This is a genomic window from Catellatospora tritici, assembly GCF_019083965.1.
In the GTDB taxonomy this organism is placed as follows: Bacteria; Actinomycetota; Actinomycetes; order Mycobacteriales; family Micromonosporaceae; genus Catellatospora; species Catellatospora tritici.
In genome coordinates this window covers 342,938-454,251 of the sequence record NZ_JAHRCY010000006.1, presented here as the reverse complement: position 1 = coordinate 454,251, position 111,314 = coordinate 342,938, and the positions used below count along the sequence as shown (strand labels likewise).

The 111,314-nt window shown below is 72.5% G+C and carries 112 protein-coding genes and 1 pseudogene (1 of these 113 cut by a window edge); 41 read left to right on the top strand and 72 right to left on the bottom strand.

All coding sequences use genetic code 11. The features are described from left to right. Positions 1–180: 180 nt before the first annotated feature. The gene (locus KUA19_RS16865; protein ID WP_217396943.1) at positions 181–417 is read right to left on the bottom strand and encodes a hypothetical protein; all 237 of its coding nucleotides are present in this window, start codon (positions 415–417) and stop codon (positions 181–183) included. A gap of 199 nt (positions 418–616) precedes the next feature. Then, positions 617–1,144 (bottom strand): RBBP9/YdeN family alpha/beta hydrolase, encoded by a 528-nt coding sequence (locus KUA19_RS16860; RefSeq protein WP_217396942.1) that lies wholly within the window; start codon positions 1,142–1,144, stop codon positions 617–619. Positions 1,145–1,267: 123 nt separating this feature from the next. On the opposite strand from KUA19_RS16860, the gene KUA19_RS16855 reads away from it, so the two are divergent. Further along, entirely contained in the window at positions 1,268–1,456 is a 189-nt protein-coding gene (locus KUA19_RS16855) for a hypothetical protein (RefSeq protein ID WP_217396941.1), read from the top strand. A gap of 137 nt (positions 1,457–1,593) precedes the next feature. On the opposite strand, the gene KUA19_RS16850 is transcribed toward KUA19_RS16855, so the two are convergent. The 5 genes from KUA19_RS16850 to KUA19_RS16830 form a co-directional block, all read right to left on the bottom strand. Next, positions 1,594–2,829: a D-alanyl-D-alanine carboxypeptidase family protein gene (locus tag KUA19_RS16850; protein WP_372451803.1), complete on the bottom strand. Its 1,236-nt coding sequence runs from the start codon at positions 2,827–2,829 to the stop codon at positions 1,594–1,596. Positions 2,830–2,943: 114 nt separating this feature from the next. After that, complete coding sequence (locus KUA19_RS16845) at positions 2,944–4,140, bottom strand: ABC transporter permease (protein WP_308167474.1); 1,197 nt, start codon at positions 4,138–4,140, stop codon at positions 2,944–2,946. Continuing rightward, a complete protein-coding gene (locus KUA19_RS16840; protein ID WP_217396984.1) occupies positions 4,137–4,817 on the bottom strand; it encodes an ABC transporter ATP-binding protein in 681 nt (226 codons plus the stop codon). The genes KUA19_RS16845 and KUA19_RS16840 overlap by 4 nt, the downstream gene beginning before the upstream one ends. A gap of 101 nt (positions 4,818–4,918) precedes the next feature. After that, a complete protein-coding gene (locus tag KUA19_RS16835; protein ID WP_217396939.1) occupies positions 4,919–6,013 on the bottom strand; it encodes a peptidoglycan-binding protein in 1,095 nt (364 codons plus the stop codon). Next, a complete protein-coding gene (locus KUA19_RS16830; RefSeq protein WP_217396938.1) occupies positions 5,965–6,516 on the bottom strand; it encodes a hypothetical protein in 552 nt (183 codons plus the stop codon). Before KUA19_RS16830 ends, KUA19_RS16835 begins: the two co-directional genes overlap by 49 nt. Positions 6,517–6,724: 208 nt before the next feature. Between KUA19_RS16830 and KUA19_RS16825 the strand changes: the two genes are divergently transcribed. From KUA19_RS16825 to KUA19_RS16815, 3 genes are all read left to right on the top strand, one after another. Next, complete coding sequence (locus KUA19_RS16825; RefSeq protein ID WP_254549574.1) at positions 6,725–7,282, top strand: SigE family RNA polymerase sigma factor; 558 nt, start codon at positions 6,725–6,727, stop codon at positions 7,280–7,282. Continuing rightward, positions 7,279–8,085: a hypothetical protein gene (locus KUA19_RS16820; protein WP_217396937.1), complete on the top strand. Its 807-nt coding sequence runs from the start codon at positions 7,279–7,281 to the stop codon at positions 8,083–8,085. The genes KUA19_RS16825 and KUA19_RS16820 overlap by 4 nt, the downstream gene beginning before the upstream one ends. Before the next feature lie 81 nt (positions 8,086–8,166). After that, entirely contained in the window at positions 8,167–9,486 is a 1,320-nt protein-coding gene (locus tag KUA19_RS16815) for a WD40 repeat domain-containing protein (RefSeq protein WP_217396936.1), read from the top strand. Positions 9,487–9,591: 105 nt separating this feature from the next. Here KUA19_RS16815 and lepB read toward each other — a convergent pair whose 3' ends face one another. From lepB to KUA19_RS16795, 4 genes are all read right to left on the bottom strand, one after another. Beyond that, positions 9,592–10,323 carry a signal peptidase I gene (lepB, locus tag KUA19_RS16810; RefSeq protein ID WP_217396935.1) on the bottom strand — a complete coding sequence of 244 codons (732 nt, stop codon included), beginning with the start codon at positions 10,321–10,323 and terminating at the stop codon, positions 9,592–9,594. Next, positions 10,320–10,841 carry a SigE family RNA polymerase sigma factor gene (locus tag KUA19_RS16805; protein WP_254549460.1) on the bottom strand — a complete coding sequence of 174 codons (522 nt, stop codon included), beginning with the start codon at positions 10,839–10,841 and terminating at the stop codon, positions 10,320–10,322. Before KUA19_RS16805 ends, lepB begins: the two co-directional genes overlap by 4 nt. A 120-nt stretch (positions 10,842–10,961) precedes the next feature. Next, entirely contained in the window at positions 10,962–11,453 is a 492-nt protein-coding gene (locus KUA19_RS16800) for a hypothetical protein (RefSeq protein WP_217396933.1), read from the bottom strand. Between the two features lie 107 nt (positions 11,454–11,560). Then, positions 11,561–12,238, bottom strand: coding sequence for a class I SAM-dependent methyltransferase (locus KUA19_RS16795; RefSeq protein ID WP_217396932.1), 678 nt, complete (start codon positions 12,236–12,238; stop codon positions 11,561–11,563). Positions 12,239–12,379: 141 nt separating this feature from the next. Here KUA19_RS16795 and KUA19_RS16790 point away from each other — a divergent pair, with 141 nt between their 5' ends. The 5 genes from KUA19_RS16790 to KUA19_RS16770 are packed head-to-tail and all read left to right on the top strand — an operon-like array spanning position 12,380 to position 14,359. Then, on the top strand, positions 12,380–12,901 hold the full coding sequence (locus tag KUA19_RS16790; RefSeq protein ID WP_217396931.1) for an SMI1/KNR4 family protein: 522 nt from the start codon (positions 12,380–12,382) through the stop codon (positions 12,899–12,901). Positions 12,902–12,930: 29 nt separating this feature from the next. Then, entirely contained in the window at positions 12,931–13,317 is a 387-nt protein-coding gene (locus tag KUA19_RS16785) for a MerR family transcriptional regulator (protein WP_217396930.1), read from the top strand. Continuing rightward, positions 13,293–13,643, top strand: coding sequence for a thioredoxin family protein (locus KUA19_RS16780; RefSeq protein WP_217396929.1), 351 nt, complete (start codon positions 13,293–13,295; stop codon positions 13,641–13,643). Before KUA19_RS16785 ends, KUA19_RS16780 begins: the two co-directional genes overlap by 25 nt. Positions 13,644–13,685: 42 nt before the next feature. Beyond that, a complete protein-coding gene (locus KUA19_RS16775) occupies positions 13,686–14,114 on the top strand; it encodes a hypothetical protein (protein ID WP_217396928.1) in 429 nt (142 codons plus the stop codon). Next, positions 14,108–14,359, top strand: coding sequence for a helix-turn-helix transcriptional regulator (locus KUA19_RS16770; RefSeq protein ID WP_217396927.1), 252 nt, complete (start codon positions 14,108–14,110; stop codon positions 14,357–14,359). Before KUA19_RS16775 ends, KUA19_RS16770 begins: the two co-directional genes overlap by 7 nt. Positions 14,360–14,386: 27 nt before the next feature. Here KUA19_RS16770 and KUA19_RS16765 read toward each other — a convergent pair whose 3' ends face one another. Together KUA19_RS16765 and KUA19_RS16760 are read right to left on the bottom strand one after the other, a co-directional pair. Next, positions 14,387–14,656, bottom strand: coding sequence for a GlsB/YeaQ/YmgE family stress response membrane protein (locus KUA19_RS16765; RefSeq protein WP_217396926.1), 270 nt, complete (start codon positions 14,654–14,656; stop codon positions 14,387–14,389). Positions 14,657–14,760: 104 nt separating this feature from the next. Continuing rightward, on the bottom strand, positions 14,761–16,161 hold the full coding sequence (locus tag KUA19_RS16760) for an adenylosuccinate synthetase (RefSeq protein WP_217396925.1): 1,401 nt from the start codon (positions 16,159–16,161) through the stop codon (positions 14,761–14,763). 265 nt (positions 16,162–16,426) lie between these two features. On the opposite strand from KUA19_RS16760, the gene KUA19_RS16755 reads away from it, so the two are divergent. After that, positions 16,427–17,374 carry a methanogen output domain 1-containing protein gene (locus KUA19_RS16755; RefSeq protein WP_217396924.1) on the top strand — a complete coding sequence of 316 codons (948 nt, stop codon included), beginning with the start codon at positions 16,427–16,429 and terminating at the stop codon, positions 17,372–17,374. A 16-nt stretch (positions 17,375–17,390) separates the two neighbouring features. On the opposite strand, the gene KUA19_RS16750 is transcribed toward KUA19_RS16755, so the two are convergent. Genes KUA19_RS16750 through KUA19_RS16735 form a run of 4 tightly spaced genes read right to left on the bottom strand, consistent with a single transcriptional unit; the run spans position 17,391 to position 20,808 of the window. After that, the gene (locus KUA19_RS16750) at positions 17,391–17,996 is read right to left on the bottom strand and encodes a maleylpyruvate isomerase N-terminal domain-containing protein (protein ID WP_217396923.1); all 606 of its coding nucleotides are present in this window, start codon (positions 17,994–17,996) and stop codon (positions 17,391–17,393) included. 36 nt (positions 17,997–18,032) lie between these two features. After that, positions 18,033–19,064: a PucR family transcriptional regulator gene (locus tag KUA19_RS16745; protein ID WP_217396922.1), complete on the bottom strand. Its 1,032-nt coding sequence runs from the start codon at positions 19,062–19,064 to the stop codon at positions 18,033–18,035. Positions 19,065–19,118: 54 nt separating this feature from the next. Further along, on the bottom strand, positions 19,119–19,904 hold the full coding sequence (locus KUA19_RS16740) for an efflux permease Rv1217c-related protein (protein ID WP_217396921.1): 786 nt from the start codon (positions 19,902–19,904) through the stop codon (positions 19,119–19,121). Then, entirely contained in the window at positions 19,885–20,808 is a 924-nt protein-coding gene (locus tag KUA19_RS16735; RefSeq protein WP_254549458.1) for an ABC transporter ATP-binding protein, read from the bottom strand. Before KUA19_RS16735 ends, KUA19_RS16740 begins: the two co-directional genes overlap by 20 nt. Positions 20,809–20,927: 119 nt before the next feature. Between KUA19_RS16735 and KUA19_RS16730 the strand changes: the two genes are divergently transcribed. After that, complete coding sequence (locus KUA19_RS16730) at positions 20,928–21,728, top strand: N-formylglutamate amidohydrolase (RefSeq protein ID WP_217396919.1); 801 nt, start codon at positions 20,928–20,930, stop codon at positions 21,726–21,728. Positions 21,729–22,019: 291 nt separating this feature from the next. On the opposite strand, the gene KUA19_RS16725 is transcribed toward KUA19_RS16730, so the two are convergent. After that, complete coding sequence (locus tag KUA19_RS16725) at positions 22,020–22,394, bottom strand: PRC-barrel domain containing protein (protein WP_217396918.1); 375 nt, start codon at positions 22,392–22,394, stop codon at positions 22,020–22,022. Between the two features lie 138 nt (positions 22,395–22,532). Here KUA19_RS16725 and KUA19_RS16720 point away from each other — a divergent pair, with 138 nt between their 5' ends. The 7 genes from KUA19_RS16720 (at position 22,533) to KUA19_RS16690 (ending at position 28,238) form a co-directional block, all read left to right on the top strand. Then, a complete protein-coding gene (locus KUA19_RS16720) occupies positions 22,533–23,030 on the top strand; it encodes a SigE family RNA polymerase sigma factor (RefSeq protein WP_217396917.1) in 498 nt (165 codons plus the stop codon). Then, the gene (locus tag KUA19_RS16715; RefSeq protein ID WP_217396916.1) at positions 23,027–23,722 is read left to right on the top strand and encodes a DUF4232 domain-containing protein; all 696 of its coding nucleotides are present in this window, start codon (positions 23,027–23,029) and stop codon (positions 23,720–23,722) included. Before KUA19_RS16720 ends, KUA19_RS16715 begins: the two co-directional genes overlap by 4 nt. 25 nt (positions 23,723–23,747) lie before the next feature. Further along, positions 23,748–24,767: a DUF4232 domain-containing protein gene (locus KUA19_RS16710; RefSeq protein ID WP_217396915.1), complete on the top strand. Its 1,020-nt coding sequence runs from the start codon at positions 23,748–23,750 to the stop codon at positions 24,765–24,767. A gap of 37 nt (positions 24,768–24,804) precedes the next feature. Further along, on the top strand, positions 24,805–25,782 hold the full coding sequence (locus KUA19_RS16705; RefSeq protein WP_217396914.1) for a DUF4232 domain-containing protein: 978 nt from the start codon (positions 24,805–24,807) through the stop codon (positions 25,780–25,782). Positions 25,783–25,844: 62 nt separating this feature from the next. Continuing rightward, a complete protein-coding gene (locus tag KUA19_RS16700) occupies positions 25,845–26,789 on the top strand; it encodes a DUF4232 domain-containing protein (RefSeq protein ID WP_217396913.1) in 945 nt (314 codons plus the stop codon). A gap of 18 nt (positions 26,790–26,807) precedes the next feature. Further along, positions 26,808–27,242 carry a hypothetical protein gene (locus KUA19_RS16695; RefSeq protein ID WP_217396912.1) on the top strand — a complete coding sequence of 145 codons (435 nt, stop codon included), beginning with the start codon at positions 26,808–26,810 and terminating at the stop codon, positions 27,240–27,242. 36 nt (positions 27,243–27,278) lie between these two features. Continuing rightward, entirely contained in the window at positions 27,279–28,238 is a 960-nt protein-coding gene (locus KUA19_RS16690; RefSeq protein WP_217396911.1) for a calcium/sodium antiporter, read from the top strand. 98 nt (positions 28,239–28,336) lie between these two features. Here KUA19_RS16690 and KUA19_RS16685 read toward each other — a convergent pair whose 3' ends face one another. The 8 genes from KUA19_RS16685 to KUA19_RS16650 all read right to left on the bottom strand — a co-directional run bounded on the left by KUA19_RS16685 (position 28,337) and on the right by KUA19_RS16650 (position 37,326). After that, on the bottom strand, positions 28,337–28,558 hold the full coding sequence (locus KUA19_RS16685; protein WP_308167473.1) for a hypothetical protein: 222 nt from the start codon (positions 28,556–28,558) through the stop codon (positions 28,337–28,339). 161 nt (positions 28,559–28,719) lie between these two features. Further along, positions 28,720–29,142: a flagellar basal body L-ring protein FlgH gene (locus KUA19_RS16680; protein WP_217396909.1), complete on the bottom strand. Its 423-nt coding sequence runs from the start codon at positions 29,140–29,142 to the stop codon at positions 28,720–28,722. A gap of 160 nt (positions 29,143–29,302) precedes the next feature. After that, the gene (locus tag KUA19_RS16675) at positions 29,303–29,761 is read right to left on the bottom strand and encodes an Imm26 family immunity protein (RefSeq protein WP_217396908.1); all 459 of its coding nucleotides are present in this window, start codon (positions 29,759–29,761) and stop codon (positions 29,303–29,305) included. Positions 29,762–30,011: 250 nt separating this feature from the next. Beyond that, complete coding sequence (locus tag KUA19_RS16670) at positions 30,012–30,323, bottom strand: hypothetical protein (RefSeq protein ID WP_217396907.1); 312 nt, start codon at positions 30,321–30,323, stop codon at positions 30,012–30,014. A gap of 477 nt (positions 30,324–30,800) precedes the next feature. Further along, complete coding sequence (locus tag KUA19_RS16665) at positions 30,801–31,040, bottom strand: hypothetical protein (RefSeq protein ID WP_217396906.1); 240 nt, start codon at positions 31,038–31,040, stop codon at positions 30,801–30,803. Positions 31,041–31,422: 382 nt separating this feature from the next. Beyond that, positions 31,423–33,687: a rhamnogalacturonan lyase family protein gene (locus KUA19_RS16660; protein ID WP_217396905.1), complete on the bottom strand. Its 2,265-nt coding sequence runs from the start codon at positions 33,685–33,687 to the stop codon at positions 31,423–31,425. A gap of 307 nt (positions 33,688–33,994) precedes the next feature. Then, positions 33,995–34,507 (bottom strand): GNAT family N-acetyltransferase, encoded by a 513-nt coding sequence (locus KUA19_RS16655; protein WP_308167472.1) that lies wholly within the window; start codon positions 34,505–34,507, stop codon positions 33,995–33,997. Between the two features lie 161 nt (positions 34,508–34,668). Next, positions 34,669–37,326 carry a discoidin domain-containing protein gene (locus KUA19_RS16650; RefSeq protein WP_217396903.1) on the bottom strand — a complete coding sequence of 886 codons (2,658 nt, stop codon included), beginning with the start codon at positions 37,324–37,326 and terminating at the stop codon, positions 34,669–34,671. Between the two features lie 275 nt (positions 37,327–37,601). Between KUA19_RS16650 and KUA19_RS16645 the strand changes: the two genes are divergently transcribed. After that, positions 37,602–38,132, top strand: a complete 531-nt coding sequence (locus KUA19_RS16645) for an LURP-one-related/scramblase family protein (RefSeq protein WP_217396902.1) — start codon at positions 37,602–37,604, stop codon at positions 38,130–38,132. A gap of 42 nt (positions 38,133–38,174) precedes the next feature. On the opposite strand, the gene KUA19_RS16640 is transcribed toward KUA19_RS16645, so the two are convergent. Together KUA19_RS16640 and KUA19_RS16635 are read right to left on the bottom strand one after the other, a co-directional pair. After that, positions 38,175–38,873: a hypothetical protein gene (locus tag KUA19_RS16640; protein ID WP_217396901.1), complete on the bottom strand. Its 699-nt coding sequence runs from the start codon at positions 38,871–38,873 to the stop codon at positions 38,175–38,177. A gap of 139 nt (positions 38,874–39,012) precedes the next feature. Beyond that, on the bottom strand, positions 39,013–39,900 hold the full coding sequence (locus KUA19_RS16635; RefSeq protein WP_217396900.1) for a hypothetical protein: 888 nt from the start codon (positions 39,898–39,900) through the stop codon (positions 39,013–39,015). Between the two features lie 133 nt (positions 39,901–40,033). Between KUA19_RS16635 and KUA19_RS43960 the strand changes: the two genes are divergently transcribed. The 4 genes from KUA19_RS43960 to KUA19_RS16615 are packed head-to-tail and all read left to right on the top strand — an operon-like array spanning position 40,034 to position 44,641. Continuing rightward, complete coding sequence (locus KUA19_RS43960) at positions 40,034–41,701, top strand: NAD(P)/FAD-dependent oxidoreductase (protein WP_302499178.1); 1,668 nt, start codon at positions 40,034–40,036, stop codon at positions 41,699–41,701. Continuing rightward, complete coding sequence (locus KUA19_RS16625; protein WP_217396899.1) at positions 41,698–43,167, top strand: ATP-binding protein; 1,470 nt, start codon at positions 41,698–41,700, stop codon at positions 43,165–43,167. The genes KUA19_RS43960 and KUA19_RS16625 overlap by 4 nt, the downstream gene beginning before the upstream one ends. A 53-nt stretch (positions 43,168–43,220) precedes the next feature. Beyond that, positions 43,221–43,745, top strand: coding sequence for a SigE family RNA polymerase sigma factor (locus tag KUA19_RS16620; RefSeq protein ID WP_308167471.1), 525 nt, complete (start codon positions 43,221–43,223; stop codon positions 43,743–43,745). Then, positions 43,742–44,641: a hypothetical protein gene (locus tag KUA19_RS16615; RefSeq protein ID WP_217396898.1), complete on the top strand. Its 900-nt coding sequence runs from the start codon at positions 43,742–43,744 to the stop codon at positions 44,639–44,641. The genes KUA19_RS16620 and KUA19_RS16615 overlap by 4 nt, the downstream gene beginning before the upstream one ends. Before the next feature lie 149 nt (positions 44,642–44,790). Here the strand turns inward: KUA19_RS16615 and KUA19_RS16610 are convergent, their stop codons facing one another. The 6 genes from KUA19_RS16610 to KUA19_RS16585 are packed head-to-tail and all read right to left on the bottom strand — an operon-like array spanning position 44,791 to position 51,395. Further along, complete coding sequence (locus KUA19_RS16610) at positions 44,791–45,924, bottom strand: hypothetical protein (RefSeq protein ID WP_217396897.1); 1,134 nt, start codon at positions 45,922–45,924, stop codon at positions 44,791–44,793. A gap of 59 nt (positions 45,925–45,983) precedes the next feature. After that, positions 45,984–47,735, bottom strand: a complete 1,752-nt coding sequence (locus KUA19_RS16605) for an aldehyde ferredoxin oxidoreductase C-terminal domain-containing protein (RefSeq protein WP_217396896.1) — start codon at positions 47,733–47,735, stop codon at positions 45,984–45,986. Further along, positions 47,732–48,709, bottom strand: a complete 978-nt coding sequence (locus KUA19_RS16600) for an aldo/keto reductase (RefSeq protein ID WP_217396895.1) — start codon at positions 48,707–48,709, stop codon at positions 47,732–47,734. The genes KUA19_RS16605 and KUA19_RS16600 overlap by 4 nt, the downstream gene beginning before the upstream one ends. Continuing rightward, a complete protein-coding gene (locus tag KUA19_RS16595; protein WP_217396894.1) occupies positions 48,706–49,245 on the bottom strand; it encodes a LutC/YkgG family protein in 540 nt (179 codons plus the stop codon). Before KUA19_RS16595 ends, KUA19_RS16600 begins: the two co-directional genes overlap by 4 nt. Further along, complete coding sequence (locus tag KUA19_RS16590; RefSeq protein WP_217396893.1) at positions 49,235–50,665, bottom strand: lactate utilization protein B; 1,431 nt, start codon at positions 50,663–50,665, stop codon at positions 49,235–49,237. The genes KUA19_RS16595 and KUA19_RS16590 overlap by 11 nt, the downstream gene beginning before the upstream one ends. A 49-nt stretch (positions 50,666–50,714) precedes the next feature. Beyond that, positions 50,715–51,395 (bottom strand): (Fe-S)-binding protein, encoded by a 681-nt coding sequence (locus KUA19_RS16585; RefSeq protein WP_217396892.1) that lies wholly within the window; start codon positions 51,393–51,395, stop codon positions 50,715–50,717. Between the two features lie 117 nt (positions 51,396–51,512). On the opposite strand from KUA19_RS16585, the gene KUA19_RS16580 reads away from it, so the two are divergent. Further along, positions 51,513–52,820 (top strand): enolase C-terminal domain-like protein, encoded by a 1,308-nt coding sequence (locus KUA19_RS16580; protein ID WP_217396891.1) that lies wholly within the window; start codon positions 51,513–51,515, stop codon positions 52,818–52,820. After that, a complete protein-coding gene (locus KUA19_RS16575; protein ID WP_217396890.1) occupies positions 52,813–53,550 on the top strand; it encodes an SDR family NAD(P)-dependent oxidoreductase in 738 nt (245 codons plus the stop codon). The genes KUA19_RS16580 and KUA19_RS16575 overlap by 8 nt, the downstream gene beginning before the upstream one ends. 35 nt (positions 53,551–53,585) lie before the next feature. Here KUA19_RS16575 and KUA19_RS16570 read toward each other — a convergent pair whose 3' ends face one another. The 3 genes from KUA19_RS16570 to KUA19_RS16560 all read right to left on the bottom strand — a co-directional run bounded on the left by KUA19_RS16570 (position 53,586) and on the right by KUA19_RS16560 (position 55,824). Continuing rightward, the gene (locus KUA19_RS16570) at positions 53,586–53,966 is read right to left on the bottom strand and encodes an STAS domain-containing protein (RefSeq protein WP_217396889.1); all 381 of its coding nucleotides are present in this window, start codon (positions 53,964–53,966) and stop codon (positions 53,586–53,588) included. A gap of 176 nt (positions 53,967–54,142) precedes the next feature. Next, on the bottom strand, positions 54,143–54,985 hold the full coding sequence (locus KUA19_RS16565; protein WP_217396888.1) for a fumarylacetoacetate hydrolase family protein: 843 nt from the start codon (positions 54,983–54,985) through the stop codon (positions 54,143–54,145). Further along, positions 54,982–55,824 (bottom strand): amidohydrolase family protein, encoded by an 843-nt coding sequence (locus tag KUA19_RS16560; protein WP_217396887.1) that lies wholly within the window; start codon positions 55,822–55,824, stop codon positions 54,982–54,984. The genes KUA19_RS16565 and KUA19_RS16560 overlap by 4 nt, the downstream gene beginning before the upstream one ends. A gap of 129 nt (positions 55,825–55,953) precedes the next feature. Here KUA19_RS16560 and KUA19_RS16555 point away from each other — a divergent pair, with 129 nt between their 5' ends. Then, positions 55,954–56,637 (top strand): GntR family transcriptional regulator, encoded by a 684-nt coding sequence (locus tag KUA19_RS16555; RefSeq protein ID WP_217396886.1) that lies wholly within the window; start codon positions 55,954–55,956, stop codon positions 56,635–56,637. A 235-nt stretch (positions 56,638–56,872) separates the two neighbouring features. On the opposite strand, the gene ybiA is transcribed toward KUA19_RS16555, so the two are convergent. From ybiA to KUA19_RS16540, 3 genes are all read right to left on the bottom strand, one after another. Next, positions 56,873–57,436: a riboflavin biosynthesis intermediates N-glycosidase gene (gene ybiA, locus KUA19_RS16550; RefSeq protein WP_217396885.1), complete on the bottom strand. Its 564-nt coding sequence runs from the start codon at positions 57,434–57,436 to the stop codon at positions 56,873–56,875. An 80-nt stretch (positions 57,437–57,516) separates the two neighbouring features. Next, positions 57,517–58,713 carry an FAD-dependent oxidoreductase gene (locus KUA19_RS16545; RefSeq protein WP_217396884.1) on the bottom strand — a complete coding sequence of 399 codons (1,197 nt, stop codon included), beginning with the start codon at positions 58,711–58,713 and terminating at the stop codon, positions 57,517–57,519. After that, positions 58,710–59,309, bottom strand: a complete 600-nt coding sequence (locus tag KUA19_RS16540; RefSeq protein WP_308167470.1) for a PadR family transcriptional regulator — start codon at positions 59,307–59,309, stop codon at positions 58,710–58,712. Before KUA19_RS16540 ends, KUA19_RS16545 begins: the two co-directional genes overlap by 4 nt. 313 nt (positions 59,310–59,622) lie before the next feature. Here KUA19_RS16540 and KUA19_RS16535 point away from each other — a divergent pair, with 313 nt between their 5' ends. The 3 genes from KUA19_RS16535 (at position 59,623) to KUA19_RS16525 (ending at position 62,087) form a co-directional block, all read left to right on the top strand. Further along, on the top strand, positions 59,623–60,180 hold the full coding sequence (locus KUA19_RS16535; protein ID WP_217396882.1) for a helix-turn-helix domain-containing protein: 558 nt from the start codon (positions 59,623–59,625) through the stop codon (positions 60,178–60,180). A 183-nt stretch (positions 60,181–60,363) separates the two neighbouring features. Further along, a complete protein-coding gene (locus KUA19_RS16530; RefSeq protein ID WP_217396881.1) occupies positions 60,364–61,092 on the top strand; it encodes a lysophospholipid acyltransferase family protein in 729 nt (242 codons plus the stop codon). Positions 61,093–61,145: 53 nt separating this feature from the next. Next, positions 61,146–62,087 carry an acyl-ACP desaturase gene (locus tag KUA19_RS16525; protein WP_217396880.1) on the top strand — a complete coding sequence of 314 codons (942 nt, stop codon included), beginning with the start codon at positions 61,146–61,148 and terminating at the stop codon, positions 62,085–62,087. A 60-nt stretch (positions 62,088–62,147) separates the two neighbouring features. Here the strand turns inward: KUA19_RS16525 and KUA19_RS16520 are convergent, their stop codons facing one another. The 4 genes and pseudogenes from KUA19_RS16520 to KUA19_RS42840 all read right to left on the bottom strand — a co-directional run. Then, a complete protein-coding gene (locus KUA19_RS16520) occupies positions 62,148–64,901 on the bottom strand; it encodes a PQQ-dependent sugar dehydrogenase (RefSeq protein WP_217396879.1) in 2,754 nt (917 codons plus the stop codon). A gap of 255 nt (positions 64,902–65,156) precedes the next feature. After that, a complete protein-coding gene (locus KUA19_RS16515) occupies positions 65,157–65,882 on the bottom strand; it encodes a cellulose binding domain-containing protein (protein WP_254549456.1) in 726 nt (241 codons plus the stop codon). Between the two features lie 3 nt (positions 65,883–65,885). Further along, a complete protein-coding gene (locus tag KUA19_RS16510; protein ID WP_217396980.1) occupies positions 65,886–67,115 on the bottom strand; it encodes a saccharopine dehydrogenase family protein in 1,230 nt (409 codons plus the stop codon). A gap of 501 nt (positions 67,116–67,616) precedes the next feature. After that, a pseudogene (locus KUA19_RS42840) lies at positions 67,617–68,009 on the bottom strand (metallophosphoesterase); the annotation flags it as partial. 182 nt (positions 68,010–68,191) lie between these two features. Between KUA19_RS42840 and KUA19_RS16500 the strand changes: the two are divergent. Continuing rightward, on the top strand, positions 68,192–71,014 hold the full coding sequence (locus tag KUA19_RS16500) for a helix-turn-helix transcriptional regulator (RefSeq protein WP_217396877.1): 2,823 nt from the start codon (positions 68,192–68,194) through the stop codon (positions 71,012–71,014). Between the two features lie 465 nt (positions 71,015–71,479). Here KUA19_RS16500 and KUA19_RS16495 read toward each other — a convergent pair whose 3' ends face one another. The 17 genes from KUA19_RS16495 to KUA19_RS16415 all read right to left on the bottom strand — a co-directional run bounded on the left by KUA19_RS16495 (position 71,480) and on the right by KUA19_RS16415 (position 85,608). Continuing rightward, positions 71,480–72,316 carry an AbfB domain-containing protein gene (locus tag KUA19_RS16495; RefSeq protein ID WP_217396876.1) on the bottom strand — a complete coding sequence of 279 codons (837 nt, stop codon included), beginning with the start codon at positions 72,314–72,316 and terminating at the stop codon, positions 71,480–71,482. A 62-nt stretch (positions 72,317–72,378) separates the two neighbouring features. Then, positions 72,379–73,095 (bottom strand): YidC/Oxa1 family membrane protein insertase, encoded by a 717-nt coding sequence (locus tag KUA19_RS16490; protein ID WP_217396875.1) that lies wholly within the window; start codon positions 73,093–73,095, stop codon positions 72,379–72,381. Between the two features lie 78 nt (positions 73,096–73,173). Further along, positions 73,174–73,467 (bottom strand): DUF6412 domain-containing protein, encoded by a 294-nt coding sequence (locus KUA19_RS16485; protein WP_217396991.1) that lies wholly within the window; start codon positions 73,465–73,467, stop codon positions 73,174–73,176. 155 nt (positions 73,468–73,622) lie between these two features. Next, positions 73,623–74,528, bottom strand: coding sequence for a putative protein N(5)-glutamine methyltransferase (locus tag KUA19_RS16480; RefSeq protein ID WP_308167469.1), 906 nt, complete (start codon positions 74,526–74,528; stop codon positions 73,623–73,625). After that, positions 74,525–75,469, bottom strand: a complete 945-nt coding sequence (locus tag KUA19_RS16475; protein WP_217396874.1) for a S41 family peptidase — start codon at positions 75,467–75,469, stop codon at positions 74,525–74,527. Before KUA19_RS16475 ends, KUA19_RS16480 begins: the two co-directional genes overlap by 4 nt. A 136-nt stretch (positions 75,470–75,605) precedes the next feature. Continuing rightward, a complete protein-coding gene (locus KUA19_RS16470) occupies positions 75,606–77,714 on the bottom strand; it encodes a LysM peptidoglycan-binding domain-containing protein (protein WP_217396873.1) in 2,109 nt (702 codons plus the stop codon). Positions 77,715–77,744: 30 nt separating this feature from the next. Further along, positions 77,745–78,158, bottom strand: a complete 414-nt coding sequence (locus KUA19_RS16465; protein ID WP_217396872.1) for a hypothetical protein — start codon at positions 78,156–78,158, stop codon at positions 77,745–77,747. After that, positions 78,155–78,583, bottom strand: a complete 429-nt coding sequence (locus KUA19_RS16460) for a TadE/TadG family type IV pilus assembly protein (protein ID WP_217396871.1) — start codon at positions 78,581–78,583, stop codon at positions 78,155–78,157. Before KUA19_RS16460 ends, KUA19_RS16465 begins: the two co-directional genes overlap by 4 nt. Next, positions 78,580–78,963, bottom strand: a complete 384-nt coding sequence (locus KUA19_RS16455; protein ID WP_217396870.1) for a TadE/TadG family type IV pilus assembly protein — start codon at positions 78,961–78,963, stop codon at positions 78,580–78,582. The genes KUA19_RS16460 and KUA19_RS16455 overlap by 4 nt, the downstream gene beginning before the upstream one ends. Before the next feature lie 60 nt (positions 78,964–79,023). After that, positions 79,024–79,227 (bottom strand): hypothetical protein, encoded by a 204-nt coding sequence (locus KUA19_RS16450; protein ID WP_217396869.1) that lies wholly within the window; start codon positions 79,225–79,227, stop codon positions 79,024–79,026. Positions 79,228–79,245: 18 nt separating this feature from the next. Next, positions 79,246–80,124 (bottom strand): type II secretion system F family protein, encoded by an 879-nt coding sequence (locus KUA19_RS16445; protein ID WP_217396868.1) that lies wholly within the window; start codon positions 80,122–80,124, stop codon positions 79,246–79,248. Next, a complete protein-coding gene (locus tag KUA19_RS16440) occupies positions 80,121–81,020 on the bottom strand; it encodes a type II secretion system F family protein (RefSeq protein ID WP_217396867.1) in 900 nt (299 codons plus the stop codon). The genes KUA19_RS16445 and KUA19_RS16440 overlap by 4 nt, the downstream gene beginning before the upstream one ends. Further along, positions 81,017–82,558 (bottom strand): TadA family conjugal transfer-associated ATPase, encoded by a 1,542-nt coding sequence (locus KUA19_RS16435; protein WP_217396866.1) that lies wholly within the window; start codon positions 82,556–82,558, stop codon positions 81,017–81,019. The genes KUA19_RS16440 and KUA19_RS16435 overlap by 4 nt, the downstream gene beginning before the upstream one ends. Beyond that, positions 82,555–83,343 carry a CpaE/TadZ family protein gene (locus KUA19_RS16430; protein ID WP_217396865.1) on the bottom strand — a complete coding sequence of 263 codons (789 nt, stop codon included), beginning with the start codon at positions 83,341–83,343 and terminating at the stop codon, positions 82,555–82,557. The genes KUA19_RS16435 and KUA19_RS16430 overlap by 4 nt, the downstream gene beginning before the upstream one ends. Before the next feature lie 9 nt (positions 83,344–83,352). After that, complete coding sequence (locus tag KUA19_RS16425) at positions 83,353–84,027, bottom strand: SAF domain-containing protein (protein ID WP_217396864.1); 675 nt, start codon at positions 84,025–84,027, stop codon at positions 83,353–83,355. A gap of 43 nt (positions 84,028–84,070) precedes the next feature. After that, positions 84,071–85,018: a hypothetical protein gene (locus tag KUA19_RS16420; protein WP_217396990.1), complete on the bottom strand. Its 948-nt coding sequence runs from the start codon at positions 85,016–85,018 to the stop codon at positions 84,071–84,073. Further along, the gene (locus KUA19_RS16415) at positions 85,012–85,608 is read right to left on the bottom strand and encodes a hypothetical protein (protein ID WP_217396863.1); all 597 of its coding nucleotides are present in this window, start codon (positions 85,606–85,608) and stop codon (positions 85,012–85,014) included. The genes KUA19_RS16420 and KUA19_RS16415 overlap by 7 nt, the downstream gene beginning before the upstream one ends. Before the next feature lie 371 nt (positions 85,609–85,979). On the opposite strand from KUA19_RS16415, the gene KUA19_RS16410 reads away from it, so the two are divergent. After that, complete coding sequence (locus KUA19_RS16410) at positions 85,980–87,185, top strand: cytochrome P450 (RefSeq protein ID WP_217396862.1); 1,206 nt, start codon at positions 85,980–85,982, stop codon at positions 87,183–87,185. Between the two features lie 120 nt (positions 87,186–87,305). On the opposite strand, the gene KUA19_RS16405 is transcribed toward KUA19_RS16410, so the two are convergent. From KUA19_RS16405 to KUA19_RS16390, 4 genes are all read right to left on the bottom strand, one after another. After that, positions 87,306–90,113, bottom strand: coding sequence for an ATP-binding protein (locus KUA19_RS16405; protein ID WP_217396861.1), 2,808 nt, complete (start codon positions 90,111–90,113; stop codon positions 87,306–87,308). 140 nt (positions 90,114–90,253) lie between these two features. Then, positions 90,254–90,457 (bottom strand): hypothetical protein, encoded by a 204-nt coding sequence (locus KUA19_RS16400; RefSeq protein ID WP_217396860.1) that lies wholly within the window; start codon positions 90,455–90,457, stop codon positions 90,254–90,256. Between the two features lie 150 nt (positions 90,458–90,607). Further along, the gene (locus KUA19_RS16395) at positions 90,608–90,868 is read right to left on the bottom strand and encodes a metallothionein (protein WP_217396859.1); all 261 of its coding nucleotides are present in this window, start codon (positions 90,866–90,868) and stop codon (positions 90,608–90,610) included. A gap of 120 nt (positions 90,869–90,988) precedes the next feature. After that, complete coding sequence (locus tag KUA19_RS16390) at positions 90,989–91,318, bottom strand: SH3 domain-containing protein (RefSeq protein WP_217396858.1); 330 nt, start codon at positions 91,316–91,318, stop codon at positions 90,989–90,991. A 147-nt stretch (positions 91,319–91,465) separates the two neighbouring features. On the opposite strand from KUA19_RS16390, the gene KUA19_RS16385 reads away from it, so the two are divergent. Further along, the gene (locus KUA19_RS16385) at positions 91,466–92,896 is read left to right on the top strand and encodes a hypothetical protein (RefSeq protein ID WP_217396857.1); all 1,431 of its coding nucleotides are present in this window, start codon (positions 91,466–91,468) and stop codon (positions 92,894–92,896) included. Between the two features lie 72 nt (positions 92,897–92,968). On the opposite strand, the gene KUA19_RS16380 is transcribed toward KUA19_RS16385, so the two are convergent. Continuing rightward, positions 92,969–93,823 carry an NAD(P)H-binding protein gene (locus KUA19_RS16380; protein WP_217396856.1) on the bottom strand — a complete coding sequence of 285 codons (855 nt, stop codon included), beginning with the start codon at positions 93,821–93,823 and terminating at the stop codon, positions 92,969–92,971. A gap of 92 nt (positions 93,824–93,915) precedes the next feature. On the opposite strand from KUA19_RS16380, the gene KUA19_RS16375 reads away from it, so the two are divergent. Then, complete coding sequence (locus KUA19_RS16375) at positions 93,916–94,311, top strand: winged helix-turn-helix transcriptional regulator (RefSeq protein ID WP_217396855.1); 396 nt, start codon at positions 93,916–93,918, stop codon at positions 94,309–94,311. Positions 94,312–94,347: 36 nt separating this feature from the next. Continuing rightward, positions 94,348–95,241, top strand: a complete 894-nt coding sequence (locus KUA19_RS16370; protein ID WP_217396854.1) for an ADP-ribosylglycohydrolase family protein — start codon at positions 94,348–94,350, stop codon at positions 95,239–95,241. Between the two features lie 267 nt (positions 95,242–95,508). Here KUA19_RS16370 and KUA19_RS16365 read toward each other — a convergent pair whose 3' ends face one another. Then, positions 95,509–96,105, bottom strand: a complete 597-nt coding sequence (locus tag KUA19_RS16365) for a hypothetical protein (protein WP_217396853.1) — start codon at positions 96,103–96,105, stop codon at positions 95,509–95,511. 214 nt (positions 96,106–96,319) lie between these two features. Here KUA19_RS16365 and KUA19_RS16360 point away from each other — a divergent pair, with 214 nt between their 5' ends. The 6 genes from KUA19_RS16360 to KUA19_RS16335 all read left to right on the top strand — a co-directional run bounded on the left by KUA19_RS16360 (position 96,320) and on the right by KUA19_RS16335 (position 104,475). Then, positions 96,320–98,059: a VWA domain-containing protein gene (locus KUA19_RS16360; protein ID WP_308167468.1), complete on the top strand. Its 1,740-nt coding sequence runs from the start codon at positions 96,320–96,322 to the stop codon at positions 98,057–98,059. Between the two features lie 37 nt (positions 98,060–98,096). Beyond that, positions 98,097–98,585 carry a hypothetical protein gene (locus KUA19_RS16355; protein ID WP_217396852.1) on the top strand — a complete coding sequence of 163 codons (489 nt, stop codon included), beginning with the start codon at positions 98,097–98,099 and terminating at the stop codon, positions 98,583–98,585. Between the two features lie 31 nt (positions 98,586–98,616). Further along, on the top strand, positions 98,617–100,305 hold the full coding sequence (locus tag KUA19_RS16350) for an aspartate-alanine antiporter-like transporter (RefSeq protein ID WP_308167467.1): 1,689 nt from the start codon (positions 98,617–98,619) through the stop codon (positions 100,303–100,305). 88 nt (positions 100,306–100,393) lie between these two features. Then, entirely contained in the window at positions 100,394–101,611 is a 1,218-nt protein-coding gene (locus KUA19_RS16345; RefSeq protein WP_217396851.1) for an FIST signal transduction protein, read from the top strand. A 7-nt stretch (positions 101,612–101,618) separates the two neighbouring features. After that, positions 101,619–103,913, top strand: coding sequence for a putative bifunctional diguanylate cyclase/phosphodiesterase (locus KUA19_RS16340; RefSeq protein WP_217396850.1), 2,295 nt, complete (start codon positions 101,619–101,621; stop codon positions 103,911–103,913). A 64-nt stretch (positions 103,914–103,977) separates the two neighbouring features. Then, positions 103,978–104,475, top strand: coding sequence for a DUF6232 family protein (locus KUA19_RS16335; RefSeq protein ID WP_217396849.1), 498 nt, complete (start codon positions 103,978–103,980; stop codon positions 104,473–104,475). Positions 104,476–104,480: 5 nt separating this feature from the next. Here the strand turns inward: KUA19_RS16335 and KUA19_RS16330 are convergent, their stop codons facing one another. Together KUA19_RS16330 and KUA19_RS16325 are read right to left on the bottom strand one after the other, a co-directional pair. Next, positions 104,481–107,177, bottom strand: a complete 2,697-nt coding sequence (locus tag KUA19_RS16330) for a PEP/pyruvate-binding domain-containing protein (RefSeq protein WP_217396848.1) — start codon at positions 107,175–107,177, stop codon at positions 104,481–104,483. Further along, entirely contained in the window at positions 107,149–107,622 is a 474-nt protein-coding gene (locus KUA19_RS16325; RefSeq protein WP_217396847.1) for a MarR family winged helix-turn-helix transcriptional regulator, read from the bottom strand. The genes KUA19_RS16330 and KUA19_RS16325 overlap by 29 nt, the downstream gene beginning before the upstream one ends. 378 nt (positions 107,623–108,000) lie before the next feature. Here KUA19_RS16325 and KUA19_RS16320 point away from each other — a divergent pair, with 378 nt between their 5' ends. Further along, the gene (locus tag KUA19_RS16320) at positions 108,001–108,591 is read left to right on the top strand and encodes a hypothetical protein (RefSeq protein WP_217396846.1); all 591 of its coding nucleotides are present in this window, start codon (positions 108,001–108,003) and stop codon (positions 108,589–108,591) included. Positions 108,592–108,760: 169 nt separating this feature from the next. Here KUA19_RS16320 and KUA19_RS16315 read toward each other — a convergent pair whose 3' ends face one another. From KUA19_RS16315 to egtD, 3 genes are all read right to left on the bottom strand, one after another. Continuing rightward, entirely contained in the window at positions 108,761–109,411 is a 651-nt protein-coding gene (locus tag KUA19_RS16315) for a response regulator (RefSeq protein WP_217396845.1), read from the bottom strand. Beyond that, on the bottom strand, positions 109,408–110,595 hold the full coding sequence (locus tag KUA19_RS16310) for a sensor histidine kinase (RefSeq protein WP_217396844.1): 1,188 nt from the start codon (positions 110,593–110,595) through the stop codon (positions 109,408–109,410). The genes KUA19_RS16315 and KUA19_RS16310 overlap by 4 nt, the downstream gene beginning before the upstream one ends. Before the next feature lie 158 nt (positions 110,596–110,753). Further along, positions 110,754–111,314, bottom strand: partial view of an L-histidine N(alpha)-methyltransferase gene (gene egtD, locus KUA19_RS16305; protein WP_217396843.1) — the 3' portion only. It continues 420 nt past the right edge of the window; 561 of the gene's 981 nt are visible here — the last part of the coding sequence; the start codon falls outside the window, past its right edge — the gene reads right to left on this strand; it ends in the stop codon at positions 110,754–110,756.

Genomic DNA, 111,314 nt, shown 5'->3' with positions numbered 1-111,314 from the left:
CGTCAGGTCATCACGAGGGCATCCCGAGAACCCCGGTCGCGGGATGGGCAGAGTCTGCCCCGCCGAGCAGAGCCCTCCACCCACATGTTCACGAGGTGACAGATGACCTGAAATGCGCAGAACACCGTCAAGGTTGCTTTGACGGTGTTCGTGGAACGAGGTAGGTCAAGAGCCCGGCCGCTAGAAGCCATGGTCAAGGCAGCCATCATCCTCAAAGTGGGTGAAACGCAGACTCCGCGCGAGTTCGTTGACCGAGCGTTGGAGCGGCGTAGGGCTCGACTCGTCATCAGGGTCGAACGCCAGCCATCCCTCGCTGCCCGCCTCTTCCACGACTGCACGGGCGAGCCGCTCGATCTCCCGTAGATAGTCAGTCTCCGATTGCTGCTCGTGTTCCGCTTCATAGCTCGGGTCACCCATGGCGCGGGTATACAGGGGACATCGGCGGGCCACTACTGAGTTTTCGGACCGGGTCAACACGGTGCTCAGGCCGCAGCGCTACAGGCTGTCTGCAGGCCTTCAGAGGTCAACCAGCGTTGCCCGGCGGCAGCTGCCAATGATGACTTTACCCAGGTCACGACACGTAATGGTCTGCGAGACCTGGGCTCACCGCCAGGTCTCAACCGAGCCGACCGACCAACCGTTCACCGTCGGGCCAGGGGCCGAAGCCGGTTGCCGAGTCCAGGTGACCAACGGCGCCCGCGTCGACCAGGTCCGCCCCCCAGTCCTCGGCGAGCTGCTCGAACTGGGCGAAGGTCGTGTATGGGTCGTTCCGGCTGGCGACCAGGACGGATCGGAACGGCAACGTTCTCCGGATCACGGGCCAGGGGATGTCCGACGGGTCATCCGGCTCGAAAGACCGGACGCACGGCGGGGTGACGAGCAGGGCCGCGCGCACCGGTCCGGCGTGGTTGGCCGCAGCCCACACCGCTGTGGTGATGCAGCCCGCGCTATGCGCGATGATGATCGCCGACTCCTCCGACTCGCTGACAGCCGCGTGCAGCGCCGCCACGCGATCGTTCAGGATCAGCGGCGGGCCTGGCGGCTCGGGCGCCCAGCGGTACTCCGGATGCGTATCGGCCCACTGCCGTAGCCAGTGCTCTGGTCGTGGGATCCCCCGCCCCGGCACGAGTAGACCACGCGTCACCTCGCCGATCGTAGGGCCCGCGGCGGGTCGGGCACAGGCCTTCGAGATCGGATAGGCCAGTGCGCATGTTCCGGTTCACATTCACGGACAGCAGACGATGTCTTTGGCTCGTACGCTCCGCCCGTGGAGTCGAAACCGGTTCATCACTGGTGCGAGATGCTGGGTGGCGTCGGCATCTTCGCGGGTCTGTTGACGCTGTTGATCGCCGCCAACGAGCACGACGGCATCATCCTGGGCTTGGGCGGCGTCCTGTTGATCGGTGGCGCCCTGCTGCGCATCGAAGCCGCGATCAGGCAACGCAACTCCGGCTGACCATCTCCCGCCGGGCGTCACGCGTGGCTGCAGTTTCGGGAAAACTGCAGCCACGCTGGCTCGGATTCGTGCACTTTCCCCGAAACTGCACCTGCCACCTGCCCCGTGGTCCACTGGGCCGGTGGCAGGGCGGGTGGTCAGGGCTGTCGGCGTCGGCGTCGGCGGGCGGTCGCCGAGAGGGCGACACCGGCCGCGGCCGCCATCGCGCCCAGCGCGAGGATGCCCCGCGTGCCCGTACCGCCGCCGGAGGTGACGTGCGTGGTCGTGTTGGCCTGCCGGGCGACCGCGACCGCGCCTGGGGACGCTGCCCCGGCGACCTCGGCCGGGTCGACCAGGTGGCCGACCGAGGCGTCGGCGGACTGGGCGAAACCCCAGTCGAGCAGGGCCGCGCCCTGCTGCCAGCCACTCAGGGGCAGGTATTCGGCGCCCAGCAGCGTGACGACGAGCCTGCGGCCGCCGCGCTCGGCGGCGCCTACGTAGGTGTGCCGGGCCAGGTCGGTGTAGCCGGTCTTGCCGCCCAGCGCGCCGGGGTAGTCGTCCAGGAGCCGGTTCTGGTTCTGGATCTCGAAGCTCTTGACGTGCCTGCGCTGCGCCGGCACCTTCGCCAACCGGGTCGTGGTGTACCGCTGGAAGGCCGGGTCGGCGAAGCACGCCCGTGCGATCAGGGCCAGGTCGTAGGCGCTGGTGAACTGGCCGGGCCCGTCCAGGCCGGACGGGGTCACCGCGTGTGTCTGGTACGCCCCCAGCCGGGCCGCCTCGGCGTTCATCGCCCGCACCCCGCCCGCCGCCCCGTCCGCGCCGCCGCCGAGGCGGGCCAGGACGTTGGCGGCGTCGTTGCCGGAGACCAGCAGCAGCCCGAGCCACAGCGTCTCCACCGAGTACTCGCCGCCTTCGACCAGGCCCACGGCGGAGCTGCCGGGTTCGTAGTCCATGTCCTCGTGGGTGATGGTGACCACCTGGTCGGGGTTGAGCTTGGGCAGCATGGTGGCGGCGAGCAGGAGTTTCTGCACGCTGGCGGGTGCGCCGTACTCGTGGGGGCCGCAGGCGCCCAGGACGGCGCCGGTGTCGAGGTCGGCGACGACCCACGAGGTGGCGCTCACGGAGGGCGGCCTGGTCGCGGTCGGCGGGACGGCCAGGTCTGCGGTGTCCAGCTGGGCGCCGCCGACCGAGCGGTGGGCGGGGTCGTCGGTCGGCGGCGAGGGACGTTCGGGCATCGGCCATTTGGGGGCGGGCGTCTTCGGGCAGGGCAGCGCCGCTCTGGCCGCCGCCCCGGCGCGGGCGCCGAGCTCCGCGCCCGGACCGTCGGGCGCGGTCAGCACCGGTACGGGCGCGGTCAGCACCGGTACGGGTGCGGCCAGCACCGCGGTGAACAGAGCGGCGGCGAGCTGTCCTGCTCGCGGGGTAAACCGGAACATGAACGGCACATTAATGTGAAACTCGCGAACATGTAGAGTTCTCTACAAAACTCCTTTACCTACCTAATTCGCTCACGAGGCGGCCAGCGCGGTGGTAGGCGCCAGACGGGCGGCGCGTACGGCCGGGAACAGGCCCGCGACCATGCCGACCAGCACCGTCACACCCAGGGCGCCCGCCAGTGCGGTGACCGGCAGGGCGACCAGCCATCCCTGCGTCGCCGCGTAGGCAGCGGTGATCGCCGCGCCGAGCAGCACTCCCGTGCCGCCGCCGAGCCCCGACAGCAGCAGCGACTCGACCAGGAACTGCGCCGCCACCGCCCGTCTGGTCGCGCCGAGCGCCCGGCGCAGCCCGATCTCGCCGCGCCGCTCCAGCACCGAGATGATCATCGTGTTCGCCACGCCCACCCCGCCGACCAGCAGCGCCACCGCGCCCAGGCCCAACAGCAGCGCGGTGAGCGTGCGGTCGGTGGCCTGCTTGGCGGCCAGCGCGTCCGAAGGCCGGGAGACCCGCGCCGACAGCGGGTCCGCCGGGTTCGCGGTGGCTGCGAGCACGTCGCGTACGGCGAGGACACGGTCGGGGTCGGTGCGGCAGTAGACGGTGGTCGGGTGCTCGTCGTACCCGAGCCGGTCCGCCGCGACAGCCGTGCCGACCAGCGCGGCCGAGTCGAGTTCGCGCGCCAGCGGCACCGGTTCGAGCACCCCCGCGACGGTGAACCACTGCCCGCCCAGCCACACCTGCGCGCCCGGCTCGGTGACGCCGAGCCGCTGCGCGGCGGTCGCGCCGAGCACGGTCACCGGGAACCGCGCGGTGGCCGGGTTCAGCCAGCCGCCGACAGCCACGCCGCCGCCGACCGTGTCGAGCAGGCCCAGGTCTGCGGCCAGGACGGCGATCGCGCCGGACTGCTGCACCGGGATGCGGTCGTTGCGGTACACCCGCACGTCCGGCAGTAGACCGACCGCGTCGGCCGAGGTCACCGGCCCGATCCGACGGATCATCGGGACCGCCTCGGCGGGCAGCGCCGCCGGTTGCCCCGACAGCACGCCCTCCCCCGGCGTGACCGTGAGCAGGTTCGTGCCGAGGCGGTCCAGCGCGCGGTCGAGGTCGGCGCGCGACGACGCGGAGATGCCCAGCACCGCGAGCATCGCCGCGATGCCGATCGCGATGCCCAGCGCGGACAGCACCACGCGCAGCGGCCTGGTGCGCAGCCCGCTGACGCCGACGAGCAGCAGGTCGGTGGTACGCAGGCGGGCGGGTCGGGGTGGGGTCACGGGTTCACCTCCCGCCGCTGGTCGGCGGAGACGATCCGGCCGTCGCGCATCCGTACGCGGCGCGGCAGGCTGTCGGCGATGCCCCGGTCGTGGGTGATCACCACGATCGTGGTCCCTGCGGCGTGCAGCTCCCGCAGCAGCTCCAGCACGGTCTCGGCGGCGGCCGAGTCCAGGTTGCCGGTCGGCTCGTCGGCGAGGATCACGTCGGGCCGCTTCACCAGCGCGCGGGCGATGGCCACGCGCTGGCGCTCGCCGCCGGACAGCTCGTGCGGCCGGTGGGTGAGCCGCTCGCCGAGGCCCACCTGGTGCAGCGTCTCGGCTGCCCGGTCGCGCCGCCGCGCACGGGCCACGCCGGTGTAGAGCAGGCCGTCGGCGACGGCGTCCAGCGCGCGTACGCCCGGGGCGAGGTGGAACTGCTGGAACACGAAGCCGATCGCGCGGGCGCGCAGCGCGGCCAGGGACCGGTCAGGCAGCGCGCCGGTGTCGTACCCGGCGACCCGGATCGTCCCGGCGGTCGGCCGGTCCAGCAGCCCGACCAGGTGCAGCAGGGTCGACTTGCCCGATCCGGACGGTCCGACCACGGCCACGAACTCGCCCTGTCGCACGGTCAGGCCGACCCCGTCGACCGCGGTCACCCCGCCCGGGTACGCCCTGGTCACGTCGACGAGCTGGAGCACCTCGGCAGCGTTGAGAGGGGCACCTTCCACCTCGGAATGCGAACAGAGCCTCGGCTCGTCTCGCTGTCGCGAGACGACGAAGGGGCCCTTCCTTACGCCGGTCATCGGGGGATCACCACCAGGGTGCCGGGGGGCAGGTCGCCGGCGGTGAGCTCCACTCGCCCACCGGCGAACAGTCCGGTTCGGACGGCGACGTACCGGGTGGTGGTGCCGTCGGCGACCTGTACGCCGTAGCCGCCCTCGGCCAGGGCCACCAGGGCCGTCACCGGCACCGTCAGCACGGCGGAACGCCGTTGGGCGGTGAAGCGCACCGTCACCTGACCGGCCGCACCGGCCAGGGCCGCCTGGTCGGCGACCCGGACGTACGCCGTGAGCTCCGGTTCGCCGGTCGGATCCGGGGTGGGCAGGCCGAGCCGGTCGACCGTGCCGCCGACCTCGACCCCGTCGGCCAGGCGCACCGTCACGGTGGTGCCGGGCACGGCGAGGTGGCGTCGCTTCTCGTCCAGCCGCAGCGCGACCGAGCGGGTGGCGCCGGTGTGGCGCAGCACCTCGCCGTCGGCCGGGTCGCCGACCCGCAGCAGGTGCGTGTCGATCCGGACCGGTCCGGCCGCGTACGCCACCTGCTGCGGCGCCACCGTGCCGGTCTCGGGCAGGCCCAGGGCACGCTGCCAGCGCCGTACGGCGGCCGCCGTGGCGGCGGTGTAGCGCTCGTCGGCGCCGCCCTTGGTCAGGCCGAGCGCGGACAGGTTCGTCTCCAGCTGCCGTACGTCCTTGCCCCGGCTGCCCACCGCCAGCGCCCGGTACGCGGGCAGTGGGCCGTACAGCAGCACGAGCGGCTGGTCGTCCACGCGCAGCAGCGGCCGCCCCCGGGTGACGGTCGAGCCGACCGGCGCCAGCCAGGTCACCAGGCCCAACGCGCCCGACGTGTCCTCGGCGGGGCGGGGGTAGCGCAGCGGGACCGCCTCGCCGAAGCCGAGCTCGCCCGGCACGTCGGTGAACTCGACCAGGTCCTCGCGGACGACCGGGACCGTCTTCGGTGGCGGGGCGGTGACCGGGTCAGGGGCGGCGTCGCAGCCGGTCACGGCCCCGGTCGCGGCAGCCAGCGTGCCGCCGAGCACGGCCCGGCGACGCAGCCGGGTCCGGCCGATCACCGGTTCGGTTTCGCGGTCGGGGCGGCGGGCAGCAGGTTGCGGCACTTCTCCAGCGCCGCCATGGCGGCCTTGTCGTCCTGCCGGATCCAGTGGTTGAGCTGGCCGGTGACCGGGTCGGGGTCGGGCACGTCGGTGGCCCCGTTGTCGCGCATGCACTGGGCGTACTGCCGCAGCTTCTCGACGTCGTCGGCCGGGCGCGGACTCTGCGCCGCCGACGGCGGCAGGAACTTCGTGCAGCCGTCCAGCGCGGTCTGGAACGAGTCCTTGAGGCCCATACCCAGGTCGTCGATCGCGTGCAGCAGTGCGCTGCGGCCGGACCGGTCGCCGGGCACGGGGTCGGGCATGTCGGTCACGCCCGCCTCGCGCATGCACGCGACGAACTCCAGCTCCCGCTGCACGGGGTCGTCCGACGGCGTGCTCGGCGCGGCGGACGGGCTGCTCGCGCCCGGTGTCGCCGCGGTGGCGACCTCGGGCGGGGTGCCGCCGTCGGAGCAGGCTGCCGTCACCAGCACCAGCAGCAGCGCCGCGCTCCACCTGCGAATACTCATGGTCTAGGGTCCTCTCCGACCGGGCGGGGGGTTCCGCGCCGGGGAAGACACGGAGCCTTCGCCGCCCCGGGTTGCCGGTGGCGGGCACGGCGCGGCTGTGGCGATGGTCATAGTCGGCCGGGCAACCCGGTGGGCGGTCGCCTCCGTGTCTTCCGTGCGCATCGGGCGCACGGGCGGTGGCGGTCAGGGACGAGGTGGCGCGGTGGGGTTGCTGGGATGGCGGGACCGCCGTGCCCACGAGGCCGACTTCGTCGCGTTCTACGCCGAGCGCGCCGACCACCTGCGCAGCACCGCGTATCTGCTGTGCCGGGACTGGCATCTGGCCGAGGACCTGGTGCAGACCGCGTTCACGAAGCTGTACCGGCACTGGCACCGCGTCGAACGCCACGACGCCCTCGACCAGTACGCCCGGCGGGTGCTGCTGCGCGCGTTCCTCGACGAGCGGCGGCGGCCGTGGCGGCGCGAGTACGCCACCGAGCCGGGCAGCAGCGCGCTGGACAGCACGGTCCGCGACTCGTACGCCGAGGCGGACTCCGGCCTGCACGCGGCGCTGATGCGCCTGCCCCGGCGCCGCCGCGCGGTGCTGGTGCTGCGCTTCTGGGCGGACATGTCGGTCGAGCAGTGCGCGCAGGCGCTGGAGTGCTCGACCGGCACCGTCAAGAGCCAGACCGCCCGCGGCCTGGCCCAACTGCGCGAACTGCTCGGCGACGGCATGGTCGACGCCGAGGACCACCTGGCACCCGGCCCGCACTGGGGGACGCGATGACCGACGTGAAGGACCTCTGCGACCGTATCCTCGACGCGCCCGCACCCCCGCTGCGGGACAGCGCGCAGGTGCTGGCCGTGGCCCGGCACGCGGCCCGGCGCCGCGCCCGGCTGGCCGCGGCGGGCGGGCTGGCCTGCGTCGCGCTCGCGGCCGGCGCGGTGACCGCGCTGCTGCCCGTCGCTCCGATGAGCACCCCGCTCGCGCAGCCGTCCCCGACCGCCGCCGCCTCGCGGCCGCAGGTGCCGCTGCCCGGACCGGACGCCGCCCAGGCTCACGGCGCCACGATCGCGCAGGTGCTGGCCGAGGCCGTGCCGCCCGGCTACACCACCCGCCCGGAGCCGACCTCAACCTGGCGCCTGGCCGGGGACACCGCGGGCGGGCCCCACTACGTGTCCGTGACCCGACTCGTGGTGTCCGATGCCGACGGTGCGGGCACCCTGTCCATCGGCCTGTTCGGTGACGGCGCCGACCCGGCGCCCGGCGACCTGTGCGGCGCGGCGGCGACGGCCAGGCTCGCCGCGTACGGCGAGACCGGGGCGGGGGCGTGTGCCGTCACCTCGGTCGGCGGGGTCGCGGTGCGGACCGACACGGCGGCGGACGGGCGGGTCACCGCGGTCCGGTTCGTGCCGGGCGGCTTCGTGGCCGTCGAGTGGAGCCCGAGCACCAGCGACCTGTCCGGCATGTCCGGCCCCGGTCGGCCGTGGGTGGCCCAGCATCCCACCGGCCGTCCCGCCCTGCGCGCCGCCGCGTTCACCACCGAGGCACTGGCCCGGCTCGCCGCCGACCGCCGTCTGCTGCCGTGACGGCGCTGCCCTGCCGCCTTCCCGGTGCGCAGGACCGCACGTTCACCGGCCGACCGGTGCAGTGTCCCGGTGGTACGGTCCATGCCGCGCACCGCGACCCGCGCGACGGAAAGGCACGGCATGGACGGCGACCCGACCACCCTGGCGGCGATCCTCGCCGGTGAGCCCTCCGCACCGGCGTGGCAGCAGGCCTGGCCGCTGCTGGAGCGGGCGCCCGCCGACCTCCTGGCCGAGGCGGCAGCCAGCCTGCGCGCCTGGCCGCCGCACCTGCGGCCGATGCCGGACCACTGGTGGCAGCGGTACGCCGCGGGCCAGGTCGAGCCGTGGCACGCGCTGGCGGCCTGGCGGCGGCTCGGCGACCTCGAAGACGTCCAGAACGGACAGCCCGCGCTGGCCGAGCCCGACGACGAGGCTGACAGCTTCGCGTACTTCTACCACGGCGCCACCTCCGTGGCCTGCCCCGGCGAGCCGCGCTGGCTGGTCGTGTGCGCGGCCGCCGAGTGGCACCACAACGGCGGTGACATCGTCGTCTGGGGCGCCGCTCCGCAGGTCCCGTCGCGGATGCTGCTCGACGGGGCGCACTTCCACGACGAGGCGCTGGACACGCAGCTCAGCCCGGACGGCACGATCATGGTCACCTCGGTCGAGGGCCGGGTGCACGCCTGGCGGGTGCCCGACGGCACCGCCCTGTGGCAGCTGAACCTCGGTCCGAACGACGACGACGACTTCTTCGACACCGAGCGGACCACTGTCCGGGTCGGATTCAGCGCGGACGGCAGCCGGGTCGCGGCCGGATCGGCGGCCCGGGGCGTACGGGTGCTGAACCCGCACACCGGCGAGGTGCTGCTCGAGGTGGCCGCCGACCCGCTGGGCGCGGTGGCGCTCGACGGCGAAGGTCGGCGGCTGGCCCACGCGGGCCGCGACGGTGAGATCCTGATCCGCGACACCGGCTCCGGCACGGTGGTGCTCCGGCACGGCACCGGCCTGACCCGGGTGAACGCGCTGGCGTACGCCGCCGACGGCAGCGGTCTGCTGGTCGCGGGCGGGGTCCGGGACGACGCCGAGGACGCGCCGGTGACGCCCGCGGCGGTGCTGGTCACCCTCGACGGCGACGCGGTGGCGGGTCAGACGCCGGTCCGCCCGCAGGGGGTGCCGGGCAAGCTCACGGCCGACTCGCCGTTGGCCACCGTGTGCACCCGCGCCGTGTGGGGGCAGTGCGGTCCGCTGGTGTACACCGTGGACGACGGCGGTAGCGCCCTGTTCGACGGCCACGGCCGCACCCTGTGGACCGAGTCGGAGATGACGATGGGCAACTTCTCCGCCGACGGGCGGGTCCTGGTCACCGTCTCCGAGTCGATCAACGTGGTGTTCCTGGACGCGCTGCCGCCCGCAGCACGGTGAGCGGCGGGGGGGGGGGGGGGGGCCCCGGGGGGCGGCCCGCGCCGCCGCCGCCGGGCGCGCGCGCGGGGGGGCCCCCCGTTGGCCCCCCCCCCCCCCCGCCGCGTCTCAGTCCGCCGGGACCGCGCGCGCGGGCGGCACCGGCCCGGCCGGGTCGACGTTGTCCTGCTCCCCCGGGCCGTCGTGCGCGGGCGCGCCCGGCACCGGCCGTACCGTGCCGTCCTCGCCCTTGATCCGCACCGCGACCGCGTCGACCGCGTCGAGCGGCACCGGCCCGCCGTAGCGGGAGTCGTTGGCGCCGGGACGGTTGTCGCCCAACAGGAACACCTGCCCCGCCGGTACGGTGACCTCGGCGAACGGCGCCGTGACCTGGTTGAGGTACGGCTCGGGCACCGCCGCTCCGTTCACCATCACCGCGTCGCAGGTGCCCGGCGCGGTGGCCGGGCAGGCGACCGTGTCACCGGGCATGCCCATCACCCGGAAGATCGCGTCGTACTCGTCGCCGTCGCGGGTGAGGTGGGCCAGGACCACGTCGCCACGGGACGGGGTCAGTGAGCGGTCGAACACGACCCGTTCGCCGATGCCGACCGTGGGCGTCATGGCGCTGCTGGGTTCGGTGACGGTGAAGAAGTCGCTCTGGCCGAGCAGGGTCGCGGCGGCCAGGGTGGACAGGGCCGCCACGCCCGCGCCCGCGCCGAGCAGCGCGTTGCGCCACCGGCGCGAGCGCCGCCCGCGACGGGCCCGGAGCAGGACCTGTCCGGCCAGGTCGGGTGCGGCGTGCACGGACGTGGCGGCCGCGGTGGCGAGCGCGCGCAGCTGTCCGGCCGGGTCGTCGATCATCGGCTCGTCTCCTCAACGGGGTGGTGCGCGGGACGCAGCGCGGCGCGGACCTTGTCCAGGCCGCGGGCGAGGTTGCTCTTGACGGTCCCCACCGAGCAGCGCATCAGCGCCGCGGTCTCGGCCTCGGACAGCCCGTCGATGACGCGCAGCACGACCGTGACGCGCTGGCGCGGCGGCAGCGCCGCCAGCACCTGGTCGAGCTGCGCGCGGGCCGCGACGGCTTCGGCGTGGTCGGGGTCGGCGCCGATCCGGTCGGGTTCCACCACGACGGGTACGGGCACCAGGTGTGTCCGCCGCCCCCGGTCCTTGGCGAGGTTGACCAGCATCGCGCGGACGTACGCCTCGGGCGCGTCCAGCCGCCGCGACCAGTGCCTGGTCAGCCGCAGCAGCGCGGTCTGCAGCACGTCCTCGGCCTCGGCGGGGTCGGGCACCAGCAGCCGCGCCAGCCGCAGCAGCCGGTCGCCGTGCGCGCGCACGAACCGGGTGAAGTCGTGCTCTTCAGAGGGGGTCACACCCATCAGAAACGAGATCCGGCGCGCGTGCGTTGCATGCCCGATCGCGGACGGCCTCTCACGGCGTGGACGCGGGACTGAGCGTGGGTCCGGCGGGCGTCCCGGCCAGCCCGCCGGACCCGTTCGTCAGGCGATCGGCGGGGCCGGATAGGTGACGGCCCGGCCGCAGTAGCTGGGCGGCAGGGTGTGCAGCGGGCTGCGGCAGACCTGGACCACGACGCGGCTGATGCCGGTCGTCCACGAGTTGCCGCCGAGGGTGAAGGACAGCGGGGTCGAGGCGTTGTCGACCGAGCGGGACTCCCGGTCGACCTCGGCGGTGCCCGCGTACGCGACGAACGTCACGGTGCTGAAGTAGCCGTCGTCGCGGCAGGTGCTGATCGGGTCGACCGGCTGCGGGTGGTCGACGAGCTTGCCGCTGACGTCGACCGCGGTGAACGGCACCGGCGAGGTCGTGCCGGCGGAGCGCCAGTTGAGCGCGCCGTCGGTGACGCCGTACTTGCAGGCGTCACCGGAGTCGGCGTGGAATGGCTGGGTGACGGCGGCGGCCTGGGCGACACCGGGCGAGGCGAACACGGCCGCGAGGGCCGCGACCGCCACCAGGAGGCGGGTTGCTCTCATCGTCGTTCCCTTTCATCGAGGACGGGGACGGGTTGCGGCCGGGAACGCAACGATGCCCGCCAATATAGCAAATCCTCGATGATTGGGCGTGGGTCAGACGACGCGGGTCAGACGACGCGGCCCGGCTGCGGGGCCGGGGCGGGTGCCCAGGTCGCGCCGTGCTGCTCGGCGCGGCGCAGACGCAGCCAGGTGAACGGCTGCACGTGCCCGGCCGGAGTGTGGTGCTCCTCGCGCTCGACCTGCTCCACCTGGAATCCGGGGAACTGCGCGGCCAGTTCCTGCGCGTCGTAGCGGGCCACGGGCAGGCCCGAGCACGTCTGCGGGCCGTCCGGCGCGAACACGCCGAGCACCGCCTGCCCGTGCGGCGCCAGCGCCGCCTCCAGCACGCGGCGGTAGCGGTCGCGGTCGGCCGGGGCGGTCAGGAAGTGGAACACGGCCCGGTCGTGCCACACGCCGTATCGGCGCAGCGGCGACCAGGTCAGCAGGTCGCGAGCCATCCAGTGGGCGACGCCGGCGCGGTCGCCGAGGCGGCGTCGGGCCACGCCGAGCGCGGACTCGGCCACGTCGAGCACGGTCACGTCGGTGACGCCACGCTCCAGCAGCGCGTCGACCAGGGTCGAGGCGCCGCCGCCGACGTCGATGACGGAGCTGCCGGGGCGGGTGCCCGCGGCGGACAGCAGCCGCAGCGACGTCGCGGGCTCGTCCTGATACCAGCTGACGGACCGGGGTTCGGTCCGGTCGTACACGGCCTGCCAGTGCGCGGTCGCGCCGATGGGTTGTGCCACGTGATCAGCATGCCAGCACCGTTGGGCGAGACGGTCGTTACCTCCCGGGCAGCGGCGCGAACTGATGTGCTAAATGGGTCGGGCGGCGCCGGTTCCGGCCCGCCCCCTGCGCGGCCGCGGCGGTCGGTAACATCCCGGGCCGTGACGCGCTTCGATGAGATCAGGGCTTCGTTCTGGAGCGACAGCACGCACGGGGTGCAGCCGCCGCTCACCCGTGAGCTGGTCGCGCAGGCGCAGACGGCGCTGGGCGTGACGCTGCCGGGGTCGCTGCTGGAGCTGCTGCGGCTGCGCAACGGTGGCGGCGTGGCGCGGGCCTGCAGCGCCTTCCCGGTCAACGGCGCCACCTCGTGGTGCACCGACGAGGTGCCGTTCGAGAGCCTGCTGGGCATCGGGCGGCGCGCGGGCATGCTGTCGCTGTTCGACAGCCCGTTCCTGGCGTCGTACTGGGGGCTGCCGCGCGAGACCGTGCTGCTGTCCAGCAGCACCGGCCACAGCTGGGTGGCCCTGGACTACCGGCCGCGCGGCCCGCGCGCCGAGCCGACGGTGGTCTGGTTCGACGCCGACTTCGCGGCCGAGCTGACGCTCGCGGCCGATCTGCGCGGCTTCCTGGCGGGCCTGCGCGCGCCTGTGACGGACCGCACGGTGTCCGCGGCCTTGCCTTGACATCGGCGGCAATGTCTAGCGTGGGTGCCATGCTGATCGGGGAACTGGCCGAACGCGCCGGTACGAGCGCCCGCACCCTGCGCTACTACGAGGCGCACGGGCTGGTGCGCCCGCAGCGCTCCGCCAACGGCTACCGGGTGTACGACGAGGCCGAACTGCGGGTGGTGCACGAGATCCGGGCGCTGCTCGCGGTGGGTTTCGGGCTCGACGACATCAAGCCGTTCGTCGCGTGCCTGCGCGCCGGCAACAGTTCGGGCGACGTCTGCCCCGACTCGGTGGCGGTGCTGCGCCGCAAGCTCCAGGAAGTCGACGCGTGCCTGGCCGAGCTGGGCGCGGTGCGCGCCCGGCTGGCCGATCAGCTGACCCTCGCCATCGCGCACCGGGAGGAATCATGCCGCACCCCCAACCTCTGCTGACCGCCGTCACCGACGAGACCTTCGCCGAACTGGTGCTGGCCGCCGACCGCCCCGTGGTGCTGGACTTCTGGGCCGACTGGTGCCCGTCCTGCGCCCGGATCTCGGCCAGCCTCACCGAGCTGGCCGAGGAGTTCGGCCCTCGGCTGCATCTGTTCGCCATCGATGCCGACGCCAATCCCGAGACGATGCGCGCTTACAAGGTGATGTCGCTGCCCACCCTGTTGGTGTTCCGTTCCGGCGAGCTCACCGGCTCGCTGGTCGGGGCGCGGCCGAAGGCGGCGCTGCGGATGGCGCTGGGCGAGCTCGCCGGGCTCGACGCCAAGTAAAGAATATTTGACACGGCTCAGGAGCGGTCCTACGGTCGTGGCATGGCCTTCGAGGAGAAGCGCGCCTGGATCATGATCGTGGTGACGGTCGCCGCATACGCGACCTACGTCGCGGTGATCCTCGGCCGGGCGGGGCAGACCCCGCTGGCCGAGGTGCCGTACGCGGGGGCGCTGCTGTGGAGCATCGGCGCGGCGATCGTCGGCGCGATCGTGCTGCACATCGCCGCCGCGACCGCCGCCCCGGCCGACGCCGACCGCAAGGACCAGCGCGACCGCGAGATCCACCGCTTCGGCGAGTACACCGGGCAGTGGTTCGTCATCGCGGGCGGGATCGCCGCCCTGGTCATGGCGCTGCTGCGGGTGGACCAGTTCTGGATCGCCAACGCCATCTACCTGGCGTTCGTGCTGTCGTCGCTACTGGCCTCGGTCATGAAGATCATGGCGTACCGGCGGGGCTTCCAGCCGTGGTGAAGCCGACCCGGGTGACCAACTCGATCCGGGCGCTGCGGTTCGCCCACGGCGAAATGACCCAGGCCGAGCTCGCCGACCGCGTCGGGGTCACCCGGCAGACCGTCATCGCCATCGAGCAGGGCCGCTACTCGCCGTCGCTGGAGATGGCGTTCCAGCTCGCACGGGTGTTCGGGGTCGGGCTCGACGCGGTGTTCCAGTACCCGGACGGGCCGCTGACCGACACGGATCAGCCCGGGTCCGAGTAGTCCTCGGACCCGGGCTGAGCAGCTGCGTCAGACGGAGCTGCGCCCGCGGATGCCCGCGATCAGGGCCACGCCCAGCGCGGCCAGGCCGACCTGGAAGACCAGCTCGATCCAGTCGACGCCGTCCGTGACGGCGACGCCGACGGCCTGCGCGATCGCGGTGCCGATGAGCGCGGCGACGATACCGACGAGGATCGTCAGCCAGATCGGCATGTCCTGCCGACCCGGCACGACCAGGCGACCGAGAGCTCCGATCACGAGGCCGACGATGATGGCCGAGATGATTCCGGCGACAGTCATGACAGTGCTCCTAACGTGCGCGAATGGGGTTGCTCCGCACCACTGGACTGCCCCCGCCCGTACCGCCGCAAACCTGTCTCCTGACGCACATTCGCGTTCGGATCTCAGCGCGCGAACTCACCCAGCCGGAAGAACTGCGTGATCTGGTCGCGCTTGGGACCCATGCCGAACCCGATGACCGGCACTCCGATCTCACGCTCCACGAACGACCTGAATTCCAGCAGCTCCAGCGGCAGGACGTCGGGCTGGTCGGCGCGCAACTGGTCGGCGGTGAACGACGGCAGCACCCGGGTGGCGCCCTGGTCGGCGGTGGCGGGCACGCGCACCGGGATGCCGCCGAACATGCTCTCGCCGTACAGCGACAGGCAGTCGACCTTGTTCAGGTAGACCACGTCGACGCCGAACGCGACGACCATCTCGCGCAGCTGCTCCAGGTCGAGGATGCCGATGCGGCGCGGACGGCCGCTGCCGGAGCCGTATTCGTGGGTCAGCATCCGCATCGCGATGCCCAGTTCCATCTCGTCGGTCGAGAAGCGCAGCCGGTGCATGTCGAACTCGGCCTGCTCCTCGGCCCGGCCGCGACCGGCGGAGACCGCGTCGGCGAAGTACGCCGCCGAGCGCTCCGCGCCCAGCTCGGACGGGAACGGGCCGTTGCCGACGCGGGACATGACCGCCTTGGCGACCCCGATGGTGTACCGGTGGAACCGCGGCGGCAGGTCCCCGCCGACGTAGGCGTACGCCGGGACGGTGTGGCTGGCGGTGACGAACGGCTGGTCACCGTGCACCACGTCCAGCATCGTCGACTGCGCGCCCTCGAACAGCACCCGGGCGCCCTGCCCGACCCGCTCGGCCAGCCAGGTGCGTCGCGGCTGGACGTGGCCGCGCACCCGCTCGACGCAGGCCGCGAACGAGTCCAGCCGCTGCTGGAGGTCGCGGCGCGGCGCGGACGTGTCGCCGTCGTACCCGGCCAGCTCCGCATCGGCCGCCGCGCGCATCGCCTCGAGCGCGCCCGCCGGATCGGCCAGCACGTCACGCAGCTGCAGGTTGGTGCGGGCCCCACCGCGCATCCGGTACGCCCGGTCGGCGTAGCACGGCCCCATCCCGTTCTTGGTAGTGCCGATGCCCGCGCTGTCGCGCTCGTCGATGAGGATGTGCGCGGCCTGCACGACGGCGGCCCGGTCGCTGATGTGCAGGCGGCCGGTCAGGTCGACGCCGTGCGCCGCGATCTGGTCCAGCTCGGCGACCAACTTCCACAGGTTCACGGCGCAGCCGGAGCCGATGTAGAGCAGCGTCTGCGGCTGGAAGATGGCGCACGGCACCTGCTGGAGCACGACCCGGCCCTGCGGGGTCTCGATGGTGTGCCCGGCGTTGGCGCCGCCGTTGAACCGGGCGACGATGTCGTAGTCCGGTGCGATCAGGTCGATGATCTTCGCTTTGCCCTCGTCGCCGTACTGCAGGCCGACCAGGACATCGGCGTAGCCGCGGGTGGGGTGGACAACCGTCATGGGCAGGACTACCTCGTCTCGCTGGGCGGGGTACGGGCTACCGGCCGCGTTGCCGACGCGCGGGCGGCGCGGCGGGTACGGCAAATAACCCCTGACCAGGGCATTTCCCCACCAGACCGTCGCGGGCGGCATGGACGCTAGCAGGGGCCCATAGGGCCGTCAACGACACAGATCACCCACACCGCCGCTCTCGCGTTGTCCTCTGCCGCCGTAGCAGGGAGCATGGAGCCCGGACCAACCACGCGCGAGCACTTGTGAGGACGAGATGGACTGGCTGCTGTCGCCGCCCACGCCGGAGGCGGGCAGCCTGTTGCGCCGGGAGATCGGCACCTACCTGGCCCGCCACGCCGACGACCGCGCCGCCGTGCCCGAGGCGGAGCTGACCGTCTCCGAGCTCATCATGAACGCCGTCGAGCACGCGGGCGGGCCGATCTGGGTGTCGGTCGACTGGCACCGCACCCACCCGACGATCACCGTGCACGACCTCGGACCGCTGTTCACCCCCGACCTGACCCCGCCCCGGGTGACCGCCGAACGCGGTCGCGGCATGTGGCTGGTGTCGCAGCTGGCCACCGACCTGGCCGTGGCGGCCAAGCGGGGCGGCGGCAAGCGGGTCAGCGCGACGCTGCCGGTGGCCCGCTCGGCCGAGAAGTCGTTCGACCCGCCCGCCCGGATCACCGACCCGCTGCCCGCGGCGGGCGAGGCCGGGCCGGACGGGTTCGGCCGCGAGCCGTTCCTGCGCGCCCTGGTCGTGGAGCTGGCACGGGCCGTCGAGGACGACGCGGGTCCGCAGCGAGCCCAGGATCTGGTGGCGCACGTCGGCGCGACCGTCGGCGGCCAGATGGAGGCCGAGTACCGGGCCGCGCGGCAGATCGTCGGACGGCTCAGCGCCGAGCAGCTGGCCGAGTGCTACGTACGGCTCAAGGCCGCGATCGGCGGCGACTTCTTCGTGATCGAGGTCAGTGAGGAGCGGATCGTGCTGGGCAACCGGCGCTGTCCGTTCGGCGACGCGGTCCGGTTCTCCCCGGCGCTGTGCCGGATGACCTCCAGCGTGTTCGGCGGCATCGGTGCCCGCAACCGGGGCACCGCCACCGTCGACCTGACCGAGCGCATCGCCGTCGGCGACCCGCAGTGCCGCGTCACCATCCACCTGGGCCCCGGCCCGGACGCCGAGGGTCACCGCTACCAGCGCCCGCAGACCGACCAGCCCTGATCGACCGGGGCGGCGATCAGCCCCAGGAACGTACCTCCGGCGCCTCGGTCCGGCCGAGGATCCATGCCATCAGGGCGTTGCGGTCGGTGCGGTCGGGCAGCTGCTCCAGCAGCTCCGGCAGCCAGCGGGCCACCAGCGCCGCAGGCCACTCGGCATGTCCGTAGCCCAGGCCGAGGTCGACGTGGTGCACCTCGACCTCGCGCCAGCGCGAGAACACCAGCCGGGTCGCCGGGATCTCGTTGACGTCCCCGGCCAGCACGGTGCGGGCCCACAGCTCCGCCGGGGCCGCCGCGAACGCCGCGTCGACAGCCGCGTCGGCCGCGCGCAGGTCGGCGACGATGTCGGCGGCGGGCCGGTCGTGACCCGCCTCGATCTCCGCTTCGCGACCGGCCGCGCCGCCTTCGTACTGCGTGACCAGCTCGCCGCGCTCGGCGGCACGCAGCCGCCGCAGGACGCTGTCGGCGTTGCGGGCCAGATGGGTCAGCACGTGGCCGACCGTCCACCCGGGCAGGCGGCTGGGCTGGCGCACCACCAGGTCATCGACGCGGTCGAGGGTGCGGTGCAGCCGCTCGTGCGCGGCGCGGCAGGCCGCGATGTCAGCGCTCAGGTCTGGTCCGGACACTCGGCCATCATCGCACCGCCCGTCGCCGCGCGCGGTTCAGCCGGGCGGTTCGTCGGCGGGCCAGCCCAGCAGCTTGGCCCCGAGCACAGCCGTGTGCAGGGTGAACCGCTGCGTCGGCTCGCCCGGGTGATAGCCGGTCAGCGCCCGGATCCGGTCCAGCCGGTAGCTGACCGCCCGTACGCTGACGTGCAGCACCCGCGCCGCCGCGGTGTGGTTGCCCTGCTGCTCGAACAGCACGCCGAGCGTCTCCAGCAGCGGCGCGGCCCCGCCCCGGGCGTCACGCAGCGGCCCGAGCACCGTGTCGACCAGGTCGGTCATCGCGTCGCGGTCGCGCAGCAGCACCGGGAAGACCAGCAGGTCGGACGCGTGCAGCACCGGTGCGGTGAAGCCGAGCCGCCCGGCCAGGTCCAGCGTGTCGCGGGCCTCCCGCAGCGACGTGGCCAGGCCCGCCAACCCGGGATGGGCCCGGCCCACGGCCAGCTGCCAGCCACTTCCCTGGTACGCCAGCAGCTGCCGCGCCAGCTCCGCGGGCACCCCGCGCAGCCCGTCGGCGGCCACGCAGACCAGCTCGCCGTCACGCTCGCGGGTCATCGTGTTCGCCGCCCCGAACCGCGCCACGAGCGCGTCGTCGATGGCGTGCACGGCCGTCGCGGACAGGCCCGGCGCGCGGGCCGCGATGACGACGTGCCGCCCGGCGAGGCTGACGCCGTACCGCTGGGCGCGGGCGGCCAGGCGGCCCGGGTCGGTGTGCCCCGACAGCAGGTCGTCGATGAACCGGTCGCGCTCGCGGTCGTGCGCCGCGGCCTGGGCGTGGTTGCCGCGCTGGTAGCCGTCGAGCAGCGCGTCCACCAGCGCGGGCAGCGCCCGCAGCACCGCCTGCGCGCGGGCGCAATCGGTCGCGGCCGCGGCGCCGGTCAGCGCGCCGACCGCGTCGCCCAGCCGGTACGACAGCGCCGCCGCGTCCGCGCCGAGCCGCCCCGCCGCACGCAGCTGCGCCGGGGTGACCGTGCCGGTCACCTCGCGCAGCAGCCGGTCGGCCTCGGCGGCGAGCCGATCTGGGTCGGTCATGGGGTTCCCGCCTGCTACGGGTCGGGCGGGCGCGGTGCCCGCCCGACCGTGCTGTCACACGCCGACGTCGCGCCGGTCGAACGCGGCGATCCCGGCGAGGGCGCACGCTATCGCGGGCAGCACCAGCACCGCCAGATAGCCCCCGTGCCAGCCGGTGCGCAGCGGATCGCCGCCGAGGAAGTAGTGGAACGGGGAGGCCCACTTCAGCCACGCGATCGACTCGATCATCCCGGACAGGGCGCGCGCCATGTACGTGCCGACCGCCAGTACCCCCGTGACCGCCAGCACCTGCCCGCGCCGCCCCGTGGCCGCGCCGACCAGGAACGCCACCGCGGTGAACAGCCACGCCAACGCGATCATCCCGACCCCGGCGGCGGCCAGGTTGCCCTGCGGCACGCCCAGCCCGGCCGCGGGCACGATGAACACCAGCAGCAGCCACGGGATCGCCGCGATCACGGTGACCGCCAGACCGGCCGCGGCCAGCCGCTGGCCCGCGAACGCGCGCCGCGACAGCGGGTTGGCCAGCAGCAGCTCCATGCCGCCGTCCTCCTCGGGCCGGGCGATGATGCGCGCGGCCAGCATGGTCCCGCAGGTGATCAGCAGCAGCGGCCCGATCAGGCCGAACACCGTCGCCTCCAGGTATCCGGCGCCGACGGTCATGTCCGAGACGCCGAGGAAGTCGAGCATCCCCTGCGGCATCGCGTCCTGCTTGAGCTTGGCCGCGTTCCGCAGCTGCGGGTAGAACGACGTGTAGACCAGGGTGAACGCGGCGATGCCGACGGTCCAGCCGATGAGGGCGCGCCGGTCGTCGCGCCAGGTCTTACGCATCAGCGGCGTCATGTCCGGCTCCCTCGGATTCGTAGTAGTAGCTGAGGAACGTCTCCTCCAGGTCCGGCTCGGTCGACAGCAGGTCGACCACCTCGTGTCGGGCCGCCGCCCGGACCAGCGGGCTGAGCCTGCCGTCGACGGTGCAGCGCAGCACCGGCCCGGACACCGTCACGTCGCTGACCCCCGGCAGCGACGCGAACTCAGCCGGGTCCACCGGCTCCTCGAAGTGGATCTCAAGGTGGCGTACGGCGCGGCGACCAAGCGACTCGACCCGCTCCAGTGCCACCAGCCGCCCGTCGCGCACGATCGCCACCCGGTCGGCGACCTGCTGCACCTCGGCGAGCACGTGCGAGGACATGAACACGGTCTGCCCGGCATCCCTCGCCTGCCGCACCATCGTCAGGAACTCCTGCTGCATCAGCGGGTCCAGGCCGCTGGTCGGCTCGTCCAACACCAGCAGCGCCGGGGCGTGCATGAACGCCTGTACCAGGCCGACCTTCTGCTTGTTGCCCTTGGACATGGTGTGGATCGGCCGGGACAGGTCCAGCTCCAGCCGCTCGGCCAGCTCCGTCACCGCCTGCCACGACACCCCGCCCCGGGTCCGGGCGAAGAAGCGCAGCAGGTCCGCAGCCCTCTCCCGGCCCGGGAACGCCAGCTCCCCAGGCAGGTAGCCGATCTGCCGGTGCAGCGCCGCCTTGTCCCGGCGCGGGTCCAGGCCGAGTACCGTCGCATGTCCGCGGGTCGGGCGCAGGAAGTCCAGCAGCAGCCGGATGGTGGTGGTCTTGCCCGCGCCGTTGGGGCCGAGGAAGCCCAGCACCTCGCCCGCGTTGACCTGGAGGTTCAGCGCCTCGATGCCGCGACGGGTGCCGTAGAACTTGGTCAGGTCCTCGGCCCGTACGGCGATGTCGTCAGTCATGCGCCACAGCATGCGCGGCGCCCGCGCCGTCCTCCAGAGGTGACCTCGGCCGACTTGGCCACCCCGAGACTGCCGAAGGTCGGCAGAATCCATCGGACCCGGCCGGTAGTGTCCGGCCGATGAACGACACCGAGCCAGGCCACCGGGTGCTGCCCGGCGGTGACGCGAGCCCCGTCATCCTGCACGTGCCGCACGCCGCCATCGCGATCCCGGCCGACGTCCGGGCGGGACTGCTGCTCGACGACGTGGAGCTGGCCGCCGAACTGGCGGCGATGACCGACGCGCACACCGACCTGATCGCCGCGTACGCCGCCGACGCGGCGCGGCTGCGGCCGTGGTCACTGGTGAACGGCCTGTCCCGGCTGGTCGTGGACCCGGAGCGGTTCCCCGACGAGCGCGAGCCGATGATCGCGGTGGGCATGGGCGCGGTCTACACCCGCACCAGCGCCGGAGCACCGCTGCGCGCCGACGACCCCGCGGCGGCGAAGGCGCTGGTGGAGCGGTGGTTCGACCCGTACGCGGCGGCGATGACGGAGCTGGTCGACGCGCGGCTGGCCGCGACCGGGCGCGCGGTGATCATCGACGTGCACTCGTACCCGCGCGAGCGGCTGCCGTACGAGATCGGCGGCGTCGAACGGCCCGAGGTATGCCTGGGCACCGACTCCGCGCACACCCCGCCCTGGCTGGTCGAGGCGGCCCGGAGCGCGTTCGCGGACTACGACGCCGCGTTCGACAGCCCGTTCGCCGGTTGCTATGTCCCGCTGAAGCACCACGGCAAGGACACGCGGGTGCACGGCCTGATGATCGAACTGCGCCGGGACGGGTACTCGGTCGAGCCCGGCGGCCCGCCGACCGAGGGGCTGGCCGCGGTGGGCGCGGCGCTGGCCCGCCTGGTCGACGCCTGCGCGGCCCTGGCGTGAGTGGCGGGCCGGTCCGATGTCTCCCGACCGGACCGGCCCGCGAACGGAACGCGGCCCGCACCGCGTTCCACCCCCTACCGGACTGCTTCGCCCGGCGTCTGTGCCACACCGGACGGTGATGCCCCGGGGCGGGGGGGGGGGGGCCCCCCCCCCCCCCCCCCCCCGCGGGGGGGGGGGGGGGGGCCCCCCGGGGGGGGGGGCGCGGGGGGGGCGCCGGCTGTCGGGCCCCCCCGGGTCGGTTATCCCCCGGGGGGGGGCGGCTCGACAGCCGCCCCGCCCCGGGCCTGTTCATCAGCGCGGCGATCCGCCGGCGTAGTAGTCGCCGAGTGAGTCCCGGTAGCCGACGTCATCGCGTCGGTCCGGGTCGTACTCGGGCGCGTCCTTGATCTCGGACTTGCTGCGGTCGACGAAGACCCGCTCGTCGGCGAAGTCGATGTCCTTGATGACACCCGCCGGCAGCAGCACCTTGCTTCCGAAGATCCACGGACCGGTGTCGACCACGAGGTAACGCGAACCGACAACGCCGGTCGCCTCGTCGATCTTGCCGATCCCGCCGTCGGTCGCCTCCACGTGGAAGCCCACGATCGAACGGTCACCGCCGTCCTCGGTGGGCTTGTAGTCGAGCGTCTCGCGGTAGTTCCACGGGTCCCAGGGGATGGGGTTCATGGCCGTCATGTAGCTCGCCTCCCATGCTCGTGTTGGACTGATGTGCCGTCTATCTACCCGTTCGCGGTGGCGGCTAACGTCGCGCGCCCGACTTTCCGGCGGACAACCGACAGCGGGCCGCCGCGTGTCATACCGGTCATGGCGAGATGGGACGCACCGACGTCCTTCGACGAGTACGTCCGCGGCAGGCACGCTGACCTGCTGCGGTTCGCGCACGTGCTGTGTGGGGACCCACACCTGGCCGCCGACCTGGTCCAGGACGCGCTGGAACGCACCGGCCTGGCCTGGCGCCGGATCGAACGCCACGACAACCCCGAGGGGTACGTGCGCCGCACCATCATCAACTGCTATCTCAACCGCCGCCGCCGGTTCTGGCGCGAGGTGCTGCCTGGCGAGCTGCCCGAACGGCCCGGCAGCGAGCAGCAGCCACACGACGGCGAACTGTGGCGGCTACTGGCCACGTTGCCCCGGCAGCAGCGGGCGGTGATCGTGCTGCGCTACTACGAGGACATGTCCGAGGCGCAGATCGCGCAGACCCTCGGCTGCAGCCAGGGCACGGTCAAGAGCACCGCCTCACGCGCCATGGCCAAGCTGCGCGAAGCGCTCACACCGTCGGGACTGGAGGCCCTGCGATGAACATCGAGGAGCAGCTGCGCCGCACCCTCACCGACGAGCGGCACGCCCTGCCCGGCTGGCACGACCCGGTACACCGGGTCCACACCGGCATGCGGCGCCGGCGGCGGCGCCGGATCGCGGCCATCACCGCCACGGTCATGTCGGCACTGCTGGCGGCCCCGGCCGTGATCCTCGTCCCGGTGACGGTGGCGAATCCGGCCTGGCGCCTCGATGACGGCATCCCCTGGCTGCGGCGCGACCAGCCCACCCCCCAGCCCAGCGCCGCCGCCTGCACCGTGGCCGACCTCGGCCCGACCGCGTCGGCACTGCTGCTCGGCCCGGCCAACGGGTACGAGCGCTACCGCGTCACCGTACGCAACAGCGGCACCGAGGCATGCCTGCTCATCGACCACCCCAACCTCGGCTCGCAGGAGAGCGGCGGGGTCCAGGCCGTGCCCACCACGCCCGATGCCGCGCCGGACGACACGGACAGCGATCCCGACGGCACCGGTGTGCCATCCGTGCTGCTCGCCCCCGGCGGCGCCGCGTCCGCCACCCTCGCCTCCTCCACCACCTGCCCGGACTCCGCACACCCGACCGTCTACCGCGACGTGGTGCTCTCCTTCGACGGCGGCCGCCTGCCGCTGCCCGGCCTCACCCTCACCACCACCTGCGTCATCACCGTGTCCGTCTGGTCCGCCGACCGTGGCTGACCGCCGACCAGCCCCGGGGGAACCCATGCGCCGTCTGGCCGTCCTGTCCACCCTGCTCCTGCTGACCGGCTGTGCCGCCGGGCCGCCGACCGCCAAGTCCACCGACAGCGCCGCCCCGGTCGTACCCAGGATTGCCACGCCCGCCGACAGCCCCGCCCCGACCGACGCCGCGACCACCACGTCCGATGGCGCATCCCCGGCGCCGCTCACCGGCAGTTGGCCGCCCGACGCGGTGCCGTGGCAACTCAACGGTGTCCAAGGCCCGGAACGGGAGGTGGAGCAGCCCCGCCCGGTTGCCCGCGGGTGTACCGCCGCGGACCTTCCCGCCACCGCCGCCCTGGCCGCCGAGGACGGCACCACCGCCACCGAGCTGCACCACATCGACGTCCGCAACGCGGGGGCGAGCCGATGCTCGCTCGGCGGCGTCCCCGTGCTGCTCAGCGCGGGCAGAACCGTGCCGACCGTGATAGACCCGCCGGAGGTCACCGGCGGCGGTCCGCAGGAGCGCCCGGCGACCATCGACCCCGGCGAAAGCGCACGGTTCATCCTCGGCAGCTCAGTGAGCTGCGGCGGCGGCGACGGCCGCAGCTACCGCGACATTTCGGTACGGCTGGCCGACCGCGATCTGCGGATCCCCGGACTCACGCTGACCAGCAGCTGCCCCATCCATGTCACCGGGGTCTTTCGCATACTCAGGGACCAGCCCGCCCACCCGCACTTCAACCACCTGACCGCCCGCGTCACGGCACCAGCGCGCGTCAAGGCGGGCGCGAACCTCGACTACACGGTCACCCTCACCAACCCCGGCCGGACCGACGTCGTGCTCGACCCCTGCCCCGCCTACCAGGAGACCCTGTCCGAGGTGCTGGAGATCTACCTGCTCAACTGCGCCCCGGGCACCATCCCGGCAGGCGGCTCGATCCGGTTCGCGATGCGCCTGACCATCCCCGAAAACACCCCGGCGCAGCGCTGGCAGCTCCGCTGGACCATCCGTGAATGGCGCAGCGATGCCCCGGCCGCGACCGCGACGGTCACCGTCTACTAGTACCGCCGTCCCGCACCCGTCCCTGAAGGTGGCAAGCATGCGTCCGCTGGCTGTCCTGTCCGCACTTCTCCTGCTCGCGGGATGCTCCGCCGAGGCCCCGGTCGCCACGCCTGAGCCAGGCCCGCCGACCGTCGTCTCGAGCGCCGTGCCGACCGTCGTCGCGATCACGTCCGGCGGTTGGCCGCCGGATGCGGTGCCCTGGCGAGACGACGCCCTCACCGTGGCGGACCTCCCCGGACCGGGCCGGGAGAGCCCCCGGCCGGCCGCCCGGCCATGCACCGCCGCGGACCTGCCGACCGTCGAGTTCGTCGGGCACAACGGCGCCGCCGGCACCCGGCAGAGCTTTATCGAGATCCGCAACGCTGGCCCGAGCAGGTGTTCGATCGGTGGGTACCCGGTGCTGTTCAGCGGGGGCAAGACCGTGCCGGTCAACACCGACCCGGGCACCCTCACCGTGCCCGGGTACGAGGAGCGCCCGGCGACCGTCGACCCCGGCGAGCGGGCCAGGTTCGTGCTCGGCAGCTCGTACTCGTGCGGCGGCGGCGTTGACGGCCGCACCTACTCCGACATCTCGGTCCGACTGCTGGACCGGGAGTACGCGATCCCGGAGCTGAGCCTCTACGGCAGCTGCCCGATCGGCATCACCGGCATCCACCGGCTGCTGCGGGACCTCTCGGCCGAGCCGCACTACAGCGGGGTGCGGGTGCGCATCGAGGCGCCCGCCAAGGCCAAGCCCGGCACCGACCTGGACTACACCGTCACCCTGACCAATACCGGTGGGCGACCGCTCGCCCTCGAACCCTGCCTGACCTATATGGAGATGCTGTACAAGGGCGTAGAAGTCCACCGGCTCAACTGCGCCCCCGGCACCATCCCGGCGGGCGGTTCGCTGCGCTTCGCCATGCGCCTGCACATACCGGACTACACCCCGGCCCAGTCCTGGCAGCTGGAGTGGTCCGTCCGCGAGCCGGGCGCCATCGGCCCGACCGCATCCGCCCAGGTCCTGGTCGAGTAGCTCCGACACCGTTGCGCCCGGTCCGCCGTCTCGCGGCGGCCGCCGATCCGAAGGTGGAAACCATGCGTCGTACGGCAATCCTCTGCGCTCTGCTCATGCTCGCCGGATGCACCGCCCACCCCGCCACCACCGCCACCCCAAGCCCGTCCCCGTCCCCGTCCCCGTCAACCGGCCACCTCGGTGACGCGGTGCCCTGGCTCGACGAGCCCACCGATCTCCCGACCGTCGGACCGGCCCCGGTGCGGCCGACCGCCAGGCCGTGCACCGGCGCCGACCTGTCCGCCACCGCCGAGCTGCGGTGGCAGGACGGCGCCGGCGGCATGACGCTCTACTCGGTCGGGATCCGCAACGCGGGCCGCGGCCGCTGCTCACTCGGCGGCTACCCGGTGCTGCTCAGCGCGGGCCGGACCGTGCCGGTCCAGCTCGGTGACGGGAGGCTGGGCAACCTCGACGACCAGGAACGGCCCGCGACGCTCGACCCCGGTGAACAGGCCGCCTTCATGCTGGGCACCTCGGTGCAGTGCGGCACCGGCGGCGACGGCCGCACCTACCGCGACATCTCGCTGCAGCTGCTCGGCCGAAAGTTGCCCCTGCCCGACGTGACCCTGTCCGGCACCTGTCCGGTCAGCGTCGGCGAGCTGCACCGCGACCGTGCCGAGGTGGCGCCTCCGCCGCAGCGCTATGCCGTTCTCACCGCCCGCATCGACGCCCCCGCCCAGGTTGCTCCCGATACCGACCTCGACTACACGGTGACCCTCACCAACCCGGGCACCGCCCCGCTCGCGCTCGACCCGTGCCCCGTCTACCGGCAGATGCTGTGGAAGGCGGGCGGCGTCTACCGGCTCAACTGCGGGCCCGAGGTCATCCCGGCGGGCGGCTCGGTCAGGTTCGCGATGCGCCTGCACATCCCGGACTTCGTACCGGCGGAGCAGTTCGAGCTGGAATGGGCGATCACCGAGGCCAGCGGCGTCGGCCCGACCGCGACTGCGACCGTCCGTGTCGGTTAGGCCCGCTAACCTGTCGCGGTGAGTTACGACTTGACCATCATCCCGCGCGACCCGGGCCAGGACTGGGACGACGCACTCGAAGCGGCCGAACTGGCCGACGACGAGGAACTCGCCGACGCCGACCCGGCGGTCTGGGCGCGCATCACCGCCCGGGTGCGCGAACTGCTGCCCGACGCGGTCGACCACGGCGACGAGCTCGACGACGAGGCCACCGGCATCCAGGTCGAGTGCTGGGGCGCCGAGGCCGCCGTCAGCGCGCCGTACTGGCACACCGGCGCCACGGCCGAGCGGGTCATGGCGCTGATGTACCAGGCGGCGGCCATCCTGGCGGAGGAGACCGGGCTGCAGGCGTACGACCCGCAGCTCGGCGAGGCGGTGGACGGGCAGCACCTCGCGGCCGCCACCGCGCTATACGCCGCCACCGCCGCGACGATCCGAAACGACGCCAGATAGCGGCCGGGTCGGGCCGGACGTGGTCGGATGGGACGCATGATCCTGCAGCTCGTCCTAGCCGCGGTCGGCCTGGCCCTGCTCACCTATGCCGCCGACCACCTGGTGCTGGGCTCCTCGCGGCTGGCCACCCGCCTGCGGATCAACCCGGTCGTCGTCGGCGTGGTCGTGATCGGGCTCGGCACCAGCGCACCCGAGCTGCTGGTGTCGGGGCTGGCCGCCGGTCGGGGCGACGCCGGGATCGCGCTGGGCAACCTGGTCGGCTCCAACATCCTCAACCTGACCCTGATCCTGGGCATCGCGGCACTGCTCGCCCCGGTCATGGTCGCCTCGTCGGTGATCCGCCGCGAGGTGCCGCTGGCCGTCGCCTCGGTGCTGCTGTTCGCGGTGCTCGCCGGGTGGCGCCTGGCCCCGGCCACCGCGCTGGTGCTGGCCGTGGCGGGCGTCGCGGCGCTGTGGCTGCTGGTGCGCTGGGCGCGTACGGGCGATCAGCGCCTGGCCGACGAGGTGGCCGAGTTCGAGCAGACCGGCGGGCCGGTCACCGACCGCAGCTCACGGCTGCCCGCCTGGGCCGAACCGGTCCGCACCGTGCTCGGGCTGCTCGGGGTGCTGGCCGGGGCGCAGCTGCTGGTCGCCAACGCCTCCGCGATCGCCGAGAGCCTCGGTGTGCCGCAGGTCGTCATCGGGTTCACGCTGGTCGCGCTGGGCACGTCGCTGCCGGAGCTGGTGACCACGGTGCAGGGTCAGCGGCGCGGTGAGACGGACCTGGTGGTGGGCAACCTGTTCGGCAGCAACCTGTTCAACAGCCTCGCCGGGGGTGCCGTGATCGGGTTCGCGACGCCCGAGCCCGCCCGCGCCGCGCTCCCGCTGCTGGTCGCGATGCTGGCCACGACGCTGCTGGCCTGGGGACTGCTCGCCCGACGCCGCCGCCTGACCCGCCGCGACGGCCTGATCCTGCTCGCCGCGTACCTGCTCACCCTGCCGCTCCTGCTCACCTGAGCCGACGGTCGGATCTCTGGCGCGCGTGCGGTCCTGCGCCCCGAACCCCGCTCGGATGGCGTGAGCGTTCGCCTCAGCGTCTCAAGCAGCCGTCGCCGCTACCACGACGGCGCGGTTTCCACGCCGACCACATCGGCGGCCGGAATTCTGGCGACAAGGACGCCCACCGTCGTCGGGTTACTCGGGACCCGCCAGGTAATGACCATCTCAGCCTGCTCCTCCAGGGAAGCGTCGACGAGGATGGTGAAGATCAGATTCCCGTCGACGTCGGTGTATCCGTCCGCGGCGAGATCGATGACAGCGCCGGACCGTAGGGTCACCACCCACCGGCTGGGGGCACCAGCTGCGAAGTTCACAACAGTAGACATTACCGAGCAGCCAGGACCGTACCGGCGGTACGTTGCTGGCCTGTTCGGCGATGCGGCCCTGACGGGCCGGATCGGGCCCGAGGCTTGACGGCGCTCCTGCTTCCTGTGCGCTCTCAGTTCAGCGAAAACTCCGCCATATTCGTGCGGAGCTGATCTTCCGAGACCGGGTGTTGCCACCGCCCGATCTTGACCAGGTAGATACCCCGCCCACCGGGGATGCCGTCCACCAGGAACTCTTGACGACAGACCCCGTTCGTATACACGGGTTCCGTAACGATCTTGCCATTCGCAAGATCGTTACCATTGGCACCGAGGATCTTGACGACTGTGCCGATCCGGAATCTGGTGTCCGATGTCTCGTGGCATATGCTCTGACCACCTCCGGCGAAGGTCGCGTTCGTAGCGACGTTGGCATCACCCGAGCCGCGGGCGACCCAGCCGATCAACCCGGCCACGGCTGCCACCGCGACAAGCGCGCTTGCGAACGCGACAAGCTTCCATCGCCGGACCTCGCCCGACACGTCCCCCGCCATCATGCGCGGTACAGTACTTGATGTTGGCCAGTCGGTGAATCACCAGTTCACCAACCACAGACAGCCCGGCTGTGTTGTCGCGGTAGATGCTTTACGTCGGCGTCCCAGAAGCTGCCTGAGATGATCGACGGTTCGCGCTTCGGCCGTCGGCGGCGCAGTCCGGTCAGGGACGGGCCTTGGGGCGTAGCGACTCCACCCACTTGTTCGGGCGGCCGTCGAAGTGATCGCGGAGGCGGTCCTCGACATGTTCAGGGCTCCAGATGGCCTCCCGCTCGACGTTCTCGCATTCCTCGGCCGTCGCCAGCCTTCTGCTGAAGTACAGCGACGGTGGGCACGATCGGGAGGCGATCGTTATGGCTTGGCCAGTCACGTCCTGCTGGAACTTGACGTCCAGGCGCCGCAGTTCGCGCTCCAGCAGCGGCACCGAGTCGAGGAGTGTCCAGCGGCCGTTGCGCTTGAAGCAGCGGTCCGATACCCAGACGGTGAAGGCAACCGGCTTCTCCACCAGCTCCAGTAGATCGATGGGCTTCTCGGACAGGTCGACATGGTCATAGAACTCGGCGTTCACCGACCACAGCTGCCGACCGTAGGCGAAGCGGCCATCACCCAGCGGGACGCGCACAACCCTTCCGGGAGCCCGATTGGGCCGCGCCTTACGGATCACTCGCTGTTCAGGAAGAGACTTCTGCACAGCGTCGATCGTCGCAGATCCGGCATCGGTTGCTCGGCTCTCGACGTAAAGCGGCTACTGTGACGATTCGGTCAAGCAGGACCTGGGACTGGACACCAATGGAGCCTGACAGCCAATGGAGCCTGTTCAGGCCGTTGGTCGCGGTGATCTTTGCCGGGGCCGGTATCGGCATTGGACTCAGTCAGTCGCACTGGTCCCAGCCGTCGCCGAAGATGAGGTCGGCGCGGTAGATCAGGGCGAGGTTTCTGACTGCCAGGCCAAGTCCCGCGGCTCGCCCCGCAGCGTAGGGGTCACTTTCCTTCGCACCCTCGGTCGTGTCCAAGTGTGCGACCTCGGCGTATAGATCGAGGACCACGCGGATCATGTCGATCATCGGAATGGTGCTGGCCGTTGTGACTTCGACGCCGGAAGGTGCGAGCGCTTGTAGCGCGACGACATGGTGTTCGTCGTCGTCGAGCTTGCGGTGCACGAATGCGATCACTTTCTGATCCACGCCCGAAGCGTACGGGCGTGCCAGTGTTGGCGTTGGTGTGTTGTGCCATCGGGCTGGTGTCGGTTGGAGCCCGCATCGACCACCGCCGCTGGGGCCAGGCGAGGTCCGCCTCGACGGGGGTACGCGCCTGTACCTGATCCTCGAGCGGGGAGCGGGCGTGACCGGCTACGACGAGCAGGACTGCCTTCGCCTGCTTGAAGACTTCGCAGGCGAGCCCCTGCCACCCCTCGAACGCACGCTACGCAATCCGCCCATCGACCCCAATTGGCGCGGCCCACTGGGCAACCCGGCGTGGCGCGGAGTCTGGTATCCGGTAGCGAACCTGCGCGGCCCTGTGATTGGGCCTGCGGTTATCCGCCGGTAACCGGAAGTGGCGCTGAGCCGAACTTCCCTGGCAGCGGCACCAAACCTATTCGATCATGACCAGGCGTCAACATCCTCCGACGCCGTTCCGCCAAGCACATGCGGTACCAGGCGTCATCTGCCCACGAGTTCCGGGTTCAGGCCCAGCATCCACTCCACGCCGTGGCGGGCGGCGGCGATGCCGGGTTCGCGGGACTGCGCGGTGCAGACAAGCACGCGGCCGCCCTTGCGCGGGTACAGGTAAACACCCTGCCACCACGTCTCGCCCTCGTGCTCATACGCCAGCTCGAGAACCTGCGCATCCGGGCCCATCTTGCGGCGGGCGACGACCGTCTGGCCCGGGGCGATCAGCACACCACAGCGTCGGACGCGGCATCGGGGCGTTCGAAGGTGTACGGCCAATGCGGCACCAGGACCAGGCCGTGACCGGCGAGGCGGGCGAAGACGTGTCCCATGGACGCGAACTGTAGTCACAGTATCCCGTCGATGATCCTTGGCTTCTCGGTTACGGATGGCATGGATGGTCGTGAGATCGAGTGCGGATAACAGCGGCCCGGCGGGGTGTAGCAGTTCACCCCGTAATTACATGACTCGGCGACGCACTGCGACCAGCTTCCACGCCCATCTGCTGCCAGGCAGTCAGGACCGCACGCGCCGGGCCATTGACGACGTTCGGCGGGAGCGGCCCTGACGGCCCGGTGGCGGCCCAAGGCCATGATCAGGCCCCGGAAACTGTCTAACGGAGGTACACGTCGGGCGTGGGAACGCTGGTCATGCCGTCGCCGATGAAGAAGCTCGGGTGGGGCGGCTGGTTGTAGGCGGTGTTCTGCCAGGCGATGGCCAGGCGGTACTGGATGTCGTGCATCAGGGTGTAGATGCGGCGGGTGGTCGGCGTCGAGGTGCTGTAGATGCGCAACGCGGTATCCCCGGTGACCGGCCAGATCACCTCTTCACGCCAGTCGCCGAACAGGTCACCCGACAGCGACGGCGTCGACTTCGTGCCGTTGTTGGAGTGCACGTTCGACCCGGTCAGCAGCCGGGTGTCGCCGCCGGTGCCGTACTTGTCGATGTGGGTGGCGTCGAGCAGCTCCCGTACCGGGTCGGCGTCCCACCAGGCGAGGAAGTTGGTCGAGCCGGGCTTGCGGCTGCTGACCACCCCGCCGGTACGCACCGACCGCAGCCCCGAGTCGGCCGCCGACCAGCTCTCGGCTCCGGCGCTACCGGCCCAGACGTCACCGGCGACACCGCGCCCGTTGTCGCCGTTGGCGGGCGTGGTCCACAGGACCTGGCCGGTACGCGCGTCGGCCACCCACGACGACGGCTTGCTGCCGTCCTCGTCGACCTTGAACTCTTCCAGCCCGGCACGGGCCGGGTCGAGGTCACCGACGTGCATGGCGTCGCCGTGGCCGTTGCCGGTGTTCCACAGCTTCGCGCCGTTGTCGTCGATCGCCATCGAGCCGTAGATGATCTCGTCGCGCCCGTCGGCGTCCACGTCGGCGATGGAGAGCTGGTGGTTGCCCTGGCCCGCGTACGCCGAGTTGCCGGAGCCGTTGCTGTCGAACGTCCACCGCTTGGTGAGGCTGCCGTTGCGGAAGTCCCACGCCGCGAGGACCGTGCGGGTGTAGTAGCCCCGCGCCATGATCAGCGACGGCCGGGCCCCGTCCAGGTACGCCGTACCGGCGAGGAAGCGGTCGACGCGGTTGCCGTAGCTGTCGCCCCAGGACGAGACCGTGCCGCGCGGCGGGTCGTAGTTGACGGTCGACATGGCCCGGCCGGTCTGCCCGTTGAACATGGTCAGGAACTCGGGTCCGGACAGGATGTAGCCGTCGGAGTTGCGGTAGTCGGCGCTGGCGCTGCCGATGACGGTGCCGCCGCCGTCGACGGTCGCGTCGGCGGTCTTCATGGCCACCTCGGCCTTGCCGTCGCCGTCGTAGTCGTACACCTGGAACTGGGTGTAGTGGGCCCCGGCCCGGATGTTGCGGCCCAGGTCGATGCGCCACAGCCGGGTGCCGTTGAGCTTGTACGCGTCCACGTAGACGTTGCTGGTGACACCGGCCTGCGAGTTGTCCTTGGAGTTGGTCGGGTCCCACTTGAGGACGATCTCGTAGACGCCGTCGCCGTCCAGGTCGCCGACGGAGGCGTCGTTGGCGACGTACCCGCCGGGGTTCTGGATCGGCACGTCGAGGTAGCCGTTGGTGAACTGCAGCGCCGCCGCCGACGCGGCCTGTTCGACCCCGTTCACGACCGCCCGCACCGTGTACGCGCTGCCCGCGGCGGCGCCGCTGTCGAGGTAGTTGGTGGAGTCGGTGATCGGCGAGGCGTTGACCTTGGTGCTGCCCCGGTACACGTTGAAGCCGGTGGTGGCGGCGTCACCGGCGAGCAGGCGCCACGAGACCAGGTTGCCGCTGCCCGACCGTACGCTGATCAGCCCTCGGTCCAGCTTCTCGGCCTGGTGCCGCCCGTTCGGCCCGGTCGGGGTCGACGGCGACGGGCTGGGGCTGGCCGGGGCGCTCGGGCTGGGGCTCGGCGAGGCGCTGCGCGAAGGTGACGGTGACGCGGACGCGGACGCGCTCGGCGAGGTCGGCGTGGTGCCGCCGGTGCAGGTGGTGCCGTTGAGGGCGAACGACGTCGGGGCGGGGTTGCTGGTGGTCCAGCTGCCGTTGAAGCCGAAGTTGGCGGTGCCGCCGGTGCCGAGGCTGCCGTTGTAGCTGACGTTGCGCGCGGTGACGTTCACGCCGGACTGGCTGAGTTCGGCGTTCCAGAACTGGCCCACCGTCTGCCCCGCCGGGTATGCCCAGGTCAGGGCCCAGCTGGTGATCGGGTCGCCGAGGTTGGTGATGGTGATGTCGGTGCCGAAGCCACCCTGCCACTCGTTGGTGACTTTGTAACTGACGCTGCAGCCTGCGGCTGCCGCCGCACTGACCGCCACGAGGGTGCCCGCGGCAAGCAGGGACGCGGTCGTGGCGGCGAGCAACGCGAAGCGGCGCGTTGGTGATCGCATGATCTCTCCTGGAGGGGACGGAGCCACCGGGCGTGATACCGCCCAGCGGTCGGCGTATGTGTTGCCGTGTCGCCGCTCCAGGGCCACGGACCGTCACTCAGATCCCGCCACCGGACATGCCAAGCCCGCCGCCGCCAGACGTCCTGCCCAGACGCCTCCAGCGAGGTCACTCGTGCACGGTGCCCAAACTGCCGCCGCCGACCCTAACCCGCCCCGATCCCACCCACAACCACTCACGGCCACCTATATCCGTCGATCATGAACTAATGGCACGGTTCGACGGCGTGTCCCGTGCACAGCTTCCTGATCAACCTGCCGCTTGGGCCGGGTGGAGGTCGAGGCGCCAGACGTTGCTGCGCATGAGGCTGCCCTTGGGGTACTCGAAATCGGACTCACCGGTCAGCTCGAAGCCGACGCGGCGGCAGATCGCGTTGGAGGCCGGGTTGTCCACGCTCGGAAAGGCACACAGCCAGCGGTATCGGCCGTCAGCCCGCGTGATCGCCACGACCTGTCGAGCGGCGGCCACGGCGATGCCCCGTCCCTGGAACTCGGGCAGGACGTGCCAGCCGGACTCGTACACGGTCTCGTCCTGCCATTCGCGCACCCACCAGCCGATGGTCCCGGCCGCCTCACCGCCCGGCAGCGCGACCCGGTACATCTGCCCGTTCGGCAGCGCCAGATACCGCTGGTGCCGGGCCTGCACCTGCTCCTCGGTCTCCGGCCCGCCCAGGTGCCGCTTCATCTCCGGCACGTTCACCCGCCGCAGCAACTCCAGATCCTGCTCGGCCCACGCCACCAACTCCACCGTCTGCTCGCTCACCACTCCACCCTGCCCGAAGTGCGAGTCGATCAGGAAGCTGTGCCCGGGACACACCGTCGAGCCGTGCCATAAGTTCATGATCGACGGGAAAAAGGCGATCCGGCGTGCGCCGCGACTCGGGGGTCTACGACGCACGCCGGTGATCAGGGGTACGGCCAGGGTCAGCCGGAGAACTCGTTGAGGTAGACCGTAGGGGTGGCGGTGTTGGCGGGGCCGCCGGTGTTGTTGATGACGTGGGCGATGGTGCCCTGGCCGCCGAGCGAGACGATGACCAGGTTGTGGAACTTGACGCCGGGCTTGACCGGGACCTCGAAGCCGCGTTCGCCCACGATGGACAGGTCCTGGGTGAAGACGCAGTACGAACCCACGCCCCACGCCTCGTGCGTGGTCACCGAGTCGGCGACCTTGTACGCGGCGTAGCCCCGGGTGCTGCCGTTCATCCAGGCGGCCTGGTTCGGGGCCTCGTACGGCAGCTCGTTCTGGAAGAAGTAGGTGCGGCCGCCGTTGCCGTTCCAGATGACCTCGTACTTCTGGTAGTGCTCGACGAACAGGCCGTACATGGTGACGTCGTTGCCGTTGACGATGAGGCCGGTGTCGGCGGTGTTGACGGTCCAGCCCACGCCGGTGCCGTGGTCGGCGCGCCACAGCCACATGTGGTCACCGATCACGTTGTTGCTGTTGATGACCAGGCTGGTGGTGGCCTTGCCGGCGCCCGCGCCGCCGATGCGGAAGTACACGTCGTGCAGCGAGCTCGGGTTGGCGGCGTGGCTCGCCGTCGACCCGGCCGGGCCCATCTCCATCAGCGTCGCCGAGTTGGCGGTGCCCGCGTCGATGAGCAGGCCCGCGACCTGGACGCCGTCGACGTCGGCGACCTTGATCGCGGTGATGCCGTTGTCCGGGATCAGCGTGGCCAGGCCCAGGCCCAGCACGACCGTGTCGGCCCGGTTGACCTGCAGGGTCTGGTTCAGGTGGTACACGCCGGGGGTGAACAGCAGGTTCTTGCCCGCCGCGAGCGCGTTGTTGATGGTGGCCGCGGTCGCGCCCGGGCGGACCACGTAGAAGTCGGCCAGCGAGATCGAGCTGCCGACCGGCGTCTTGTTGTACCAGCTGGTGCCCTGCGCGTTGGTGCGCACGCCCGGCTTGAACACCTTGTACGCGCCGGTGCCGTCGACGTACAGGAACGGCTTCTCCCGCACGACGGGGCTGTTGGTGACGACCGTGTGCGACGGGTTCGGGAAGTTCGGCGCGGGGGCGCCGACGACGCCGGTGAAGACCATGTTCCACACCGACCCGGTCCAGCTGCCGAACTCGCTGTTGCGCGAGAACCACTGCTGCTGCGAGCCGGACGAGACCAGCCCGTCGACCTTGGTGTCGGCCATCAGGCCGCCGCTGGCCCAGCCGTCGCCGCCGTTCCACAGCTGGATCTGGTTGCCGGTGCCCTTGAGGTGCATCCGCCGGTACGCCGCGGCCTGGGCGACCGCCCAGCGCTCGACCGTGTTGCCCGCGGGCAGCGTCACGGACAGGTTCTCCGCGGTGCGCCAGAAGTTCTGGGTGGCGTTGCCGCCCATCCACAGCGCCTCGACCCGCACGTGGCCGTTGAGGTTCACGTCGTCGGGCGAGAAGCCCAGGCCCGCGACCTGCGTGTAGAAGCCCAGGTTCACGTCGGTGGTGTAGGAGCCCGGTTTGAACAGCACCGCGTACCGGCTGGCGCCGAACTGGTTGGTCTCCTGCTCGGTGAAGATCTGGTTGAGCTTGGCCTGGATCGTCGCCGCCGGGGTGGACGGGTCGTAGACGAAGGTGTTCGGCCCGAGGTTCGGGTTCATCGGGTCGGTCGGCTCGACCGGGTCGGTGACGACGCCGCCGCCCGCGTACACCTTGAACTCCCACAGCGAGTAGCCGTAGCCGGTGTTGCGCTGAGTGCCGTACATGCGGACGTACCGGCCGGAGCCGGAGACGGCCAGCGTCTGGGTGCCGCCAGTGCCGGTCGTGGTCGAGTAGACGCTGGTCCAGTTCGCGGCGTCATTGGACACCTGGATCTGGAACGCCTTGGCCGAGGCGGTCTCCCACTCCAGCTGCACCTGGCAGATGGTCTTGGTACTGCCCAGGTCGACCTGGATCCACTGCGGGTCGGTGAACAGGCTGCCCCAGCGGCTGGTCGAGCTGCCGTCGAACGCGGCGGCCGGGGTGCCGGACTCGGTCGAGGAGGCGGTGGCGGGCTTGCCCTGCGAGGCGAGCGCGCACGGGCCGGGTGAGGTGCTGGTGCTGGGGCTGGGGCTGGGGCTGGGGCTGGGCTGGGTGCCGCCGATCACGCCGTAGACGCCGAACTCGTAGAGCGAGTAGCCGTAGCCACTGATGCGCTGGGTGCCGTACATGCGGATGTATCGGCCGGAGCCGGAGACGGCCAGGGTCTGCGTGCCGCCGGTGCCGTTGGTGGTGCTGTAGATGTCGGTCCAGCTGGTGCCGTTGCCGGAGACCTGCAGCTGGAACGCCTTGGCGTACGCGCCCTCCCACTGCAGCACGACCTGGCTGATCGCCGCGGTGGCGCCCAGGTCGATCTGGATCCACTGCGGGTCGCTCCAGGCGCTGCCCCAGCGGGTGCCCGCGTTGCCGTCGACCGCGTTGCTCGCGGGCAGGTCGGCGCCCTGCACCGACGATGCGGTGGCGGTCTTGCCGACGGAGATCAGGGGGTCGGCGGCGTGCGCCGCGGGCACGGCGAACGCGTAGGTGCCGACGAGGGCCAGCAGGGCGGCTGACGTCGCGACGAGGATTTTGCGGCGCCGGGGCGGCGACGCGATGCCGGGGAGCGGCTCGGGACTCATGTTCTGCCTTCCGAACGGGGGTACGGGTGATGCGGGACCAGTGCCGTGGCGCGACTGGAGAGCGCTCTCCAAAGTGTCCCCGAGTATTACGCTCCGGTTGCAGCGACGTCAATATCCCTCGTCGCCTTGTCCTATCGAGACCGATTTATCCTGCAAGAATTTCATGGGCCATGGCTCGCCGGAAATCGCTCTCCACGGCGGCCGCACGCCGACCCGATTCGATCATGGAGAGCGCTCTCCGCGGCCGGGTTGCCCCGGCGTCCTAACCTGGTCGCATGAGCCTGACCGCACCGTTCACGGGACAGCTGCTCCTGCCCGACAAGGCGATGACCAGTGGCACCTCACCGGTGCTCAGCGCGGACGGGCAGGCCATCGCACACGTGCAGTGGCATGTCTGGTCGCTGCACAGCAGATTCGAGATCCTCGGCCCGCGCGGCGACGTGCTCGCGGCGGGAGGCACCCAGGGCTGGACCGGACGTCAGCTGACGGTGCGCACCCCGGACGGGCGCACCGTGGTGGACATCAAGTTCGGACTGTGGCGGCCGATCAACGGGGCCGCGATCACCCTCGGCAGCGGCCGCACGCTCGGCGTACGGCAGACGAGCATCTGGTCCGACCGCAACTTCGAGTTCTCGGTGGGCGGGCGCCCGGTCGGGCGGATCACGCCGACGACGGGTGCGCTGAGCTTCCGGCCGGACTCGTACTCGTTCGTGCTGGACAGTCCCGTGCTGACGGCCCTGGAGGCGATCAGCCTGGCCCAGGCCCTGCGCGCGGCCGTACGCACCATGCGCGCCAGCTCCAGCTGACCCGGGGCGGCTCGGACCGAGCCCCCCGGATCAGTGGTTCGGTCAGACGCCGATGGGCATGCGGTCCAGGTCGGTGCCGTCGGCGCCGGTCTCGCGGGCCCACTGCGCCGCCTCGCTGACGCGGACCGTCACCTCGCCGGTCAGCCGCTTCTTCACGTGCGTCACCGGCTCCCCGTTGCCCCGCTCCGCCTCGGTCTGCTCGCTCAGCGAGCGTCCCCACAGCGTGGCCGCCGCCGCGACCACCGCCACGACCGGCACCCCGAGCTTGCGGGCCAGCCGCTCCTCGGCCGCGGTGGCACCGGCCTCGGCCACCGCCAGCAGCCGCGAGTCGACCCAACCGAAGCCGGAGGTGATGATGTCGCGCTGGCGCCGGCGCGCCTTCTCCACCGGGCTCTCCTGGGCGACGGCCTCGGCGGGCATGCTGGTCGCGCCGAACGCGCGCCGCATGGGCGCGCCGCTGGCCGAGTCGCGCACCTTGACCGCGTCGACCGCGGCCTGCTCCTTGGCGGGCCCGACCAGCACCTGAGCCTCGTCGCCGACCAGCAGGTCGGCGACGGCGACACGGTGCTTACACGCCGTGCCGAGCACCACCGGCAGCACCAGCAGTTGCTCGGCCGACAGCGGTTTGCTGCCGCGCTCGACCGAGGCCAGCCAGGACACGGTCCAGTCGAACCCGAGACCGCGGGCGGCCGCCGCGATCTCCTCATGGTCGATTCCGGCGTCCAGCCGCAGCCAGCGCATGTTCCGACCAATCAATTCACGTACTGATATCGATTCCGCCATGTTGCTGTCCATACCCACGGCGCCAGACGTTAGGTAACGGGTAGGTCACCGGCAATGGAATGCCGTCAACGCCACACCGCAGTGTCGTCGATCGGACTCAGCGATGGCGATCACGCTGGTGCGGGCACGGGCCGTCGGGCAGTGGCGGGGTCACCGGCACGGCCACCCCGGCGGCGAGCAGCGCCGACCGCAGCTCCAGCAGGCAGTTGGTGTCACCGAGCAACTCAGCGGGCACCGCTATGTCCGCGTTGGACACCACGATCCGGTAGGTGTGGGCGCGTATGCTCCCGTTGGCGATGACGAAGTCGGCCACGGCGCGCACGCCGCCTTGCGCGGGCAGCAGCCGCAGCAGGTATTCGGGCTTGTCCCCGTGGGCGTACCCGTCGAAGGGGGCCTTGACCACCAGGCCGGGCTCCGGCGACAGCCAGTCGGCCTCGCCGGGGCGCACCGAGTGGCGGCTGCGGAAGATCTCGTGCCGCAGCACGCGGTAGCGGTCGCACAGCGTCAGCGCCCGTTGGACCCGGTCGGCCAGGGCCTGGGTGGTCTCACCGGGCGCGACCGGAGCCAGCAGGGTCGCGAGCCGGTCGCGCCACCAGTCGCGCAGCGGCTGGTCCAGCGAGTGGCGCCAGGCATCCTCGGCGCAGTGCCCGGCGAACTCCAGCGCCTCGGCCAGCGCGGCCAGGCGCATGTCGGCGCCGGGCCACAGCAGCAGCGGGGCCTGGCCGGGCAGGATCAGGGCGGTGGCGCGCCGCAGCGCGCAGTAGTGGGTGACGGCGCGCAGCGCGCCGGTGGCGACCAGGTCGACGTCCATGGGGTTGTCGCACCAGTCCCAGTTGTGCCGGACCCGGTCCAGTTCCTGGTGCAGCGGGTCGCGCAGCTTCTTCACACCGTGCTCGCCGTGGCCGGGGCGGGTGACCGCGTCGACGGCGTCGGCTCCGAACAGCAGGGCCGGGATGTAGTCCTGGCGCGCGTCGATAATGTTCATCCGCGTACCTCCCGCCGCAGCTTATGACATCGATACAAGTCCAATCCGGACGGTATGCCCCAGGCGGCGCCACCCGGGGGCCGGAAAGATCACCAACGGCTGTACGGGCGGCGACCCGGCTTGTGGTGCTTATATGGGGGGTATGACCAACCCGGCGATCCTGACCGTCGACGACGACGCGGCCGTCTCCCGGGCCGTGGCCCGTGACCTGCGCCGCCAGTACGGCGAGCGCTACCGCATCGTGCGCGCCGCCTCCGGCGCCGAGGCCCTCGACGCGCTCCGGGAGATCAAACTCCGGGGCGAGCAGGTGGCCGTGCTGCTCGCCGACTACCGGATGCCCCAGATGAACGGCATCCAGTTCCTGGAAGCGGCGATGGACCTGTTCCCGCGCGCCCGCCGGGTGCTGCTCACCGCGTACGCGGACACGGACGCGGCGATCAACGCCATCAACGTGGTAGACCTGGATCACTATCTGCTCAAGCCGTGGAACCCGCCTGAGGAGCACCTCTACCCGATCGTCGACACGCTGCTGGACGCGTGGCAGACCACGCCTGACGCAGCGGCGGCCGAGATCCGGGTGGTGGGGCACCGCTGGTCGGCGCCGTCGTACAAGGTGCGCGACTTCCTGGCCCGCAACCTGGTGCCGTACCGGTGGCTGACCACCGACGACCCGGAGGGGCAGCGGCTGCTCAACGCGGCCGGGGTGACCGAGACCGACGTGCCGCTGGTGATCACCACCGAGGGCAAGACGCTGGTCCAGCCCACCGAGGCGGAGCTGGCGGGCAGCGCGGGCCTGACCATCACCCCGGGCTCGGACTTCTACGACGTGATCGTGGTCGGGGCGGGCCCGGCCGGGCTGGGCGCCGCCGTGTACGCCGCCTCCGAGGGCCTGCGCACCGTGCTGGTCGAACGCCGTGCCACCGGCGGCCAGGCCGGCCAGAGCAGCCGGATCGAGAACTACCTCGGCTTCCCCGACGGCGTCTCCGGCGCCCAGCTCACCGACCGGGCCCGCCGCCAGGCGCTGAAGTTCGGCGCCGAGCTGCTCAGCGCCCGTGAGGTGGTCTCGCTGGAGCAGGCCGGGGCGACCCGGGTGGTGCACTTCGCCGACGGCAGCCGCATCGCCGCGCACAGCGTCGTGCTGGCCACCGGCGTGTCGTACCGGATGCTCGACGTGCCCGGCTGCGCCGACCTGACCGGCCGCGGCGTCTACTACGGCTCGGCCGCCACCGAGGCGGCCAACTGCGCCGGGCAGGAGGTCTATCTGGTCGGCGGCGCCAACTCGGCCGGGCAGGCCGCGGTCTACTTCTCCCGGTACGCCAGCCGCGTGCACGTGCTGATCCGCGCCGAGAGCCTGCAGCGGTCGATGTCGCAGTACCTGATCGCCCAGATCGAGGCGATCGAGAACATCACCGTGCACCCGTTCACCGAGGTCTGCGGCAGCGAGGGCGGGGAGCACCTGGACCGGGTCACGCTGGTCGACTCGCGGACCGGCGAACGGCGCACCGTGGAGACCGAGTGGCTGTTCATCATGATCGGCGCCGAGCCGCGCACGGAGTGGCTCGACGGTGTCATCGCACGCGACGCCCGCGGGTTCGTGCTGACCGGGCCGGACCTGACCCACGGCGGGCAGCGACCGGCCGGGTGGAACCTGCCGCGCGACCCGTACCACCTGGAATGCAGCGTGCCGGGCGTCTTCGCCGCCGGTGACGTGCGCGCCGACTCGGTCAAGCGCGTCGCCTCCGCGGTCGGCGAGGGCGCCATGGCCATCTCCCTGGTGCACCGCTACCTGGAGGCCCAATGACCACCGTCGACGAATCCGCCCGCGCCTGCGGTGGGGGGACCCCGCTGCCGGACCGGCTGACCCGCGAGCAGCTGCGCACCCTGTTCCTGTTCGAGAAGCTCGCCGACGACCGGCTGGACTGGCTGATCGAGCACGGCACGATCGAACGCTTCACGGCCGGTCCGGTGTACGCCGAAGGCGACCCGGCGACCTGCTTCTACGTGCTGCTGTCGGGTGCCGTGTCGATGAGCCGCCAGGTGCACGGCGAGCAGCTCGAGACCAACCGCACCGACCAGCGCGGCGTGTACGCCGGCGCCACGCAGGCCTACCTGGGTGACCAGATCCGGCAGGTCTACCCCAACTCGCTGCGCGCCATCGTCGACTCCGACTTCCTGGTGCTGCCCGCCGGCACTTTCGCCGCCATGATGCGCGAATGGTTCCCCATGGCGATGCACATGCTGGAGGGCGCGTTCTTCGGCCTGCGCAGCCAGCAGGTCGTCGTCGGCGAGCGGGAACGGCTGCTGGCGCTGGGCTCGCTGTCGGCGGGCCTGACCCACGAGCTGAACAACCCCGCCGCCGCGGCCGTACGCGCCACGGCGACGCTCAGCCAGCGGGTGGCCGGGATGCGGCACAAACTCGCGCTGATCGCCGACGGGCGGCTGGACGGCACCAAGCTGCGCCAGCTCGTCGACCTGCAGGAGGAGGCGGTCAAGCGGATCGCGTCGGCCCCGCAGCTCACGCCGATGCAGACCGCCGACGCCGAGGACGAGTTGGCCGACTGGCTGGACGAGCACGACATCGCCGGCGCCTGGGACATCGCCCCGACGCTGGTCGCGGGCGGGGTCGACCCGGAGTGGCTGGGCAAGGTCGCCGACACCGTGGGCGGCGACAACCTGGAGTCGGCGATCCGCTGGCTGACCTACACGCTGGACACCGAGCTGCTGATGGGCGAGATCGACGACTCGGTCAGCCGGATCTCGGGGCTGGTCGCGGCGGCCAAGCAGTACTCGCAACTGGACCGGACGCCGTACCAGACCGTGGACGTGCACGACCTGCTCAAGGCGACGCTGGTGATGATGCAGGCGAAGATCCCCAAGGGGGTCACCGTGGTCAAGGAGTTCGACCGCAGCCTGCCCAAGATCTCCGGGTACGCCGCGGAGCTGAACCAGGTCTGGACGAACCTGATCGACAACGCCCTGTCGGCGATGGGCGAGGAGGGCACCCTCACCCTGCGTACCGGGCGGGAGGACGGCGACTGCGTGTACGTCGAGGTCGCCGATACCGGGCCGGGCATCGACCCGGCCATCCGGCCGCGCATCTTCGAGCCGTTCTTCACCACCAAGCCGGTCGGCGAGGGGACGGGGCTGGGCCTGGACATCTCGTACCGGATCGTGGTCAACAAGCACCACGGCGACATCCGCGTCTCCTCCCAGCCCGGCGACACCCGGTTCCGGGTGGTGCTCCCCGTGGATCCCGAGGCGGACTGAGTCAACCTTCGGCCGCGCCCCGTCGTCCTTGGTGGGCGACGAGAGGAGAGCCTGTGCGGTCGAAAGACGCCTACACCGGGCTGGCGGAGCTGGTCGCCCACCGCGGCCCGGCCCTGCTGGCCACGGCGACCCTGCTCGCCGGCGGACGGTCCGCCGGTGAGGACCTGCTGCAGGCGGCCCTGGAACGCACGATCCGCGCCTGGCGGCGGGTCGAGGGTGATCCGGAGGCCTACCTGCGCCGCACTCTGTACCACCTGGCGGTGGACAGCTGGCGGCTGCGGCGGCGCCGCCCCGAGACGATCGGGCGCTACGAGCCGCCCGCCCAACCCGACGAGTCCGACCGGATCGCGCTGCGCCGCGCCCTGCTCCAGTCGCTGGCCGAGTTGCCGCCCCGGCAGCGGGCCGTGCTGGTGCTGCGCTACTGGGAGCAGCTGAGCGAGGCCGAGGCCGCCGCCGCGCTCGGCTGCTCGGTCGGCACGGTCAAGTCGTCGGCCTCCCGCGGCCTGGCCCGCCTGCGGGAGCGCACTGCCGCCTGGGCCGTCGACGACCTCCCCCACCCGATCGGAGCCACCTCATGAGCACCCGCCTCGAAGAAGAGCTCGCCGCCGGGATGCGCGAGCACACCGCCGACCTGCGGCCCAGTCTCGATCTCCTCGACCGGGCCACCCGGGCGCACTGGCGCCGCCAGACGCGCGTGGCGGCCGGCGCCGGGCTCGGACTGGTCGCGGTGCTGGCCGTCACCGCCTACGCCATCGACAGCAGCCGGTCGGCCGCACCGAGCGGCGACCTGCCCGTCGCGGCGGCGACCGGCACGCCGTCGCTGAAGCCCACGCCGTCGGCGGCGACGACGCCGCTGACCGCCGCCGAGGTCCTGCGGCGAGCCAGAGCGGCGCTGGACCGCGACGGCATCGAGCACGTGGTGACCAGGAAGGAACAGCCGAACGGCGCGGTGCTGAGATCCGAGTCCTGGCACGACCCGGTCACCGGTGACCAGCGCGGTCACACCCTGCAGCCGCTGCCCGGCCAGGGGAGCAAGAACAGCTGGATCATCCTGTCCGGCGGCGGGTTCTCGGTGACCGACGTCTTCTCCGCCACCCGGACCTACGCGGTGGCGTCCGGTCCCGACCCCGCCCAGGTGCCGGTGACCGGGACGGAGGGGTACATCCCGGAGGAGCTGCGGGCGCTGCTGGCATCGGCGGACGGCTACGAGTTCAGCGGGCATCCCGAGGTCGTCCAGGGACGCAGGCTGCTGATGCTGCGCAAGATGGCCGGGGACAGCATCACCCACCTGTGGTTCGACGCCGACACGTACCTGCCGGTGCGCCGGACCCTCCAGAAACAGGCCGACCGGAGCAGTCTGATCGTCCTGTGGCAGTTCGACTGGCTACTGCGCTCGGCCCATTCGCTGACCGTGTTCAAAGTGACCATCCCCCCGGGATACACCGAGGTCCCCTACACCCCTCCGGTGAGCTGACGCCCTCCCCTCCCCGCCCCTCCCCGCCCGCGCCCCTCCCCGCCAGGCCGCGGCGTGGGCTGCGGTTTCAGGGAAAGTGCTGGAATCTTGGTCCGGATTCGTGCAGTTTCCCGAAACTGCACGCTGGCGGCGGAGGGCGTGGGGCGGGGTCAGCGGTTGCGGCGGCGGGAACTGCCGGTGGAGGTGCGTTCGGTGTGCGGGGGCGTGCCGCTGGTGCGGTCGTTGCGGCCGCGCTTGCGCTGGTGCGCCTTGCCGTCGTTGGACGACGATGATCCGTTCTCGTGGACGCTGGGTGTCGCTATAGCGACCTCAGGCGTCCACAAAATCGGATCTTGCCCACCGTCGACGGGTGCTACGTCGTCGGACTCGTGCCCATCCGACGTCTGCGGCACGGAGGTATCGGGCAAAGCGGCCTCGGCCGCCGAGGCCAAGGGCTCAGCCACCAGGGAGGATTCGGCGCCCGACGCAGCCTCGGCAGCCGATGACGGGCTGACGGTCGGCGCAGGCTTCGCGACCGGCGCAGGCTTCGCGACCGGCGCGGGCTTCGCGACCGGCGCAGGCTTCGCGACCGGCGCGGGCTTCGCGACCGGCGCAGGCCCCTCGGTCGGCGCGGGTTTTGCCATCGGCGCGGGTTTTGCGGTCGGCGCGGACCCCCCGGTCGGCGCGGGGTTTGCGGTCGGCGCGGGGTTTGCGGCTGGCGCGGGGTTTGCGGCTGGCGCGGGGTTTGCGGCTGGTGTGGGCTCGGCGGTCAGGGCGAGGCCGGTGGCCGGTGCGGGCTCGGCGGTCAGGGGCGGTACCGCGATGGGCGGTGCCGGCGGGTGGGTCGGCGGTGGCGCCGCGGGAAGGGTCGGGGTGAGTGCGGCGTCGTCCTGGCGGCGGCGGTGGGCCAGGGCCGCCTTGTAGTCGCGCTTGGCCTGCTCGGCTTCGCGTTCGGCCTGCTCGCGTATGTCGCGCGCCTGCTCGTGCGCCTTGCGCAGCACCTCCAGCGCGGTCCCCCGCATCTCCCGCGCCTCGCGGTCGGCCAGTCGCAGCATCTCGGTGATACGCGGGCCGACGGTCTGCTGCGGATGTGCCTGCGCGAGTTCAGCGGTCAGCCGGGAGATCTCCATCCGGGCCACTCCGAGCGCCGCCTCCACCGTGGTCAGCCGCTGGACCTCGGCGGCCAGCCGCCGCAGCCGCCGCCCGGTGTCGGCGACGAAGTCGTCCACCTCGTCCATCGAGTAACCGAAAAGAGCGGTAGGGAACCGCTCCTCGTCGCTGACCTCAGCCGCGGTACGGGACATGAATCAACCCTAGCCAGCGACCAGGTCGACCCGAGCCCGATTCGGATACTTGCCAAGGCTTACGACCAGGCGGCGCGCAGCCGCGCGAGTCCGGATGCGAACGCCGCCCGGTCCAGCACCGCGCCTCGGTGCACCCCGGCGGCGACCGGCTCGTCGAAGAACCGGTCCGGCAGCGTGCCCGCGCCGTGTCCGAGGCGATCGTTGATCGCCTGCTGGCGGCGCAGCCGCTCCCGGCCGAGCGTGAACACGTCGTCGGGCGCGAACGGCCGCCCGGTCACCGCCCGGACCAGCTCGGCGACCCGGTCCAGGGACAGCGGCCGGGTCGGGGTGCTCGCGTACGGGCAGATCATGAGGGCGTCCAGGCCGCTCCACAGGTCGGCCAGCCGGATCGTGCGCTCGACGTCCAGCACGGACGCGGGTGCGGGCACGGTCAGCCCGAGGCGGCGGGCTTCGGCGAAGGCGTGCGGCAGCCCGTGCTCGGGGTCGAAGTCGAGGTCGTGCTCGATCGCGTCGTAGCGGGGTCCGGCCGGGGCGGCGGCGTACATGAGGCCGAGGCCGGGCTGCACGCGCGGGTCGAACGGCGGCAGCTCATCCCACCGGCTGATCATGGAGAACTTTTGCTCGCCGATCCGCCCGCCGAGCGCCGAGGCGCCGAACCCCAGCGGATCGCCGTAGCACGCCGCGCGCTCGACGAGTTCGGGCAGGACGTCGGCCGCGCCGAAGCCGGTTCCGGCGGGGAGCGTGTCGGCTGGCCACCCGGGCACCGCACCGCGGTCCATCGCCTCGAAGAGGCAGCCCAGGGTGCCGCCGAGGGAGACCGGGTCCAGGCCCAACTCCTGGCAGCGGGCGTTGGCGGCCAGGATCGCACCTAGGTCGGCGATGCCCAGGTTCGGGCCCAGCATGGCCACGGCCTCCTGGTGCAGCCCGGCCCCCGCGTACGACTTGACGCAGTCGTTGGGGCAGCCGGGGCAGCCGCCGCCGCTGCGGGCCAGGTAGGCGGCGTACCGGTCGGGGTGCAGGCCGGGCCAGGCGGCCGGGGCGGTGCCGGTGTCGGAGAAGTTGAGGACCGAGGCTTGGCCGGGGTGGATCGTGGTGCCGGACCAGGCGCCGAAACCAGGCACGGCGTGCTGCCAGCCCGCGAGCGGATGGCCGGGCATCTCCGCCCGGTACGCCGCCCCCAGCCGCACCACCGCCGCCGGGTCGGCCGGGACGGGCGCGGACCCCGACGGCACACACACGATCGCTTTGATCTTGCGAAACCCGAGCACGGTGCCGAACCCGCGCCGGGGCAGCGGGAAGTCACCGCAGGTCACAACGTTGGCGTAAGCGGAGAGGTTCTCCCCGGCGGGTCCGATCACGGCGACGGCGGTGCCCGGCCCGTGCCGGGCCACGAGCTGCTCGGTGGCAGTCCGCGTGTCCATGCCCCACAGGCCGTCGGCGTCGCGCAGCTCGGCGCGCCCGTCACTGACCACCACATACGACAGCCGGTCGGCGATGCCGGTAAGGCTGATCCCGGTCACCCCGGCCGCGCGCATCCCCGCCGCGTACGGCCCCTCGGCTCGGGTCTCGCCGACGTACCCGCCCATCGCCGGCGACACCCCGACGAGGGCGCAGCGGTCGGTGCCGACGGCGCCAAGCCCGCCGACCGTGCTCGTCACCAGCGCGACCGGCACCTTGAGCCGGCGCAGGGGACCGTAGGTGTCGATCACCCGGGCCAGCACTCCGAGGGCGTGCAACGGCCCACTGAACCCCTCGGGCTGCTCGCTCCACTGCTCCCGGGTGCCGAGGTCGAAGTGCAGGTACACGCTCACGCGGGGACCGGGGCGTCCGGGCGCAGCAGTCCTTCGGCGACCAGTTCGGCCCAGAGGTCGGCGGGGGTCGGGGTGGCGATGCGGGCGGCGGCCTGGGTCACGTGGTCGGGGTGGTCGGCGCCGATGACGACGGAGGCGACGGCCGGGTGCGCTCCGGCGAAGGCGAGCGCCGCCTGGGGCAGGCTGACGCCGTGCCGGGCGCAGACGGCGGCGATGGCGCGGGCGCGGGCCAGCACGGGTGCGGGGACGCGGCTGTACGCGTAGGTCGCGGTCTCGTCGGGGCGTTCCAGGGCGAGCAGGCCGCTGTTGAACACGCTGGCGTTGAGCACCCGGATGCCGCGCGCGGCGCAGGCGGGCAGCACGGCGTCCAGCGCCCGCTGCTCCAGCAGCGTGTAGCGCCCGGCGACCATGAGCACGTCCACGTCGGTGTCGGTGGCGAACCGTTCGAGCAGGCCGAGGTCGTTGGTGCCGATGCCGATCGCGCCGAGGACGCCTTGCTCGCGCAGCGCGGCCAGGGCCGGGTAGCCCTCGCGCAGCGCCGCGGCGGGGTCGGGGCTCGCCTCGGGGTCGTGCAGCAGAGCGATGTCGATCCGGTCCAGGCCGAGGCGGGTGAGGCTGTCGTCGAGGCTGCGGCGTACGCCGTCGGCGCTGAAGTCCCAGACGCGCCGGTGGGTGGCCGGGGTGTCGAAGCCGTGGTCGCGGTCGCTGCCGCCGTCGGGGTTGTCCACCAGCACCCGGCCCACCTTGGTGGACAGGGCGTACGTAGCGCGCGGGTGGCGGGCGAGGACCCGGCCGAGGCGGCGTTCGGCCAGGCCGACGCCGTAGTGCGGGGCGGTGTCGAAGTAGCGCACCCCGTCGGCCCAGGCCTGCTCGACGGTGGCGGCGGCGCGCTCCTCGTCGATGGCCCGGTAGAGGTTGCCCAGTGGGCCGGAGCCGAGGCCGAGCGGGGTGACGGCGGTGAGGGGGTCGGTCAACGCGGTTCCTTCCGGGAGGCGACGTGGACGCACACGATGTCGAGCCGGCGTGGCCCGTGCACGCCCTCCACCCGGTTGAGCTCGATGTCGCTGGTGGCGGAGGGCCCGGAGATCATCGTGAGGGGGCGGGTGGGATCGGGCAAGGCCGCGAACAGGTCGGGCACGTCGGCGACGACGCTTTCGTCGTACACGACGCAGATGTGGTGGTCGGGGACCAGGGTGAGCAGGCGGCGGCCCTGGCCGGGTCCGGTGTCCAGGACGATGGTGCCGGTCTCGGCGATGGCCGCGGCACAGCCGGTGAGCACGGACAGGCCGGGCGCGTCCAGGTCGGCCGGGGTCAGCCGGGCGCCGTCGGCGTCCGGCAGCAGCGGCGCCGCCAGGCCGTGCGTCCACGCCTGCGGCAGGCCCGGGGGTACGACCACCGCCGACGCCCCGGCCAGCAGCCCCGCCAGCACGCTCGGCAGCTCCGGTTCGGTGCAGTGGTGGATGCCCGCCCGGTAGTCCCCGGCCCGCTCGGCGAACAGCTCACTCAGCATGGGTACGCCTCCACCAGTCGCGGAAGGACTCGGGCGCGGGCAGCGGCGCGTCCCGGTGCGCCGTCCACGCCGACATCGGCCACGGCGCCCGCCGCAGCGTGCCGCCGCGCCGCCGGGTGAGCGCCCGCAGCGGCGCGGCCCCGGTGCGGGCCGCACGCAGGGCCGCCCGCCAGCGCCTGCGGTCGCGCATGAGCCAGCTCAGCGTGGACATCACGGCCCGTTCGGCGGCGGGCTTGGGCCCGGTCTGGCGCAGGTGCACCAGGATCTCGGGAATGTTGATCTTCACGGGGCAGACGTCGTAGCACGCCCCGCAGAGCGTCGAGGCGTACGGCAGCGAGCGGTTGGCGCCCGCGTCCTGGCCGGTCAGCTGCGGGGACAGGATGGCGCCGATCGGGCCGGGGTAGACCGAGCCGTAGGCGTGGCCGCCGGTGCGCTCGTACACGGGACAGACGTTAAGGCAGGCCGAGCAGCGGATGCAGCGCAGCGCCGCCCGCCCGACGGGGTCCTGCGCGGTCCTGGTCCGGCCGTTGTCCAGCAGCACGATGTGCAGCCGCCGCGGCCCGTCGTCCGGCGTGACCCCGGTGAAGATCGAGGTGTACGGGTTCATCCGCTCCCCGGTCGACGAGCGCGGCAGCAGCCGCAGGAAGTCGCCGAGGTCGGTCATCCTGGGCAGCAGCTTCTCCACCCCGACCACCGCGATGAGCGTGTCCGGCAGGGTCAGGCACATCCGCCCGTTGCCCTCCGACTCCACGATCACCAGCGACCCGGTCTCGGCCACGGCGAAGTTCGCCCCGCACACGGCCACCCGCGCCGACAGGAACGTACGCCGCAGGTACTCCCGGGCCGCCCCCGCGAGCACCGCGGGCTCGTCGGACTCGGCGGTGAAGCCGGGCATCCGCGCGGCGAAGATCTCGCGGATCTGGCTGCGGTTGTAGTGGATCGCCGGGACCAGGATGTGCGACGGGGTGTCGTCGGCCAGCTGCACGATCAGCTCGGCCAGGTCGGTCTCGATCGCGGTGATCCCGGCGTCGGCCAGGGCCTCGTTGAGCCCGATCTCCTGCGTCGCCATCGACTTGATCTTCACGACCTGGTCGGCGCCCTGGGCCCGGACCAGCTCGGCCACGATCTCGTTGGCGGCCGCCGCGTCGACCGCGTGGTGCACGCTCGCCCCGGCCGCCACCGCCGCCGCCTCGAACGCGGCCAGCAGCTCGGGCAGCCGGTCCAGCACCTCATCCTTGGTACGCGCCGCCCGTTCCCGCAGCTCCTCCCAGTCGGGCACCTCCGACACCACCCGCGCCCGCTTGTCGCGGATGGTGCGGGTGGCCCGCCCGAGGTTGGCCCGCAGCTGCGTGTCCTTCAACTCGTGCGCGGCGGCGGCCGGGAACGGCGTCACCGCCACGATCGGCAGGTGCCTGCTCATGCGTGATCACCCGGTCCGGTCGCGATGCCGCGGTCTACCGCTCGGGCGCTCATGACCGGGCTCCCGTGTCGGCCAGAATCTCGGCGTAGTGGATCGGCTTCGGGGCGCCGGGGCGGCGGGCCAGGCCGCCGCCGATGTGGGCCAGGCAGGAGTTGTCTGCGGCGGCAAGGTACTCGGCGCCGGTCGACACGGCGTTGGCGCACTTGTCGGCGAGCATCGCGCCGGAGACGTCGGCGTTCTTCAGCGCGAAGGTGCCGCCGAAGCCGCAGCACTGCTCGGGTTCGGGCAGCTCGACCAGCTCCAATCCGGACACCGCGCGCAGCAGCCGCTGCGGCCGGTCACCCAGGCGCAGCATGCGCAGGCCGTGGCAGGTCGGGTGGTAGGTGACCCGGTGCGGGAAGTGGGCGCCGACGTCGGTCACCCCGAGCACGTCGACGAGCAGCTCGGACAGCTCGTACACGGGCAGGCGGGTGTGGGCGCGCAGGTGCGCGGCGCAGGACCCGGACGGCGTCACGATGACGTCGTGCCCGGCGAAGGCCGCCTCGGTGTGGCGTTCCAGCTCCCGGGCGGGCGTGGCGTAGCCGGTGTTGGCGTGCAGTTGGCCGCAGCAGGTCTGCTCCGGCGGGAAGGCCACGGTGTGGCCGAGCCGGTCCAGCACCGCCACGACCGCCATCCCGGCTCGTGGGAAGAGCGCGTCGTTGAGACACGTCACGAGCAGCGCGATACGCACAGCATCGACCTCCTCTCTGGACGCGGGTTCCGCTCTTGCCGTCCGATCCTATAGGATCCATGATGTAGGCGAAAGGAGCCACGAGATGACCGACCAGCCGACCGCGGGCAGGAACCGATGAAGGTTCTCGACCTGCGTGTACGCGACATCCGCTTCCCCACCTCGCGTTCCCTCGACGGCTCCGACGCAATGAACCCCGACCCCGACTACTCGGCGGCGTACGTCGAGCTTGTCACCGACGGTGACGTTTACGGACACGGGTTCACCTTCACCATCGGGCGCGGCAACGACATCTGCGCGGCCGCCATCGAAGCGCTTCGACCGTACGTGATCGGCCAGGATCTGGACACCCTCGACCTCGGCGAGTTCGGCCGCCGGCTCACCCACGACTCGCAGCTGCGCTGGCTCGGCCCCGAGAAGGGCGTGGTGCACCTGGCCGCGGGCGCGGTCATCAACGCCGCCTGGGACCTGGCCGCCCGCCGCGCCGGGCTGCCGCTGTGGAAGTTCCTCACCGCGATGTCCCCGACCGCGCTGGTCGACTGTGTGGACTGGCGCTACCTCACCGACGCGCTCACCCCGTCCGCCGCCCTCGACCTGCTCACCGACCGTGAACCCGGCCGCGCCGAACGCGCCGCCGCGATCGAGGCCACCGGCTACCCCGCCTACACCACCTCGGCGGGCTGGCTCGGGTACGACGACGCCAAGGTCACCCGGCGCGCCCGCCAGGCCGTCGTCGACGGGTTCACCATGGTCAAACTCAAGGTCGGCGCGGACCTCACCGACGACCTGCGCCGGTTCACCGCCGCGCGGCAGGCGCTGGGCGATGGCTTCCCCATCGCCGTCGACGCCAACCAGCGCTGGGGCGTGGCCGAGGCGGTCGACTGGATGACGGCGCTGGCGCACCTGGACCCGTACTGGATCGAGGAACCGACCAGCCCCGACGAGATCCTCGGCCACGCCGCGATCCGCACCGCGCTGGCCACGGCCGGGCCCGGCGGACGGCCGATCCGGGTCGCCACCGGCGAGCACGTGCACAACCGGGTCATGTTCAAGCAGCTGCTGCAGGCCGACGCGGTCGACGTCGTCCAGATCGACTCCGCGCGCGTCGGCGGCGTGAACGAGAACCTGGCGATCCTGCTGCTGGCCGCCGCGTACGGCAAGCCGGTGTGCCCGCACGCGGGCGGGGTCGGCCTGTGCGAGCTGGTCCAGCACTTCTCCTTCTTCGACTACACCTCGATCTCGGCCAGCCTGGACGGCCGCATGATCGAGTACGTGGACCACCTGCACGAGCACTTCACCGATCCGGTGCGCATCACCGGCGGCCGCTACGCCGCCCCCACCGCCCCCGGCTTCTCCGCGCGCATGCACGAGCAGTCGCTGGTCCGATACGAGTTCCCCGACGGTCCGGAGTGGAAGAATGACTGAGTTCACCGGCCTGGTCGCCGCCGTCACCGGCGGCGCCTCGGGCATCGGCGCCGCCTGCGCCGAGCTGCTCGCCGACCGGGGCGCCCGGGTGGCGATCCTCGACCGCGACCCCGGCACCCCGCACCGGCACCTGCCCGTGCGCGCCGACGTGACGACACCGCTCGAAGACGCCATGAACCGGGTCGTCGCCGAGCTCGGCGGCCTGGACATCCTGGTCAACTGCGCGGGCATCAGCGCCGTCGGCACGGTCGAGCAGGCCGGTGACGACGAGTGGCACCGCTGCCTGGACGTCAACGTGGTCGGCATCGCCCGCGCCAGCCGCGCCGCTCTGCCGCACCTGCGCCGCTCCAGCCGCGGCGTGATCGTGAACATCTCCTCGATCGCCGCCGGGGCGGGCCTGGTCAACCGGGCCGTCTACTCGGCCACCAAGGGCGCCGTGCACGCACTGACCCTGGCCATGGCCGCCGACCTGGTCGCCGACGGGGTGCGCGTGTGCGCGGTCGCGCCCGGCACCGTGGACACGCCGTGGGTGGCGCGGCTGCTGGCCAACGCGGCCGATCCGGTCGAGGAGAAGCGGAAGCTGGCCGCGCGGCAGCCCACGGGACGCCTGGTCAGCGCCGACGAGGTGGCCGAGGCGGTGGCGTACCTGGCCTCGCCGCGCGCCGGTGCGACCACCGGCACCTCGCTGGCAGTCGACGGCGGCATGTCCGGCCTGCGCCTGGTCCGCTGACTCCCCGGCTGACCAGCGCCCCGGCAGCCCGAAGCTCAGCTCAGCCGGTGCCGCGCCGGCTGGGCTGAGCGCTGGCCCTCGTCCCCACGCGCCGCCGCGGCCACGGTGTCGTAGCAGGCCAGCACCTCGGCCAGCCCTACCATGGCGAGCAGGTTGCCCAGCACCGCACCGACCCGGGCCAGCCGCACGAACCCACCCTGCGTCGCGCAGGCGCGATGCGACAGCAGCAGGGCGGACAGCCCGACCGAGTCACAGAAGCCCAGCTCCCCCGCGTCCACCACGATGCGGAACTGGCCGCGGTCGAGCAGGTCGCTGAAGACGGCCCGCAGTATGGGCGCGCTGTCGAGGTCGAGCTCTCCGACCAGCGCCACGACCACCACGCCCAGGTCGTCCCGCTGCACGATCTTCACTGTCATCGGCTCACCGCCAGGTGTGGAAGAGGCGCCCGGTCCGGCAACGACCGCAGACGCGGCCGGTCACGGGTGCGTTCGGAGGGCGCGTTCATCGCGGGATCACGCGCGCTGGTGCATTCGTTTCAGCGATACCGTGAAACCGGCCGCCGCAAACCCGACGGCCGGTAGCCGACAGTCTGTCAGGCGGACGCACACACGCAGCGTTGGCGCCCCAGGCCGTCGATCTCGACCTCGACCACGTCGCCCGGCGCCAGGTACGGGAACCGGCCCGACAGGGCCACGCCCTGCGGTGTGCCGGTGTTCACGACGTCGCCCGGGTCCAGCACCGTGTACTGCGACAGGTGCCAGATCAGGTACGCCACGTCGAAGATCATGTCCTTGGTGCTGGAGTCCTGGCGCGGCTGCCCGTTCACCCACGAGCGCAGCCCGAGGTCGCCCACCTCGCCCAGCTCGTCCGGGGTGACCAGCCACGGACCCAGCGGCTGGAACGTCTCACAGGACTTGCCCTTGGACCACTGCCCGCCCGACTGGTGCAGCTGGAAGTCGCGCTCGGAGACGTCGTCGGAGAGCACGTACCCGGCGACGTGGGCCAGGGCCTGCGCCGGGGAGTCCAGGTAGCGGGCGCGGCGGCCGATGACGACGGCCAGCTCCACCTCCCAGTCGGTGGTGGTCGAGCCGCGCGGGATGAGGATGTCGTCGTACGGCCCCACGACCGTGTTCGGGGCCTTGTAGAACATGATCGGAGTGGTCGGCGGCTGTGCGCCCGACTCGGCCGCGTGCGCGGCGTAGTTCTGTCCGATGCAGACGACCGCGCCGGGCCGGGCGATCGGCGCGCCCACCCGCAACCCGGTGCCGTCGAGTTCGGGCAGGTCCCCGCTTGCCGCCCGGACGCGGTCGAGCCCACCCGAGGCCAGGAAGGCGCCGTCGATGTCGGCGGTGATCCCGGACAGGTCGTAGTGGCGCCCGTCGGCGTACAGGACGGGGCGTTCGGCGCCGGGTGCGCCGAGCCGCATGAGCTTCATCTGGGGACCTCCAGGCGGTAGGTGCTGATCGCGGTGCCCCCGGACACGGCGGCGTGCTCCGGGGCGGACAGGGGCGGCAGGGCAGCCGCCAGCGCGGTCACGGTCTGCGCGTACGACGCGACGAGTTCGCAGACCGGCCAGTCCGAGCCCAGCATGACCCGCTCGGCGCCGAACAGCTCCAGCGCGGTCGCCGCGAACGGCGCGATCCGCTCGACCGTCCAGTCCGGACCAGCTTCGGTGAGCAGCCCAGACAGTTTCACCACCACGTTGGCGCACTCGGCCAGCGGCGCCACGGCCGCACGCCACGCGGCCAGCCCGTCCGGCGTGATCCTGGGCTTGCCGAGATGGTCGAGCACGAACACGGTGCCGGTCAGGTCGCGGGCGGCACGGGCGCAGGCGGGCAACTGGTCTTCGCGGACCACCAGGTCGACGACGAGCCCGGCCCGTCCCGCCGCGGCCAGGCAGGCGCGCACGTCGGGGCGGTCCAGATAGTCCGGGTCGAGCTGGCCCTGCACCTGGTCGCGGATGCCGACGAGTCGGTCGCCGCCCGGGGCGGCCCGCAGGGCGGCCAACGTCGCGGACGGGTCGGGGTCGACGAACGAGACCCAGCCGACGACCCCGGCGATGCGGGGCTCGGCGGCGGCCAGGGCGAGGAACTCGTACGTCTCGGCCAGCTCGCAGCGTCCGGCCTCGACGAGCACCGTGGCCCGCACGCCGTTGGCGTCGAGGTGGGCGGTGAGGTCGGCGGCGGTGTAGTCGCGGCGCAGCGGCTCGAGGCCGGGTTCGGCCAACCAGGCGTAGTCTGCCGTCCACAGGTGGTGGTGGGCGTCGATTCTCACGGTTCACCCTTCCCGGCGACACGCACGTCTCGCCGTCGCGGTACGGCGATGGCGATCGTAGATCCTATAGCATAATGGATGTCGGTAAGGTTTACTCGCTCACGCCGGTGAGAGTCAAGGGGGACCCTGATGACCACGCCATCCGTCAGCGGCCAGGTGCGCCCGGCCCAGCGGCTGACCCTGACCGACGACGTGTACGAGTCTCTCAAGACGCTGATCATGGAGCACGCGATCGCGCCCGGCGACCGGGTCAGCATCGACGGCCTCGCCCGCAGCCTGGAGGTCTCCCCCACGCCCGTGCGCGAGGCACTGGCCAGGTTGGAGTCCGACGGGCTGGTGCGCAAGCGGGCCATGTCCGGGTACACCACCACGCCGCTGCTCACCCGGGCCGAGTTCGAGGAACTGTTCGAGATGCGACTGCTGCTCGAACCGGCGGCCGCCGCACGGGCCGCCCAACACGCCGGCGCCGAGGACCGCGCGCTGCTCAAGACCGAGGCGGCCGCCGAACCGCCGGTGGAGAGCGGCGACGGCTACCGGCGCCACGCCGCCTTCACGGCGCTCGACGCGCGCTTCCACGACCTGGTCGCCGAGGTCTCCGGCAGCACCCTGCTGCGCGACTCGATCATCCGGCTGCACTCCCACCTGCACCTACACCGGCTGTACTTCCCCTCCACACAGGCCGGGGACACCGCCACCGAGCACGGCCGCATCGCCAAGGCAATCGCCAAGGGCGACGCCGACGCCGCCTCCGCCGCCATGCACGCCCACCTGACGGCAGCCCGCACCCGCCACCTCCCCGCCTTCACCCGCTAACCCCACCCGCTAACCCCACCCACCACCCCCACCACCCCTCAAGGTCACGCGCCCACCCCTCAAGGTCACGCAAGTTGCCTGGCAATCGGGCGAATGAGTCCCCAAGATACGCACGACTGCCCGGCAACTTGAAGATCAACGCCCGCCCGCCCGGCGGGGCGACGCGGGCGGGGCGACGCGGGGCGACGCGGGGCGGGGCGAGGTGGCGTGGGGCGAGGTGGCGCGGGGTGGGGCGTCAGGGGGTGGGGGTATCGCGGAGGAGGGTGCGGGCACGCATGAGGGCGAAGCCGAGGAGGTTGAGGCCGGGCCAGGCGGCCGGATCGGCGGCGCGGCGGTCGTCGGCCGCCACGCCGATGCCCCAGACCGCGTCCAGTGGGCTCGCCTCGACCAGCACCCGCTCACCGGTGCCGATCAGGTAGGCGCGCAGGTCGTCGTGCTGGCCGAACTTGGCCAGGCTCGCGGACAGGACGATGTCGAAGCGGTGCTGCCGCCACACCTCGTCGTCGAAGCGGCGGACCTCGCGGCCGAACGCCTTGGCCTGGGCCGGATGGTCCGCGGTGAGGATCTTCGCGGCGGCGGTCGCGTCGCGGAACAGCACCGCCTTGCGCCACATCATGTAGTGCTCGGCACTGGCGAAGGTCTCGCCGTCGGCCGTGAACTCGACCGGCCACCACTGGCTCAGGCAGCCGCGACCGAGGCTGCCGTCGGGCTCGGGCCGGTGGCCCCAGAAGTACAGGTAGCGCACCCGGGCACCGGTGGCGCGTAGGGCGAGGACGTCGGCGGCGGACTGCGGGGTCACGCCGGACAGTGTCGCCGCAGCCCACCACCGGTGCCAAGCCGGTTACCCGGTGCCAAGCCGGTTACCCGGTGCCAAGCCGGTTACCCGGTGACCGGGGCGTCCCAGTCGATGCGGTAGCCGTGCATCCAGCCGAACATCCGCTTCGGAGTGAGCACCGTACGCATCATCAGCGGCGCGATCGCGCGGAACACCACCTGCCCGACCGGACCGGCGGCCTTGCGGTTGTTCTGGCGCTCGGCGAACGCGGCCACCCGCGCCACCCGGGGACGGCGCAGCCGCTCGTACGCGGCGAAGGCGCTGGGCAGGTCGGGCCGGTCGCGCAGGCAGCGGGCCAGGTGCAGGGCGCTCTCGACGGCCAGCGACGCGCCCTGGCCGGAGCTGGAGGACGGGGCGTGCGCGGAGTCGCCGACCAGCACCATCCGGTCGCGATACCAGCGGGGCACCGACGGCATGATCTCCGACGGGCCGAACACGAAGAAGGAGTCCTCGGTCGCGTGGCGCAGCAGCTCGCGGGCGGGCAGGTCGTCTGCGTGCAGGTCGCGCAGCCGGGCCAGCCACGTAGCGGCCGGGACCGCGCGGGCCTGCGCCAGCGTCAGCGGCTGCTCGTACGGCATGTTGCTGAACCAGCCGACCTGGCCGTCGGGCTGCGTCCAATACCCCAGAAACGAGCGTTTTCCCTGCGCGAAGCGCATCAGCCCGTCGCTGTCGGCTCCCGGGCCGCCGTACCCGGCGAACGACTGCAGACCGACGTACCTCGGGCCGGGGGCGGCCGGGTCGATCAGGCCACGCACGGTGGAGCGGATGCCGTCGGCGCCGATCAGGAGGTCGGCGCTCGCGCTGGAACCGTCGGCGAAGTGGGCGGTCACGCCGTACGGGGACTCGTCGACGGAGACCAGGCGGCGGCCGTACTCGACGCGGATGCCCTGCGCGGTGGCGGCCTCGTGCAGCAGGCGGTGCAGGTCGCCGCGCCAGACGACCCGGCTCGGCGGTAGGCCGGGCACGCCGCCGAAGGCCATCATGTCCTGGCCCGTGCCCGCGTCCACGATGGCCATGCCGGGCATCAGCTGCCCGGCCGCGTTGACCGCGTCGGCCAGGCCGAGCACGTCGAACGCGGCCAGGCCGTTGGGCGCGACCATCAGGATGCCGCCGACGCCTTCGGCCGTGTCGGCGTACGCCTCGAACACCGTCGCCTCGATCCCGGCCCGGCGCAGCGCGAGCGCGGTCACCGGACCGGCGATGCCGCCCCCGATCACCAGCGCGGTCCTGGCTGCCGTCATGTGTGTCTCCCCATCACCTCGTGCCACTGCCGGACGTACTCCGGCTGCTGGAGCGACTGGACGATGTCGGTGACGAGACGGCGCTCGGCGTCGAGCATGACCCGCCGGTACTCCTCCTCCACCAGGAAGATCCACGCCAGGCCCTGCTCGGTCGAGTCCTTGAGCAGGCCGGTGACCTCGTCGAGCTGCGCGGTCAGCGCGGTCAGCCGCCGCTGCAGCAGCGTCACCGCCTCCTCGGGCGGCAGCGCGCTGAGCAGTGACAGAGCCACCCCGAACTGCGGGAACTCCTGTTTGGGCACGGCGACCAGTTCGCGCATCCAGTCGTAGAACTCGGCCCGCCCCGCGTCGGTGATCGCGTAGACGGTCCGTTCCGGCCGCTGGGTGTCGCGAACGGTCTCCCGCTCGGCGATGAACCCGGCCTTCACCAGCTGTTCCACCACCATGTAGAGCGAGCTTCGGTTGTACTTGATGTTGCGGTCCTTGCCGTGCTCCTGCAGGCGTCGCCCCATCTCGTACGGATGCATCGGCTCGATGATCATCTCCGCCAGCACCGCCAGTGCCAGTGGATTCCCCACCTTCCGCCGCTTCTCAACCACGTCCATCATCCTTAGTCAGTCCCGACTATACACATCCGACTAGTCAGCATCAACTATTCCTCCGCCAACTACTGCCGCCCCACAGCATCCCCCCACCCCGGTTGATCATGAACTTATGGTCGGGTTCGACGGCGTGTCCCCACCCTGGCGCCGTGATCGATTCACGACCCGACACCGCGCGGCCGCCGCCGCAGTTCGGGGACCGGCCCCGCGCGTTCACGCCAAAACGCCGCCACTCGAACTCGTCTACCCAGGTAGACAGCTTGCAGAATTCTGTTTGCAAACAAAATTCTGCAAGGCTAGGCTCGACGGCATGAGTGATGACATCCGGCAGATCGCCAACGTGGACGAGTTCCGCGCCCTGGCCCACCCGCTGCGGGTACAGCTGCTCGGGGCACTGCGCGAACACGGCCCCGCCACCGCGACCGAGCTGGCCCAGCGTTTCGGCACCGACACCGGCTCCACCAGCTACCACCTGCGCAAGCTCGCCGAGTTCGGGTTCATCGCCGAGGCGGGCGAGCCCGGCCACCCGCGCGCCAAGCGCTGGCAGGCCGTGCACCGGCTCACCGACTGGGACCCGGTGGCCATGGCGGGCAGCGCGCAGGGCCGCGAGGCGGTCGCGGTGATCCGGCGGCAGCAGGTTGAGACCTTGGCGGCCGACATCCGGGCGTACGAGGCAGCCGAAACCACCCTGCCCACCGAGTGGATCGAGGCGAGCGGCGTCGGCGACCTGGTCGTCCGCCTGACCCCGACCTCCCTCAACCACCTCTGGCAGCGCTTCTACGCCCACGTCGACGAACTGGTCGCCCAGGACGCGGCCGCCCCCGACGCCCGCACCGTCAGCGTGATCGTCTCCGGCCTCCCGCGCTGACCAGCGCGCCCGCCACCCGCGCGGACACCGCGCTGACACCACGCAAGTTGCCGGGCAATCGGGCGAATGAGCCCGCAAGATACGCCCGATTGCCCGGCAACTTCGGTGGCCTTGGACCGGGTGGGGCGCGCGAGGGTCGCGCCCCGCGCGGGGCGGGGTGGGGGGTCCCTCTACTGTTACGCCATGTCGGACCGCATTTACCCGCCGGTGATCGCCCTCGCGAAGGCCTCGTTCCGCCTGCTCTCCATGCGGATCACGGTCGAGGGGGCCGAGCACGTGCCCACCTCTGGCGGGGCGGTGCTGGCCAGCAACCACATCAGCTACCTGGACTTCATCTTCGCCGGGTTCGGCGCCTGGCCGTCGCGGCGGCTGGTGCGCTTCATGGCCAAGAAGGAGATCTTCGACAACCGGTACGCGGGGCCGCTGATGCGGGGGATGCACCACATCCCGGTGGACCGGGACGCGGGGCTGTCGTCGTACAAGGCGGCGCTGGCGGCGTTGAAGTCGGGCGAGGTGGTCGGGGTGTTCCCGGAGGCCACGATCGACCAGTCGTTCACGGTGAAGGACATCAAGAGCGGGGCGGCGCGGCTGGCGGCCACCACCGGAGTGCCGCTGATCCCGATGGCGCTGTGGGGCACCCAGCGGTTCTGGACCAAGGGGCGCCCGCGCCACCTGCTCCAGCGCAACATCCCGGTGACGATCCTGGTCGGTGAGCCGATGCACCCGGGCCGCCGAGACAAGCAGGACGAGGTCGCGGCCGAGCTACGGTTGCGGATGAAGGCGCTGCTGGACCGGGCACAGGAGCAGTATCCGGACAAGCCGCGCGGCCCGGAGGATTCCTGGTGGCTGCCCGCTCACCTGGGCGGGAGCGCTCCGGAGCCCCAGTCGATCGAGGAAGCCGAGGACGACTAGCTACGGCACCGTAGGTTACGGTACCGTAGTCTGGAACCTCAGGAGGACTGCGCATGACCGAGACCACCGATACGATTGCCCTGCTCAAAGAACTGGAGCCGGTGGTCGAGAGCAACCTCAACCGGCACCTGGCCACGGCCAAGGAGTGGTTCCCACACGAGTACGTCCCGTGGAGCCAGGGCACCGACTTCGACGGCGTGCTCGGCGGCGAGGCGTGGGAGCCCAGCCAGTCGAAGCTCTCGGACGTGGCTCGCACCTCGCTGATCGTCAACCTGCTCACCGAGGACAACCTGCCCAGCTACCACCACGAGATCGCCACCCTGTACGGCCGCGACGGCGCCTGGGGCACCTGGGTGCACCGCTGGACCGCCGAGGAGGGCCGGCACGGCACCGCGATCCGCGACTACCTGCTGGTCACCCGCGCCGTGGACCCGATCGCGCTGGAGCGCGCCCGGATGACGCACATGGAGGGCGGCTTCACCGCCGACCACCCCGACCTGTTCGGCTCGCTGGCGTATGTCTCGTTCCAGGAGCTGGCGACCCGGGTCTCGCACCGCAACACCGGTCGCATCAGCGGCGACCCGATCTGTGACCAGCTGCTGGCCAAGGTCGCCGCGGACGAGAACCTGCACATGCTCTTCTACCGGAACCTGCTCACCGCGGCGTTCGAGCTGGCGCCCGACGCGGCAATGGACGCCGTGCGGCGGGTGGTGAAGCAGTTCCAGATGCCGGGCCACACGATCGAGAACTTCGGCCGCAAGTCGGTGCAGATCGCCGTGGCGGGCATCTACGACCTGCGCATCCACCACGACGAGGTGGTGCAGCCGGTGCTGCGCCAGCTGCGCGCCATGGAGCGCACCGACCTCGGCCCCGCCGGCGAGCAGGCCCGCGAGGACCTGGCCGAGTTCCTGGTCGGGCTGGACAAGGCCGCGACCCGGTTCGAGGAGAAGCGCGACGCCTCGCGCGCCCGCGCCGCGGCCCGCGCCGCCGCCTGAACCTGAACAGCATGAAGGCCGGTGGTCACCCGACCACCGGCCTTCAGCGTGCGTACGGCGTCAGGACCCGAGGATGACCAGGGAGATGTCGTCGTTGAGGTCGCTGCCGACGTTCTTGTGGTCGCCGGGGGCGTAGAAGCGGCACGGGCTGATCGCCGCGGCGCCCTTGGCGCTGTCGTGGCGGCAGACCACCGCGCGGGTGCCCGAGGCCACCTTCAGCGAGGTGATCTGGTCGTTGCCGACCGTGCCGAGGTTGCCGGACTGGAAGACGCCGGGGCCGAGCTTGGTCGAGGCGCCCTTGAAGTCCTTGTCGCGGTACACGGTGACCCGGGTGCCGCTGCTCGGACCGGCCTGCACGGCCAGCAGCGAGATGCTGTTGTCCAGCGGCTGGCCCGCCAGCGAGTGGTTGCCCTCGCCGTACGTGAAGCAGGGGCCGAGGTCGCCGGTGTTCTTGTGCCCGGTGCTGTCGCTGTTGCAGGCCACCACGTGGTAGCCGGGTTCGACCCGGATCGAGGTGATGGCGTCGTTGCCGACCGTCTTGAGTTGGCCGGGCTTGGCCTCGTACACGCCGGGGCCGAACGCCTGGCGGTTGCCGGAGAACCCGGCGTCGCTGAATGCGGTGACGGCGGGTCCGCCGACCGCGATGAGCGAGATCTGGTTGTCGAACGCCGCACCCACGTTGAACTGGCCGGGGCCGAAGAAGCGGCACGGGCCGACCTCGCCGGTGTTGAGCCCGGCGCTGCGGTCGTTCTTGCACACCACGGCCCGGTAGCCCTCGGCGACCTTGAGTGAGCTGGTCATGGTGTCGCCGACCTGGCTGAGTTCACCCACGGTGGCCTCGTACCCGCCGACGCCGAGCGACTGCGACGGGCCGGTTCCATCGGCGCCCCGGTAGACGATGACGCCCGCGCCCTGGGTCGGTGCCGACATGACACCGATCAGCGACGGCTTGTCGTTGAGGTCGGCGCCGACGTAGTTGTGCTGGCCCGCGCCGTAGTAGCGGCACAGGCCCAGGTTGCCCGCGTTGGTGCGGCCGCCCGCGCTGTCGTCGGCGCAGACCACGGCCCGGTAGCCGGGGGCCACCCGCAGCGAGCTGATCTTGTCGTTGCCGACCGCGGCCAGATCGCCCTTGCTGGCGTCGGAGACACCGGCGCCGAACGACTGGAAGCCGCCCTTGAAGTCGCGGTCGGCGTAGGCGACCACGGGCGCGTCGGCCTGCTGCGGCACGTACCGGACGCGGTAGATCTTGGCACTCTTGCCGGTCGGGCCCTCGGCTGCGCTGTCGGGGTAGAGCCCCGAGAAGTAGATCCCGTCCGGACCGGCGGTGATCCCGGTGACCGTGGTCTTGCCGCCGCCGTTGTACTCGACCAGGGTCTTCGGGCCGGTCACCGAGCCGTCGGCGGTGAACCCGAACTCGACCACCCGCTTGCCCTTGTCCTGCGGGCCGGAGGCGTACGTCGGGCCGCTCTCGGAGACGAACGCGTGCCCCCAGGTGTCCTCGGGGAAGCCGGAGGCGTGGTGCACGGTCGGCTCGGCGAAGGTGATGTCGACCGGCGCGTGCGTACTGCTCCAGTTGTAGAGCGCCCTGTCCTTCATGTCGGTGGCGTCGCCGTCCCAGCCGTAGTCGGCGCCCCGGTCCACCCGGGCGAACCGGTCGTTGGCGCCCGGCCCGTTCTCCACCTCGTACAGCTTGCCGTCGCTGGCCCGCCACGCGCCACCGAACGGGTTGCGCAGGCCGTACGCGAAGATGTAGTCGTGTGAGTCGATCCCGTCGGAGTTGTCGTAGAACGGGTTGTCGCTGGGCGCCGAGCCGTCCAGGTTCATCCGCAGGATCTTGCCGCGGTAGGAGTTCTTGTCCTGCGCGCGTGCCGGGTCCATGCCGTCGCCCATGTGCACGTAGAGCTTGCCGTCGGGGCCGATGCTCAGGTTCGAGATCTGGTGCGACGCGCTCTGCGGCTCCTTGTCCATCCGGATGACGGTGGTCGAGGAGGCCGCGGTGAGGCCGCCATCGGTGCTGTGGAAACGCACCACCTTGGGCAGGATGTCACCGTCGTCCTCGTACACCATCGCGGCGAACACGTCGCCGGTGGCGGGGTCGACGGCCAGTCCGGACACGCCCATCTCGCCGCTGCCGGGAAAGTCGCCGCTCGGGTCGAAGTTCAGCAGGTTCTTGGCGTACGTGCTGGTCGAGAAGTCACCGCGGACGACCTTGATCTGGCCGTACAGTTCGCTGACGTAGAACAGCGGCTTGGCGGGGTCGACCGTGTGGCCCGGGGTCATCGCGATGTCCACCGGCAGCTGGAAGCCGCCGGCCACCTCCTCGACCCGGTAGCCGGGCTGCTTGACGATCCACTGCGGCGCGTCCGGCAGCGGCTTGCGCTCGGTGGCGGTCCGGAACGGCCGCGCCGACCAGCTGCTCCACTCGGTGGCCGGGTCACCGCTGTTGTCACGGAAACGCACCCGGACCTCGTAGTCCTTGTCCGGGATGAGGTCGGCACGGCCCGCGTGCGAGCCCTCGAAGATGCCGTCGCCGAGGTGGATATGCACCTTCTGCGTGCCACCGATGCAGTTGCTGTACCAGACCCGCTCACCGGCGCCGGTGCGGATCTCCCAGTCGCTGCACAGGTGCGCGTCGCCGTCGGGGTCGTGGAACGGGGCCGTCTCCATGTGTACGTCGGCGGCGCTGACCAGCATGTTGTCCACACCAGGCTCGGTGATCTGCGGTGCGTCGGGCGCGCCCGCCGCCACCGCCGCCGCGGCCGGGACCGCGGTGGCCAGCGGCGAGGCCATGATGAACAGTCCTGACGTCAGCACGGCGCCGACAGCCCTGGATCTCCTGGTACCCATCGACTGACCGCCCTCCGGTTTCTAGGTCATTGACCGCGCCAGGCTAGCGACCAATCATGAAAAACCGGGCAATACACGCGGGCCGTTTCGTAATATCCGATATTTGCCAGAAAAGGAGGACGAGGTCCGCCCCCGACGGGGACGGACCTCGTTGTACTCAGGGGAAAACGCCGTTCAGGTGCTCAGTGAAAGCGCCGTTCAGGTGCTCTGGGGAATGCCGGTTCAGCTGCGCGAGCAGGAGACCGTGGGGACGGCGTTGGCGGTGTTGTTCCACGTACCGGTGAAGCCGAAGCTGGTCGTGGCGTTCGGGGCCAGGTTGCCGTTGTAGCTGAGGTTGCGCACGCTGTGGCTCGCGCCGCTGGCGGTGTCCTGGCCGCTCCACAGCTGGGTGATGGTCTGGCCGTTGGCGAAGGTCCAGCTCGCGGTCCAGGCGGTGCTGGCGGTCGACCCGTTGGTCACCACGACCTCGGCCTGGAAGCCGCCGGGCCAGCTGTTGGTGATCCGGTACGCCGCGGTGCAGCCGCCCGTGCCGGTACCCGAGGTGGTGACGGCGACCGTGTTGGAGCGGGTGGAACGGTTGCCCGCCGCGTCCTTGGCGTACACCGCGAACGAGTACGCCGTCGAGGCCGTCAGGCCCGTGACCGAGGCGCTGTTCGTGCTCGGCGAGGCGACCACCGTCTCCGTGGACCCGCTGACGCGGACCACGTCGTAGCCGGTCACGCCCACGTTGTCGGTCGAGGCCGTCCACGACAGGCTCACCGACGAGCTGGTCACGTTGGACGCCGTCGGGGTGCCCGGCGTGGTCGGGGCCTGGGTGTCGGTGCCGGTGTTGTAGATGGTGGCCTGGGTCGAGGTGGTCGACAGGCCCCGCTCTGCCAGGAGAACCCGCTCCGCGGGTTTGGAAGGGCACCTTCTACATCGGATTGCGACAAGAAGGTGCCCTTCCAAACCTCAGGGTTCGAGGGTGTGGAAGGTGATGTCGGCGGCGCGTAGGCGGGCGAGCAGGGCGTCGCCCATCGCGACGGCCGTGGTGACCTGGCCGCTGGTGCGCGGGAGGGGGTCGAAGGCGAGGCACAGGGCCGACTCGGCCAGCATCTTCGCGGTCTCGCCGTAGCCGGGATCGCCGCCGGACACCTCGGTGACCACGCGGCGGCCGCCGCCCTCGCCGACGAAGCGGACGGTGAACCAGCTGCGCTCGCGCGTGCGGGCGTCTGGGCCGGTGCCGGGGCGGCGCAGGTTCGACAGCGCCCTGCGGATGGGGCCGACCTGTGCCAGCACGAACAGCACGGCCGCTGCAGCCGGCGCGGCCAGCGCCACCGGCAGCCACCGTACGGCCGCGGCGTGGCGGTAGCGGAAGTCGGGGCCGTAGCGGTCCAGCGCCCGCGCCGAGCGCCCGACGATCACCGGGTCCACCGTGGGCAGCGGCACCGCCCAGGCCCCGGCGGCACGGATGCGGCGCAGTCTGCCCAGCGGAGTGCGCACTCTCCGCTCGGTCGGCCCGGCCAGTCGCCGCTCCAGCCCGCGCCGGGCGCGGGCGGCGTCCGCCGTCTGTCGGCGGCGCGCGAACGCCATCAGCGCCGAGGCCAGCGTGCCGCCGGAGACGGTGCCCTTGGCACGGACGTACCCGTCGAGGCGGATCGGGGTGTCGGACGGCAGCAGCCCGACGGTGTAGTAGGCGCCCAGGTCGTGCGGCACCGAGTCGAACCCGCAGGCGTGCACGATCCGCGCCCCGGACGCCACCGCCGCCTCGTGGTACGCGGTGAACATGCGGTCGATGAACTCCGGCTCGCCGGTCAGGTCCACGTAGTCGGTGCCCGCCTCGGCGCACGCCGCGACCAGCGGCTCCCCGTGAACGACGTACGGGCCGACCGTCGTGATGGCCACACGGGTGCGGCGGGCCAGTTCCCGCAGCGAGTCCTGGTCGGTGGCGTCGGCGGGCAGCAGCGGCACGTCGGCGCAGGCCGGGTCGATGGCGGTCAGGCGCTCGCGGACAGCGGCCAGGCGGGTGCGGTCGCGGCCCGCCAGCGCCCAGCGGCATCCTCTCGGGGCGTGCGCGGCCAGGTATTCGGCGGTCAGCCCGCCGGTGAACCCGGTCGCCCCGAACAGCACCAGGTCGAACTCGCGGTCCGGGCTCCGCGCCTGGTCGGGGGCGCCTGACGCGACGGTCGGCCGCTTCCGCACCTGGTCGGCGGCGCCTGACGCGACGGTCAGCCGCTCCCGTGGTGTGACGGGTTGCTCGGCGGTGCCGTCGGCGTCGGTCGGGGACAGCAGGACCGCGTCGGGCAGGTCCAGCGGCCGCCAGTGCGCGGTGCCGGAGACGCCGTGCTTGGGGTCGACGCCGATGAAGACGCGGCCGCCGATGCGTACCCGCACGTGGCGAGCCTCCCAGTCGACGGCGGCCCGCTGGCGCACCCGCCCCGGCGCCCGCCAACTGCGGTCGCGGTAGCGGACGATCGCCGAGTGGCCGTGAATCTGTCCGAACCAAACGAATCCGCCGGTGGCGTGGAAGCGCAGCCACTCCTCGTACAGCTCGGTGCCCGCCTCGGCCCACAGTGGACCGGCCTTCGGGTCGACACCGGGGCCGTTGCCGCGCCACAGCAGCGGTTCGGGGCGCGCGTCGAGCAGGCGCGCGGCGGCCGTGGCGGTGGTCGGCTCGCCCAACTCCTGCCAGCAGGGCGCGGTCAGTCCGGCGTGGGTGACCAGGTGGTCGTCGCCGTCGGCGGTGCGCACGGCGGCCGCCACCCGCAGCCGCCCGTCAGCCCACCAGTCGCGCAGCAGCCGCACATCCGATTTGCTCAGTCGATCGTTGGTGAACCGCTCGCCGTCGACCAGGTACTGCGACTCGTGGTTGCCCAGCAGTTGAATCCACTGCCCCGGCTGGTCGTCCAGACGAGCTCTCACGATGTCGAGCACGCCCCCGCTGTCGGGGCCGCGGTCGACCAGGTCGCCGACCTGGACCACGGTCAGCTCCGGCGGCAGCCGCAGGTCCCTACGCCGCGCACCGGCCGCGACCAGGGCCCGGGTGAGCTGGTCCGGGTGCCCGCCCACGTCCCCGATGACGATGATCCTGCCCATGACGCTCCCGCGGTCCGCCTCGGCCGCCCAGAGTACCGCCAGGATCGGCCACCCGTCCGGGACGTTGGCGGGGAGGTGACGGCGGCCCGCCGTTCTGGTTGGACACCGAGACGCCCCACTGGCGACGACGATGGGGCGCGCGCCGACTTGGCTAGGCGCGCCACGGCGAGGAAGATACGGCAGTGCAGACAGACCGATTGTTCGTCGGGCGCCATGAGACTCTGCAAAACCTCCGGTCGACTGTCGCGTACCGTCCCTCGGTTCTGCTCCTGGAAGGCGAGGCGGGCAGCGGGAAGACGCGTCTGATCGACGAGTGGCGGCGCCAGCACACCGCGCTGGTGCTGGCCACTGCGTGCCCGCCGATCCAGCCACCGCTGCCGTTCGCGGCCGCCATCGGACTACTGCTGTCGGCTGGTCCGGTGCTGTCCGCCCCGGTCGCGCTCAACCCGCTGCTGGGTGCGCTGGTGCCGTTGCTGCCGGAGTTGGCCGACAAGCTGCCGCCGCCGCTGCCGCCGCTGGCCGAGCCGACGCAGGAGCGCCACCGGCTGCTGCGCGGCATGCGTACCCTGCTCAGCGGGCTGGCTCCGGCGACGCTGGTGGTCGAGGATCTGCAGTGGATAGACCCCGACTCGCGCGATCTGGTGTGCCTGCTGCTGTCGGCGCCGCTGCCGGGGATCGCGCTGGTGCTGTCGTACCGGCCGGAGGAGCTGGCGGTGCCAGGGCTGCCGCTGGGCGTGTCGGCCGCGTACGCCCCCGGCCTGCGCCAAGCGACCCTGCGCCTGGAACCGCTGGCCGTCGAGGACGTACGCCTACTGATCAAGCAGGTACGACGCCAGGACCCGCCCGCCGAGCTGGTGGCCCGGCTGGCCGCCACCACCGGCGGCGTACCCCGGGTCATCGAGGACCTGCTGTCGCAGCTCACCGGCGTCGACGACGTCGAGTCCGCCGGTCAGCTCGCCCCGCCCGCCCGACTGCGCGAACTGACCGCCGCCCGCGTCGCCACGCTGTCCCCGGCGGCCCGCTGCGTCGCCGAGGCCGCGGCCGTGCTCGACGAGTCGGCGCCCGAGGAGCATCTGTCCGATGTGGCTGGTCTTGACTCGGTCCACGGCCGGGCCGCGCTGGTAGAGGCGCTGGCCGGGGCGGTGCTCGACGAGACCGCCGACGGCCGCTACGGCTACCGCATCCCACTGGCGGCCCGCGCCGTGTACGACGCGCTGCCCGGCCCGCGCCGCCGCGAGCTGCACGCCCGCGCCGCCAACGCGCTGGCCCGCCGCACCGGGGCCGCGGCGCTGGCCCGGCTGGCCCACCACAACCGGCGCAGCGGCCAGGAGAAGGCGTGGATGCGCTACGCCGAGGCCGCCGCGGACCGGTACATCGCCGACGGCGACAACGAGGCGGCCCTGGCCCAGCTGGAGGAGGTGCTGGCCGACCAGACCGTGCCGCGGGCCACCCGCACCCGGCTCACCATCCGGCTCGCACAGACCGCCGAGCTGGGCCTGCGCTCGGACCAGACGGTGGCGCTGCTGCGGCGCATCATGGCCGACGAGCGGCTGCCGGAGGCCGCGCGCGGCGAGCTGCGGCTGATGCTGGGGCTGGTGTTGATGAACCAGGTCGGCGACTTCGCCGAGGGCGCCGCCGAGGTCGAGATCGCCGTGGACGAGCTGCACGAGCGCCCGGCGCTGGCGGCCCGCGCGATGTCGGTGCTGTCCTGGCCGGTGCTGCACGGCACCTCGTTCGCCGACGACCGGCGCTGGCTGGAGCGGGCCGAGCTGGCCGCCGCCGCCGGTGACGACGTCGCGATCCAGATGGCGGTCGCCGCCAACCGGGCCACGCTGCTGATGAACTGCGGCGACCCGGCCGCCTGGCAGGCCGCGCGGCGGCTGACCGCCAACGCCACCACGCTGGCCGAGCGGCAGCAGGCCGCGCGCGGCCTGCAGAACCTCGCCGACGCCACGGTATGGCTGGGCATGCACGCCGAGGCCGACGACTTCCTGCGCCAGTCGATCGAGCTGGCCGGGCGGGTCGGCGCCTCCGTCATCACCACCGCGGGCCGCTGCACCGCGCTGCACCTGGACTGGGCCATGGGCCGCTGGCCGGGCCTGGCCGACCGGGCCGCCGAGTTCACCGGCCCGGACGGGCCGACCACCGAGGTCGAAGGCCATCTGATCACGGGGCTGCTGGCGGTGGCGCGCGGCGACTGGGACACCGCCGAGTCGTCGCTGACCTCGGCCGGGCTGAGCGCGCCACACAACAGCACCGTGCACGTGGTGGCGGCGGCCTCGGGGGCGTACATCCGGATGCTGCTGGCCCGGGGGCAGGGCGAGGAGGCGGTCGTCGAGGCGCGCCGGGGCATGGACCGGGTGCGGGCCAAGGGGGTCTGGTCCTGGGCAGCGGGGCTGGCGCCGTACGCGGTGCAGGCACTGGCCGAGTTCGGGCACGTCGACGAGGCGCGGGGCATCGTCGAGGAGTTCGAGGCGGGCATGGCCGGGCTGGTCGCCCCGAACGCGGCGGCGGCGCTGCAGATGTGCCGAGCCAACCTGGCGGCGGCGCGGGGCGCGCACGACGAGGCGGCCAAGCACTACCGCGACGCGGCGGTGCAGTTCGCCGCGCTGCCCCGGCCGTACGAGGCGACGCTGGCCGAGGAGGGCATGGCCCGCAGCGAACTGGTGCTCGCCGAACGGGTCGGCGACGCGCTGGCCGTGCTCGGCAACGCGGGCAACGTCTTCGCCCGGCTGGGGGCCGGCTGGGACGCGGCGCGCTGCCAGCGGACGCTACGCGAGCACGGGGTGGTGGCCAAGGGTGGCCGTCCCGGCTACGGCGGCGGCCTCACCCCGCGCGAGCGGGAGGTGGCGCAGCTGGCCGCGCAGGGGCGCACCAACCGGGAGATCGCGCAGGTGCTGTTCCTGTCGCCGCGTACGGTCGAGCAGCATGTGGCGCGGGCGCTGCACAAGCTGGGCGTCCATTCCCGAGCCGAACTCGCCGGGGCCGTGGCCGATCTCCCCTGACGGCCTGGCCGATTCTTCCTGAACGGCCTCCGGAACCGTCACCGATTCCGGAGGCCGCCTCCTCCCCAGGCCTGCCGGACGTGGCACGCACTCCCGGCAGGGAGCCTCTCCTGGCCCTGTGCTGGTGGCGGGGGAGCAACGATCGGCTGCTCCCCCGCCTCAAAGCAGTACGCCGCCAGCTCTGGTTTACGGCGCACCGCTCTGCCACACCGCTCATCGAGCGCACTGACCGCGACCGGCGGTGACCGGTCCCGACCTGAAACCGTTCGGAGCCGCCGTCGGGGGCACGATTTCCACCCAGCGACACGGAGACGCTGTCACGTGTCGCTGGGGAGTCGTCCGGCGGCTACCAGGTGGTCCACCCATGCCAATAACGATCGGTCAGGGCTGACGTGGCGACAATCCGTAGAGCGCTAGGTAGGCCATACGCAAACAACCGCGTGGCGGTACGGATGACCCGGTCACCTATACCCAGGGTCCGGTCACGACGAACGTGGACTCGACGTCGAAGTCCCGATCCCGCCTGCTCCGGTCGATCCACAGCCCGCCGTCGCGGCGGTGCAGGTAGTAGCCGGGGTAGTTGTAGGACTCGAACCGGACCGTACCCCCACGTCCGCTGTCGCGGGCACAGAACGTGGCGTCGGCGCGCAGCAGCGCCGACCCGTCGTCGGGGTCCAGGTGCAGCCGGTAGTCGCGGTGTCGCAGCCAGCGTCCGTCGACGGTGTGGAAGGAGAAGCAGCGGCTGTCGGCCAGACCCGCCACCACCGTGTACGTCGCGGCCTGGCGCGTCTGCACCGGGCTGCCCGGCGTGACCGGGCCCACCGCGGCCAGGTCGCCGACGGCGTAGACGTACACGTCGGCGGCGTCACCGGCGCGCAGCGACCGTGCGCCGCCGACGGTGAGCCCGTCCGGTGCCGGTGCGGCCCCGGGAACCGGGGCCAGCCCGAACCCGCGCGAGGGTAACGGTGCCGCCGACGGCGCGGCGGACACCGACGGCTGCGGCTGCGAACGCGGCGGCAGTGGTGGGAGCGGGGTCGGCGACGGTGCGTCGCCGAATCCGTCGGTGAAGCTCTTGCTCACGCCGGTGGCCCAGTCGCCCGTGGGCGCGGCGGTGCCGCCGTCCGGGCCGGTCACCGCCCAGGCGGTGGCGGCGACGGCGAAGGTCGCCGCCACCGCCACCGCTATGGTCACCGCCCGGCGCCGTTCCGGCGCCGTCTTGCGCTCCAGGGCCGCCAACTGCTCGACCGTGGCCGGAAGCAGTGGGTCGCCGTTGTCGCGGGCGCCGCGCCGATGCTTGCTCACGTTGCAGCAGGCTACCGACGCCAGGCCCTCGATCGCGATCGGCTATCCGACCATCGACGTGCTCAGGCGGTCGCCGGTACCGGCATGCCACGCCGTAGCGCGGCGTTCTCCGCCACGGTCCAAGCGGTGCTTGTCAGCAGATACAGGCCCGCAGCCAGCGGCAACACCGCCGCGCTGAGCAGAATGGCGTACGGCAGCCAGCGCGGCAGCGCCGCCAACAGCCCCGTCGGCGGCTGCGGCTGCAGCGAGGCCAACTTCACCGCGCGCCGCGACGACAGCCACGCCAGTCCGGCCAGGCCCGCCAGCAGCAGCCCGAACACGACCAGGTGCGGCCCGCCCGCCGGGGCGAGCAGGTGCGCGCCCAGCGGCACCCCGCCCAGGGTGCTGTCGAGCAGCGCGTTGGCGTGCCCGCCGATCTCGGTGCGGACGAACAGCTGGTAGAGCACGATGAACGCGGGCGCCTGCAGCAGCATCGGCGCGATCCCGGCGAACGGCGAAACCCCCGCGCCGCGGTAGAGCTCGGTCATGGCCTGGCCGAACGCGACCGGATCCTTGCCGTGGGTCTGCCGCAACTCGGCCAGTCTCGGGGCGAGCACCGCGCGGGCGCGTTCCCCGCGCACCGCGGCGCGGGTCAACGGGTGCAGCAGCAGTCGCACCACCAGGGTGAACAGGACGACACCGGCGGCGGCGCCGCCGAGCGGGGCGAGCAGGCCCGACAGCCAGGTGACGGCGTTGTAGGCGAAATCGGTGGCGTCAGCCACCGGGGCGAACGAAAGCATGGATGAACCTCTCTGAGGAAGCTGGAATCCGCACACGCGGCAGCGGCCGCCGTGCGGCGGTGGAGAAGCGGTGATTCCTCAGAGCAGGCCGGGTGCGCGCGGCCGGGGTCGACCCGCGGCGTCGGGATCGGCGTGCCGTGGCACACCCTGGCGCCTGGCGCGCTCGCGCAGGCTGCTCCCGATGGCCGCGTGCCCGTGGCCGGACGCGTCGATGCCCGCCAGCGCGCGCAGTGCGACCACGGAGGCCACGACCAGCACGGCGGCGGAGGCGAGCACGCCGGTCAGGCCCGGCGTCCCGGCGGCGATCACACCCGTGCACAGCAGAGCCAGCCACAGGGTGGCGCTCCAGCGGGAGGCGAGGGCGATCGGCACGCGGCAACGGTAGCGCGCCCCCGCAAGCACCGCCCACGGCGCGCGGCGCTCGGCGCGCACCCGCCCACGGCGCGGTTCGTGCAGTTTCGGGAAAAGTGCGCGAATCTTGGCGGCGGTTCCAGCAGTTTCCCCGAAACTGCACACTGCGACGGTGCTCAGCGGACGCCGCTGACCACCGTGACGTCCAGGTCTTCGTCGTGGTGCAGCGACGGGGTCAGGCCGGCGGTGCGCAGTGCCGCCGCGGCCGCCACGGCCTGATGCTCGCCGCACTCCAGGAACATCCGGCCACCCGGGACGAGCCAGCGCCCGGCCTCGGCGGCGACACGGCGGGCGAGGTCGAGGCCGTCCGCGCCGCCGTCCAGCGCCACCGGTGCCTCGTGCAGCCGTGCCTCGGCGGGCAGCAGCCCGATCTCGGCGCTGGGCACGTACGGCACGTTCGCGACCAGCACGTCCACCCGCCCGCGCAGCGACGTCGGGAGCGCGGCGTAGAGGTCGCCCTCGTACACGGTGCCGCCCAGCGGTTCCACGTTGCGGCGGGCGCAGCGCACCGCGGCCGCGTCGACGTCGGCGGCGTGCAGCTCGACCGGACCCTCGGCACCCGCGGCCAGCACCACGCCCAGCGCCCCGGAGCCGCAGCACAGGTCCACCACCACCGAGCCCGCCCGCACGTACGCCGCCGCCCGCGCGACCAGCACCTCGGTACGCAGCCGGGGCACGAACACGCCCGGGTCGACCAGGATGCGCCGACCGGCGAACCGCGCCCAGCCGACCACGTGCTCCAGCGGCAGCCCGGCGACCCGCCGCGCGACCAGCTCGGCCAGCCGACCCGGGTCGGGGTCGCCATCGCGCAGCACCGCCGCCTCCTCCTCGGCGAAGACGCAGCCCGCCGCGCGCAGCCGCGCCACCAATTCGTCCTCGTCCACGGCCGCCGTGTGGTCGACGCCGTCCTCAGCCGCGACCCCCGTGCCCGCGGCGTCCCGGAGTCCGGTCGCCTCGTCGGCGGCCCCTGCCGAGAACAGACCCGCGGCGGCGGTCTCGTCCGGGCGCGGGTTCGCGGTCACAGGGCCGCCAGGGCGGTGCGGGCCTCGTCGAGCAGGCTCGGCGCGGTCGCGGTGGCCAGCACGTGCTCCAGCGCGGCCCGGTAGGCCACCGGGTAGGCCTCTTCAGCCGGGACGGCGAGGTCGGGCTCGACCCCCGCGCCCTCCCAGTTGGTGCCGGTCACCGGGTTTACCGAGCGCGCGTACGGCACGGACAGCTCCAGCGTCGGGGTGAGCGGGAGCGCCCGCGCCGGGTGCGCTCCCCCGGCCGTCGGCTCGCCGACGAGCACCGCCCGCCCCTGCGCCTTGAGGTTGTAGCAGATCTCCTCACCGGCCGAGAAGGTGTCCGGGCTGGTCAGCACGTATACGGGACGGTCCAGGTAGCGCTCGCCGGGCAGGTACGCCAGGCTCCAGTACTGCCGGGTGGTGCCGGTCTCGGCCGACTCGATGCTATTGAGGTGCGTGCCGCTGTCGGGGAAGAAGTAGCTGGACCAGAAGATCGCGCCGTCCGGCGAGCCGCCCCGGTTGCGCCGCAGATCCAGCAGCAACGCGTACGTGTGCGACACCAGCTCCATCGCGGCCGCGATCGCCCGGCCGCCCACGGCCGGGTCGGTGACGCCGCGCAGGTCGATGTAGCCGACGTTGCCGTCGAGCCGCTCCACCCGGCCGATCCGGTGGTTGTCGGTCCGCAGCCGCTCCCGGTACGCCGCCAGCACGTCGGCAGGCCCCTCAGCAGCCGCGTCGGCGGGCTGCCCCTTGCGAACGCGCAGCCGCAGATGCTTGTCAGCGCACAGCTCCCGCAGATCGGCGTTGAGCCGCTCGGCCAGTCCCGCCTCGTCGAGGCCCTCGTAGTGCCCGGCGTCGAGCCGCTCCCGGATGCTCACGGCCGCGAACACAGCCCGCTCCGGAAACACGTAGTGCGCGCACATCGCGGTGAGCACGCTGTCGACCAGCTCCCTCGGCATGGCCGCCACGCTACTCGGTGACAGGGCGCCCGCTCTCGCGGGCGCGAAGCACGACCAGCTCGCCCCGCCTCCGGCGGTTTGGAAGGGCACCTTCCTCTACGTAAAACGATAAGAAGGTGCCCTTCCTTCGTAACAGTCAGGTGTGCAGGCGGTGGCGGGCGCCGGCGGGCTGCTGGGGGATGCGGGCCGCCTCGGCCTGGCCTTCGGCGTGCGTGATCAGTCCCTCGCTGGTCAGACCGCAGGCGGTGATGTCGGTGACGGCCAGCCAGGACATGTGCACGCCGCCGTCGCCGCCGATGGTGGCCGCCCAGCGGGTGCCGGTCGGATGCGTCGCGACCACGACCACACCGACCCGGCCCAGGTCGGCCAGCAGCGCGTCGAGGTCGCGCAGCTGCTCGGTGTGCTCGCCCCACGGGTCGGCGATGAACAGCACGTGCGTGGCCCAGGTGGTGACGTTGTTGATGCGCGCGGTGACAGTGTCCGCGGTCTGGGTGTCGTGCAGCACCGCCGCGTTGGCCGCCGCCCGGCGTCCGATGCGCGCCAGCGCGTCGCTGACCGACGAGCTGAACCGCACCCGGTCGTTGAGCGCGGTCAGGGCGCGTACGTCGGCGCCGCTGAACCCGGCGACCACCACCGACGCCTCGTCGGCCCAGGCGGCCGTGGCCACCTCGGCGGCCAGGAAGCGCAGCAGGTCGTCGCAGCGCTGCGGGTCGCCGACCAGGGTCAGCAGGCCGGTGCGCTCGCCGTCGACGTACAGCTGCCCGCCCTGCGGCCACGCGCCGACCTTGAGCAGGCCGGGCAGCAGCGACGGGGCGGTGTGCGCGTCGGGCAGCCACGCGGCGCTCGGCAGCGACCAGGTGTTGGGCCACTGCACCTCGAACGGCTCCGGCGGGTCGGCGCACGGGGCGGCCAGGATGATGGCCAGGTCGCCGCCGTGCTCCCAGGCCGCGGCGACGTCGGGCATCTCCCATGGCGCCCGGCCGCGCAGGCCGAGGGTGAGGTGGCGCAGCCCGGCGTCGAGCCGGTCGGCGGCCTGGTGCCGTGGCACCTCACGGACCTGGAACGCGAACGCGCTGCGGGGGCCGCGACGGCGCTTGCGGCGCACCCGCAGCTGGTGCATGCGCCGAATACGGCGGCGCACCACCATGTGCCCGGCCATCACCCCGGCCAGGGCGAGCCCGGCACCGGTGGCCAGCACCTTGATGTGGCCGGTGCCCGGGTCGGTCTCGTCCAGGCCGGGCGGGTTGGCGGGGGCGGTGCTCGCCGGGGTGGTCACCACCGGGGACGGGATCGCGGTCGGCGAGGTCGCGGGCAGGCTCGGGCGTACGGCCGGGGCGGGGACCGCCGACGGGGTCGGCGCGGGGGCCGGAGTGCTGGTCGGCGGCGGGGTCTGGGTCGTCGGCGGGGGCGCGGAGGGGTCCTCGACGGCGGGCAGCAGCAGTTTGCCCGTGGCGTGGCGGGCGCTGCCGCGGTCGTACGCGTCGGCGGGCAGCACCAGCCGCCAGCCCGGCTCGATGTGGTTGGGGTTGCGCACCAGCTGCGGGTTGAGCGCTGCGATCTGGTGGTATCGGTCGAAGTCGCCGGTGAACCGTTCGGCGATGCAGCCCAGGTAGTCGCCCTTGCGCACCACGTACACGGGGCGTTCGACGAGTTGGTGGGCCGGGGCGAGCCGGACGAGGTCCGTCGGCGGGCGGGCCGCGACCGGCACCAGCGCGCCCGGCTGCGGCACCGCGGTCGCGGGGCCCAGCGCCAGCACGGCCGAGCCACCGATGGACAGCGCGCCCACCGGGGCGGTGACGGGCACCACCGCGACGGCGCGAGCGGCCATCGGCGCGGGCACCGACGCGGTCGCGGCGGTGGCCATGCTGGTCCCGGCGAACACGGCGATCATCGCGCCGATCAGTGCCGCGACGATGCGCTGCTGTACGCCGAGCCCGGGGATGCGCCGGGCGCGGCGGCCGCGCAGCCGGGCCGGGATCTCCAGCAGCACGCTGATCGCGAACGTGAACCAGGCGAACCAGCCCGCGAGCGCCAGCAGCCGCAGGAACAGTCGCCCGTCGTCGGGCGAGGTCAGCAGGGTGGCCAGCTCGTCCACGGACGGCACGTGATCGGGCAGCGGGTTGCCCGCCACCTTGAGCAGCGCCATAGGTGCGCCGACGAGCACCGCGGCGAGCAGTGCCAGTGCGGCGAGCCCGGCGAGCAGGCGCACGAACCAGTGGGGCCTGGTGCGCTGGTCGATGGCCATGGGTGCGCCCTTTCGCTTGCTCTTCGCGGTCTATCCGATGAGGAGTGTTGCCGTTGCTTCGCCGGTCGCCGTCCAGGTGCCGCCGCCGAAGAAGTCCAGCCCGATCGGGTTGGCGTAGGTGACCGAAGCGCGCACGGTCAGGTGGCGGCGGTCCGGAGCGACGGTGACGGTGCCGGTGGCGCCGACGGTGGTCAGGTACGTCCGGGCCGCCGCGGCCGCCAGCGTGGCGTCCACGACCTTCGGCTTGCCCTGGATCGCGTCCTCGGGGTCGATGGCCTGGCCGGCGGCGCGCGCCGCCTCGCTGGCGATGTTGTCGGCACGCTGCAGCGCCCGGGTGCGGCCGGTGCCGACCACGACGAGCCCGATGGTGATGACCCAGGTGGTGGCCATGATGGCGAAGAAGACGGTCACCTTGCCGCCGTCGCGCGGGAGCCGGGGCGTCATCCGCGGCTCCGGTACGTGTCGAGCGGGCTGGTGAAGGTGGAGGTCAGGGTCGCGCTGCCGGGCATGCCGGGCAGGACGATGTCGCTGAAGTCGGCCACGCAGGTCAACGACACCCGCACGGTCGCCGACTGACCCACCGGCACGTCGAAGCCACTGGTGTCGGTGGCGACGGTCATGGTCTTGCAGCGGATGCCCTGGGCGGCGAACGAGCGGGCGGCGGCGTCGCGAGCCTGCGTACCGGCCGTGCCCTCGGTGCGGGCCAGGCTGGCGGTGCGGGCCGCGTCGTAGGCGGCGGCGTCGGCGGCCTGGCGGGCCAGGCCGATCCGCCCCGCCATCAGCACGGCGATGAAGAAGACGATCGCGACGGGAGTGAGGACGGCCAGCTCGATCGTCGCCGAGCCGCGCTCGCGCGCCCCCGCCCTCATCGGGTGAACCTTTCCACCGGGCCGTACGCCGTGTGGGAGACCGAGAACTCCCAGAACGGGATGATGCTCTGCGCCTTGCCCTTGACGGTGACCGTCGCGACGTCGGCGTTGACCGAGGCGGCGATCTCGGTGTCGGTGATGCCGAAGTCGACGCGCCGCAGGAACGACCGGGCGCGGTCACGTCCGGCGGTCGCGTCGGAACCGTAGTTGCGGGCCGCGTTGGCGCCCTGGGTCGCGGCGGCCAGAGCCAGGGCCTTCGCCTGGTACACGAGGGCCGCCTGCACGACGATGAACGTCACCACCAGCAACGGCAGCGCCAGGATCGCCATTTCGACCGTGCCGTCGCCCCGGTCGCGGCGGCGGCGCCAGGGTGCGCGCACCCCCCGCCGGCCCCCAGACGGGAGCCGGCGACGGCGTGCGAGCGGTTGTCCTGGCATGGTTTACGGCAGGGTCGCCGTGGTAGGGACCTTGTTGGCCCAGCCCTTGGCCACGCCGTAGATGATGGTGCCGACGACGACGGCCCCAGTCGCCATGATGAAGATCATCACGACGTGCGGCACCGGGCCCTCGCCCTTGTCGCGCGTGGCCGGGTCGGTCAGGGTCCGCAGCTTCTCGCTGACGGACACCGCGAGCTTCAGGAACATGACGGTGGTGCTCCCTTCCTAGTACGTCTGGTTCAACAGGTTCGCCATCAGCGGATATCCGACGAGGACGAGCAGGATGACGATGAGCAGGGTGGAGGGGATGTCCAATTTCGAACTGCGAGTCTTGGCGTCCTCCAGCGCCCGGACCCTGATCTGGTCGCGCAGCGACGCCGACTGGGCCCGCAGCGTCTGGTAGACCTGCGCCCCGTCGTTGCCCGCGCTGCGCATGATGTCGGCGAAGCTGTCCAGCTCCGCCACCTTGATGTCCTCGGCGAGCGTCTTGAGCTCGTCCCACGGCGGGCGCATCTGCAGCTGGGCGGTGAGCAGCGCGGTCCGCAGCCGGGTGTACGGCCACCCGTCGCAGATGCTCGCCGACCGCTCCATCGCCTCGACCGCGCCGTGCCCGGAGCGCACCTGGTGCGCCGTCAGCGCCGCGTACGTGCACAGTGCCCGGGCGAACTCCGCCCGCGCCGACCTTGCCTTGGCGATCATGTCAAAGTGCGCGAGCAGCGCCGCGGCCGTGGCGAGCAGCACGGTCGCCGCGACCGGGATGAACAGCGGGACGGAGAGCCCGGCCAATGTGGCCACGATGGTCAGCAGCACCGGCAGCAGGAACGCCATCAGCGCCGACAGGCCGACGCTGAGCATGTGCCGCCCGGGGGTACGGCCGAGGATGCTGAGGTCGGCAGCGGGCAGGCGCAGGCTCGACAGCCAGTCGGTGGACATCGGGGCCGACGCGGTGATCTCGCCGTCGGAGCCGAGCGTCGGGTGCAGCCGGCGCAGCGCCGGGCCCAGCGCGGGCGTGGCCGGCACGAACTGGATGATCAGCAGGTAGAGCCCGTACCCGACGACGGCGCCTGCGGCCACCACGACGCCGAACCAGAAGTCCACGGTCATGACGGCACCGCCGGGGCCTTCTCGGCGTCGGTGCGAAGCAGCCGCGGCAGCCGCGGCGGCAGCGACAGTCCTCGGATCCACAGCATCAACCCGATGTACAGCGCCGTCAGCCCGACCAGGATCGCCTGCCCCATGCTGGTGCGGTAGGGCGCGGCATATCCCGCGCTGAACGCGCCGAACACGAGCACGGCCACGGTCACCCCGGTGAGGAAGCGCACCGTGAAGCGGGCGCTGGCCCGCTCGCTGTCCACCGTGGACCGGGCCACGACCTCGTCCGACAGCGACTGGGCGATGTCGGTCAGCGCGGCGTAAAGACCGTCACCCGCGTCGGCGGCCTGCAGGATCAGCGGCGCGATAACCTCGTCGGAGCTGTGGTCGTCGAGGTCCTCGGCGAACATCCGCAGCGCCGTGGGCGCGTCGGTGCCCGCCTGCAACCGGGCGGCCAGCGTCTTGACCTCGATGTTCAGCAGCGGCGGTGCGGTGCGCGCGGTGGCGATGATGGCGGCCTGCAACCCGATGCCGTTGCGCACGTAGTCACTGACCCGCCGGGTCCACGTCTCCAGCGCACCGAGCCGGGCGATCGCCTTCTTCTCCGCGCCGGCCGCCGCGAACAGCCACGGCACGCCCGGGATGGCCAGCATCACGACCACGCCGCCGACCGGCCAGCCGGTGAACAGCCACGCGGCCGCCCCGGCCACCACCGCGAAGACCAGCAGCGACCGGTGGGCCCGGCGCTGCGCGGCGGTGCGGCCCGGGCCGGCCCAGAACCGGCGCAGCCACAGCTTCGTCGGCGAGGCCGGGCCGATCGGCTTGGTGGTGCCGATCAGGAACACGACGGCCATGGTCAGGCCGACGCCGATCAGCAGCACCGACAGGATCGCCAGAATCTGGATCATGAGCGCACCCGCTTGGTGAGCAGTTCACGCGTCCACGAGCCCCGGTTGTGCGCCCCCGCCTCGATGTACGGGATCAGCTCACGCGGGTCGTAGCCCACGTCCATCAGGTCGTCGCGGATGCGTTCGGGCAGGTGGCGAGGCACGCCCCGGCCGTCCGGGCCGGGACCGAACACGGTCGTGGTGATGACCCGGCCGTCGCGCATGCCGCCGACCTCGATCACATGCGAGACGAACCGGTGCTCACCGCCGCCGATGGCCCGCTCGTCGACCACGGTCGTGTAGACGATCAGGTCGATGCCCTGCGCCGCCATCCGCAGCGCCTGCTCGGCGCCGATATCGTTGCCGTACGAGCAGGCCAGCTGGACGATCGAGTCCATCACCTCGCGCGCCTGCCGGGCGTGGATGGTGCACATCGCGCCCCGGCTGACCGTCATCGCCCGCAGCATCGGCACGATCTCGCGGCCGCGGGTCTCGCCCACGATCACCCGCCGCACGCCGAGCCGCTGCGTGATCGGCATCATGTCGTGCAGGGTCTTCTCGCCGCGGCGCTTGCCGTTGTTGTCGTACTCCCCGTGGCCCTGCAGGGCCTCCAGGCTGATCACCCAGTTCTCGTCCTGCGGCATCGCGGCCTCGTGCAGGCCCAGCTCGCGCGACTCCTCGAGGGTGATGTACGGCTCCCCCGCCGGGATGGTGCGCGCCAGCGCCCGCAGCAGCGTGGTCTTGCCCGAGGCGGCCAGGCCCGCGACCATGATGTTGGCGCCCGCCTCCAGCGCCTTCACCAGGAACCGGTACATCAGCAGGTCGATCATCCCGTAGCGGTCGCGCAGCTCCTCCAGCGACGCCGCGAACAGCGTGTGCTTGCGGATGTAGACGATCGGCCGGGGCGACACCTTGTACAGCACCGTCATCCGGGAGCCGTCGGGCAGCTGCATGTCCAGCTCCGGGTTGGACTCCGACAGCTGGCGCTCGGTGGCGGCCACCCGCATCGCCAGCACCTGGAGCATGCTGACGAGTTCGTCGTCGCTGTCGGCGACGGGCTCGCCGCGGCTGCGGCTGCCGTCGGCGTGGTGCAGCAGCACCTGGTCGCAGCCGATGATGTGCACGTTGGTGACGTACGGGTCGTCCAGCAGCCGCTGCAACCGCCCGGCGCCGAACATGCCCGCCACCACCGCGTCGAGCAGTGCCTGCTCCTGCGCGGGGCTGATCGGCTGGCCCGCGTGCGCCATCGCCACCGCGTAGTCGGCGATGATCTCGCGGCCGATCCGGGCGGCGACCTCGCGCCGGTAGCCCGGGGTGACGTTGGCGGCGTCGGTGAGCAGCCGGGTCAGCGTCTCGGTGACGCGGCTCTGCAACTGGCGGACCACGCCGTAGTCGATCGGCACCGGCAGGTTCGGCGCCGCCCCCGAGCCGCCCGGTGACGGCGGCCCGGCATACGCCACGGCGGTGCCGTGCGGCGACGGCACCCGGGCGTGACCGTTGACGCGCACCGGCGGATTGGGCTCCGGTGGCGGCAGCGGGATGTACGGACGGGCGGTCATCGGACCACCGGCAGTCGCTCGGTGTCGCGGCGCGAGGCCTCCGGCCGGGCCACCGCCATCGCCGCGCAGACGTTGTCGTACGCCGCGGCGGCGGCCTTCATCAGCGGCGCCCGGCGCCGCCCCCGGCCCTCGCCGGACAGCGCGGCGCCGCTGCCCGGATCCCACGGCAGCGCGGCGACCACCGGCACGCCCAGGTTGCGGGCGATGTCGCGGCCGGAGATGCCGCTGCCGACCAGCAGCAGCCCGACGCTGCTCTCCACGAAGCCCGGCGGCAGTTCGCGGCGCATCGCCCCGATCGCGGAGGCGGCCGGGGAGACCGTGCGCAGCGAGCGCGCCCGTACCGTGAGCAGCACCAGGTCGGCCCGGCCGAGCAGCGCCCAGGGCGGGTTCGCCGCGGCCAGGCGGCCGCAGTCGGCCAGCACCGTGCTGCCGGTCATCCGGGCGAAGAGGTCGGCGAGGCTGGTCCAGGCCAGGTTCAGCGACGAGCTCTGCGAGGGCTCGGTCAGGCCGGGCAGGGCCATCCGCTGCTGGCGCGGGGAGTCCAGGTCGATCAGGTTTCCGGTCAGGTCCTGCTCGGCGGTGCCGCGCAGGGCCGAGGAGGCCAGCGGCAGCACGCCCCGGGTGGTGGGCAGTTCGTAGCGCGACAGGTAGCCGGCGAGCAGGTCGCCGCCCGCCGGGTCGCACTCGGCCAGCAGGGTCGGGGCGGGCCACGTCAGCGTGAAGGCGAGCGCGGCGGTCGAGCAGCCCGGCGAGCCCTTCGCCGAGACCAGGGCGATCAGCGTCATCGTGGCCGCCTACGGACCGTCGAGCGTCAGCACGAGGCGCTTGTCGGCCGCGGCCAGCGCGACGGTGGGCGCGTCGGCGGTGGCGACCTCGACGTTGAGGATGGTCTGGCCGACCTTGGTGCCGGCGATCCGATCGATGATCTTCGCTGTGATGGTGCGCGGCGGCACCAGCTCGGGGGTGCCGGCCTCGCCGGCCGGGCGGTCCGCCGGCTTGAGCACGATCAGCACCGAGGCGCCGACCGGGATGCGGGACAGGGTGGGCATCCGGTCCTCGTCCAGCGCGATGCCGACCAGCTCCATGCCCGGTCCCGGCACCGGTGTGTCGGTGATCTGGTCCATGGTGATCAGCGAACCGGGCACCAGCGCCATCAGCGCGCGCTTGCCGACCACGTTCGCGGCCTGCTCGGCCGGGATCGGCTTGAGGCCCGCCGCGTCGTTGACCCGGACGATCACCAGGTCCGCCGCGCGGATCTCGGCGCCTGCCCCGACCGGGACGCCGACGGCGAGGAAGTCGTGCGTGCTGCCCATGCGCATGACCACGTATCCGGCGGTCAGCGCGCCGAGCACGATGAGCAGCACCGCGAGCGAGCCCTGGGCCCAGGATCGGCGGCGCGGCGCCGAACGGGCCACCCCGATCGGCGGCAGCGGCGCCCGCGCGGGCGTGTTCGTAGTGGCGATGCTCATGCGCTGGTCTCCTGACTGCTGTGCCTCACCTGCGGGTGCTCGCTCATGAGTTGTTCACCACCTGCATCTCGTCGATCCGGACGGTGATCGAGGACACCCGGGTGAGGTTGACCGTGCCCGAGCGGCCGCCGCCGGACCACGTCACGCGCCAGTAACTGCGGGCGGTGACGGTGTACTTCCCGTTCGCCTTGTCGCGCGAGGACTGCGAGTACTTGTAACCGCAGTTCGGCGACGAGGTGTTGCCCCGCGAGGCGGTGTACGCGGTGCCCGCGTTCCAGCAGGTCACGGTGTGGCCGTCGCCCATGTTCCAGACGATGCGGCGCACGTTGGCGGTGGCGGTGACCGACAGCCCCGGCACTGAGGCGGTGGCCGAGATCGGCCCCCAGGTGCGGTCGCTGACCTCGTTCCACATCCACACCGGCAGGCCGACCAGGCCCGGCCCGTTGGCCGGGTCGGGCGCCAGCCCGATGTCCGGGCCGCGCAGCGGCATCTGGTTGATCGCGCGCAGGGCCAGACTGATCGGGGAGGGCAGGCCGCCGTATCCCGGCGGCGGGCTGGTCAGGTACTCCGTGGTCGCCTGCTGCCAGCCGGCGGACAGGCCGCCCCAGCACCAGACGGCGTACATGAAGCCCTTGGTCGGGTCGTGGCCGGCCCACACCGGGTCGTTGATGGACAGCTCGAGCCGGTCGTAGTAGCAGCTGTCGGTGTGGTTGAACCAGCCGAGGCCCGGCTTGTAGCAGGAGATCTCGCCCAGCTGCTCGTGCTCGCAGAGGGCGGCACCGCCACCACCGCCGCCACCACCGCCACCGCCTCCCCCGCCGCCGCCCCCACCGGTGACGATGAGGATGCAGTCGCCGCTGTTGGGCGGGCAGTAGATGTAGTCGGCCCACGCCGCCGGGGGCGTCACCACCAGGCCGGCCACCACCGCGAGCAGCGTGACGGCCAGGCCGGACAGGGCCCGGCGCGGGGAGAGGGTCGGACGGTTCAGCATGACGCACCCCTGTCTGCCTGCGACTCGACCCAGCGCCAGGCGCCGTCGGGGTAGAGCCCCGCGCGCATGGTGACCGGGTAGCGCTGGTTCTGCTTCGGTGCCACGACGGACTTGCCGGTCTTCTTGTCGACGGTGTCGGTGCCCGCGTCGTCGACGCAGGCCTCGACCGTGATCGAGGTCTCGCTCACCGACACCACCCGGCGCAGGGCGACACTCGGCTCGCCGGTACGCACGTAGCCCTGCTCGGCCAGCACACCCAGATCACGTTCGAGCGCGGACATGTAGCGGCCGCCGGAGAAGGCGTACATCGGGCGGGCGGTGATGTCCGGGGCCCAGTCGTACTTGCCGGTCTGGGCGGCCTTGACGTAGATCCGGTTCAGCTTCAGGAAGTTGGCCCAGGCCGCGTCGACGTTCTGCTGGTCCTCGGGCTCCAGCGAGGGCCTGGGTGCGGCCGACTGGACCGAGGCGCGGTTGGGCTTGATGTCGGGGTCGACGGCGCGCGGGCCGCCACATCCGGCGGACATGGTCAACGTGGCCGCGACAACCGTCGCGAGGACCACGAAACGTCCACTGTGGCTGTATGGATTCACGCGCCCCCCTCGTCCCCGACGAGCTTCGCTGACTCCTTACACCTGTCGGTGAAACCGCTGTCTGGTAGCGCTTCCCCCGATCCAGACGGCCGATCGTACGACGAGGTCGACCGATATAACAAGGGGTGGAGAATGTCCATACGTACAGTATTCGATACCAAATCTTCCCCCCTCCAACCAGGACGATCAGACTGTCCACTTCGTGCCGTCGAGTCACCCTCCATTCATGTTGATCATTAAGTTATGCGAATCTTGGCATAGATGTCCGGTTCCGAAATTCATGATCGGTAAGGGTCGGCGACCGTGATTTGCGAGGAAATGGGCGTTTGCCTGGGTAGGATGGTGAAGATCAATCGACGGGGGTGGTCGTGATGGCGACAGTCAGCACCGGAACTGGGTTGACCGCTCAGCCCGGGACGTTCGAGGGCGTCGTCGACTGGTACGCGCGCATGCGTGCCCACGAGCCGGTCAGCTGGGACGAGCAGTACGGCGCCTACCACCTCTTCGGCTACGACGACATCGAGGCGGTCCTGTCCGACCCGATCACGTTCTCCTCCGACCTGACCGGCCTCATGCCGCCGCAGGCGGAACTGGAGCTGTTCAGCCGGGGCAACTTCGTCCGGATGGACCCGCCCCGCCACGACAAGCTGCGCCGCCTGGTGAGCAAGGCGTTCACCCCACGGGTGGTGGCCGAGCTGGCCCCGCGCATCACCACCATCACCGACGAGCTGCTCGACGCCGTCGCGGGCAGCCCGAGCTTCGACCTGGTGCAGGCGCTGGCCTACCCGCTGCCGGTCACCGTGATCGCCGAGCTGATCGGAGTGCCCGCGTCCGACCGCGACGAGTTCCGGCGCTGGGCCGACTCACTGCTCAACGCGCAGCTGCCGGAGCGGGTCATCCCGGACCAGGCCCGGCTGGACCAGGCCGGCGAGCGACTGCGCGCGATGATCGACTATCTGCTGGCGCACATCCGACAGCGCCGCCGGTCCCCCGCCGACGACCTCACCACCACGCTGATCGCGGCCGAGGTCGACGGCGAGCACCTGACCGACGAGGAGATCGTGGGCTTCCTCGGCGTGCTGCTCATCGCCGGGCACATCACCACGACCACGCTGCTCACCAATACGGTGTGGTGCCTGGACGACAACCGCGACGCCGCGACGGCGGTACGCCGCGACCCGGCGAAGATCGCACCGATGCTGGAGGAGGTGCTGCGGTTCCGGTCGCCGTTCCCCAGACTGGCCCGGCTCACCACCACCGAGGCGACCGTCGGCGGACAGCGCATCGCCGCCGGGAAGATCCTCATGCCCTGGGTCGCCTCGGCCAACCGCGACGAGAAGCGGTTCCCGCACCCAGACCGGTTCGACCCCGACCGCAACCCCAACCAGCACCTGGCCTTCGGCCACGGCATCCACTTCTGCATCGGCGCGCCGCTGGCCCGGCTGGAGGCCCGGCTGGCCATGACCATCCTGCTGGAACGCTGCCGTGACATCGAGATCGCCGACGGCGCCGAGTTCTACGACGCCCGCATGATGACCGGCGCCCACACCCTCCCCTTGCAGGTCACCTGGATCTAACCGCCCACCCACCCGGTCAAGGTCACCCAAGTTGCCGGGCAATCGGGTGTATGGCGGTCCAAGATACGCCCGATTGCCCGGCAACTTGCGCGATCATCACGGGGCGACGGGGCGGGAGGGTCAAGGGACGGCGGGGCGTTGGTGGGCGGAGACGGCCAGTTCGACGCGGGAGTGGACACCGACCTTGGCCAGGATGCTGGAGACGTGGGACTGGACCGTGCGGCGGGACAGGAACAGGCGTTCGGCGATCTCCGGATTGGACATGCCGCTGGCGACCAGCAACGCGATCCGGTGCTCGGTCTCGGTGAGCGCCTCCCAGCCGGTCTTGGGTCGCCTGCGCGGGCCCACCCGGCCCCGGCGCACCCCGGCCTGGCGCAGCCGCGCCTGCGCACGGGCCACGTCCCACGCGGCCTCGCACGCGGCGTAGCCCTCCAGTGCCCGCGCCAGCGCCTCGCGCGCACGCTCGCCGTCGCCGCGCCCGGCCAGCAGCGCGGCGGCGTCCTCGTCCGCCTGCGCCTGGTGAAAATGCCAGCCGCAGCCCGCGAACCCCCGCGCGGCGACCAGCACCTGCTCCGGGTCGCCGTCGGCCAACCCCGTGCACAGGGCGGCGGTCGCGGCGAGGCTGGCCACGGCCGGTTCGGCGCGGGACAGCTCGGCCACACTGTCGGCCAGGGCGCGCCCCCGCGCGCCGTCCCCGGCCGCCGCGACCAGTCGGGCCAGGTCGGGGCAGCAGTGGTAGATCAGGCGGCGGGGCAGGTGGTCGGCGACCGAGGCGTGCTCCCAGTACGGGTACAGCAGCTCGACCGCGTGCCGCGGCCGCCCCTGCTCCCGCAGCGCCCGAGCCCAGCCCGACAGGTACGCGTACTGCGCCTCGGTCTCGCCGTGCTGGGTCTGCGCCACCACCCCGGCCTCGCGCACCGGATTGTCGCGGTGCAGCGCGATCAGCGTGTCGAGCCCGTGCAGCCAGGGCAGGTCGCCGAGCGGGTCGGGATACTCCCGGCCGGACTCGATCTCGGCCAGGGCATCGTCCCAGCGTCCGGTGAGGAAGCCCAGTTGCGCCCGCAGCGCGTGGACCAGCGTCAGATACGGCCCGCCAAAGCGTTCGTTGCCGTCCAGCGCGTACGCCAACGCCGCCTCGGCCTCGTCCAGCCGGTCCAGCAGCAGCAGGCAGTAGCCGCGCAGTACGTACTGGCCGGCGGGCATGTCGGGCAGCACGCCCGCGCCCAGGTCCACGATGGCCTGCTCGGCCAGGGCCAGCCCGTGCGGGACGTCGCCCTCGATGAAGCGCAGCACCCCCTGGACCAGCCGCCCCAGTCCGATGGCGTAGTGGTCGCCGACGGCGGTGCCGTCGGCGATGGCCCGCCGCGCGGCGGCAGCGCTGGCCTCGTGCTCGCGCAGGAAGAACAGGCACTTGGCGCAGAAGCCGTGGAAGCGGCCGGTCGTCTCGGGCGGCAGGTCGGGCCGCGCCAGCGCGAGCCCCGCCACCCGCACCGCCTCGGCCTGGCGGCCCTGCCGGAAGCAGGCATCCATCAGCAGCCAGTACAGGTCGGCGCGGCGGCGCGGGTCGGTGTCCTTGGCCAGGGCGCCCCGGGCGGCCCGCTCCGCCTCGTCCACCTCACCCGCCCAGATCAACGCCCGGACCAGCTGGAAGCGCAGCTCGTACGCCCGCCCGCCGGTGACCGACGCCAGCGCCCGCCGCAGCAGCCGCACCGCCGTGCCCGGCGCCCGCGTGGTCAGCTCCTCGGCCGAGCGGGCCAGCCAGTCCAATGTGGCCGAGTCCAGCATCGACCCGTTCACCAGGTGCTCGGCCACCCGGTCGACCCCGCCGCCGGCGGTGATCAGCACCTGTCCGGCGCGCAGGTGCAGCGCCGCGCGCAGCTGCTCGGGCACCCCCTCCACCAGTGCCTGCCGGATCAGCGCGTGCCGGAACTCCAGGTACGCCCCCGCGTCGACCAGGATGCCCGCCTCGATCGCGGCGGACAGCAGCTCCGACAGGCCCAGCACCGGCTCGTCCAGCACCGTGGCCAGCTCGCCCACGTCGATCGCCCGGCCCAGCACCGCCGCCTGCTGCAGGATCTCCCGCTGCCGCGCGGGCAGGTAGTCCAGGCGACCCAGGATCGAGGTCAGCAGCGACGGCGGCATCCGCCCGTCGGCGGAGGCGGTCAGCTCGGCCTGGCCACCCGACACCCGGATGCCGCCGTCCCGCCGCAGCGCCGCGACCAGCTCGGTGAGGTAGAAGGGGTGACCGCCCGCCCCGGCGATCAGCGCGGCCAGCCGGGGGCCGGGGTCGGCGCCGAGCGTCCCGGCGGCCAAGTCGGCGGCGTCCTGTGGCGCCAGCGGGGCCAGGCGCAGCTCGGCGGCGCCGCGCGCGTGCAGACTGCGGATGAGGCAGGCCAGCTCGCCCCGGGCGGGCGCGCGGGCGGCGAGCACCAGCAGCAGCGGATACTCCTCGATGCCACGGCCGAGTCGGTGCAGCACCACCATGCTCTCCGCGTCGGCCCACTGCGCGTCGTCGACGATCACCGCCACCGGTCCCCGCGCGCACCACGTGTCGACCAGGTCGAGCATCGCCTCGGTGACCGCAAGCTGGTGGTTGGCGGCCGCGGCGCTCTCGGCCAGCGCGCCCTCGCCGCGCAGCAGCCGCAGCACCCGACCGACAGCCGGGTCGTCGGCCTCGGCGCGCAGGTTCAGACAGGCGGCCATGGTGGCGAACGGCATCAGCTGTTCGAGGTCCTCGGCGACGCCGCGCAGCACCCGCATCCCCAGCCGCGCGCAGGTCGCGGCCGCGTGGTCGAGCAGAGTGGTCTTGCCGATGCCCGGCTCGCCCGCGAGCACCACGGCCGCGCCGTGGCCGGCGGCCGCGTCCCGGGCCAGCGTGTCCAGCCGCTCGACCTCGCTCGCGCGGCCCACGAAGACGGGCGCCGCCATGGCCCAAGCCTAGTCGCGGGTATCGCTCCAACAGGGCGTTACCCGGACCAGCCTCGAGCCTGGCGGCGTTGGGATGGGTGAAACCGGTCCGCGGCCGGGGGAGGCGCCAGGGCGGCGCCAGGGCGGACCGTGGGGTTCTTCTAGCAGGCGACGGGCTCGGCGTACATCTCGTCGATGACGGCGAGCACGCCCGCGATGGTGGTGCGGGCGCGGGTGGCGATGTGCTCCACCGGCGCGTTGTTGGCGAAGGCCTCGCGGATGGCGGCCCGCATGGACCCGCTGTCGTGCCCGTGGGGCAACGCCTGGTCAATCAGGTTCAGCGTGTGGTCTGCGGCGAGGTACATCCAGTGGTCTCCGTTCCGTGCGGGGCGCCCTACGACATCCACGATCCGGCATCGGGACGCGGGAAACATCCGCCACCTCGCGGTAACCGGCGGGGGTTTACTCCCCCGCCGGCAGCTTCGAGTCCTGTTCGCGTCGTTCGTCCCGTGGCCTCAGCCGGGATGCACCCCCACCGCGTCGCGGATCTTGAACCCTTCCCGGGCGTCGGCGGATCTGGCGCAGTGCGCGCAGCAGTAGAAGTGTCCCGACACCTCCACCCCGTGACCGATGATCTTGCAGGCGCAGTGCTCGCACACCGGCGCCAACCGCTGCACCGCGCACTCGAAGCTGTCGAACACGTGCACGCTGCCGCCCGCGGTGTGCACCTCGAACGACAGCCAGTACTCGTTCTTGCAGACCTCGCACGTACCCATGACGCCTCCTCTAGGTGTATCCGAGCAGCCGTCACCAGTCTCAGCGAAGGAAGGGCACCTTCTTATCGTTTTACGCAGAACAAGGTGCCCTTCCAAACCGCCGGAGGCGGGACGAGCGGATCAGTAGCCGCAAGCTTTCACGTCGACCGGCGTCACCTGGTGCGAGTGCAGGTATCCGCCCAGCGAGGTGTAGAGCCACATCGCCGCGTACGGCCCGTTGCCGCCCACCGGCTCACCGGAGGTCCAGCAGAGCACCTCCACGGTGGTGCCCGCGGCCAGCTCCGCGAGCACCGCGGAGCCGGTGCTCGGGTACGCGCGCAGGTTGGTCGCCTCCCGCACCGTCGCCGTCTGATCCCGCGCCGCGGCCTGCGCCGACGAGGCCGGGAACATGCCGCAGGCGACCGCCAACGCGGCTCCCACGACCGCCGTGCGTCTGAATGTGGGTCCCATGGTCCACCGCCCTAGCGTGGGGTGACGGACCGGCCGGTCCTACCAGGCGATGATCATCAACTCAAGGCTACGCCCCGGCAGGCGGCGCCGCCTGCGATCGGTCGACGCGGGATGGCGCGGCGGCCGCGTAGCTGACAGCATGCCCCCATGAACGGGGAACCCCTACCGCGATCTTCGCCCCTGGCCACCATCAGCGGCGCGGTCGCCGGTGCCGTCGTCGGCGCCTTCTTCGCTGTCCTGAACCTGTACACGGTCACCGTCGGCACCCGCTACAACCCGGCGGAGGCCGACCACATCCGGCTCATCCTGCTCGGCACCCTGATCGCCGCCGTCGCCGCGGTGGTGCTCGTGGTGCCGCAGCGGCACCGGTTCGGCGGCTGGCCGCTGGCCGGCGCGGGCCTGGCGGCATTCATGGCCGTCGGGGCGCTGTCCGGCTCGATGTCCGGCCAGGAGCCGGTCATGCTGTACTGGGCCGCGCTGAGCGCCTCCGGCGGCCTGGCGCTGCTCGGCGCGCTGGGCGCCGCGGTCGGTTCGGACGCCGGCCGCAGGCTCGTGATCGGCGCCGGACTGGCCGTGGGCCTGGCCGCGAGCCCGGTGCTGTGGTACCTGATGAACCTGGCCTACGCCCAGCTCGACCTGCCACGCACCGCGGCCGAGCTGCTGGTGCCCGGCGTCGCCCTGCTGCTGGTCGTCGTCGCCGCACTGGTCGACCCACCCCGGGCGCGACCGGTGCCGGAGCCGACCGCGGGCACCGGCGGCCTGTTCGCCGTCGTGGGCGCGGCGATCTTCCTGCTGGCGGCGGGTTCGCTGACGCTGCGCGTGCTGTACGAAGCACTGCGCGTGAGCGTCGACGGCCTGGCCTCACCGCGGCGCACGGAGTTCGTGCAGAACCTCACCTACTTCGGCCCGATCGTGCTCGCCGTCCTCATCGCGGGCCTGCTCACCTGGTACGCCGCCCGTCGCGGCCGCGCCGACCTGGCCCGCTGGACCGTGCTGGCGTTCGGCGCCGCCGGTCCGCTGGCCTACGCGCTGGTCGGCGTCCGTGGCCGGACCGAGCTGGTCGACCAGTTGCTGCCGACGCTGGCGGCCGTGGCCGGGGCGGTCCTCGGGACGCTGCTGGCGCGCCGGGCCGACCGGTGGTTCGCCTGGGAGATCCTCGGCCTGGGGCTGTCGGCGCTGGGCGTGCTGGCCGGGCTCGTCGCGTACCGCCAGACTCCGGCCTGGTGGACCTGGTCCGGTCTGCTGCTGGCCGGCGGCCTGGGTCTGGCGCTCGGCGCGGGCGTGGTCCGCGTGCTGCGCACCGCCGAGGGTGGACCGGTGCGGACCACCGGCTCGGTCGGGCTGGGCTTCGTCACGCTGCTGCTGTGTGCCCGGGCGCTCGGCCCGGTGGTCTGGCACGCCCAACAATCCGTCGGGTACGGCGAGATCCCGCTCGCTCTCCCGGTCCTGACCGGCGTCACCGCCGTGGTGCTACTGGCCCTGTTCGGCGTGGGCCACATGATGACCCGGCTGCGTGCCGACCTGCTCGAACAGGCACGCGCCACGGCGGCCGAACCCGCCGCGCCGTCGGTGGGCTGAGCCGTCCACCGATCGAGACCAGTGGCGGCACCGACCCGGTCACGGGTGGTGCCGCCACTGGCGTAACCGGGGTCAGCCGCGCAGCGCCGCGGTGACGGCCTCGGCCAGTGGCGTGGTCGGACGGCCGATCAGACGGGACAGGTCGCCGCTGGTCTCGGCCAGTTCCCCCTGCTCCACCGCGACATCGACCTCGGCCAGAATCGTCGCGAACATCTCCGGCAGGCCCGCGCCGACCAGGATGCCCCGGTAGACGTCGGGTGCCACGTTGGAGTAGCCGATCTCCCGGCCGGTCTGGCGGCCCAGTTCGGCGGCGTACTCGGCGAAACTCCACGCGGTGTCGCCGCTGAGCTCGTACGTGCGGTTCTCGTGGCCGTCGCCGGTGAGCACCGCGACGGCGGCCGCCGCGTAGTCGGCCCGCGCGGCCGAGGCGACCCGACCGTCCCCGGCCGCCTGGACCACGGCGCCGTGCGCCAGCACCGGAGCCAGGTTGCCCGTGTAGACCTCGTGGTACCAGTTGTTGCGCAGCAGCGTGTACGGCAGCCCGGATCCGAGCACGACCTGCTCGGTGGCTCGGTGGTCGTCGGCCAGCGCCGCCGTCAGCCGCCCCGGCGCGCTGGTGTACGCCAGCAGCCCGACCCCCGCCGCCGCGGCCGCCTCGACCACCGTCCGGTGCTGGCCCACCCGGTCCTTGCCGACCTCGCTGCCCGAGATGAGCAGCACCCGGTCCCCCGCCGCGAACAGCCCCGCGAACGTCTCGGGCGCGTCGTAGTCGGCCACGTGCAGCCGCACCCCGCGGTCGGCGAGCGCGGCGGCCCGCTCCCGATCCCGGACCACGGCGGTGACCTGGTCGGCCGGAACGCGCGCCAGTAACCCGTCCACGACGTGGCGGCCGAGCTGTCCGGTGGCCCCGGTGACGACAATGCTCATAACGGAAATCTCCCTGTCAAACGGTCCTGTCCTTCCACCCTAGGCGGTCACTAACCGTTTGATCAGTACCCACTTTGAAGTAAGGTACTGGTATGGCGGTAAGTGTGGTGAGCAGCGGTTCGGTGTCCAACAACTCGGCGGAGAGCCTGTGTCCGTACCGGCTGGTGCTCGAGCACCTCACCAGCCGCTGGGGCGTGCTGGTGCTGATCGAGCTGCTGGAGGGCCCGCGCCGCTTCGGCGAGCTGCGCCGCGCGGTCGGCCGCGTCAGCGAGAAGATGCTCACCCAGACGCTGCAGACCCTGGAGCGCGACGGAATGGTGCACCGCGACGCCAAGCCCGTCATCCCGCCGCGCGTCGACTACTCCCTCACCGAGCTGGGACACGAGGCCGCCACGCAGGTCCGCGCCCTCGGCCGGTGGACCCAGGCACGCATGGACGACGTCGCCCAGGCCCGCGCCCGCTACGACGCGGCGAAGACCCCCGCCTGAGCCAAAACCGGTTGCCCGAGCGGTGACGATGAACCGGTGACCCAGCTCGTACCGACTCTGACCTCCCTGCACGGACTCGCCCTCGGTGACGCCTTCGGCGAAACCTGGTTCTTCAAGCCCGCCGACCGGGTGGAGCAGCTCATCGCCGACCGCGCCCTCAGTGACGGCCGCTGGCCGTGGACCGACGACACCGCGATGGCACTCACGCTGACCCGGATGCTGGTCGAGCAGGGCGAGGTCGACCAGGACACGCTTGCCGCCGCCTTCGCCGACGCGTACGACGCCGACCCGTACCGCAACTACGGGCCGTCCATGCACGGCGTGCTGCGGGCGGTCCAGGAGGGCGAGCACTGGTCGTCGGTGACTGCGCGCCAGTTCGGCGGGCAGGGCTCGTGGGGCAACGGCGCGGCGATGCGCGTGGCGCCGCTGGGCGTGTGGTTCGCCGCCGACCTGGACCGAGTCGCCGCCCAGGCGATGCTCTCGGCGCGGGTCACGCACGCACACCCGGAGGCGGTGGCCGGGGCGGTGGCGGTCGCCGTCGCGGCGGCGCTGGCGGTGCGCGGGGTCGCGGCCGACGAGCTGCTCGACGCGGTCGCGGCGCGTACGCCCGACGGCGAGGTGGCCGCACGGCTGCGTCGGGTGGCCCGGCTGCGGTTCAGCCTCGCGCCGACCTGGGTGGCGGGCGAGGTCGGCTGCGGGCGACTGATCTCCGCGCAGGACACGGTGCCGTACGCCCTCTGGTGCGCCGCCCGACACCTGGACGACCTGCCCGAGGCCCTGTGGGCGACCGCGTCGGCGGGCGGCGACATCGACACCACCTGCGCCATCGTCGGCGGCATCATCGCCGCCCGCACCGGCCTGGACGCCATTCCCCCGTCCTGGCTGGCTGCCCGCGAACCCCTCCCCGCCTGGACGGGCGACCCCCACTGACCCCGCACACAGCCCGCCGCCACGCCCGTCGCACCGCCCGCATGATCGCGTGGCCGGGTGGCGGGCGTGGCACGGGCGATGGAACGCGTCGCGTCGCCTCGCGCCCATGATCGACTGCAGCCTCAGAAAAGTGGCACCCGCCCACACGCTCGCCGGCGGCGTCTGGACTGAGGAGCGTGACCGGGCCGAAGGCCCGGCAGCGACGAGGGAAGACGCCGCCTGAAAGACGAGCGTGCCGCGCCCGCGGAGGCGGGCGCCAGGTTGAGGTCAGGCGCGGACGGTGCCGGCGGTGGGGAGGCCCGCGGTGGCGGTGACGTGGACGGCGGTGGTCCACCAGTGGCTGGCCAGGCGGCCGCCGTTGGTCCAGTCGAGGATCCAGTCGAGCATGCTCAGCGGCGGCTGACGGAAAGCGTCGTCGAGAGTGAACAGGGTGATGCCGCCGTCGGGTTCGACGTACCCGTCGAGCGGGAGTTGGCCGGTGACGGCGAGCCGGGAAGGGATGAGCCGCCATGCCCGGTGGGTCGGGTACGTGTGGTCGGTGGCCCACGAGTCGATCACCCCGGCGCGCAGCAACGGCCGCAGCAGCGCGGCGGTGTCGACGCACAGTCGGTCTCGCTTGGGCGGGTGCGGGCTGAAACTGAGCAACCGCGCGACGGTGCGCGGCCCGGCGTCCGCCACCGGCGCGGTCCCGTCGTCCCACTGGTCCGCGGCCACATCGTGGCCGAGATCATGGCCGTCCTGGTCTGCCTCGAGCCGGTCGACCGTCTCGAAAGCAGGCAGTTCGGGCCATTCGGTGGAGAGCGGGCGCGCCGTCGCGTCCACACCGCGACGGCGGCGGGTCGGGGGCCGCAGTGTCGCCCACATCGGCGCACCTCCTGCCGGGTTTCGGGGGGATCGGGGCCGGTCGACCGGTCCGTCACCGAGCCCAACGCGCGAACACCCCTGCGGGTTAGGCCGTTCGGCGAGTTCCGGCACAGCCGGCCGCGCGCAAATATGGAAACTCTTTGTTTCCTGACGAGTAACATATGGCCGAACGTATGTGGCGAGAGCACGTCACAGTCACGAAACATAGGACCTTGTGCCTGGTCGTCATCGTGATCCCCGACGTAACACCGCCCTGCGAGTCACCGCCGCGATCGCCGCGGCGGGTCTGGTACTGGTCGGTTCCTTCCTGGTCTACCGGGAGCTGAACGCCCCCTCGTGCGAGGGCGAGGCGCCACTGAGCGTGGCCGCCTCCGCCGACATCGTCGACGCGCTGCGCGCGACCGCCGACTCGGTGAACCAGCAGAAGATCGCGGTGGACGGCAAGTGCGTCGCGATCGAGGTGACCATGGTCGAGCCCGCCGACATGGCGGCGGCGCTGGCCGACCTCAACAGCGTGTCGCTGACCGGCATCGGCCAGCCCAGCGGCAACACCCAGATCCCGGACGTGTGGGTGCCCGACTCCGCCACCTGGCTGGCCCGCCTGACCACCGCCGCCCCCAACTTCCAGGTCGCGCAGGCGCCCTCGATCGCGCGCAGTCCGGTCGTGGTCGCCATGCCCGAGCCGATCGCGGCCACCCTGGGCTGGCCCGCCAAGACGCCGACCTGGACCACGCTGCTGCAGGCGATGACCTCGGGCACTGGCCTGCGGGTGGGCATCGTCGAGCCGACCCGGGACGCCGCGGGCCTGTCGGGGCTGCTGGCGCTGGGCGCCGCTGCCAGCACCGGCGCGAACTCCCAGGCCGCCGCGACCGGAGCGCTGCGGGCGCTGGCCTCCGGCCGGTCGGTGCTGCGTGACGATCTGTTGGCGCGCTTCCCGCGCAGCAAGGACCCGGCGGCGCTGAAGTCGGCGCTGAGCGCGGCCTCGCTGTCGGAGCAAGCCGTGATCCACTACAACGCGACCAAGCCGCCGGTGCCGCTGGCCGCGCTGTACCTGGAGCCCGCCCCGACGGCCCTGACCTTCCCGTACGCGGTGATGCCCGGCCTGCCCGCCACCAAGGCCGGGGTGGCCCAGCGGCTGCTCGACGAGCTGCGCCAGCCCGCCTTCCGGGACCGGCTGGCCGGGCTGGGCCTGCGCGCCGCCGACGGCACGTACGGCACGGCGCTGGCGACCCCGAAGGGCGCCCCGGCCGCCGCGTCGCCGAACCCCGCCGCCACGCCGAGCCCCGCCGCGACCGTGGCCGCGGTCGACCGGGCCCTGTCCACCTGGGTGGCCGTGACGCTGCCGGCCCGGATGCTGGCGGTGATCGACGTGTCCGGCTCGATGCTGGAGCGGGTCGCCACCGCGGGCGGCGCGACCCGGGCGCAGGTGACGCTGGAGGCGGCACGTCGCGGCCTGGGCCTGTTCGACGACTCGTGGGCGGTCGGCCTGTGGACGTTCTCGACGAAGCTGCAGGGCGATCGCGACTACAAGCAGCTGCTGCCGATCGGACAGCTGTCGCAGCAGCGCAACCAGATGCTGGCCACGCTGGGCTCGATCACGCCGAAGCCCGACGGCGACACCGGCCTCTACGACACGATCCTCGCCGCGTACGAGACGGTGCAGCGGGACTGGGATCCGGGCCGGGTCAACTCCGTGGTGATGATGACCGACGGCGACAACGACGACGACAACGGCGTCTCGCTGGAGCAGCTGCTGGCCGCGCTGAAGGACAAGGCCGACCCCAACCGGCCGATCCAGGTGGTCATCCTCGCCATCGGCGACAAGATCAACCCGGCGCCGCTGCAGCAGATCACCAAGCTCACCGGTGGCGGCGTGTTCCAGGCCAAGGACCCGGCCAAGATCGGCGAGATCTTCCTCAAGGCGATCTCGCTGCGCTCGGCCAACCCCTCCTGACCGGCGGCGGCCGCCAGGGCGTGAAAGCATCCCGGGTATGACCGTGAGCACGCCCTGGCGCCGCCTGCCCGCACCGGCCCGCGCGATCGCCGCGGCCACCGCCGACGCGGTGGCCGCCGCCCGCGCCCGCGACGACGCCGAGCTGGACGCGGCCGCGGCCCGGCTCGCCGGGTGCGACCAGGCGCAGGTCGGCGTGGTGCTGGGCGAGGCGGTGCGGCTGCTGATCGAGCGGCTGCACCCCGACGGCCTGTCCGGCGAGGACGTGCAGGCGCTGTTCGAGCAGTGCGCCCGCGACGCGATGGCCTGGACCGACCTGGACGTGGACACCCTGGTCACGGTGCTTACCGGGGCGCTGGGCGTGCACGATACGGCCGAGGTCCCGCGCAAGCCCGACCCGAAGCTGCTGGACCGGCACGCGATCCTGCTGCTGGCACACCTGCTGGCCGGGGCGGGCGAGCCGCTGGAGCCGTACCTGACGGCGGCCTTCGCCGAGGTGGCCCGGAGCGAGACCGAGGAGATGCCGTAACCGGGTTGGGCATTTGTCCTAATATGAGGCGGTGTTCGACTGGTCGGCCCAGCTCCTGCGCTCGATGCCCGAGCTGGCGCTGTTCCTGTCCCTGGGACTCGGCTTCGCGCTGGGTCGGATCCGGTTCTGGGGCGTCGACATCGGCGGAACCGCCGGCACCCTGATCGTCGCGCTGCTGATCGGCATGATCGGCGGCGTCACCCTCAACCGCGAAGTGCGCGACATCGCGTTCGCGCTGTTCATCTTCACGCTCGGCTACATGGCCGGGCCGTCGTTCTTCTCCAGCCTCAACGCGCACAGCCTGCGGTACGCGTCCTTCACCGCGGTGCAGTTGGGCCTGCTGATCGTGCTGGTCTGTGTGGCCACCGTCGTGCTGCGACTGGACCAGGGCACCGCGGCCGGGCTGGCGGCGGGCAGCACCACCGCGTCGGCCGCGCTGGGCACCGCGGGCGAGGCGATCGGATCACTCCCGCTGCCCCTCGCCCGGCGGCAGGAGCTGCAGGTCGAGCTGGCCACGACCTACTCGGTGGCGTACATCTGCAGCCTGATCACGCTGATCGTGTTCACCGGGCAGCTCGGCCCGAAGCTGTTCGGGCTGGACCTGCGCCGCGAGGCCGAGGCGCTGCTGGGCACGCTCGGCGACCGCGACGATCCGGGCACCCCGGCCGTGCCCGGCCTGGTCGGGCGGATCTTCGAGATCCAGGCGGGCAGTGGCCGGACGGTGGAGCAGGTCGAGACGGAACTGGGTGGCGAGTGCGCGATCGAGCGGCTGCGCCGCGACGGCGACCTCGTGCCGTACGACGCCGAGACGGTGCTGCGCCCCGCCGACCGCGTGCTGGTGGTCGGCAGCCGCGCGGATCTGCTGCTCGGCGAGCGGGTGCTCGGCCCGGAGACGACCGGTGCCGGCGCCCATCCGCTGAGCCTGGACAGCGCCTCCGTGGTCATCACCGACCCGCGCTACCGGGGCTGGACGCTGGCGCGCCTGCACGAGGAGATTCCGGCCCGGGACCGCCACGGCGTCTTCGTCACCGGCCTGTCCCGGATGGAGCACGCGCTGCCGGTGCGGCCCGCGACCGGCCTGCACGTCGGCGACACGCTGCACCTGACCGGCACCCCGCACGACCTGGAGACGCACGTGCCCAGGCTCGGGGTGCGGATCGACCCGACGGTCAAGGCCGACCTGAGCTTCATCGCGCTGGGCGTGGTGGCCGGGATGCTGCTCGGGCGGGTGACGGCGCCGCTGGGCCCGGTGCCGCTGTCGCTGGGCATCGGCGGCGGCTGCCTGCTCAGCGGGCTGCTGTTCGGCTGGCTGCGGGCCCGGCGACCCACGTTCGGGCAGTACCACCCCGCCGCGGCCGCGGTGATCAAGGACTACGGCCTGGCCACCTTCGTGGCCGCGGTGGGCCTGGGCGCGGGCCCGGCCGCGATCGACCTCATCCGGCGGTACGGCCCGGCGCTGCCCCTGGCGGCGGTGCTGCTCACGCTGCTGCCCGCGCTGGCCGGAATGTGGCTGGCGGTCCGGCTGATGAAGCTGCCCGCGCCGCTGGCCTGCGGGTGCGTCGCGGGGCAGCAGTGCAGCACCCCGACGCTGGCCACAGTGCAGCGGATCTGCGGCAACGGGACGCCGCTGCTGTCGTACACCATCGTCTATGCCTTCTCGGCGGTGGCGCTGCCGCTGCTCGGGCCGTTGATCGTGGCCCTGGCCGGGCTACTGCGCTGACCAGGGCCGATCCTTGGCTGACACGGCGGTACGCGCGTTATGGTCGCTATGTGATGTTCCGCAGTTCGCCGCCCCGGCCGGTGGTGCGGTGGAAGGCACGCGCATGCCGGTGACGTCGTCCGAGCGGCGCGAGCTGCGGGTGCGCGCGGCGGTCGGCACCAGCACGGCGGCAGACAGCGTCCAGGCGGGCACCGAGGCGGCCACCGCTGCCCTGGCCGGGCTGGGCGACGACCAGCCCGCCCTGATCATCATGTACGCCTCGATCCGCTACGACCTGGCCGCGCTCCTGCACACGGTGCGCCGGCTGACCGCGCCCACGCCGCTGGTCGGCGCCACCTCCAGCGGCCACTTCCAGGACGGCATCCTCACCGTCCCCGGCGCCGGCGTGTCGGTGCTCGCCCTGACGGCGGGCGGCTACCGCTTCGGCACCGCCTCGGTCACCGGCGTCCGCGAACACGCGACCCAGGCCGGCCAGCAGCTCGCCCGCGCGGCCCGCGCCGCCGCCGGTCCCCGCCACGACCGCGACGCGGCCATGATCCTGCTCGCCACCGGCCTCTCCGGCCACCAGCAGGAACTGCTCAACGGCGTGCACAAGGTGGTCGGGGCCAAGGTGCCGGTGGTCGGCGGCAGCGCGGGCGACGACCGGCTGCTGGAGCGCACCTGCGTCTTCGACGGCGACCGGCTGCTCACCGACGGCGGCGCGGTCGCGATCTGGGTCGACTCGCCCTGGCCGCTGAATGTGGTCGCCGACCACGGCTGGGAGGCGGTCAGCCTGCCGCTGCTGGTGACCAAGACCGACGGGCAGGTCGTGTGCGAGATCGGCGGGCGTCCCGCGGCCGACGTGTTCCGCGAGCACTTCGACCCCGACGCGCCCCAGCGCAAGCCGGGGCTGGTGCGCCCCGCGCCCGGCTACCTGTCGGCGTACGCCTTCGGGCTGATCGAGCCGGACGGTACCCGGCTCATCCGCGGCGCCTACCTCGACGGCGACGGGCGACTGCGCACGTTCACGCCGCTGCCGCCGTACGCGGCGGTGCAGATCGTCACCTGTACCTCGGCCGACCTGCTCGGCGTCATCGACGACGTGGTGCACGAGGCGGTGGTGGGGCGTGACCCGTCGGTGCTGCTCGCGTTCAGCTGCGTGGCGCGCCTGGACGTGCTGGCCGAGCAGGGTCCGGTCGAGGCCTCGATGATCCAGGAGGCGGCCGGGGAGATGACCACGTTCGGCTTCTACACGTACGGCGAGTTCGCCCGGACCACCCGGGTCGCCGGCTACCACAACGCCACCCTGACCGCGATCGCGCTGTGAGGCGGGGATGGACTGGCGCCCCGAGACCGAGACGGAGCAGCTGCGGCGCAGACTCGCGCAGGCCTCCGACGCCGCCCGCGACGCCTACCGCGACACCACCCGGCTGATCCGGCTGCTGTCGGTGCTGGGCCAGCCCGCCAGCGCCGAGGAGATGACCGAGCGCCTGCTCACGGTGCTGTCGGACGTGTTCTTCGCCGACGTGGTGTGCATGGTGCGCCGCGAGGGCGACCGGCTCGCCGTGACCGCCTCGTGCGGGCTGCCGGAGGACGACCCGGCGTACACGAACAGCTGGCCCGCTGGGCCTGCGGCCCGGCATGCGCTGGCCGAGGGCCGCACCGTGACCCGGGGCGACGGCGAGACCGACGTGGCCCTGTGCGCCGCCGACGTGCCCGGCACGGTGACGCCGCTGCGGATCCGCTCGGCCGCCTGGGTGCCGGTCTTCGGGTACGCCGACAGCCTGATCATCCTGTTCCGGTCCAGCCCGATCCCGTTCGCCACCTCCGACGTGCCGATCCTCAACTCGGTGGCGTCCCGGTTGTGCCTGACGCTGCGTGAACGCGAACGCAACGCCGTCATCGAGCGGCTGGCCCACCACGGCCACCTGCTCACCCGGCACCTGCGGCTCGAACCGCTGCTCGACGAGGCCGCCGCCCAGCTGCTGCTGCTCACCGCGGCCGACCGGACCTGGGTCGAGATGGTCGAGGACGGGCAGGCACACCTGCGGGCGCACCGGGGGCTGCGCGCCGACGAGATCGCGGGCTGGCCGCACCCGTTCGGGGTGGACGGGCCGCCCGGCTCGGAATCGGAGTCGGGCGTGCTCAGCGTGGCCGTGCCGCGCGAGGAGGGCCCGCTGGCGCTGCTGTACGCCGCCCGCGACCGGGGCGAGCGCTTCACTCCCGGTACCACCGAGATCATGACGATCTTCGCCAACCACCTCGGCGTGGCGATGACCAACGCCGAGCTCTACCACGCGCTCAAGCAGCGGGCCACCCTCGATCCGCTGACCAACCTGGCCAACCGCAGCGCCCTGGTGACCCACCTGGAGGCGGTGCTGCAGCGGCCCGAGCTGACCCTGGTCGGCCTGCTCTTCTGCGATTTGGACGGGTTCAAGGCCGTCAACGACCTGCTCGGCCACGAGGCCGGGGACGAGCTGCTGCAGCAGGTCGCCGAGCGGCTGCGCGGCAGCATCCGCCCCGACGACCTGCTGGCCCGCTTCGGCGGCGACGAGTTCGTCATCGTGCTCGACGGCATCCGCCAGCTCGCCGAGGTGGCCGAGGTGGGCGCCCGGGTCTGCGCGGACCTCGACGACCTGTACGTCGTGGCGGGCGAGCAGGTGCGCGTGTCGGCCAGCGTCGGCGGGGTGCTCGGCATCCGCGGCCAGACCACGCCCACCGCCATGCTGCGCGACGCCGACGCCGCCATGTACGTCGCCAAGGGCCGCGGCCGAGGCCAGGTCGAGGTCTTCGACGAGGACGCCTCGCACCGCTCCCGCGACCGGCTGGACCTGCGCTCCGAACTGCTGCACGCCCTCGACCGCGACCAGCTCCACCTCGTCTACCAGCCGATCTTCACCCTCGACACGCACCGGATCGTGGCGTTCGAGGCGCTGCTGCGCTGGACGCACCCGTACCACGGCACCGTGTCGCCGGAGGTGTTCATCCCGATGGCGGAGGACTCCGGGCAGATCACCGCGATCGGCGAGTGGGTGCTGGCACACGCCTGCGCCCAGCTGCGCGACTGGCACCAGCTGCCACAGGGGCGCGGCATCGGCATGAGCGTGAACCTGTCGCCGGTGCAGCTGCACCAGCCGCAGGCCGCCGAGCGGACGATCGACATCATCCGCGCCTCCGGGCTCGACCCCACCGACATCTGGCTGGAGATCACCGAGCACAGCTACCTGCGCCACGACGTCACCGACTACGTCACCGCGCTCGGGGTGGCCGGGGTGCACCTGGTGCTGGACGACTTCGGCACCGCGTACTCGAACCTGGCCTACCTCAAGCGGCTGCCGATCGAGATCCTGAAGATCGACAAGTCGTTCGTCAGCGGCGTGGTCGGCGGCGAGCTGGACCTGAGCATCGTCCGGGCGATCCTGGCCATCGCCGACTCGCTCGGCCTGGTCGCCATCGCCGAGGGCATCGAGACCGAGGAGCAGGGCGCGGCGCTGCGGCGGCTGGGCTGCCGCCTGGGCCAGGGCTATCTGCTGTCGCGGCCGCTGCCGCCCGACGCCGCGACCCGGCTGCTCCAGCCACGGCTGCCCGCCCCGGCGGCGTACACCGGCGCCACCCGGCCGCCCGCCTGATTCATTCACGATCGTCGCGGCGGCCATGCGCCAGGCTGTAGGGGTACCCGGCGCGGAGGCGTTTGTGATCACCTACTATCGCGACGACACGGTGCTCGTGACCTCGTCGTACGTCCACATCGGCGACCGCCGCTTCCGCCTGGACGACCTGCACTACGTGTGGCACAAGCAGGTCCGGCCCGACTGGCGGGTGCGCGGACGCACCGCCGGGCGCGGCATCCTCAACCTGCTCATGATCCTGTCGGTGTTCGCCGGGTTCATCCTGCTGTGTGCCTTCGCCGCCGCCGCGTACGGCGAGTCCCAGCTCGCCTCGGCCGTCGGCCGCCTGCACGTCCCCCGCAACACGCTGCTCCTGCTCGCCGCAGTGCTCCTGCTGCTCGGCGCGGCCCCGGCGATCTGGGAGTGGATGCTGCACCGCATCGACGACAGCTACGACCGCGGCGACGCCATCCACGAGATCTGGGCCCAGACCGCCCACGCCCAGATCCTCCTGCTCCGCCTGGACGACGCAACCCGGTTCGGCAAGATCTACCGCGCCCTCGAACGCGCCCTCGACCGGTAGTGCGGCTAGGCGGGGGTGACGGTGCCGGTGGTGCCGTTGAGGGTTATCTGCTGGCCGGTGGCGATGGTGGCGACGGCGTTCGGGACGCCGACGACGGCGGGGATGCCGTACTCGCGGGCGACCACGGCGCCGTGGGAGTTGGCGCCGCCCATCTCCATGACCAGGCCGCCCGCGGTGAGGAACAGCGGGGTCCAGCCGGGGTCGGTGGACGGGCAGACCAGGATCTCGCCGGGTTCCAGGTGCGCCCCAACCGGGTCGAGGATCACCCGGGCGGTGCCGGTGACGGTCCCCGCCGAGGCGGGAGTGCCCGCGAGTGAGCCGTCGGGCGCGGCCGCGTGCATGCCCGCCTCCGGCTCGGTGCCGTCGGACAGCAGTACGCGCGGGATGTGGCGGCGGCGCAGCTCCTCGTCGTAGCCCTGGCGCGCCCGCGCGGCCGCCTCGCGCAGGTCGGTGCCGTGCAGCCCGGCCCGCGCCTGGGCCAGGTCCAGGAAGTACACGTCACCGGGCTCGTCGAGGCGCCCTTGCCGGTACAGCTGCTCGCCGACCAGCCCCAACTGTGCGCGGGCGGCGGCGATGATCCGGACCAGGTAGTACTTCGGCAGCTCGCGTACGCCCGCCAACGCCCGCGCCCGCGCCAGCAGCCCGCGCACCAGCCGGGCCCGCAGCCGTCCGCGACGGCGCGCCCGCCCCGCCAACGTCTCGATCTGCGCCTCGGCCTCGGCGGCACCCTGCGCGAACAGCCGGTCCGGGGACGACTGCGCGCTGTCCTCGGGGCTCATCCGCAGGTAGTTGGCGAGCACGCCGAGCAGGTAGCGCGGATCGTCGGCCCAGCGGGGCATGCCGAGGTCGATCTCGGCGACGGCGCGGTGGCCGTACCGGCGCAGAAAGCTCTTGAGCTCGCCCTGGGCCAGGTCCGGCAGGGTTCCCGCGGCATAGCGGTGGGCGAGCTCGTCGACCTTCTCGGTACGCAGCACCCGCGCCGACGTCTCGTCGGCCCGCAGCCGCACCGCCACGTGCCACAGTTCCAGGTCCATCTCCGTGGTGACGTTGTGCGGGATGCCCCGCAGCACCGCCTGCAGCTCGCCGGTCCCCGCGTCGGTGCCGAGCAGCCGGTCGGCCAGCCCGAGCGCGACGAACCCGGCCGCGGCCACCGGCAGGATCCGCGGCAGCATCGGCGCCACCTCGTCCGCCAGCAGCCGCTCGATCCAGTCCAGCCGCTGCTCGGCCGCGAGGTCGGCGGGCGCGGCCAACCGGACGTCGAGTTCGGCGTCGATCCGCTCCACCCGCGCGCGGGCCACCTCTGGCTTGACCAGGGCATGCACCAGGTACGGCGGCACTTTGTACCGGAGCGCGACCCGCCCCACCCGGCGCAGGAACGGCAGCCGCGACGGCCGGGTCACCGACAGGCGCGGGTCGGTGAACAGCTCGCGGAACACCGCCGCCGAGCGGGCCTCCATCACGCCCAGCACCTTCGGGATCAGCGCCTGCCCCACCCGGCTGCGCGCGGCGGTGGTGACGTCGAAGAAGACGCGCCGCCCCGCCTCGGTGAACGGCGGCGGCCCGGTCAGCGGATCGGCGACCGGGAAGCCGAACAGGCGCGCGGCCCCCGAGCCGATCAGCCGGAACCCGGCCATGCCCGCCGGGGTGATCGGTCGGAACACACCCTGCGCGACGCTGAAGCAGAAGTAGACCCGCAGGTCGTCCTCGGGGGCGGGGGCATGCTCGGGCAGCGGGTACAGCGTCGTGATCGGACGGGCCTGGGTCAGCCACAGCGTCCCGTCGCCGTCGACCGCCCACTCGGTGTCCTGCGGTGCGCCGTAGTGCGTCTCGACCCGGTCGCCGAGCCGGGCCAGCGCCAGCACCTGCGCGTCGGTGAGGCATGCGGCGTCGGCGCCGTCGGCCCGCGCGACGTGCTCGGTGCCGCCACCGGGCAGCGAGCGTACGGCCAGCCGCTTGTCGCCCAGGCGCCGGTGCAGGATCGTCTCGCGCGCGGTGTCGACGACGAAGTGGTCGGGGTTGACCGCCCCGGACACGACGGCCTCGCCCAGGCCGGGGGCGGCGTCGATCACCGCCTGACGGCGGCGGCCGGTGACGGGGTTGGCCGTGAACAGCACCCCGGCCACCGCCGAGTCGACCATGCGCTGCACGACCACGGCCAGCCGTACCGTCCGGTCGTCGATGCCGTTGGTGGCCCGGTAGACCACGGCCCGGTCGGTCCACAGCGACGCCCAGCAGCGCCGCACCGCGTCCAGCACCGCCGCCTCGCCCACCACGTTCAGGTAGGTGTCCTGCTGCCCGGCGAAGCTGGCGAAGGGCAGGTCCTCGGCGGTCGCCGAGGAGCGCACCGCGACGGGCGCGTCCGCGCCCAGCCGGGCGTACCCCTCCGCCACCGCGGCGGCGATCCCCGCCGGAACCGGCGCGGCCAGCACCGCCGCGCGGGCCCGTGCGGCCAGCGCGGTCAACGCCGCGACATCTGTCGCCGCCGCGTGTTCCAGCGCGTCGAACAACTCGTTGAGGTCGGCGGCCTCGGTGGCCTGCCGGTACGCCTCCGTGGTGAGGCAGAAGCCGGGCGGCACCGGCAGCCCGGCCCGGGTCAGCTCGCCCAGGTTGCCCGCCTTGCCGCCGACCGCGGCGAGCATGCCGCCGTCGATCTCGGCGAAGTCGAGGACCAGGTCAGTGGCGGGGGTCAGCGTCGCGCTCATCGAGGTGTCTCCTTGAAGCCTTGCCCAGCAGCGCCATCGCCTCGGCGACGCGGCGCTGTTCCGCATCGGTCAGGTACGTCATCAGCTCCCGCTGCGCCTGGGCGCGAACCCGCTCGAAGCCGCGCAGGAAGTCGCGCCCGGCGGGGGTGATCCGCAGCCGCTTGGCCCGCCGGTCCGCGAGGTCCTCCGCGCGCTCGATCCAGCCGCGCCGCACCAACTGGTCGACCAGGCGGCTGGTGACCGAGGTCGACCGGCCGAGCTGCCCGGCGAGGTCGCCGACGGTGGGGCGGGCGCCACCGTCGAGCACGTACAGCGACGCCACCTGGAGGAGGTTGGGTTCGGCGTCGCCCATCCGGCGCAGCATGCCCAGCAGGAACTGCGGGATCATCGCGCGCCGGAACAGGCCGATGTCCTCGGCCAGCTGGTCGTGCGGCAGTTCGTCCATGGTGTTTGCGCTTTCGCAACTAATGCGGGAACACAACGTTAACGACACCACTCTAACGCCCACCCACCCCCACAAGTCAACGCTCGATGAAATCCGCCGCCGCCGTGTAAGGAAGGGCACCTTCTTATCGCTTTGCGTGATAGAAGGGCCCCTTCTCAACTGCGGCCGGCTCGGGCGGCGATCCTGACTTTCGTCGGGGACAGGTCCGGACCGGCGTCGGGTTCGGCGAACGGCAGCCGGCCGCAGGATGGATGGCAGACCGCTGCGGTTACGTCCGCAGCCCGCCGCGCGAATCGCCTGGGTCGGGTTCGATCCGCACCGTCGTGGCGCCGAACCGTCGAGGGAGATCCGTTGAACACCGCTGTGTGTCATACCGCCGTGCGCGCCACCCGTGGCGCCGCGATCGTCCTGTTCGCCGCCGTCCTGCTGGTGCTGTCGCTCCGGGTCGGCACCGCCCACGCCGCCGAGATCCCGACCCGGCCGTGCTCGGACAAGGGGGTGACCAGGACCGACCACGCGCTGGCCCGCGCGCTCAACGCACAGCTCGTCCAGGGCATGAAGGGTCACGTCAGCGGCCACCAGGCCTCCTGCGCCCGCGCGATCGTACGGGAGGTGCAGAAGCTGGGCCTGGACCGGCGGGCGGCGGTCATCGCGGTCACCACCGCGATCGTCGAGGGCAACATCAACAACTTCGCCGAGGCGGTCGACTACGACAGCCTCGGGCTGTACCAGCAGCGGCCGTCGGCGGGCTGGGGTACGCCGAACCAGATCATGGACCCGGCGCACGCCACCGACGCGTTCCTGGGGCGCATGCAGGAGCTGTACCCGCACGGCAGCTGGCACCGCGCGCCGATCGGCGCCGTCTGCCAGCAGGTGCAGGTCTCGGCCTTCCCCGACCGGTACGGCGACCAGGCCGCCGACGGCCAGCGCATCGTGGACGCCATCTGGCCCGCCGCCGACCCCGCCTGAACCATCCTCCGCACGCCCATCCCACGGTGCCCCGGCTCCTCAGCCGGGGCACCGCCCGCCGCGCCTCATCCCGTCTCGGCGTTGCCATCTCGGCGTTGACAAGGGGCCTTCCGCTACGGAAAGCGATAAGAAGGTGCCCTTCCTTGCCCCGGGGCGGAGCGGAGTGGGGTTACGCGTCGAGGCCTGCGCGGTAGGCGAGCCGGGCGGCCTGCACGCGGTTGTCGGCTTCCAGCTTGGTCAGGATGGCGCTGACGTAGCCCTTGACGGTGCCCTCGGTCATGAACAGCTCGGCGCCGATGTCGGCGTTGGACAGGCCGCGGCCGACCAGGCGCAGTACGTCGACCTCGCGCGGGGTCAGCGCGTCCAGGCGGGACTTCTCCTCACTCGACAGCAGCGGCGAGCGCCCGGCCAGCGAGTCGATGACCTGGCGGGTCACGGCCGGGTCGAGCATGGCGTGGCCCTGCCCGACCGCGTACAGCGCGCGCACCAGCTCCTCCGGCGGAGAGTCCTTGAGCAGGAACCCGGCCGCGCCGGAGCGGATCGCCTCGTCGACGTACTCGTCGGTGTGGAACGTGGTCAGGATGATGACCTTGGGCGGGTCGGGCAGCTTCAGCAGCTCGCGAGTGGCGGCCAGGCCGTCCATGATCGGCATGCGGATGTCGACCAGGGCGATGTCGGGCCGCATCCGGCGGGCTGCCTCAACCGCGCTGCGCCCGTCTCCGGCGTCGGCGACGACCCGCAGGCCCTCGTCGGCGTCGATGATGGTGGCCAGACCGCGCCGGATGATGTCATTGTCATCGACGATCATTACTTTGATCATGTACGGCTCCCCGCCACGCTCCCGACCGGTGGGATCATCGCGCTGACCCGGAACCCGCCGCCCGGCAGCGGTTGCGCGTCGAACCGGCCACCCAGCAACGCCACCCGCTCGCTCAGTCCGATCAACCCGTGCCCGCCGCTGGGCAGCTGCTCGCGGCCCGGGTCGCGCGGCGCGTCGTTCTCCACCGCCGCGTGCACCCCGTCCGCCGCACAGCGCACCGACACCCGCACCGCCGCGCCCGGCGCGTGCTTGACCGCGTTGGTCAGCGCCTCCTGCACCAACCGGTACACCGCCCGCTGCACCGGATCGGCCAGCAGCTCCGGGTAGCCGGTGACGTCGTAGGCGACCGGCATCCGGCCGGTCTGTCGTGCCCGCTCCACCAGCTCGGGCAGGTCGGCGGCGGTGGGCTGCGGCGCACGCGGCGCGTCCTCGCCCCCAGCGCCCTTGAGCAGGCCGAGGATGCCGCGCAGCTCGGTCAGCGCCGCGCGGCCCTCGTCCCGGATGCGCTCCACCTCGGCCGACACCTCGGGATCGGCCACGGCCGGGCCCAGTCGCAGCGCCGAGGCGGTGACCACGATGTTGCTGACCCGGTGCGCCACCACGTCGTGCATCTCGCGGGCGATCCGGGCCCGTTCGTCGCGCCGGGCCGTCCGTGCCATCAGGTCGCGCTCGCGTTCCAGGTCACCGGCGCGCTCGCGCAGGCTCACCACCAGATCCTGCCGTACGCCCGCGGCGTAACCGAGCACGAGCGGGCCCAGCGCGAAGGTCAGCGTGTACGCCCACGCGCGCACGTCGACGATCAGCCCCTCGATCGCCGACAGCGCCTGCACCGCCACCCCGACGCACGCCAGGAGCACCAGCTGCCACCAGCGGCGGGCCACGGTGCCCATGGTGTACATCATCACCGCGAACGGGATCGGGGTGAACGCGAGCAGGTGCGCGGCGAGCACGAACACGGTGATCGCCAGCGGCCAGCGCCGCCGGAACAGCAGCACCACCCCGGCCAGCGCGGTGACCAGTTCGGAGGCGGCCCAGCGGTCGCCGAGCAGCCCGTTGCGGCTGATGCTCAGCTGCTCGTCGATCAGCCCGATGACCAGCGCCCCCGCGCAGACCGCGAAGTCGGCACCGGTCAGCTGGAAGTCAGCCGCGCCTGCGCGGGGCGGCCCTGGTCGCGGGTCCCCCATACCCGACATTCCACCACCCGCCGCCCGCCGAGCCGCCCGGAACGGACGGATCAACCCCGGCGATGTTGCCGGGCAATCGGGGGGTATCGACGCGCTCATACGCCCGATTGCCCGGCAACTCGGCGGTGACGCCGACGCCGACGCCGACGCCGTCGGCGTCAGTGGCGGGTGGGGCGTTCGGAGGTGCGGGAGAGGCTGAGGCCGAAGCGGCCCTGCGGGTCGGTCCACCACTGGCGCATGGTGAACCCGGCCCCGGCCAGTTCGGTGGCCACGCTCTGCCGGTCGAACTTCGCCGAGATCTCGGTGCGCAGCTCCTCGCCCGGCCGGAACTCGATCTCCAGGTCCAGCGCGGGCAGGTGCACCCGCATCTCGCGCTGCGCCCGCAGCCGCATCTCGATCCAGCGGTGCTGGGCATCCCACAGCGCCACGTGGTCGAACGCGGTCAGGTCGAAGTCGGCGCCCAGCGACCGGTTGAGCACCCGCAGCACGTTGGTGTTGAACTCGGCGGTGATGCCCTGCTCGTCGTCGTACGCCGCGACCAGGGTCTGCTCGTCCTTGACCAGGTCCGTGCCGAGCAGCAGCCACTCCCCCGGCTCCAGCGCCCCGCGCAGCTCCCGCAGGAACGCCGCCCGCTCGCCCGGATTCAGGTTGCCGATGGTGCTGCCCAGGAACACGACCATCCGGCTGCCCCCACCAGGGATGCGGTCCAGGTCCCGGGT

What these genes read in the sequence shown, in the direction of transcription:
- KUA19_RS16865 (WP_217396943.1), bottom strand. Translation starts at nt 417, where the DNA reads ATGGGTGACCCGAGCTATGAAGCGGAACACGAGCAGCAATCGGAGACT.
- KUA19_RS16830 (WP_217396938.1), bottom strand. Translation starts at nt 6,516, where the DNA reads ATGAGTATTCGCAGGTGGAGCGCGGCGCTGCTGCTGGTGCTGGTGACG.
- KUA19_RS16820 (WP_217396937.1), top strand. Translation starts at nt 7,279, where the DNA reads ATGACCGACGTGAAGGACCTCTGCGACCGTATCCTCGACGCGCCCGCA.
- KUA19_RS16815 (WP_217396936.1), top strand. Translation starts at nt 8,167, where the DNA reads ATGCCGCGCACCGCGACCCGCGCGACGGAAAGGCACGGCATGGACGGC.
- lepB (WP_217396935.1), bottom strand. Translation starts at nt 10,323, where the DNA reads ATGATCGACGACCCGGCCGGACAGCTGCGCGCGCTCGCCACCGCGGCC.
- KUA19_RS16805 (WP_254549460.1), bottom strand. Translation starts at nt 10,841, where the DNA reads ATGGGTGTGACCCCCTCTGAAGAGCACGACTTCACCCGGTTCGTGCGC.
- KUA19_RS16800 (WP_217396933.1), bottom strand. Translation starts at nt 11,453, where the DNA reads ATGAGAGCAACCCGCCTCCTGGTGGCGGTCGCGGCCCTCGCGGCCGTG.
- KUA19_RS16785 (WP_217396930.1), top strand. Translation starts at nt 12,931, where the DNA reads ATGCTGATCGGGGAACTGGCCGAACGCGCCGGTACGAGCGCCCGCACC.
- KUA19_RS16780 (WP_217396929.1), top strand. Translation starts at nt 13,293, where the DNA reads ATGCCGCACCCCCAACCTCTGCTGACCGCCGTCACCGACGAGACCTTC.
- KUA19_RS16775 (WP_217396928.1), top strand. Translation starts at nt 13,686, where the DNA reads ATGGCCTTCGAGGAGAAGCGCGCCTGGATCATGATCGTGGTGACGGTC.
- KUA19_RS16765 (WP_217396926.1), bottom strand. Translation starts at nt 14,656, where the DNA reads ATGACTGTCGCCGGAATCATCTCGGCCATCATCGTCGGCCTCGTGATC.
- KUA19_RS16760 (WP_217396925.1), bottom strand. Translation starts at nt 16,161, where the DNA reads ATGACGGTTGTCCACCCCACCCGCGGCTACGCCGATGTCCTGGTCGGC.
- KUA19_RS16755 (WP_217396924.1), top strand. Translation starts at nt 16,427, where the DNA reads ATGGACTGGCTGCTGTCGCCGCCCACGCCGGAGGCGGGCAGCCTGTTG.
- KUA19_RS16745 (WP_217396922.1), bottom strand. Translation starts at nt 19,064, where the DNA reads ATGACCGACCCAGATCGGCTCGCCGCCGAGGCCGACCGGCTGCTGCGC.
- KUA19_RS16740 (WP_217396921.1), bottom strand. Translation starts at nt 19,904, where the DNA reads ATGACGCCGCTGATGCGTAAGACCTGGCGCGACGACCGGCGCGCCCTC.
- KUA19_RS16735 (WP_254549458.1), bottom strand. Translation starts at nt 20,808, where the DNA reads ATGACTGACGACATCGCCGTACGGGCCGAGGACCTGACCAAGTTCTAC.
- KUA19_RS16730 (WP_217396919.1), top strand. Translation starts at nt 20,928, where the DNA reads ATGAACGACACCGAGCCAGGCCACCGGGTGCTGCCCGGCGGTGACGCG.
- KUA19_RS16725 (WP_217396918.1), bottom strand. Translation starts at nt 22,394, where the DNA reads ATGAACCCCATCCCCTGGGACCCGTGGAACTACCGCGAGACGCTCGAC.
- KUA19_RS16720 (WP_217396917.1), top strand. Translation starts at nt 22,533, where the DNA reads ATGGCGAGATGGGACGCACCGACGTCCTTCGACGAGTACGTCCGCGGC.
- KUA19_RS16715 (WP_217396916.1), top strand. Translation starts at nt 23,027, where the DNA reads ATGAACATCGAGGAGCAGCTGCGCCGCACCCTCACCGACGAGCGGCAC.
- KUA19_RS16710 (WP_217396915.1), top strand. Translation starts at nt 23,748, where the DNA reads ATGCGCCGTCTGGCCGTCCTGTCCACCCTGCTCCTGCTGACCGGCTGT.
- KUA19_RS16705 (WP_217396914.1), top strand. Translation starts at nt 24,805, where the DNA reads ATGCGTCCGCTGGCTGTCCTGTCCGCACTTCTCCTGCTCGCGGGATGC.
- KUA19_RS16700 (WP_217396913.1), top strand. Translation starts at nt 25,845, where the DNA reads ATGCGTCGTACGGCAATCCTCTGCGCTCTGCTCATGCTCGCCGGATGC.
- KUA19_RS16690 (WP_217396911.1), top strand. Translation starts at nt 27,279, where the DNA reads ATGATCCTGCAGCTCGTCCTAGCCGCGGTCGGCCTGGCCCTGCTCACC.
- KUA19_RS16680 (WP_217396909.1), bottom strand. Translation starts at nt 29,142, where the DNA reads ATGATGGCGGGGGACGTGTCGGGCGAGGTCCGGCGATGGAAGCTTGTC.
- KUA19_RS16660 (WP_217396905.1), bottom strand. Translation starts at nt 33,687, where the DNA reads ATGCGATCACCAACGCGCCGCTTCGCGTTGCTCGCCGCCACGACCGCG.
- KUA19_RS16650 (WP_217396903.1), bottom strand. Translation starts at nt 37,326, where the DNA reads ATGAGTCCCGAGCCGCTCCCCGGCATCGCGTCGCCGCCCCGGCGCCGC.
- KUA19_RS16645 (WP_217396902.1), top strand. Translation starts at nt 37,602, where the DNA reads ATGAGCCTGACCGCACCGTTCACGGGACAGCTGCTCCTGCCCGACAAG.
- KUA19_RS16640 (WP_217396901.1), bottom strand. Translation starts at nt 38,873, where the DNA reads ATGCGCTGGCTGCGGCTGGACGCCGGAATCGACCATGAGGAGATCGCG.
- KUA19_RS16635 (WP_217396900.1), bottom strand. Translation starts at nt 39,900, where the DNA reads ATGAACATTATCGACGCGCGCCAGGACTACATCCCGGCCCTGCTGTTC.
- KUA19_RS43960 (WP_302499178.1), top strand. Translation starts at nt 40,034, where the DNA reads ATGGGGGGTATGACCAACCCGGCGATCCTGACCGTCGACGACGACGCG.
- KUA19_RS16625 (WP_217396899.1), top strand. Translation starts at nt 41,698, where the DNA reads ATGACCACCGTCGACGAATCCGCCCGCGCCTGCGGTGGGGGGACCCCG.
- KUA19_RS16615 (WP_217396898.1), top strand. Translation starts at nt 43,742, where the DNA reads ATGAGCACCCGCCTCGAAGAAGAGCTCGCCGCCGGGATGCGCGAGCAC.
- KUA19_RS16610 (WP_217396897.1), bottom strand. Translation starts at nt 45,924, where the DNA reads ATGTCCCGTACCGCGGCTGAGGTCAGCGACGAGGAGCGGTTCCCTACC.
- KUA19_RS16595 (WP_217396894.1), bottom strand. Translation starts at nt 49,245, where the DNA reads ATGCTGAGTGAGCTGTTCGCCGAGCGGGCCGGGGACTACCGGGCGGGC.
- KUA19_RS16590 (WP_217396893.1), bottom strand. Translation starts at nt 50,665, where the DNA reads ATGAGCAGGCACCTGCCGATCGTGGCGGTGACGCCGTTCCCGGCCGCC.
- KUA19_RS16580 (WP_217396891.1), top strand. Translation starts at nt 51,513, where the DNA reads ATGAAGGTTCTCGACCTGCGTGTACGCGACATCCGCTTCCCCACCTCG.
- KUA19_RS16575 (WP_217396890.1), top strand. Translation starts at nt 52,813, where the DNA reads ATGACTGAGTTCACCGGCCTGGTCGCCGCCGTCACCGGCGGCGCCTCG.
- KUA19_RS16570 (WP_217396889.1), bottom strand. Translation starts at nt 53,966, where the DNA reads ATGACAGTGAAGATCGTGCAGCGGGACGACCTGGGCGTGGTGGTCGTG.
- KUA19_RS16565 (WP_217396888.1), bottom strand. Translation starts at nt 54,985, where the DNA reads ATGAAGCTCATGCGGCTCGGCGCACCCGGCGCCGAACGCCCCGTCCTG.
- KUA19_RS16555 (WP_217396886.1), top strand. Translation starts at nt 55,954, where the DNA reads ATGACCACGCCATCCGTCAGCGGCCAGGTGCGCCCGGCCCAGCGGCTG.
- KUA19_RS16545 (WP_217396884.1), bottom strand. Translation starts at nt 58,713, where the DNA reads ATGACGGCAGCCAGGACCGCGCTGGTGATCGGGGGCGGCATCGCCGGT.
- KUA19_RS16535 (WP_217396882.1), top strand. Translation starts at nt 59,623, where the DNA reads ATGAGTGATGACATCCGGCAGATCGCCAACGTGGACGAGTTCCGCGCC.
- KUA19_RS16530 (WP_217396881.1), top strand. Translation starts at nt 60,364, where the DNA reads ATGTCGGACCGCATTTACCCGCCGGTGATCGCCCTCGCGAAGGCCTCG.
- KUA19_RS16525 (WP_217396880.1), top strand. Translation starts at nt 61,146, where the DNA reads ATGACCGAGACCACCGATACGATTGCCCTGCTCAAAGAACTGGAGCCG.
- KUA19_RS16490 (WP_217396875.1), bottom strand. Translation starts at nt 73,095, where the DNA reads ATGCTTTCGTTCGCCCCGGTGGCTGACGCCACCGATTTCGCCTACAAC.
- KUA19_RS16475 (WP_217396874.1), bottom strand. Translation starts at nt 75,469, where the DNA reads ATGCCGAGGGAGCTGGTCGACAGCGTGCTCACCGCGATGTGCGCGCAC.
- KUA19_RS16470 (WP_217396873.1), bottom strand. Translation starts at nt 77,714, where the DNA reads ATGGCCATCGACCAGCGCACCAGGCCCCACTGGTTCGTGCGCCTGCTC.
- KUA19_RS16465 (WP_217396872.1), bottom strand. Translation starts at nt 78,158, where the DNA reads ATGACGCCCCGGCTCCCGCGCGACGGCGGCAAGGTGACCGTCTTCTTC.
- KUA19_RS16460 (WP_217396871.1), bottom strand. Translation starts at nt 78,583, where the DNA reads ATGAGGGCGGGGGCGCGCGAGCGCGGCTCGGCGACGATCGAGCTGGCC.
- KUA19_RS16450 (WP_217396869.1), bottom strand. Translation starts at nt 79,227, where the DNA reads ATGTTCCTGAAGCTCGCGGTGTCCGTCAGCGAGAAGCTGCGGACCCTG.
- KUA19_RS16445 (WP_217396868.1), bottom strand. Translation starts at nt 80,124, where the DNA reads ATGACCGTGGACTTCTGGTTCGGCGTCGTGGTGGCCGCAGGCGCCGTC.
- KUA19_RS16440 (WP_217396867.1), bottom strand. Translation starts at nt 81,020, where the DNA reads ATGATCCAGATTCTGGCGATCCTGTCGGTGCTGCTGATCGGCGTCGGC.
- KUA19_RS16435 (WP_217396866.1), bottom strand. Translation starts at nt 82,558, where the DNA reads ATGACCGCCCGTCCGTACATCCCGCTGCCGCCACCGGAGCCCAATCCG.
- KUA19_RS16430 (WP_217396865.1), bottom strand. Translation starts at nt 83,343, where the DNA reads ATGACGCTGATCGCCCTGGTCTCGGCGAAGGGCTCGCCGGGCTGCTCG.
- KUA19_RS16425 (WP_217396864.1), bottom strand. Translation starts at nt 84,027, where the DNA reads ATGAGCATCGCCACTACGAACACGCCCGCGCGGGCGCCGCTGCCGCCG.
- KUA19_RS16420 (WP_217396990.1), bottom strand. Translation starts at nt 85,018, where the DNA reads ATGCTGAACCGTCCGACCCTCTCCCCGCGCCGGGCCCTGTCCGGCCTG.
- KUA19_RS16410 (WP_217396862.1), top strand. Translation starts at nt 85,980, where the DNA reads ATGGCGACAGTCAGCACCGGAACTGGGTTGACCGCTCAGCCCGGGACG.
- KUA19_RS16405 (WP_217396861.1), bottom strand. Translation starts at nt 90,113, where the DNA reads ATGGCGGCGCCCGTCTTCGTGGGCCGCGCGAGCGAGGTCGAGCGGCTG.
- KUA19_RS16400 (WP_217396860.1), bottom strand. Translation starts at nt 90,457, where the DNA reads ATGTACCTCGCCGCAGACCACACGCTGAACCTGATTGACCAGGCGTTG.
- KUA19_RS16395 (WP_217396859.1), bottom strand. Translation starts at nt 90,868, where the DNA reads ATGGGTACGTGCGAGGTCTGCAAGAACGAGTACTGGCTGTCGTTCGAG.
- KUA19_RS16390 (WP_217396858.1), bottom strand. Translation starts at nt 91,318, where the DNA reads ATGGGACCCACATTCAGACGCACGGCGGTCGTGGGAGCCGCGTTGGCG.
- KUA19_RS16385 (WP_217396857.1), top strand. Translation starts at nt 91,466, where the DNA reads ATGAACGGGGAACCCCTACCGCGATCTTCGCCCCTGGCCACCATCAGC.
- KUA19_RS16380 (WP_217396856.1), bottom strand. Translation starts at nt 93,823, where the DNA reads ATGAGCATTGTCGTCACCGGGGCCACCGGACAGCTCGGCCGCCACGTC.
- KUA19_RS16375 (WP_217396855.1), top strand. Translation starts at nt 93,916, where the DNA reads ATGGCGGTAAGTGTGGTGAGCAGCGGTTCGGTGTCCAACAACTCGGCG.
- KUA19_RS16365 (WP_217396853.1), bottom strand. Translation starts at nt 96,105, where the DNA reads ATGTGGGCGACACTGCGGCCCCCGACCCGCCGCCGTCGCGGTGTGGAC.
- KUA19_RS16355 (WP_217396852.1), top strand. Translation starts at nt 98,097, where the DNA reads ATGACCGTGAGCACGCCCTGGCGCCGCCTGCCCGCACCGGCCCGCGCG.
- KUA19_RS16340 (WP_217396850.1), top strand. Translation starts at nt 101,619, where the DNA reads ATGGACTGGCGCCCCGAGACCGAGACGGAGCAGCTGCGGCGCAGACTC.
- KUA19_RS16330 (WP_217396848.1), bottom strand. Translation starts at nt 107,177, where the DNA reads ATGAGCGCGACGCTGACCCCCGCCACTGACCTGGTCCTCGACTTCGCC.
- KUA19_RS16325 (WP_217396847.1), bottom strand. Translation starts at nt 107,622, where the DNA reads ATGGACGAACTGCCGCACGACCAGCTGGCCGAGGACATCGGCCTGTTC.
- KUA19_RS16315 (WP_217396845.1), bottom strand. Translation starts at nt 109,411, where the DNA reads ATGATCAAAGTAATGATCGTCGATGACAATGACATCATCCGGCGCGGT.
- KUA19_RS16310 (WP_217396844.1), bottom strand. Translation starts at nt 110,595, where the DNA reads ATGGGGGACCCGCGACCAGGGCCGCCCCGCGCAGGCGCGGCTGACTTC.